This is a genomic window from Brasilonema sennae CENA114 (genome assembly GCF_006968745.1).
In the GTDB taxonomy this organism is placed as follows: Bacteria; Cyanobacteriota; Cyanobacteriia; order Cyanobacteriales; family Nostocaceae; genus Brasilonema; species Brasilonema sennae.
In genome coordinates this window covers 7,382,610-7,497,952 of record NZ_CP030118.1, presented here as the reverse complement: position 1 = coordinate 7,497,952, position 115,343 = coordinate 7,382,610, and the positions used below count along the sequence as shown (strand labels likewise).

Sequence of the window (115,343 nt, the reverse complement as noted above, 5' to 3'; positions counted from 1 at the left end):
TGATGCTGAGGTTGTGGATGGACAAACAACAGTCGATGAGTCCATGCTGACTGGAGAAGCAGTACCAGTGACAAAGCAACCAGGCGATTTGGTAACAGCAGGGACACTTAATCAATCAGGGGCGATAGCAGTTCAAGCAACTCGCGTTGGAAGTGATACAACACTCGCTCAAATCGTCGCCTTAGTGGAAGCCGCACAAACCCGCAAAGCGCCTGTACAAAAATTAGCAGATATAGTAGCTGGATACTTCACCTACGGTGTGTTGACAGCATCTTTGTTGACATTTGTCTTCTGGTACTTTTTTGGAACCCACATCTGGCATCACGCCGTTATGGCGTATGCCATGCAAATCTCTGACCACTCCTTATTCAGCACATCTCATACCCCACACCTGACAATCTACACACCAGTTCTAGTGAGTTTAAAGCTAGCAATTGCCGTTATGGTAGTCGCTTGTCCCTGTGCTTTGGGACTTGCCACGCCAACAGCAATTCTAGTGGGAACAGCTATCGGTGCGGAACGGGGTTTATTAATCAAAGGCGGTGACATTTTAGAAAAAGTTCACCAGTTAGACACGGTAGTGTTTGATAAAACTGGTACCCTTACCACAGGTCGTGCGGTAGTAACAGATTGCCTACCTTGTCAAGCAGAGGAAGAAAATGCTTTTCGTACCCCTGTTGCTCTTCTTCAACTGGCTGCAGCGGTAGAAAGGGGTACAATTCATCCTTTAGCAACAGCAATTCAACAAGAAGCGCAACGGCAAGAGTTATCTATCCCAGATGCTACAGACTTTCACACAGAACCAGGACTTGGCGTTTCTGCTGTCGTAGACGGTACTTTGGTGCTTTTAGGAAACTGCGATTGGTTGCAATGGCACGGTATTTCTATTAGTGAAACTGCCCAAAAACAAGCTCAAGAGTTAGCAGCAGATGGAAAAACAATAGTTTTTGTGGCAGTTGGAGATACAGTAGCGGGACTGATTGCTGTTCAAGATACCCTAAGACCAGATGCAAAAGCTACGATAGACAAGTTACACCAAATGGGTTTACGGGTTATGCTGCTTAGTGGAGATACGCAAGACGCAGCAAATGCGACAGCAAAACAACTGGGACTGGCTACCGCTGATGTGATGGCTGGCGTTCCCCCTGCGAAGAAAGCTGCTGCCATACAAGAATTACAATTACAGGAAACAAAGGGAAGGACTCGGCACTCTATTGTCGCTATGGTAGGAGATGGCATTAATGATGCCCCAGCTTTATCTCAAGCTGATGTGGGCATTGCTTTACACTCTGGTACCGATGTCGCAATGGAAACAGCGGAAATTGTCTTGATGCGGGATAACTTAAGTGATGTCGTAGCATCCATACAACTGAGTCGTGCAACTTTGAGCAAAATCCGTCAGAATTTATTTTGGGCTTTTGGATATAACACTCTTGGCATTCCTTTAGCCGCTGGTGTTTTATTGCCTAGTTTCGGTTTTGTCTTAAACCCATCGGGTGCAGCTGCACTTATGGCTTTTAGCTCTGTGAGTGTCGTCACTAATTCTCTTTTATTACGACGTTTTGCTTATCGCTCTTAGTTTCCTGCTTTCGAGGTATTATTTGTGAGCACAAGTATTTGATTTTGGCACTCTCAAGTTAAACTACGTTGACAGATTGTTGTTTCCAGACGCACAAAACCTGTTAAAACTGCTACAACATCTATAGTAGTTAAAAGAGTAGAACAGATTGTTCTACTCTTGTGCACAATCAAGCAATTTAAATGCATATCACATAATTACCATAAACTTTTACTAAAAAATGGCAGTAAACAATACTAAAGAAATTTTGATTAATAACAGTTCAACTCACACATTTAACAACGATGTGTCAATGGCAGCACAAACAAATGAAAGCCATCTACTGATAGTAGAGCATGATCAAGAACGCAGAGAGTTCATACTTGATCGCCCTGTTTACTCGATTGGTAGAGATTCCGACTGCGATATCTGTTTAGTAAACTCACTATTTGTCTCGCGCCGTCATGCCACACTCATTAGGGTACCGCGCGATGATAAGAAGCATAGCTATTATTATCGAATTATCGATGGTGATGGTAAAGGCAAATCGAGTTCCAATGGTTTGATGATTAACGGGCGAAAATTACTAGATGGTTTGATGATTAACGGGCAAAGAATACCAGCTCATGACCTTAAAAATGAGGATGAAATCGTTTTTGGTGCCCAAGTTCGTGCCATTTATTACCTACTGCGAAATAGCACGCTGACAGGAGGAGAAACAGATCCTGAATATGACATTACACTCATAGACCCGAGAATGATCAATGATATCGAGGACTGAAAGGATATTAATTCTCGAAAAAGCTGTTACCCATAAAGAATGTACTTTTATTCATCAGGGGACTAAACACTCAAAAGTCTAGAAGAACTCAAGAGTGTTGATCTTTGAGTCGTGAGTGTGTTACGCCAAAAAATGTATCAGAATTTTCGTCAAAGAGTCAAAGAGTAATTACGCCAGTTGACGGTAGTTTGCACACACTCAGTCAGCCACAAAGGCTGTGCTACAAAGCAGGGATGAGGTACCCCTGTGTGAGTATTTCCTATGTTTTATGCCTACGGCACTTGGCTTGGGCAAACGCCCGATTCGTGGGCTTTGTGCTTACGCTCACGAATCGGGCGCTAGTCGCGAGAAACGTTGGCAGGGCGCGCTGCGTCACGGCAAGGCGGAGCTTCTCGAAGGGCGCATGATCATGGATGCACGACAGTCGCTTACCTTCTGGCACACTCCGTGGATAGTGCTGTAGTTTATTGAAGAACACTAAGCGGTGCTACCCTGCTATGCTCTCAATAAGATGCCAATAGCGGCAATTTTCAATAGCCTGCTTAACGTATTCAAAAATTTGTCGGCAGTGATTATCTCTTTGAAGTGGTAGTTCTTCGTTTTTAATCACAATACTCATTCGGGTTTCTGTGTCATTATGTCTAGTTTTATCAATCAATATTTCCACGGTTACTAACTTGGAAATGGGTACAGAACCAATAAATTCCCGTGCCAGAATGTAATCAGATGTATAGTATTGAACATCCAATTGACAATCTTGGAGAAGTTCTACAAGTGAAGCTTGAAGTTGGTCAGTAGGAACAGAAAGAATAAATGAACAGGTATAGCGAGCCATAATAGCCCCACGCCTTGCAACAATCCGTCCATCCTATAATATCGAACCATCTAAGTCATTATAGATTCGTTAAAGAATCAAAGTTTTGAGTTGGCCAAACGCAACACACCGCACACAAACAAATTTCTGACTCTAAACTGTAGTAGCGAAACCAAAAGTTTGATAAAAACTTTAAAATAACTGTCTGGGGAAGAATGATCATGAAAATAGCAATTGCTGGAGCAACAGGATTTGTAGGTAGTCGTTTGGTAGAACGACTACGCCAAAAGGGTATGCAAGTGGTCGTGTTAACTCGTAACACAACCTATGCCCAAAAGGTTTTTCCATCTACAGCTTTTCCAAATGTAGAAATTGTTGCCTATACACCAAATACATCCGGTTCTTGGCAAAGTGCCATCTCTAGCTGTGATGGTGTCGTGAATTTAGCAGGTGAAGCGATTGGCGAAGGACGTTGGACACCTGAACGCAAACAGGAAATTTTAAACAGCCGCAAGTTCGTTACGCAAAACATTGTGGACGCAATAATCAATGCAAATCCTAAGCCTAGTGTCTTAATTAATGCTTCGGCTATTGGCTACTATGGTACGAGTGAAACAGCTACTTATGATGAAACCAGCTCAGCAGGTAACGATTTTCTTGCCCAAGTCTGCCAAGCTTGGGAAGCAGAAGCGAATAAGGTCAAAAATGCTGGAGTACGACTCGTGATTCTGCGATTCGGTATTGTTCTCGGTCTGGGTGGTGCCTTGGGTAAAATGATTACACCATTCAAACTTTTTGCAGGTGGTCCCATAGGCAGTGGTCGGCAATGGTTTTCCTGGATTCACGTAGATGATATTGTTAACTTGATTTTGCAAGCTTTAATGAAACCAGAAATACAAGGAGTCTATAATGCTACTGCCCCGCATCCTGTGCGAATGGCTCAACTGAGCCAAGCTATGGGAAAAGTCATGAATCGTCCTTCCTGGTTACCTGTTCCGGCTTTTGCTATCGAGGCTCTTTTAGGGGACGGGGCAATGGTGGTTTTGGAAGGTCAACAAGTCCTCCCCAAGCGTACTTTGGAAAGTGGCTTTGAGTATAAGTATCCTAATTTGGAACCAGCACTGGCACAGATTTTGAAATAGAAAATTAGAGATTTGACGCTGGTATCGACATTGTAAAGACAAATGAAGTGGGGTGCGTAATCAAAAGCATTTACTCACCCCACTGAAAAAAATTACCCATTGTCGGTTTTTATGAATTTTTGGGAAACCCAGTTGATAATGCCACTGATGATGGCACCAGCCATAAGGATGCCAATAGCAGGGTTAAATACAGGTTGCCAAAGGCTGTGCCACAAATCTAAGCCCAGTGGAACTCCAACTGTTTTACCAATAACTGCAACTGCAAACCACCCAAAAGCAAACAAGACAAAAAATACATCTGCCACTAAAACCAAGTTTAGCCAGTTTAAAAATTTATCTTTCATATGCATTAATTATGAATCACCAGTCAATAGTCTAAAACTACTGACTGATGATTTGGACTGTTGATATGTTATTCGTCTGGAAAAAGCCAACCTTTGACTTTTGCCAAACTTTGCCAGTCTGGTTTTCTGCCCAAACCGTCTTCAATACTTTTTTGGATTTCTTCTCGCCAGTCTGGGTTGACAAAAATCAACTGTTGTGCAAAGTCTACATGTTGTCGCAAACCTTTTTGACCCGTTTCCAGCATTGCAATCGCAAGGTTCACCCGTGCTTGTGGGTCTTGTGGATTAAGCTTAACAGCTTTTTGTGCAGCTTTATGAGCAGAATTTGGGTTGTCATCCAATAGATACAACCACGCCAAACAAGTCCAAGCAGCACTACTTTTGGGAGTGCGATCGCAAACTTCTTTAAAAACAGGGATTAAATCCGCTACTGCTTCTCCTGCTTTATAACGTTCTAAACCAGTGTCAAAGAGAGATTCAACTGTATTAGTCATTAGTCATTAGTCATTAGTCATTAGTCATTGGGAGACAGCGCGCAGAGCATCTGCCGTCGGGTTTCCCGACAGTCACGCACAGCCACGTGGTTCCCTCGTTGAGTGCATAAGCACGTGGTTAAGGGACTATGCAACCTACCGTTTGTTCGTCCTTTGTCGAATCACAGATGACAAAGGACTCAACGGGAAAACAAGTCGCCTTCTTGGTTTCCAACTTAGCTGCGCTGGCTCACAAATGAGTATATTACACTCCAAATGATTTGCCGCAACCACAAGTTTGATTAGCGTTGGGGTTAGTAAATTGAAAACCGCCGCCTATCATAGAGTTGCTGTAATCTAGCATTAAACCATAGAGATATAATAAACTTTTGCGATCGCAAACAATTTTGAAGCCATCATAATCAAAAATTTCATCTTGAGGGGTAATCTTGCTGGCGTCTTCAAAATCCATCATGTAAGACATTCCAGAGCAACCACCTTGACGCACTCCAACCCGTAAGCATAAGTCTTGACCTTGCTGATCTCGCAAAAATTTTACCTGCCGCAATGCTGCTTCGCTTAATTGGATTCCCCGTTGTAAAGACTGAGTTGCTTGTGTCATCTGCTGTTTATACTCCGATTCTGGTGTGAGCTTGACTTTGTAGCGGCAAGCTCTTTGGTTGAACTCCAAACTCACCGCTTGGTGGCTGCAAAAGTTTTTGTATCCATTCTAGCGATATTCATGTGCTAGGAATGCAAATTGTAAATACTGCGTCAAAAGCATGCAAAGATTTTTATTCTAGAATTGAGAGATTCAATGTGTTTTGAGATTCGATATTTTATTCCTCCAACATTGTGGTAGCTACCACCAGTAACTACTTGTTCACAAACAGCCAAAGAGTTTTGATCCGAGGCTAGCCTAACGCCAAAAGTTTAATTCCATATTGCTTGTTTTGATTAACTTACCTCTATGACAAGTTTTAATCGCTCTACCAGTCGTCGGTTGAAGAAATTAACCCAAATTCCTTCTGTGTGGGAGGGCGATCGCCGTCCATTGTCGTCATCACAAACCCAAAATTCCGATCCAGATGTCAAAGGTGAATGTATTCTTTGGGTAGATGGCTCGCAAGGTATTGTCCGGGGTATGGACGTAGTAGCACCAGAAACTGGTCCAGAAGCCATTGTTCGTACCTTAATGCGAGCGATGGAGCATCCTCATAATCCCGCAAAACCTGCTCGTCCTCAAAGAATTGTGGTCAAAGACCGCGAAATTCAATTTTACCTGCGCGGAGTACTACAGGATTTGGACATTGCGATTGAGTACGCGCCAGATCTCCCTTTAATTGATGAACTGTTTCGTGGATTTACTGAAATCTTAGATAGCCAAGTTCCCGATTTACCTCCACAATATGCACAAGTGCTGCGAGAAAAAGCATTTGCACTTTGGCAAGCAGCACCTTGGGAATTCTTGGAAGAACAGCAAATCTTATCCATAGAAATTAATAAATGGGATGTTGGCACACTCTATGCCAGTGTTATGGGGATGCTGGGGATGGAATATGGAATTTTGTTGTATCGTTCAGAAGACTCTTTAAAGCGTTTCCGCACAAGTGTTTTAAAAGAAGACGAATCACAAGGGCATTTAGAAGAAGCTTTTTTAAAACAAGATTGTCTATTTCTGACCTTTGAGCGTGCTGATGATACCGAAGAAGAGGAGGACGAATTCGATGACTTGGCAGATTTGCCTTTATCCGAAATTGAACCCACTTTTGGTAATATCCATCCTTTAGAAGGACTGCGTTCTGTTTTGTACGACGAAGAAGCACTTGTCGTTTATGTGGCAATAGAAAGTATTTCCCGCTTTATGCGTGATCACCGTAATCAGCTTGGTGGTGATACCTTCCCCAGCCTGAGTCGCCGCTATCGCATCTCGTTACCTGAGTCGTCAAAAGAACTAACAAAATCAGTGTCTATCGCTGTCTCTTCCATGCCACAATTAGCGACTGAGTTAGAAGAAATAGCAGGTTTTGACACTTTAGAAGATGATAGCGAGTCACCAGCACCAATTTTTCAGTCATTACGAGATGATTTGATACCAGAAGACTCATTTCTCAGTTTAGGAGTTGTCTCATGGGAAATGTTGGATTACTTGCGTCAGGGGGGAGCTTATCACGCAACAGGGGAAATCACACAAGCAGGGGATGGTTTGCCAGTGATTTTGATTCAAACTTCTCGTCCCAAGGCAAAAACTGTGATTTCAAATATTGAACAAGCCGGAGGACTTAAAGCAATCTGTTTTAATCCAGGTGCTGATCCTTTTGATGGGACACGCTACGATTTAGGTTTGTTACAAACTGACAACGGCGAATTATTCCTGTTTGGTGAGTTTGAAGATGACGATCCAATACACGTAGAAGCTCGCAAGAAATGGAATCAACGATGTAAAAATACCAATGGGTACTGTGGCTTAATTATTGCTAAAGGATTGACAGGGGCTTCTCGTGGTAATCCCCAGTTACGAGATATGATGGCTTTGTTTGAAGCACAGTTCCTCTCGCCCAAAGATTTGGGTCTCGGAACTCTTCAACTTATGCCTCAACTTCAATTTGAAGAAACGTGAGCTATCACCGCTAGAAGGAGTGGGATTCTTGAAGACTAAGCTAAGTCTCGAATATCCCATAAACTCAATTGAAGTGCAAAAAAATGTGCAGGAAGTGAGCACTGAGTATTAAAGGGGGGGCGGAGGCGTTAAGCGTAGCTCTCCGTCCGAGAGTGCCGCCCCTTTTAGGGGCTAGGAATCGCTTCGCTGCTAGCCTCAGCGCAAAGCGCGAGCGCATGAGCGTTCGGTAGATCGCTATTGCGGCAAACTTTTTGGTTTACTGCCTGTAGTTGGTGGGTGTCATGCCTGTAAGCTGCCGAAACTGTTTACTCAAATGACTATGGCTATTGAAACCACACAACAAAGCAATCTCCGTAATGGTTCGGTCTGTTTGTTTCAATAATTGCTTTGCCCGTTCTACTCGTTGCTGAAGCAGGTATTGGTAAGGAGCCGTTCCGATTGATTGTTTAAACAGATGGCTGAAATGATATTGGCTCATACCTAGCAACGCCGCTAAATCTGCCAGCTTGATGTCTTGATTCAGATATTCGTTGATGTATTCTAAAACTTGAATAAGTTGACGCTGTGGTAATCCACCCTCGTAAATTGAAAGGCAAAGTTTAGGAGCAGTGTATTGTCTTAGCAAATGCACTGCCAATAGATTTGATAGTGATTCAATGTAAAGCTTTCCGCCTAAATTTTCTTGTTTTAGCTCAGCAAGAAGCATCATGCCGATTGACTCAATCTGAGGATCGCGAGTCCGGAATTCGCTTAGTAATTCAAGCTGATCGGGATTGGTGTCAATAGTTTCTCTGGCAACGCTTTGAATAAAATCAGATGCAATCCGAATCTGTAAATAGTGATCATCTCTATCCCAACGTGCAAAAGATGGAGTCTTTGCAGGAGTTACAGAAATATCTCCTTTTCCGTAAAGCCCCGTATAGGTTTTTCCTCCTTGAATTTGCAGCAAGCGAACTGGACGCGGTGCAAGAGACAAGTAAATCGAATGTTCATTGCTGTAATCACACGTTGCCTCACCTGGGGGTTGCTGGAATTGCTCGACCAGAATATTTTCCCAACCCTGAGCTTGGCTAGACAAAATGGGCAAACAGTTCGTTTCAGGCTGTAGGGGGACTGTTGTTTTCATGATACAAACCCAATTCGTCTCATTCTGATTGTATTCAATGAATGGGTGCTTCCCATCAAGCAGTCTGAAAACTGACAGCAAGATTTTGATAGTGACACAAGAATTAGATAGCTGAGCACGAGCCATTTACCTAAGCTGGAATGGTAATTGATTAGGAAAAGCTATGGCACACCTGTTACACATTGATTCCAGTCCCAGAGGAGAACGTTCACACTCTCGCAGACTCACAAGAGAATTTGTTGAAGCGAGAGTACAGGCTCATCCGGGTGATGTCGTCACCTATCGCGATGTTGGTCGTAAGCCTGTTCCCCATGTAGATGAACCGTGGATTGCAGCGGCTTATACACCGCCAGAACAGCGCACTCCTCAACTCCAGGAGTCAATTAGCATTAGCGATCAACTCGTGGACGAATTCTTAGCTGCGGATCTCTACGTCATCGGTATTCCTATGTACAATTTCAGCGTTCCCAGTACGTTTAAGGCTTATATTGACCAAATTGTCCGTCCAGGGCGAACTTTCGTGTTTGAGCCAGAAGATGCTGCAAACCCTTACAAACCTCTCGTATTGAATAAGAAAATGCTTATCATCACAGCGCGAGGTGATTCTGGCTTTGGACCTGGTGAACGCAACGAAAAGCTAAATCATCAAGATCCGTATTTAAAAACAGTCTTTGGATTTCTTGGCATCACTGACATCACCTTTATTCATGTTGAGAATGATGAGTTGGGTGGCACAAGTTTGGTGAAATCGATCGCGGCTGCCCGTGCCCAAGTCGCTCAACTGGTGGGAAAGTAATCCTCACGAGGCTTTATGGCAATGACTAACCACTCACTTTTCGCATTGAAGCTTTTCTCAGCACTAGGCTGCGGACTAATAGCCGGAGTCTTCTTCGCCTTCTCAACCTTTGTGATGAGTGCGCTTGCTCGACTGAAGCCGACACAGGGCATTGTCGCCATGCAATCCATTAACATTACGGTGATCAATCCGTTGTTTTTTACAGTGTTTTTCGGAACGGCTGTAGCTTGTATCTTTGTGGCTGTCTTCTCACTGTTAAGGTGGCATCAACCTGGTGCCTCTTACTTGCTCGTTGGCAGCCTGCTTTATCTCGTCGGCACCTTAGGCGTGACAATCGTGTTCAATGTGCCGCTCAACGAAGCCCTGGCGATCGCCGATCCGAATAGCACTGAGGGCGCGAGGCTATGGTCTGACTACCTTGTCAACTGGACAATTTGGAACCACGTTCGGACCGTAGCAGCACTTGCAGCAGCAGCATCGCTCACGATCGCCCTCTGTGATCGAGCTTCGTAATCGTAATGTTTTACTCAGGCGTAACAACAATAAGATTTATTAAAGAAAACTAGCAATTAAAGACGTTTTTGCCTATTCCATACCTCTAAGTAGATTTTGTTTACCCTGTATCGTTAAGTAATATAAATAGTGTGCTTGTCTGTAACGATAATAACTTTTTGGGGAATCAACAATGAGTCAAGCAGCACCCGCAGGGGTAGATAGTTCATTACTACTTGTCACACAGAACTATAAAGAGTGGTATCGACAGGGTAAACGGCTCGAAAAGCAAGAGAATTACGAAGAAGCGCTCACTTATTACGACAAAGCAATAGAGGTTTGTCCTGATGAGTACTGGCTCTGGTATGACCGAGGTAGTGTGCTACGGGAATTAGGTCAGTATCAGGAAGCACTTGCTAGTTTTGACCGAGCATTAGGACTTCGCCCTAATGATTACTGGGCGTGGTACAGTCGAGGCTACATTTTGGTAGAAGAACTAGAGCAGTTTGAGGAAGCGATCGCCAATTTTAACAAAGCTCTCGCAATTCGCCGCGATGATTATTGGGCGTGGTTCCGTCGAGGAGATACCTTTAGATATTTAGAACGCTATCAAGATGCAATTTCTGACTATGATGAAGCTCTATCAATTCGCCGCGATGATTACTGGGCATGGTTTCGTCGGGGAGATGCATTAAGGCATTTAGGTCGTTATGAAGATGCACTCAAAAGTTATGAAAGAGCTCTTTCTCGTCGCTCAGATAATTTTTGGACTTATTACAAGATAGGCGATACGTTGAGACATTTAGAGCGTTACGAAGAGGCGCTTGTAAGCTATCAAAAAGCAACTGAACTGAAGCCAGACGATGAGTACGCTTGGTATAACATCGCTTGCTGTGCAGCCCGAGTTGGAAAAGAAGCGCTAGCGCTTGAAAGCCTGGAGACAGCGCTGAAAATCAATCTAAATTTTCAAATATTTGTTAAGACTGACCCCGATTTGGATGTCATCCAAGATCGTGAACAACTTGATCACTTGCTGTGCAAGATAGCTGAGTGGAATCCATAAATTTGCATCTTGAAGAAGAATTCAGGAGTCAGAAGCAATCAGTGGGGGATTCAAACCACAGACACAATTGAAGACCACTAAATCAAAGATTTAGTGGGGGTCTTAAACCCCTTTATTCATCCGCCAGTCGTACAGAATTCATGCTGAATTGTGTACGGCTGACGCCTCTATTCTTTCTTAATAAACCTTGTTGGGTTTAGCATATGAAAACCCAACAAGTTATGAAAATGCACAAGAAGACAAAGCGATAACGAAAACTATCACTAACCCAAATCTTTCCAAAACAGAGTTAAGCACCTCAAAAGTAGCCAAGTCTTTTTCTTAATTATTATGTGTGCAAAACGAAAACGTCAGTATCACGAATTTTGTCTTTGTCGCGACCAGTCTCATCTATAGCGAAGGCATCTGCTTTTACCTGCGCCTTGCTAATCGTCACATTTGGTTGCTGACGAACGATAGTATTAGCAGTGGCACTAGTGTAAGTGATATTTCCTTGAGCTAGTGCAACAGCATATGCTGTTGCAACACCTGGACCAGCATATGCATCACCAACAACATCAGCCGTTGCTCCACCAATAATTTTGTTGGCAAATTCTACTGCTTCACAATAGTTCAAGTCAGAAATAATCATTGTTTTCTCTTGGGAATTACGCAAAGTATTTTGTTGTAATTATGTTATCCCATACCTTGCAACTTTTTGAGCCTCTATTTGCTTGACTGCAGTCAGCGCTGAGTAACTGACGCCAGCAGTCCCTTCGCCTGGGTGAGTGGAGTCACCAACGAGCCACAGATTGTTGATGGGTGTACGATTGGCAAAACCAAAGGGACCGAAAGTTGATATCCTTTGACCAATACCACCAACAATACCCTGGTCTCGTGCTGTGTAGCGTGCAAAGGTGCGAGGAGTGGCTGCTTCTACATGAATAATAGTTTCTGGTTTCAGGTAAAAGAACTTTGACAGACGGGAGACAGCATCTTGTGTATATTGTTGTTTTAACCCCTCATAATCCTCACTCACCCACCACTGTTTTGTATCTACAAAAGAAGAAGCAATAATTGTTGCTTTTCCTTCTGGGGCGCGACCATCTCCTGGATGACTCACAGAAACAAACAGGGAATTATTGTTACCAATTGGACCTTTGGCATTATACATAAATTGGAGATGGGGCGGACATCTAGAAGGAATTGCGCTTTCGTCTACGCCCAGATAGATAACGAAAGCACCTGAAGCGGGTGGTAGTTTTTCGACTCGCCGTTTGTAACCATGAGGAGCTTTATTACCCAATAACTGCACTAAGTTTTGCGCAGTCACATTAGCAACTACGTGGTCTGCGGCTTCTGTCCAGACTTCCCCAGTTTTCTGGTTACGAATGACCACACCACTCACTTTGCCCTTTTCGACTTCAATATGTTCGACTGTGTGGCGCATGAGTAAGGTGCCACCTTTTTTTTCTAGGGCTTCTAAGAGGCGATCGCTGAGGACTTGCATACTACCTTGGAGATGATACAGTCCCTGCGGTAACTGCGATACACTCAACGCTGTTGCTGCATAAAGCAAAGCCGTCTCTTCGGTATCTACCTGAGAGTAGAGCTTGAGTTGCAAATCCAAAAATGTTTTTAAGCGGTGGTCGTTTCCTAGCTTGTAAGCACGCAACGCATCCCCAACTGTAAACAAAGTGTAGGGTACGGTTATGAATGTACTAGGACGTAATGCTTTAGTAAGTTGCACTAAATCCCACACGTTACGTGGTGGTAGCACTGGATCGCGTCCTTGAAATTCCCAACTCGCTTTAAACAAAGCCGCCATCAACTGCCAAAAAGGTTCGCTAAACGGAAACTGTCGTTGTCGTTCCTGTTTCCATTTTTCCGGATCTCGCCAAACGTTGATTGGTGTTTGCTCACCTGGCAAATACACTGCACAAGCTGGATCACAAGGCGTTGCTTGCGGTAAATCAATTTCTAATTCTGTAAAAATACGATGGTGGATTCCCCCTGCTTCCAACCCTGCAACTTGAGTGGCTCCCACATCAAAGGTAAATCCTTTACGTTGAAAGGTAGAAGCACAGCCTCCGGGTACAAGTGCTTGATCCAGAATTAACACACTGTAACCTCTATGTGCTAATAATGCACCAGCAGTCAGTCCGCCAATTCCGGCACCAATAACTATAATGCGGGGTTTACTATTGCCAACACGATGACCTGGCATTGATATTTACGACATATTTCTTATTTTATAATTATAATAAGATTTATAAATACTAAAAATTAAATTTAAACAGTTAGGACAATCAAACAGTGGCGTAGTTGCTTGGCACTTGCTTTTCTTGGAAAAGCACTAGCTTGAAAAAGGGGTGTAAGGGGAGCCAGTGCTGGGGTGAGGCAGTCCGGTCTTGGTGGTTTCCCCAAGGAGGAACTGCCGAAAGGGTTTCCCGACTTGAGGCACCTGGCGTTGTAGGGGTCTAGGGGAAATAGATTTTCATGTAAGGTTCGTGAGATTTTCCCGTGATTAGCTAGCTTGAAAATAGATTTTCATGCTTGGTTGTGGGCGATCGCCCATGATTAACTGACTTGAAAATAGGGAACGCTTAACAGTACTGAACGGTATTGGGTTAAAAAAATCATTAAAAACCTTTAAAGACTTAATTTAATGGGATAAGGCGCGACAAAGCTGCAAAACTTCTAACCATCTTTGCCACATAATCCTTGCATGCGGTTTGAACGGAAGTTTGTACGGTTGATACATTTGGTTTTGGATATCAGAAACTGTAGTCACTTGACTAAGCGCTACTCTATTTTTTTGAGAATCAAACTTTTCTCTAAACCGCAACCAAGAATGATGATCTTGCCAAATCAAAGAAGTAATAGGCTCAACTGTAATTTTGAAAAGGCATTCAATGAGACATAAATAAACTGGTCGAAGTAACAGTGGACTGTAGTCTAACTTGATGCTTTTGTTTAACCAAGTTAGAGTGCTCCAATAATCTCCGCTTGCCCTGCTTTTCCATGCAAGATGAACGTAAAAAGAACTAGCAGCCCAATGATATATGTGAGCAGGTATTTCTGGATGTTTTCTCTGAAAATCTGCCATAACCAGATTGTAAGACTTCTCCATTGTCTGACATCCGTTAGACATACTTGCTTTCACCTGACGATAGCCAATCAAAAACTCAGGTACAACTCGAAACTGATAATATTCAGCAATCCGCAAGTAAATATCCCAATCTTCACAACCTTGTGCATTCTGCTCTCTGAGTTTGCTGCTGTAACCGCCAACTTTATCAAAACAAACTCGACGAATCAGAGGGACACTTGCATTGATAATAAAGTTTGTATATAGCATAGCTGGGTAAACCTCTCCCTCTATGCTGAGAACATTTAAATGGTGATGGGGAATGTACTGTCCGACAATTGCATCTTCTTCGTCAATAAACACTGACCAAGCATAAATTAATCCTACTGATTGGTCTGCCTTTAACAGACATTGGACTTGTTTCTCTAGTTTCTGGGGATACCAAATATCATCAGCATCAATCGGTGCAATGTATTCACCTTTAGAATTTTCAATTGCCAAATTACGAGCCGACGCTACTCCAGAATTTGATTGTTTGAAAAGGCTGATGCGATTGTCTTTTTGAGCAAACAATTCGACAATTTCAGCCGTTTTATCCTGAGAACCGTCGTCAACTACTAAAATTTCTATATTTTTATATGTTTGAGATATGATTGATTGCAAGGTGCGAGTGATGAAAGCTTCTGCATTATACGCAGGAACGATAACTGAAACTAACGGCAATTCACCCTTGATTTCATTGACTATATTCATGCAACTTTTGTTCGTGACAATCAAGTCAACAAATTACGACTACTTATTTACTGTTATGTATTGTATTTGTAACAATGATCATCAGTAATAATATGCAAAATTTGAAAAAAAATTATTTACTATTTCTTAACAAAACCTCGCTCAGACACTGATAATCCCGGTACAGATTTCAGTCCTAGGTAAGATAAAGAGGTGTAAGCTTATTCCCTACAAATTGAAATGACTTCAACCCTGCTAAACTTTCCTCGTCTTAATACTCCAAAGCTTTACCAATTGCCTGGGGGTTTGACTATAGTTGCAGAACAGATGCCTGTTGAAGCAGTGAACCTGAGCTTGTGGGTTAATGTTGGTTCCACTGCCGAGTCAGATACCATTAACGGTATGGCTCACTTTCTAGAGCATATGATTTTTAAGGGAACTGAACGACTGGCAAGCGGCGAGTTTGAACGTCGAATTGAAGAGCGGGGTGCTGTGACTAATGCCGCTACAAGTCAAGACTATACTCATTACTACATTACCAGTGCTCCCAAGGATTTTGTAGAGCTTGCGCCACTGCAAATTGATGTCGTACTCAATGCGAGTATACCTAACGAAGCTTTTGAGCGCGAACGATTGGTGGTTCTGGAAGAAATTCGACGTTCTGAGGATAATCCCCGTCGCCGCATTTTTCAACGAGCGATGGAGACGGCTTTTGATAAGTTACCTTATCGGCGTCCTGTTTTGGGACCAGAAACTGTCATTTCTCAATTGCAACCTCAGCAGATGCGGGATTTTCATGCAACTTGGTATCAACCCCCTTCAATAACTGCTGTGGCTGTAGGTAATTTACCTGTGGAAGAGTTAGTTGAAATTGTTGCAAAAGGTTTTGAACGAACTGTGAAAACTGAGCATCCAACGCCCATTCAGCAGGTACAGCCTAATTCAGAACCTTTGTTTAAAAACATTGTCCGTAAAGAATTTATTGATGAAAGCCTGCAGCAAGCAAGACTAATCATGCTTTGGCGAGTACCTGGGTTGAACCAATTAGAAAAAACTTATGCCTTGGATGTTTTGGCGGCAATTTTGGGACATGGGCTGACATCAAGGCTGGTGCAGGATTTGCGCCAAGAACTGGGGCTGGTTTCCCATATTTCTGTCAGCAATATGACGCAGCAGTTACAAGGTACATTTTATATTACGGCTTATTGTACAACTGAAAATCTGTCGGCAACAGAGGCTCGGATTGTGCAGCATATCCAAAATCTGCAAACAGAAATGGTAAAAGAGGCGGAAATAGCTCGTGTACGGACAAAAGTGGCTAACAGATTTATTTTTGCCAATGAAGCACCGAGCGATCGCGCCAATTTATACGGTTACTATCAATCAATGGTAGGAGATTTGGAACCAGCATTTAACTACCCAGCTCGCATTCAAGCTCAAGATACAACTAGCTTGATGCAAGCAGCACAAGAATACCTTTCCCCAGATGCCTACGGTGTGGTTGTTATTAAGCCATCTTAGAGCATCTTACAGCAATCCTAGATAAGTCGTGAACAAAAAAAACGTAGACGCGAAGCGGTGAGACAGCGCTGCAGGAGGGTTTCCCGACCTAGGCGACTGCGTAAGCGCAAGCGCACGCTAAGAGCGAACGCGTAGCGTCTCCGCAGGAGATACCCGAAGGGCTTCCCGCAGGGTACCGCAAAGGACGCATAGACGCAAAGCGGCTTCCCGCAGGGTAGGACGCAAAGAAAAGAAAGAGAAGAAGAGGAGGATGTTCATATCTTATTTAGGAAGGCTGTAGACTTCCAACGATGAGGAAGTTATCCTGCTCATCCCCCTCACTCGCTGCTCAAACATTGTATGCCCTACAGAAATTTAGTTTTGAATTTTGCTTCGACTGCGCTCAGCAACCATGAATTTTGCTTCGACTACGCTCAGCAACCATGAATTTTGAATTGTTATGATGTGGACTGAAATTGATGCCAATATTAGCCAGGTGACTGGCGAAAAATTTCAATCGTCACAACGACGCTCAGTCGGTGGTGGATGTATAAATCAAGGTTACAGTGTCTGTGACGGTGAGCGCACCTATTTTGTCAAGTTTAATCAAGCGTCGCAAATTGCAATGTTCGAGGCTGAGGCGCTAGGCTTACAGCAAATGTACCAAACAGCAACTATCCGCGTTCCCAAACCCATTTGCTGGGATACAGCTGGTGATTCTAGCTATGTGGTGTTGGAATGGCTAGAGATGGGTTCAGCCCAAACAAAATCTTGGGAAGAAATGGGGCGCAAGTTAGCAGCGATGCATAAAGCAACCAGCAGCCAAGGTTTTGGTTGGGATATAAACAACACTATTGGTTCCACGCCTCAAATTAATACTTGGACAGCAGATTGGGGTGAGTTTTATACTAAATATCGGCTGAGTTATCAATTCCAATTGGGAAGGCGTAAGGGAGGTCATTTTCCCCAAGAAAAGGAGTTACTAGAGGCTATTCCTGAAATTTTGGCAGATCATAAACCACAGCCTTCTCTTGTACATGGTGATTTATGGGGAGGAAATGCTGGGTGTACTGTTGCGGGAGAACCAGTGATTTTTGATCCGGCGGCTTATTTTGGCGATCGCGAAGTTGATATCGCCATGACAGAATTATTCGGTGGTTTCTCTGCTGCGTTTTATCGGGGTTACAACGAAGTTTGGCGGTTAAATGAAGGGTATGAGCAAAGAAAAACTCTCTACAACCTGTATCACATTTTGAACCATTTCAATTTATTTGGTGGTGGTTATTTGTCGCAAGCAAACCGGATGATTTCCCAGATTTTGGCGATTTCGCGCTAAACTCCAGTTCAAAACTATGTGCCAATTTGCAAAACAATTTTGCCGCGTGTGCGCCCACTTTCGGAAAGTTGGAATGCCTTTTTGACTTCTACAAGCGGCAAAACGGTTGCGACGTGCGCTTTTAATTTGCCTTCGTCAACCAATGCGCTGATGGCAGCTAATTGTTCCGCGTTTGGCTTGCAATGAACCCGCGCGGACTTGACGCCAAATTCCTGCGCTTTTTCTTCGGACGGAAACTCCACTGACGTTACCAGAAAGCCACCTTTTTTCAAAGTTTGGAACGCTCTTTCAAACGTGTCGCCGCCGACTGCATCGAAGACGACATCAACGTCTTTAACGACTTGTTCAAAGTTTTGCTTCGTGTAATCAACGAACTCATCCGCGCCTAAATCTCTGACGAACTCTTCATTGCGTCCCGAAGCCGTACCGATGACGTATGCGCCTTTTGCTTTGGCAAGTTGAACAGCCAGTGAACCGACTCCGCCTGACGCGCCGGTTATCAAAATTCTTTGCCCGCTGCTGAGATGGGCTAAATCAAAAATCGCCTGCCATGCGGTTAACGCGCCGAGTGGAACCGCCGCCGCGTTCTCGAAATCGAGACTTTGGGGTTTAGACGCAATATCCCCCATTTTGGCGATCGCGTATTCGGCGAAACCTCCAGAGCGTATGATGCCGTAAACCGCATCACCTTCTTTGAAACCTCTGACATCATCGCCAATTCTTTCGATTGTTCCGGCAATCTCGCCGCCGAGCATGATCGGTAGTTTCAAACCGAGCCTTTCGCCCACACCGTTGCGGATTTTCCAGTCAACCGGATTAACCCCCGCGACGTGAACTTTCACCAAAACTTCGTCCGCCTTCGGCTCCGGGCGTTCGACATCAGCATAATTTAGAACGTCATCATTGCCGTATTCTTTGATTACTATTGCTTTCATTTTCCTCGCTCCTGTTTAATTCATAAATTGAGCTACTTACTATTGTTATAGGAATCCGGTTTTATTTCTGAATTGACTCGTAGAGGTAGGGAACAGGGAACAGGGAACAGGGAACAGGGAACAGGGAACAGGGAACAGGGAACACCCGAACGCTTAACATAAACTGTACTGAATTCCGTTCAAAAATCAAATAGGAATCCTATATTATTTTGTGCTTAGTTCTTTAAGTTCTTGTTTTGCTTTTTGGTTCAATTCAACATCATCATTTAATTGCAAGATTTTTTTCAAGTCTTGTATGGCTTTATCTTTATTGCCCTTATTCTTATAAACTAACCCTCGGTTGTAGTAAGAATCGGTTAAGTTCGGGTCAAGTTTAATAGCTTGGTTACAATTGGCTATAGCACGATCATAGTCTTTCTTAATACGGTATAGCTCACATCGGCTATCATAAGCGTCGGCATCGTTCGGGTCAAGTTTAATTGCTTGGTTATAATCAGCGATGGCGAGGTCATAGTCTTTTTTATTAGCGTAAGAAAGTCCTCGGTTGTAGTAAGCTTGGGCTAAGTTCGGGTCAAGTTTAATTGCTTGGTTATAATCAGCTATAGCGCCGTCATAATCTTTTTTATAGAAGTAAGAAAGTCCTCGGTTGTAGTAAGCTTCGGCATAGTTCGGGTCAAGTTTAATAGCTTGGTTATAATCAGCTATCGCGCGGTCATAGTCTTTTTTATTGACGTAAGAAAGTCCTCGGTTGTAGTAAGCTTGGGCTAAGTTCGGGTCAAGTTTAATAGCTTGGTTATAATCAGCTATCGCGCGGCCATCGTCTTTTTTATTGCCGTACAAATTTCCTCGGTTGTAGTAAGCTTGGGCATAGTTCGGGTCAAGTTTAATAGCTTGGTTATAATCAGCTATCGCGCGGCCATCGTCTTTTTTATTGCCGTAAGAATTTCCTCGGTTGTTGTAAGCTTGGGCATAGTTCGGGTCAAGTTTAATAGCTTGGTTATAATCAGCTATCGCGCCGTCATAATCTTTTTTATAGAAGTAAGAAAGTCCTCGGTTGTAGTAAACATGGGCATAGTTCGGGTCAAGTTTAATAGCTTGGTTATAATCAGCTATAGCGCCGTCATAGTCTTTTTTGTTGGCGTAAGAATATCCTCGGTTGTAGTAAGCTTGGGCTAAGTTCGGGTCAAGTTTTATAGCTTGGTTATAATCAGCTATCGCGCGGTCATCGTCTTTTTTATTGCCGTAAGAATTTCCTCGGTTGTTGTAAGCTTCGGCATAGTTCGGGTCAAGTTTTATAGCTTGGTTATAATCAGCTATCGCGCGGTTATTGTCTTTTTTATAGAAGTAAGAAATTCCTCGGTTGTTGTAAGCTTGAGCATCGTTCGGGTCAAGTTTAATTGCTTGGTTATAATCAGCTATCGCGCGGTCATAGTCTTTTTTATAGAAGTAAGAAGTTCCTCGGTAAAAGTAGACTATTTCCTGGTTTAACGCTTTGTTTGAATCATTACCCTGTTCCAAAGCTTCGCTAAAATAGGTTATAGCCTGTTTCCAATCACTAACTGTGTAACGAATTAATCCCACAGTGAAATGAGTCAAATAACTCATCTCTGTTGAAAGACGTAATTGCAATTTAAAATTGTTTAATTCAGAGATGCTAGCCGTCTGTTCTAACGAGCTAATTGTAGGTAAGTATCCTTTTGGGGTTTGCAATACTTCAAAGTGTGGACTCAACAGTGTATTTGTACTTGTTACGTCATAATCACCCCAGATGACAATCCTAGCTTTGTGACTTTCTCCTTCACTAAGGGCATCTTGACGGTTTGTAATTATTTTGTTTAAACGTTGTACTTTGACATCAGTAGATTGTTGAAAGGCATTATCTAGCTTATTAAAGATCCTTTTAGTAACACCATAGTTTTTTTGCTCAGCAGAAGTTTCAAAATCAGCTATAAGAACAATAATGTTTTTTGTAGGAAGTTCCAATATATAAAATCCAGTTATACCCAAAAGAGGTATAATCACCATCCCTGCTAGAGCCAAACGCCGTAATTTCTTGTATTGTTTGAATCTTCTAAAGAAATTGATATTAAAACCAGCAATTCGACTTGACGGATAGTAGATGTATGCACAACAGAGCCAAAAAGTAATCAGACCAAAACCTAGTAAAATATGAGTTATTAATCCAGAATCGTTGTTATGTACTAACTGGAAAAGTCCTAGTAAACTAATTATCAAACCAAATACTACCGTGCCAATAAAGAACAACGGTGTATATGGTTGAGTTGTGATTGAGTCTTCCGGACTAAAATCTCTATGTCTAATTTTTATGGTGGGAGTATTAAATTCCGAAAGATTATTTAAATCTATATTATTACAACCAAATTGAAAAGCATCTGCGTAGTTTCTGCCACCAAAAATAGCATCATAAAATCCTTTGGAAAAAAGGATAGCTGAATTGTCTGGAATAGATTGTCCCATACCAATGACACAATCAATATGTTGAAAAATTGCTTCAGCTTGAGTCTCGGAATAGCAAGCATTTAGTAAAACACACTCTACTTGCTCTTTTGATAACTCAAAAAAACGTGAGAGTGATTCCGTACTTACTATTTGCGCCGAACCTGAGTTATTTTCCAGAACTAAGCCATTTGTCCCAGTACCGTGACCGGAAAAATGTACTATTTGTGGTTTATGATCTAACAATGTACGACGCAACTCATCAATACGAACTGCACCTTTATTAATCAATTCAAATTTTTCTCTATTGAGGGCGCGTTCCCACGCTGCTTGAATTTCTCGTACTTCTTCATCCAAACGTAAGTTTTTTGTATTTATAGGATTAGCTGATAAAATTAAAATCTTCTTCATCAGGGTTTGGGATCATTCAATGAAGTAACTTCGTTTGTTTTTAACCACTGTTCAACTAGTTCAGTTATCACTTGGTTCATCTTCTGTTATTATTTTGTGTTTAGTTCTTTAAGTTCTTGTTTTGCTTTTTCGTTCAATTCAACATCATTATTTAATTGCAAGATTTTTTTCAAGTCTTGTATAGCTTTATCTTTCTTGCCCTTATTCTTATAAACTAACCCTCGGTTGTAGTAAGCATCGGTTAAGTTAGAGTCAAGTTTAATAGCTTGGTTACAATTTGCTATAGCACGAGCATAGTCTTTCTTAATACGGTATAGCTCACATCGGCTATCATAAGCTGCGGCATCATTCGGGTCAAGTTTAATTGCTTGGTTATAATCAGCTATAGCACGGTCATAGTCCTTTTTATAGAAGTAAGAATATCCTCGATTGTAGTAAGCTTGGGCATAATTCTGATCAAGTTTAATCGCTTGGTTATAATCAGCTATAGCGCGGTCATAGTCTTTTTTATAGGCGTAAGAAGTTCCTCGGCTGTAGTAAGTTTGAGCATAGTTTGGGTCAAGTTTAATCGCTTGGTTATAATCAGCTATCGCGCGGTCATAGCCTTTTTGCTCGAAGTAAGAATTTCCTCGATTGTAGTAAGCTTGGGCATCGTTCGGCTCAAGCTTAATTGCTTGGTTATAATCAGCTATAGCGCGATCATAGTCTTGTTGATTGGCGTAATAAATTCCTCTGTTGTTGTAAGCTTGGGTATAGTGAGGGTCAAGTTTAATTGCTTTGTTAAAATCAGCTATAGCGCGATCATAGTCTTGTTGATGTGCGTAAGAATTACCTCTGTTGTTGTAAGCTTGGGTATAGTTTGGGTCAAGTTTAATAGCTTTGTTAAAATCAGCTATAGCGCGGTCATAGTCTTTTTGATTGGCGTAATAAATTCCTCTGTTGTTGTAAGCTTGGGCATAGTGAGGGTCAAGCTGAATTGCTTTGTTAAAATCAGCTATGGCGCGGTCATAGTCTTTTTTAGAAAAGTAAAAAACTCCTCGGCTGTAGTAAGCTTGGGCATAGTTAGGGTCAAGTTTAATTGCTTGATTATAATCAGCTAGAAGAACAATAATGTTTTTTGTAGGAAGTTCCAATATATAAAATCCAGTTATACCCAAAAGAGGTATAATCACCATCCCTGCTAGAGCCAAACGCCGTAATTTCTTGTATTGTTTGAATCTTCTAAAGAAATTGATATTAAAACCAGCAATTCGACTTGACGGATAGTAGATGTATGCACAACAGAGCCAAAAAGTAATCAGACCAAAACCTAGTAAAATATGAGTTATTAATCCAGAATCGTTGTTATGTACTAACTGGAAAAGTCCTAGTAAACTAATTATCAAACCAAATACTACCGTGCCAATAAAGAACAACGGTGTATATGGTTGAGTTGTGAATGAGTCTTCCGGAATAAAATCTCTATGTCTAATTTTTATTGTGGGAGTATTAAATTCCGAAATATTATTTAAATCTATATTATTACAACCACATTTAAAAGCATCTGCGTAGTTTCTGCCACCAAAAATAGCATCATAAAATCCTTTGGAAAAAAGGATAGCTGAATTGTCTGGAATAGATTGTCCCATACCAATGACACAATCAATATGTTGAAAAATTGCTTCAGCTTGAGTCTCGGAATAGCAAGCGTTTAGTAAAACACACTCTACTTGCTCTTTTGATAACTCAAAAAAACGTGAGAGTGATTCCGTACTTACTATCTGCGCCTCACCTGAGTTATTTTCCAGAACTAAGCCATCTGTCCCGGTACCGTGACCGGAAAAATGTACTATTTGTGGTTTATGATCTAACAATGTACGACGCAACTCATCAATACGAACTGCACCTTTATTAATCAATTCAAATTTTTCTCTATTGAGGGCGCGTTCCCACGCTGCTTGAATTTCTCGTACTTCTTCATCCAAGCGCAAGTTATTTGTATTTATAGGATTAGCTGATAAAATTAAAATCTTCTTCATCAGGCTTTGGCATCACTCAATGAAGTAACTTCGTTCGCTTTTAACCACTGTTCAACTAGTTCAGTTATCACTTGGCTTATCTTCAGCCCACGGATAGCATAGGCTGCGTGAAACCGTTTTTTGATGTCGTCAGCGATACTAATGTGCATAAGTTTTACAGATTTTAAAGCTTGTACCAAAAATTGTATCCGAACAAATCTACAAATGTACAATGTCTGGTTTCGGACAAACTTATAAATTTTAGAGCCGTTGATCTGTTTGCTCAGATCTTGCACCATACTTTTCGTCCGCCAAGAAATAAATTTCTTGGCTCAAAGTCTAAGTCCGTTAAAACGGACTCTTGTTAGTTTTTCAGGAGGCACTGCGTTGGGGAGGACAGTGCCGTGGGCGGGTTTCCCGACAGTCGCGCACCTGTCCGTTGAGCCAGTACTTGATGAGGGTTTCCCGACCTAGGTATCTTGTGAGACAGCGCTCTTTGGAGGGTCTCCCGACCTAGGCGACTGCGTAAGCGCAAGCGCACGCGGCTTGGGCGTAAGCGCAAGCGCACGCTAAGAGCGAACGCGTAAGCGTGTCCCTTTGGGACTTACAAAGTAGCGTCTGTGCAGGAGATACCCGAAGGGTTATCAGTTATCAGTCCTCAGTTATCAGTTAGGAGTTTTCACTGTTCACTGTTCACTGTTCACTGATTTCAAGAGTGGTTAGCACAACAACTAAGAATCCCTATTCTCAGATCTTGCACCATACTTTTCGTCCGCCAAGAAATTTATTTCTTCGCTTAAAGTCCAAGTCCGTTAAAACGGGCTGGATAAGTTTTTCAGGAGGCACTGCGTTGGGAAGGACAGTGCCGTGGGCGGGTTTCCCGACAGTCGCGCACCTGTCCGTTGAGCCAGTACTTGATGAGGGTTTCCCGACCTAGGTATCTTGTGAGACAGCGCTCTTTGGAGGGTCTCCCGACCTAGGCGACTGCGTAAGCGCAAGCGCACGCGGCTTGGGCGTAAGCGCAAGCGCACGCTAAGAGCGAACGCGTAGCGTCTCCGCAGGAGATACCCGATAGCCCTCCGGGTTCGCCAGTCGCCTGCGGAGGGAGACCCTCCCGCAGCGCTGGACTCACCGTAAGGCGTGGCCGTTCCCACTAGGGCGTCCGGGTTTCCCGACTTGTTCGCATGATTGCGTCTCCCCTTGGGAGAAGCATGTGCCGTTCCGTTTTAACGGACGCGTGTTTATGAGCCACGAACTTGAGTTCTGGGCGTACTCAGCCGGAGGTGCAAGATCTGAGTTTGGTTATTGGTTTAACTCTTGATTATGAATTAAGTTTATATCATCAGATTTTTTCTACAATTTCGCACTGCGAACAAGTCTACTTACTACTCACGCGATGCAGCGCTCAATTGTTGCGACAACTGACTTAGAAAGTGCGTCAAAATCATAACCACCTTCCAAGCCGAACAGAATTTTACGAGTTATTCCCAGGCAATAATCTGTGAATAAACCATAATCTTGCGGTTGCAAATTAATACTAGCCAATGGATCATCGGCGTTGGCGTCGTAACCCGCACTCACAATCAATAAATCCGGCTGAAAACTGGATAAAAAGGGTACTACTTTTTTTTCAAAAATAGGTTGGTATATTTTGATGTCGCTGCTAGGAGGAATTGGCAAATTCAACACATTCTTATGAAAACCACGCTCTGTATGATGTCCTGTCCCTGGATAGCAAGGGTACTGATGAAGAGAACAGTAGGCAATTTGTGAGTTTTTTTCTACTATTGCCTGGGTACCATTACCGTGATGCACATCCCAGTCAAGGATGGCAACACGGTTAATTCCTGGTTGTTCTAGGGCATAAAGAGCAGCGATCGCCGCATTGGAAAACAAGCAAAACCCCATCCCCTGATCACTTTCCGCGTGGTGTCCTGGTGGACGCGCCAACACAAAAGCTGGTTCGCCAGTTTCCAATACAACATCAACTCCATCCAACCAGGCACTCACTGCCAACAAAGCAACATCATAACTGCGTCCAGAAACAGGTGTATCTCCATCCAAATAACCACCGCCTGCAACAGCAATTTCTTGAACTTTCTTGATGTAGCGCCGGGTGTGTGCTTGTTCCAACACAGATATGATAGAGCGCTTTTCTGGTAGAGTGGGCAAGCGCCATTCAATATGTTGTGCAAACGCAGCTTGTTTTAAGGCGGTGGCGATCGCACTCAGACGTTCTGGTTTCTCTGGATGGAAAGATCCAGTCTTGTGATCCAGAAACTCGTCGGAATAAATGACTGGCAGCATAGGTCGAGTGAAGTAAGCAGTAAGATACTGATTTCAATTGTATGCTGACTACTCTTTGGGCAACCCGGTAAATTCATCGCTTGGTTCATCCAGCATTTCCGGTGCTATAGCTGGGTTACTCCTACGTTCTTCTGGCGATTGACTCAATATCACATCGTCTATTCTTGGAGGATTTTTAATTTTGTCAAGTACCTCAGGACTTAATTGGGATTCATCACTTTGTGGATTTGTTTTTTTAGCTTGATTAGGAGTTGTTTCATTGCTGGACATAATTATTTCCTCAACGCTTAACGCTTAACAGTGAACAGTAAACAGTAAACGACTGATAACTGATAACTGTTAACTGTTTGAACCTTACACGCCTCAGCTTAAGCTCTGGTGTAGGAGGTACACACTATCTTGAGGGGTAAGTTAAGGATAAGAGAAAGATTTCGGTACTCTCTGGTTTGTCAACGCGGCTTGCGTCCTTGTTGGTTCCGGCGGCGTGGCAACAAAGAAAATTTTCTTTTCCCCTCACAACGCGCTTGTGCTAAGAAAGCGGGAAGCCGCCTCCGGCGTCTACAAGTCGGGAAACCCTCTCCGTTTGCGTAGCGCCCCCTTCGGGGCTAGTTGCCACAACGCGGGGAACCCGCGCAAGGCACAACTCTTGGCAGTACTGGCTCCCCAACGCACTGGCTCCCCTTACACCCCCACACCCCTACACCCCTTTCTTGATCAACTGTTAATTCACCCTAAGGTTGTAAACAGAAATTCGTTGCCTTCGATACAATTTAGAAGTAAGGAGAGCCGAGGAGAACAGACCAGTGCTATTAAAAGGCTTTGAAATTGAGATGTACACTGGGACGCCCAGTGGTGATATAGTCGGACTCTCCGACAAGATTGTTGGATCTTTGGATGGATTTGTCCGAGAGCCGGATAGTCGAAACGTAGAATATATCACTCCACCGTTACAGAATTACGAACAGCTTTTATGTGCCTTGTTGCGTCCTCGGCTTGAACTTAGAAACTTCATCAAGCAATTAGGTGATTACACGCTGATTCCAGGAAGCACTCTGTCCTTAGGAGGAGGCGATCGCTTTTTTCGCTCAGATCCAACAAACCCCTATCATGACTACATTGAGCAAACATACGGTACCAAGGTTGTCACCGCTAGCGTTCACATTAATGTAGGCATTAGCGATCCAGAAGTCTTAATGCGGGCGTGTCGGGTTATAAGGGTAGAAGCACCCTTGTTCCTTGCCTTGAGTGCATCATCTCCGTTTCTGAATGGCAAAGCAACTGGTTATCATTCCACACGCTGGGGTGTTTTTCCGCAAACGCCTTCTCATGTACCTTTATTTGAAAGCCACGCCCATCACATTAAATGGGTGGAAAATCAACTGATCGCTGGAACAATGCAAAATGTTCGTCATCTTTGGGCGTCAGTTCGACCAAATGGCGATCGCCGCCCTTATGATTTGAATCGTTTAGAACTACGAATTTGCGATTTAGTCACAGATCCAATTGCTTTACTGGCGATAGCAGCTTTAGTAGAGGCACGTTTATTACAAGTTATCAATAATCCCTCTATCGATCCATTAACCCAAAGCAGCTTCACCCCAGACGAACTTATTTCCCTAACCTATGCCAACGAAACTGCAGCGGCGACTTCCAGTCTTGAGGCTCAACTTCAGCATTGGCAAGATGGTAGGAGTATTTTAGCCAGAGATTGGATTAGTGAAATATATCAAGATGTTTGGGCGATCGCTAAGCAGCATGGCTTTGCCTGTTTCCTTTCACCATTACAAAAAATCTTGCGTGAAGGTAACGAAGCTCAACAATGGTTACAACTGCACGCACTTGGCTTGAGTGAAAGACACGTTCTCACTCAAGCTATTGACGCAACAAGAGAATGCGAAGTTGAACTAGAAGATAAATTGTGTTCATCTTCGGTTGCTTAGCACACCTCACCCTCCGGGTTCGGGAATCTAAATGTGAATAAATCTTGATCATGATTTGTCCATTCAGTAAATTCCGAACCCTTTTTATGGAAATGTTTATTTGGCGTTAAAACTTGATGTATGTCAGATATTGGTAGTGTAGAATACACCTACACATAACTTAACAAATCGTCATAAATCTCAGTATATCCCCTTACCTCTTATAAAGCACATTTTTTGTCTGTTTTAAATTTCTAATCAATTGACTCACTATCACAATATAAAAAAAAATTATGTATTTTCAGCATTAAGGAAGATGTAAAAAAAAACAGACTGCATTTAAATCAGATTTTCAATATATTAATTCTTGCGCAAATGCCCCAGGTCGTTTTAGTTAACCCGCTTATTCCTCCCAATACAGGTAATATTGCTCGCACCTGTGCTGCCACAGGCACTGAATTACATTTAGTAGGACCTTTGGGCTTTGAGATTAGCGATCGCTACCTCAAAAGAGCTGGTTTAGATTACTGGCCTTATGTCAAACTGCACTATCACGAATCTCTGGAAGCTTTTAAGTCCGCGCATCAAGCACGTGGCGGAAGATTATTAGGTTTTAGCGTCAGAGGTAGTTGCAACTACCTGGATTTCCACTTTCAACCGAATGATTGGTTGCTCTTTGGTTCTGAAACCACTGGCTTACCACTTGATCTCACATCAGCTTGTGATGTTACTCTCTATATTCCTATGAACGAACCAAATGTTCGCAGCTTAAATCTATCTGTGAGTGTAGCAGTGGGTCTTTTTGAAGCTCGTCGTCAATTGGGGTTATAGTCATTCGAGTTCTTTTAAAGACGCCAGCATAGGCAAAATCTTAACAGTTTTTCTGTGATCATATACTGATTTTTGAGACATTTTTTATACAGCGATTTAATAATATCTCTGATATCTTAATAGTAAGCAGTACGAAGTGACTAACTGCAAATACAGATAGAACCAAACTATGTTTGAATTATTATTCATGACTCAGTACTCTATATTCAACACTGCTGGAGTAAAAATGACTTGAGACTGAAGAAAAAGTATAAGAAATTTCTATAGTAGTTTGGATAAATAGTCGAGGTTAAATGATAGATTTTCTTAAATTTGAATTTTCTCTTGAATAAGGAACGAAAACATCATGAGCCAGTCATATCAAGAGTTTGAGGTAGTTTGCCTAATGTTTTTTATTTAGTGAATAGATAATTGGTGCGAGTAAATACGGTTAGTATCGAGTAATAATCAATGTAGATCCTTGTGTCATAAATACGGATGACCTGAAAAAAGTCTGAAAAAGATTTACAGAAGGGTATAGTGTATGACGAGAGGTAGCAGCAGACAAATTGCTCGATAGCAAAGAACATGCCGAATATGTGGTTGTCAATCTTGCTGTCAAAGTAACCAAAGTGTAAGTTGTCAAAAATAAAACTCATATGATTTATTTAATATGAAAGGTGTCAGGTGTGAACAGAACAAGTCAAGGCAAAAATTTAAGATTTAAAATAACGATGTGAACTTGTCTAAATCAGAGAAGCAGGTTAATCTTGCGTAAGTATCTCTGATGTATGTGGTATTGATCTATTGCTTGTAGTGATTAAAATCATTGACTAGTACTCAGACTAGAGAATTGAGGTTGGTTAAGCGCAAGTGATCATAGGAGGTCGTCTTTGAAACGAGCATTAAAGAAGAAAGCGAGGACTGAGTTGGAAAATACCCCAGCAGATGATGTTCCGGTGGAACCAATAGACGCAGTAAATCCAAAGGTTAACCAATGTCAAGTGCCAACAACAGCTGTAATGATTGGCTTGGCAATATCAATGGGAGCAACCAGCTTTTTGGTGACTCGACAAAGCGACCAAGCTGCAGCGGCAGAAGCGTTAGGTAACCAATATACAGCCTCAACAATTCCTGTTTATAATAATTTGGAGGCGAAATTTGCTTCCACTAATAAACTAGACTCACAAGCCATCTCATCAGTGAGCTTGCCAGAAAGTCCTACAGTAGTTGAACCAACAGCAATTTCACAGCTAACTGAACAAAAAGCAAAATGGCAAGTTGGAACAAGCAAGACCTCAGTGCAAAGCTCAGCATCAGTCGGAGTTGCAAATTCACTGACAACAGCACAAGCACAACAAACCACTGCTTGGGAAAAAAACAACTTCCAACAGTCCAGAAAGCTGGGAGCACAAACACTCTCTAATGCTGATGGTATTATTAATTTGCAAACTGTGTCTTCCCAATCTGCTCAACCAGAAACAGTAGAAGCTAGAAACACAGAAGAACTAGAAGTAAATGCTCAACTAAAAGCCCAGCAAGAATTTGCCCGAAACCAATTACAGGAAGAATCAGATCGCCTCAGAAAAAGTTTGACTCAATGGCACTCTGAACAAACTAAAGATTTATCACAACAAGCATCGACTAGCTTAGTACAGCCAATGACAGTGGCAGGGAAAATGTCCCAGACAAGTACTATCACTGGTACATCGCAGTTGAATACGACTAGCGATGTTAGCAGAGCAAGGCTCATGTCAAATTTAAACCAACAATCAGAGGTGCAGGTGTTAGCAATACCAGCTTCAACAGTAGCTACACCAGTAGCGGTCACACAAACAGCAACTGCAGTATATGAAGTCAAGCCAGGAGATACAATAGGAGATATCGCCAACGATTATGGCATTTCAGTCCTAGAACTCATAAAAGCTAATAATCTTAACAATCCTCATCAGCTGAAAATCAGCCAAAAACTGTCCATTCCAGTGGCGCAAAACCCCACTACTGCTCAGCCATCTGTCGCAACAAAACTGAGTGGTGTTGGAGCCAGTGGTACTAGCAACATTAGCCAAACAAGTGCAAAAGCACTCATTGCCAACAACAGCAGTGTTACTGTTCCAACATCAGTAGTTGGGAATAGCCAGTTTCAGTCATACGTTCAATCGACAACTAATTTAGCAGAAAATACTATTACAAATAGCCAGTCTTCTGACTCTATCACATATTATGGTGTTGGTGGTGACGCTCCATTGCCAAGAGTTGTTACAGAAGCTCAATTGGCACAAGTACCAACTTCTACAAAAACAAAACAGGTAAAAAATAATCAACGTCTGCGCAGCTTGCAATTGGAAATCGAAAGATTACGGGAAAAATACCGTTCTCAGGAAGCTGGTAATACAGTTGTGTCAGATCCAAATGAAGCTAATGACGCGCCAGTTACAGTTCCTGGTACCAGTCAAAATGATGGTGCGGTGCCAATTTCTGTTCCCAGACCAAATAACTCAGCAGTGCAAATACCTGTAAGTGAACAGAACAAAGCTGGAATTGCGATACCCGTTCCCAGACCAATGGCTCCGAACTATGGTAGCAGACCAGGTAACCCAGCACTATTACCAAATCAAGCAATAGTAAGACCTTCCACAGGCGTTGATGCTTCTCGAGCCCTTGGCTCTATGCAGGGAAAAACAGTTTATCCACAGTTACCACCTTTAGCAGCAGTGGATAGATACCTGCCAAGAGCAATTGACGAGAATACACCCGGCCCATCCACCTCTACTACAGCTTATATGTGGCCTGCAAAGGGAACTCTAACCTCTGGCTATGGCTGGCGCTGGGGAAGAATGCACAAGGGAATTGATATTGCTAACTCAGTTGGTACGCCGATCTACGCATCAGCTGACGGTGTTGTACAAAAGGCAGGTTGGAACAGTGGTGGCTATGGCAATGTTGTGGATATCGTCCATCTTGATGGCAGCATGACTCGCTATGGTCACAATAGCAAGATTTTGGTTCAGGCTGGTCAACAGGTACACCAAGGCCAAACAATTGCTTTAATGGGCAGCACTGGCTTCAGTACTGGTCCTCATAGCCACTTTGAAATCCATCCAACTGGCAAGGACGCAGTCAACCCAATAGCTTTCCTTCCACGACAACAAGCACGTCTGTAGTCGTTAGCAATCTGTAACTTGATGATTGCTTATGATATAGAGGGAGCTAAGCTCCCTTTTTCGCTGTTTATGATACAAAGTGGCACATAGGTGGGCAGTGGCTCAACGGACAGGTGCGCGACTGTCGGGAGACCCTTTCGGCAGTCGCTCATGGGAAGCCAGTACTGTCCCTTGCGCGTGGCACTTTGTGCCATAGTCCTGGTTTCCCTCTCCTGACCCAGACGCTACTTTGAACACGCTTGTTCTGGCGTTGGAAACCACGCCACATGCGACAAGTCGGCAGAGCGTTTCCCTTCGCAGTGGCTCCCCAAGACCTCGCAGACTACCCCCGGCACTGTCCTCCCCTACACCCTTATACCGTTTCACTTTAAAGTTGATACAAATGGGGAGCAGGGAGCAGGGAGCAGGGAGCAGGGAGCAGGGAGCAGGGAGCAGGGGGAAAGAATTAGAAACCAATCATTTGTATCAGGGATTTCGTGAAATGGTATTACACCCCTATACCCCTACACCCCTTTGTTGGTCAGCTCATGTTTAGCTGTGAATTATTGAGTGTTGACTTCAAAGTTTTTGTATGCTAAATTAAATAATCGAATAATGTGTATGGCTCAGTAGCTCAGTTGGTTAGAGTAGGGGACTCATAAGCCCTTGGTCGTGTGTTCGAGTCACACCTGAGCCATTTTTGCAAATGTTAAGTAATGAATAGAGAGTAGTGAATTAAACGAACTCACAAAGATTTTGGTCGGGAAGAGTGGAAGCCCCGTCTCTTTTAGAGCGGGGAGGAAACACGACGCGGGGAATTTATTCCCCGTCAGCCCTCAAAAACTTTTCAACATACTCGCTTACACTTATCTCTAACTCTTTTGCTTTTATAACAGCGTTAGACCACGCAGTATCGGTCAACATGATGTTGCGTGGTTTCTTTTTTTCTTCATAAAGAACTGGAATATTCTTCATTCTTTTTAATCCTTTTCCTGTTGACATAAACAGAACCTGCGCATATAGTAAGGTATAGCATAGCAAACAACTAGGGGGTGATGTCAAGTGGCTCGGAGTTCAACTAAATCGTTCATTACAGAAGTGCCGTTAAAGGTAAATAGTAAACAAGAATCAGAATTATTGGCTCGTTTTCAAGCGGGTAGACAAGTTTATAATGCTTGCTTGAATGAAGCGATGAAGCGATTGGAGTTAATGCGCAACTCCGAGTCATACAAGGTAGCGAACAAGATATCTAGAGCAAAAAAGAAAGAGCGCAGCAACACTTTTAGAAAAGTTTGTGAACAGTTTCGGTATTCTGAATACGACTTGCATTCATTTGCGACGAAGACAAGTAATGCAGCAAAGTGGATTGCCCAAAAAGTTGATTCAAACACTCAGCAAAAACTTGCAACCCGCGCGTTCAAAGCGAGTGAGCGTGTTTTGGTAGGGCGTGCTAGAGAAGTACGGTACAAAGTGCCAAGCCGATTTCGTTCAATGGAAGGCAAGTCCAATAAGACTGGCATCAGATGGAAAGATGATTGTTTGGTATGGGGCAAGCTTGTCCTGCAACCAATCATTGACCCATCCAACCCAGTTATTCGACATGGTCTGGAATCAACTGTTAAATATGTCCGGCTGTTATGGCGTATTCTGAATGGAAAGCGGCGTTGGTATGCTCAACTTGTCAATGAAGGTGAACCATACCAGAAGTCTCAAAACTATGTTGTTGATGGGTTGATTGGTCTTGACCTCAACATAAGCAATATTGCATATGTAGGAGATGACCATGCTGGTTTATTGCCATTTGCCGAGCTTGTCCCGACTTTTCAAAAAGAAATAACCGAGTTGCAACGTAAGATGCAGCGTTCCCAACGTGCTAACAATTCCGACTTTTTTGAACCAAACTTTGAAGCAAAAAGAGGGCGTAAAACCGTTGTAAACAAAGGAAAAGTCAAAAAGGGAGTCAAGAAAGCTAAGGCGAAATGGAACAAATCCAGCAACTACCTTAAAGCTGCCAACAAGAAACGTGAATTAGAACGTCGCAAAGCAGCTTATGCCAAGACTCAGAACCGTCGTGTTGTTAACGAAATATTGAGACACGGCAAGCATATCAAAACTGAAAACGTTTCAGTACGCGGCTGGCAGAAAAGATACGGTAAAGCCATCTCTGCCAAGTCACCAGGTTTTGTACAGTCCGAACTGCTCCGTAAAGCTGAGAATGCTGGCGGTACAGTTATCAAGTTTTCTACTCAAAAGACCGCACTAAGTCAAACTCATTTAGACGGGACGCGCATCAAAAAAGCTCTGTCTCAACGAGTTCATCGGGATGTAACGGGTATTTCTGATCATCATCGTGATTTGTTTAGTGCATTTTTGAGTAGATATGTAAGTCAAGACGCGCTGATATTGCAAGACGCTCAAGACGAGTATCTGGGGGCGGCAGCTTTTGGGGGGAAGCTTCCCCCCAAAACGTGCCTTTTGGAACCAATCCTGTTGGAGGCATATCAGCAACGAATAACCCGCGAGCAAGTAAGCAAGTCTGAAAGCACGCAGATTGACTCTCCGTCAGAGCGGGTTTCCAATGAGCCACTAACCACTAGCCAGGTAGTCAATAAGGACGAGAAGCTAGATGGGGATGTGGCGTGAATCCCCGTCGCTTCAGCGCGGGGAGGGTTCAAAGCTCCCTACTCCTTACTCAATAGTTCTTCAAATGTCGAATGACTTCAGCAACAGACCAAGCTTGAGCTACTGCTCCTCTTGGTGTGTGCGGCTGATCACCCTCAAAAATTTCGGAAATAGATCCAAGACAGGCATCAGATAGAAAGTGTTTTAGCAGGGGTTGCCAATCAAAAGGCAATGGAAGTCCCGGATAAAAACGCTCCCAACCACGAATGAAAGGACCAATCAACCAACTCCATACCGTACCTTGGTGATAAGCGCGATCGCGTTTTTCTGGGTTTCCCTTATATTTGCCAATGTATTCTGGATCTGTTGGTGCCAGACTGCGAAGACCATAAGGAGTGAGTAAGCAAGAACAAGCAAGAGCAAGGATTTTTTGCCCTTGCTGTTGAGAGAACGCACAATGTGAAAGCGAAAGTGCTAAAACGGCATTTGGGCGAATCTGAGAATTTCTTAGATCATCTGGCTCAATCACATCGTACAAATAACCCAGTTGAGGATTCCAGTACTGTTGCATAGAAGCTTTCACTTGTTGTGCTAGCTCAGTGTAACGCAAAGCCTGCTTAGCAAGACGCCCACGGTCAACCATAGCTTCGTGTTCACTCAAAATTTCTGCCCACCGACTTGCCCAACATAGCGCTGAATACCATAGAGCATTAATTTCCACTGGCTTACCACGACGGGGAGTCACAGGCTGCCCGTCCACTACCGCATCCATCCAGGTCAGAGCTACAGCAGGAGCATACCAACTAACTAGCCCATCGGTAACATCGGCCTGGATATTATAGCGTGTCCCTCCAATGAAAGCTTTGTAGATTTGCTGCACCACTGGATATTGCTCTACCAAAAACTGCCAGTCTTGCGTCGCTTCCAAGTAAAGCCCTAAAGTTTCAATCCACCATAGTGCTGCATCAATACTGTTATAAAACGGTTCACCATCCGCGTCAGGAAATGCATTAGGAATTAAACCATGAGAACAGTAACGTCCAAAAGTTTGCAACAGTCCTTTTGCCAACTCAAAACGCTGTGGAGTAAGAGTCAACCCTGGTAAGGCAATTAAGGTATCGCGCCCCCAGTCATTAAACCAGTGATATCCAGCAATCACGCTCGGACCAGCAATAGAAGCACGATAAACAATAAACTGATCGGCAGCTTGTAGTAGTCGCCGCCAGAGGTGGGATGGAGTTGGGGAAGATGAGGAAGATATAAGAGTATTATCTTCCTTTGCCTCACTTTGCCAATTTTCCCACCCAAAAACTTGAGACAGGCGCTGTTGCTCTGCTTCGACAAGTTCGGTAAAGGTTTCACAAGTCAGGGGAGTTTCCAGTTCATTCGGAAAACCCACTCGTGCATCCATTGTCACCGCATCCCCTGGACTGAGTGTAACTGTTAAGTAACCAGGGCTATAGAGGTCTTCGCGATCGCCCAACCCCCGCAGAGTTTCCTCGGGAAGTTTATAATCCAAGTACCAAAATGGATCTGGTTGATAGTTTCCTTGCGTCCAGCGCAAGTGCCAAGGTGTTCCAAAATTGTGAGAACTTATTGCTTGCAGGCAGACTTGCTGTTGTCCCAGCAATTGCGAGAACTGTAATTCTGGAATCACCTTTTGTTGATGGTGGAAGTCGCGATCGCCTATAAGCAGTCGCAGCTTCAATATCGCCGTTTGTGTACCTTCATAGCGATATTGAACCAACATACGATGGCAAAAATGAAATGGGGGAGATGTGGGAGTGAGCGAGTCAGGGCTTGCTTCTGTGCTTTGCCCTACTTTTTCCACCCCTTCGGGGTTCGGCAGTCGCTCATGGGGGAAACCCCCAAGACCGCGCTGCCTCACCAATCCATACGGCATCACCAAACGTCTAGTCAACTGCCAGTCGTCTTCACCCCATATCCACTTTGGAACTGGGTTAAGATCAAAAAGGCGCAGCAGTTCGTAGCCCTTTGGCTCTATCTGACAACTGCCCCAGAAATTTGTCCCCAATGCCACAACCCGATCTGATAGTTCTAAGCTAGCTTCTAGGTGCGAAAGCAACAGAGTACGCCCAGAAGGCGGGTTAGTCGCGGCAAACAACCAGCCATGATAACTGCGAGTGCGGATATCAGAAACTGTACCACTGGCAAAACTTCCTAAGCCATTAGTCAGTAACCATTCTCTTGTATCTAAATCCACCATTGTTTACTCAAAATCGTTATGAGTATGATATAGTTGTAACAGAATGTAATGAAGCCGTAAGTCTAGCCCTGCAGGCGGTGAGACTATTGGTTCAGGAGAGTCTGTCTGCGTTGACGAGTGGCGCTCTTGCCTAAGGCGTGGCGGAGCGCCATGAGGCTCTCCCGTTAGGAGATGACGAGAACGGGTGAGATTACCTGACCCGAACTCCAACAATACTAAATAGATAATAAATTGAAGGAGATAATGGTTAATGCCTCTCACTTATCCATCAGAAGGATGCCTCCGTGTAGGTCAACAGGCTCCCGATTTTACAGCAACGGCTGTGGTAGATCAGGAATTTAAAACCATAAAACTTTCCGACTATCGCGGCAAGTATGTCGTACTGTTTTTCTATCCTTTAGACTTTACCTTTGTTTGTCCCACAGAAATCACAGCCTTTAGCGATCGCCACGAAGAATTTAAAAATCTTAACACCGAAATCCTTGGTGTTTCCGTTGACAGTGAATTTTCTCACTTAGCATGGATTCAAACAGATCGCAAGTCTGGTGGCGTCGGTGACCTTAATTACCCCTTAGTTTCCGACATCAAAAAAGAGATTAGCGCAGCTTACAACGTGCTTGATCCAGCAGCTGGTGTTGCCTTGCGCGGTTTGTTCATTATTGACAAAGAAGGTGTCTTACAGCACGCTACCATCAACAACTTAGCTTTTGGTCGCAACGTTGATGAGACCCTGCGGACTTTGCAAGCCATTCAATACGTTCAGTCCCATCCGGACGAAGTTTGCCCTGCTGGCTGGCAACCAGGCGACAAGACAATGGTTCCCGATCCAGTGAAGTCCAAAGTTTACTTCGCTGCTGTTTAGGTTTCAAAAGTAATAGAGTAGTAGTAGCACTTGAATGTGCTATTACAAACTCACTCAAACTTAGCCACAGATAAACACAGACAAATCAAGTTCGTAATGAATAATTCGTAATCTATCAATATAATAAATTACGACTTAATAGTTACTAATTTTTTGGTTATATTCCGTGTACATCTATGGCTTTTTTATTTAAAACTTTCATAACATTAGGAATAGAAAGATGGTTACTTCTGCGGCTTCTAGCAACTTATTTAATGAACGATTCTTCCGTAACTTTTTACCAAAGCCAGCATCTAATACGTTGGAATGGGGATATCTTGCACCAGATTTTCAACTGCCAGATATCACTAATGGCACTTTAGTTAAGTTATCTGATTATAGAGGCGAGCAACCAGTCTTACTTGCCTTCACTCGTATCTTTACAGAAAAAAATTATTGCCCTTTTTGCTTTCCTCATATCAAATCCTTAAATGAAAACTACGAGCAATTTAAAAATCGGGGTATAGAAGTTTTAATGATTACCAGTACTGATGAACGGCAAAGTCAAATTGTTGTGAAAGATTTGAGTTTAAAAATGCCGCTATTGAGTGATCCAAGTTGTCGTGTATTCCGTAACTATAAACTTGGACAAGCATTGGGAGCACCTTTATCAGCACAATTTGTGTTAGATAAAGAAGGCAAACTTCGCTACAAACATTTATTTTCCTTTCTTGACCATAACGCTAGCGTGGAGAAATTGTTAGAGCAATACAATTAGGCAGAGCAATGCCAAAGAAACAAATTTCAAGTGAAAAACTAAAACCTGTTAAAACACCAAGCCCGCACCGAATCAATAGATAAGGTGTGGGCTAACCTTACAGCCTAATTTGCGGCAAATGTTCGCGGGGATTAAAAGTACGAATAGAGCGAATTTTTTCGTAGTATTCGCGTTCCTGCTGACTAATGTCTTTTGGTGGAACAATCGCAATTTTCACTAACTGATCGCTACGTCCAGCACGAGGTTGGGGCCAGCCTTTTCCACGTAAGCGCAAAGATTGACCAGAACGCACTCCAACAGGAAGCTTCACATTCACCGAACCATCAGGTGTGGGAACCTCAACTGAGGCTCCTAGAACGGCTTCATCTGGTGTGATTGGTATTTCGCACACCAAGTTATCGCCATCAAACTGGAAGAAAGAGTGGGGTTGAAGTTCTACTTTTAGATATAAATCACCACGTTGTTGGTTGAAAGGACTAACTGGTCCTTTACCGCGTACGCGCAAACGATTGCCAGGTTTCGCACCTGCGGGTATGCGGACATCAATAACTTCGTTGCCTAGATTTAGCTGCTTTTGTACACCATGAAATGCTTCGGAAAAAGTTAGGGCGATCGCAGCTTCACTGTCTTGGGTAGCGCCAGTAGTACCTACATCTTGATAATTAAAATCATTAAAGCCACCAAAACCACTAGGTGCACCAGTGCTGGTGCGGTAATATGTTTGCCGTCCTCCGCGTGGACTACCACCGCCAAAGCGCCCTAGTAATTCGTTAATAAATTCATCAAAGCTACCATATTGGCTGAAATCAAAACCGCCCATATCAACACCAGCACCAGCACCAGATGGGAAGCCATCAGCTGCTTGTTTCCAGTATTGACCGAATTGGTCATACTTTTTGCGTTTGTCTGTGTCTGACAAAACTTCGTATGCTTCGTTAACTTCTTTGAACTTTGCCTCAGCTTGTTTGTTACCTGGGTTGACGTCAGGGTGATATTTCCGGGCTAATTTGCGAAAGGCTTGTTTGATTTCTTCTGGACTGGCAGTTTTACTAACGCCCAAAGTCGCGTAATAATCCTTAAAATCAGTTGCAGCCATAAACTCGCCTCCCTTAGAAATTTCCGTTAAAATTTTATCTAAAATTAAACTTGACAGAGTAACCCAGATATAATTCTGGTGCATAGACTCTGATCATAAATTAACAAATATTAAATTGATTTAAGTGGGGTTCTTGCTCACTACAGGAGTGCAATTCCCGTACTCTTGGGGTTCCTGAGAATAGCAAATTAAATTATTAAACCCTTCCTGTAGACTTGGAGGGGCATCCCGAAGCTGACGATACATACGAAATATGACATCTTCTGGCACTTTACGTTCCCGTTTTTTGTTGCGTGCTAAACACTGCCATACTGGGGTTCTCACCCACACCCCAGTTATATGGGTAAAGCCTAGTTCACGGGCTATGTCAATAACTTCACGGCGATGACGTCGCTGGGCATTAGTCGCATCGTAGATTATTGTACCACCTGCGATTAGCGCTTGTTGAAATTGCCGCTGAATTTCGCGCCAAATCAGTAGCCAAGGTCCTTGAAAAGCTTCATTACCAAACAATTGCCCTCGGATAGCATCGGTAGAAATGAGTTGCGTCCTCGGGCATTCTGCTAGCAATTGCGTTGCCAAAGTGGACTTACCGCTACCAGGAAGACCAATTAATACAATTAACTGAGTCATCTGTTCATTGTCTTTTTTCCTTTGTCATTAGCTTAGTAGTTAGTTGTTGGTTATTCTACTAACTACTAACTAATGACCCTTCGGGTGTGCGCAGAGCGCACGCCTTACGGCGAACGCCCTTCGGGTATCTCCTGCCCAGACGCTACTTTGTAAGTCCCAAAGGGACACGCTTACGCGTATCTCCGTAGGAGACGCTGCGCGAACGCTCTTAGCGTGCGCTTGCGCTTACGCAGTAGCCTGGCTGTCGGGAAACCCTCCCGCAGCACTGGTCTCACTAATGACTAAATAATGGTTCCATCTGGAATGACGGCATTTTTTAGCACGACAACGATACCACTTTTGATATGGAAACCTTGATTTTCGCGCTGAGCTTCTTGGACATTATCTTTATTGATAATTTGCACATCAGAACCGATGCGAGCATTTTTATCAATTATGGCACGACGAATTGTGGTGTTCGCACCAATCCCTAAAGGAATTTCCCCACTTTGAGAGTCTGACTGGCGTTCAGCAAATGGTTGATAGTAATCTGCTCCCATGATTAGGGAATCTTGGATAATACAACCAGCTTCAATGCGTGATCGCACTCCCAACACCGAATGTTCAACCCGGCAATTTTTGAGAATGCAACCTTCACTAATCATTGATTCTGTGATTTGGCAATCTAAAATTTTACTGGGAGGTAGGTAACGAGATCGAGTATAAATTGGCGCTTCTTCATCGTAAAAGCTAAACGACGGCTGAGGTTGTTTAGTCAGTGCTAAATTTGCATCATAAAATGCCTCAATTGTTCCGATATCTTCCCAGTATCCATCGTATAAGTAGGCTTGAACGTTGTAATTGTTTGCAGCATCGGGAATAATTTCTTTTCCAAAATCTGTCCGTTCTGAAGCTTCATTCAACAGCTTAATCAAAACTTCTTTTTTAAAGACATAAATCCCCATTGAGGCAATGTGGGGCTGTTCTTGAGCCTGTTCTGGAGTCAATCCCAGTACAGTTGTATCAACTCGCATCTCCTTTAGCGCATCACCTTTAGGTTTTTCGCTGAAATTGATTATCCTACCAGACTCATCAATTTTCACTAAGCCAAAGTCAGAGGCGCGACGCTCATCAATTGGTAGCACCGAAAGAGTAATATCGGCTTCAGTTTCCCTGTGACGCTGTACGAACTCACGGTAGTCCATGCGGTACAAGTGGTCACCGGAAAGAATAAGATATTCATCTACATCCCACTCTTCTATCAACCACAAGTACTTGCGAACCGCATCAGCTGTACCTTGGAACCAGTTGAGGCTATCTGGGGTTTGCTGTGCAGCTAGAACTTCTACAAAACCCTCCGTAAAGCCAGCAAAGCTGTAAGTACGAGCGATGTGACGGTTCAGCGAAGCTGAGTTGAATTGCGTCAGAACATAGATTTTATATATTTCTGAGTTTATACAGTTACTGACTGGAATATCGATCAAACGATATTTTCCAGCCACTGGTACGGCTGGTTTAGCCCGTAACTTAGTGAGTGGATAAAGGCGGGTACCTGCACCCCCTCCAAGGATTATTGCCAAAACTTTTTTCACAAGATTTCTCCTGACTGCCTTTCAACTCTCACCTACAGTTTAGGGCTAGCTGAGACCACTGATAAAGGGGGGGAGGCTAGATTATGGTATTACTTATGACGAATTTTCATATGACCAATAATTTGTTATGTTAGTCACTTGACTTTTTTGTAGAAATACTAAATTTCAAAATCTACTATGTAGGTTCGGAGAATGTAGGCGAATGGGCAACCCCAGACTTTTGTAGTGTTCACGCGGCTTCCCATAGGGTAGGGTTGGGTAGCACAAGTGCGTCAACTGCCGTTCATTAGTAAGGGTTTTAGGCGTTTTTAGATTTGTAATGGTAGTTTTGTTTATTTCTTTACCTATCTACATACTTGTTGAGATTCCTGGGAAACTTCAAAAAATCAATTCAATTCTGTAGCCAATCATTAATTCTCGAAAATATCACTTGTAATATTTAAACTTTTTTTAGTTGTTAATCTAAATATTATTTAATTAGCGCTCATTCCAATTTCTATTCATTAAGTAGCATACTTTATAGCGTATTGTCTCACTAACAGGGATGCAGTCATCTGTTGTGGGAACAATGCTTGCCTATAAATTTTCACCTCAAATGCTACTTATAGGGAATTTGTGCCAAATTCTAACCTGTCAAATCTTGGGAATCTCTGCAAATAAACATCCTAAACGATCACAGGATAAAAAATTCGCTGCCTGCGGCACGCTGCTAACACATTCAAACCCAGAGGAGCTTTTGTTATGGCAAAAATGGCTATTTTCTATGGCAGTACTTCCGGTATCACTGAATCAATCGCCACGAAACTACACGAGCATTTTGGTGAGGATCTTTGTGATCTTTACAGCATGGAAGAAGATTTTGAAAGCGTCGATCAAATGCTTGAGTACGATTATTTGCTCTTTGGTTGTTCTACCTGGGGTTCAGGGGAAGTCCAAAATGATTGGCGCGATCCTATATTCGAGATGTCAATCGAAAAACCGGATTTTACAGGCAAAACGATTGCTTTATTCGGTGCGGGAGATTGTGTAACTCACGGAGAACAGTTTGTTAGCGCCTTGGGTACTTTATATAACCACTTCAAAGAATTAGGTGCAACTTTAGTTGGTGAGTTCCCTCTAGACGGTTATACTTACGAATATTCCTTTGCTGTACGTGACGATAAATTTGTCGGACTACCTATTGACGAAGTGAATGAGAGCGATAAAACCGATGAGCGTATTGCAAGCTGGCTTGAGGTATTGAAACCACATTTTCCTAGCGCATCGTTGGAAACTGCTTAAATGACTCAAAAGTGAAAAGTCTTGACAGCGTATGGTGCGAGCGCGCGTTACTCATAACCTAGAGTCGCAGCTTTCTCTTTAAGTACGCTTCCCCAAAAGCGATGCTGCTTCGGGCAGTTGCGAAGCAGCATCCACTTGTTGTTTTTCACATACGATTAAACAAGCGCAAATTTTGAGACAGCTTAATATATTGAACCCAAGGCTGCTCTGACAACTGAGAAATTGCATTTGGTGATAGAGTTGCTGTGAAAACATCCTTTTCAGGAGTTACATCTGCAACACCTAAGTTTTCTAATACAGTCGTTGTATCCGTAGATGTAGCCTCATTTTCAGTATGAATAAAAACTTTTAAACCATGCTCTTGTGAGTTATTAACGTCATTGAGCGCTACTGCAAGGGCGCTATCTAGCTTTTGATAATTCATAAAAACCTTCCAGTAAGTCAACAGGGGCAAGCAAAAAAGCTTGCCCTATTATCAACCTATCAAATTATTAGGTTATCATTACCTATCCTTATACAGACTTAATGCATTTATCTGTACCTCCAACTACAGATTTTGTGCATCAATCAGTCCATAACCCCATTTGCTATCAAAGGTTCCGGCTGGTTTTTTTGGTATGGAACTATTTTTACGTAGCAGCAGTTTAATAGCACCGGGGTCAAGCTTGGGGTTACGCTGCAACAGAAGTGCGACTAAGCCAGTGATGAAGGGTGCTGCCATACTCGTACCAGCTAACGCCATGAACTTAGAATCAATGATCATTGAGCGATCAGAATTGGCATTGGAGGAAAGAGTAGAAATAATCATCGCTCCTGGTGCTGCGACATCCGGTTTTTTAGCATCATTCCGCAAAGGTCCTTCACTACTGAAATCAGAGATTGTATTCAAAGAAAAGCCCATTTCTTGCGTTGTCTTGTCTATGTCAGTGTACTTCTCTTTGCTTGTATAGGCAGCAACTGTAATTGCACTGCTGGCACATCCAGGAGAACCAATTTTCACTGAGTCAGATATACTTTGACCGGTAAATAAGGTGGATCCATCTAATGTCCACACATCCAACCGTACATCTTTGGCTGAAGTGTTTTTGAACCGTAACTGCCAAATTCCACCCTGGACGGGTGGAGTATAATTGCCCTTTCCTTTACCACGAATTTGTACTAAAACGTTATAGTCGCCATTGCCTGGATCACGTTTTGGTGTTGCAACTTGCACTTGCGAATCTTGTAAGGTGTATTCCTTGATATAATTGCCATCAGCAATGACTGGTTGGAAGGGGGTGACGAAACCGTTGGGACTACGCAAGGACACTTCTAATTGACCTGCACTAGAGTACCAACTGTTTAACGTTGCTATGCTGGCTTGATTCAATGGTACGTTGAAGCGCATGGTATGAGTTTTACCAGGAGCAACAATTGCTTGAGCGTGAATGTTATCGTTGCCCTCGTTACCAGCAGCACAGCAAACTATACGTCCAGGACCAGTTACAGAGTCAATAACTTTTGACAGCGAGTCGGTTCCGTCATGAGGGTCAAAGTGTCCCCCCAAACTCATATTAACAACGGCTGGACGTCCCAATTCTCGGGCGACGCGGAAGATGTAGCGGACAGCATCGGCAATGTGACCTTCATCCAAGTCGCTTCTGACGATGAGCAATTCTGCCTCTGGTGCGACACCACCATAGGTCGCATCCATACCAGCAGCAATTCCAGCAACGTGAGTTCCGTGACCGTTTGTATCTTGGGAAATTGTGAGTTGTGAGCCAGTTAATTCTGCCCCATATTTACCTTCTATCACTCCGGAACCAGACAGTGTTTGGTCCCAGATACGTAAAATACGTCCTTTAAAGGCGGGGTGCTTTGGATCAATACCGCTGTCGATAATACCGATAATCACTCCCTTGCCAGTAAGGTTATTATGTTTTTTCCTAAACTCCGGTATGTGTACTGTGCTTTTGGCAACGTCCATGTGCAGTTTCAGTTTGCGCGATGGCTTAATGCGCTCAATAGCAGGGTCATCAGATAAGGCGTCTAAACTTTGTACGGGTAAGAACGCCGTGCGCACGTGTCCTCTATTTTGGTTGACTTCAATACCGCGTTGTGACAAGTGACTCAAGTCTGCATTTTCATCACAGTAGATAAAAACGATGCTACGGATTGGCTTGAGATTGTTTTTAGGGGGAACTATACTCAGCATTTTGAACTGAGGAGTTAAAGCTTGCTGTCCTTCCCGTTGATAGTCTTCAAATGCTAATAGCAGTCCGGGAGATAATTTTTCATGTCTCATTTGACGTCTCTTGAATATATTGAAGTTGAATATCTGCAACATTTTAGCAGGACAATCTGAACAATTATGAATTGTGAATAATTTTAGATTTCCCTGATTGTTGAATAAAATTTATGGCAGTTCTCAAGGGGTAAAATACATATTTTTCTGAGCAATAAGGTGTTATATCCAAAGGAAAACGGCTAAAATAATGATTTTTTGGGAAATTATATTTACAGAAATTACCAATTTTCCTAAAATCAAGATTTTTCTTTGCAGAGCTACAGAATCTATTTATTGATTGATTCATTATTCATGATTGACAAATTTTTCAGTGACTTTAAGTAAATACAATTGCAGTGTGAATCTTTACGGAAGAACTTAAAAATTTTTTGGATATTTCATATCAATTGGTATCACACATGTGGAGACGTTGCATGTGAGTAAGCGCGCTCTTGGTAGGGCAACGTCTCTACAAAAGTTACTGTTCTTACAAAGAATCCTATGAGAACTGTGTTGTAGCAAAAAATACTTAAATTAAATTTGAGTTCAAATGCAGTGCGAGCCTAAAAGCTCGCACTATGTTTACAAAATTGGGATGACCGGCATCCGGGATTTAGGGGAGTAGCAGTTAAAATTTAGTACAAAACTATACTTTCCAGACCTCCTCTCACCTCGACAAAATCCAAATCAAATAACTTAAGTGATGTTATTTGGCAAAAGTTAGAACCAGTCGCGCAAAAGTTTTTCGATTGTCATTAATTATGGTGACATCAAAAAACTCAAAGGTACTCACAAATAAGGCTTTGGGCGTATAGGAGCGCAATTGGTAGAAAATGGATTTGATCGAGATCAGACATTCAAGCTTTACTTTTTTAGTTTTATCGCGGCTCTTGAGTGCATTCCATTCAAAATCAAACATGGAAAATGGAACTATACCCTAGATGTAGGCTTGAGAAACAACCAAGCCACAAGGAAGATTCCAGCTGTAAATAGTTGCGTTAGATCCATAGCAGACAGATAACCATCGGAAAACGAAGCAATACTGCGATCAGTGATTCCAAATAGCCACGACGAGATACCAAACACCCAAATTCCATTTTTTATATTTCCGACAAATTGCTTAGAGTCTGATGAGTGCCGATTTTTCATGATTTTCGACCTTGGTGAAGAATCTGATGGTTAGAGGATGCACCAGCGGCGGATACCAGCCACTAGTAGATTTCAGGTGTTATTTTTCCCCCAGCTGAAAGTTTTTCTGACTCTGGCTGTTGAACTTTATATTTATTTCATAAATTTAACAATTTTTAAGGTACTTGACATAACTGCCAAAAGGTACATATCCTCTTGTTGTGAGGATAACACAATCTAGATGTACTTTTTGTCAATAGGTTTTCAATCCTAAAATGTAAAGATTGATTTATTTTTTGGATAAATAACGTGAAGTACCCACCACCAAGCGGGTGACTTCTGCCTTTGGATACTGATCATTCCTGGGCAGAAATGAGTTAAATCAAGAAAGTGATAGCAATATGTGATATGTCAGCAGTGCGGGAGTCTAAATCCCCATCAGGGGTTGTGATTAACAATTCACCTAATGCACAGCAGTTGCAAAAAACTGCTTTACCGCACTTAGGATTGGTTTGCATTACATTGTCCAAAGAGGTGCGCTTCCGGACAATAACGCGTAAGCGCTACTTAGAACTCCCAGAGAACCAACGTGAAACCGCCCTAAAAGTCATTTATCGGGAGAACTTACAGCGCTTAGATTTGGCGTTAACTTTTTGTGTGCGCAATTCAATACAGCTTTATCGAATGTCCTCTGCTTTATTTCCGATGAGTGACTTGGAGGATGAAGTGGGCGCAACTGTTTTAGAGAATATGAGCGCAGATTTCGCCAAAATCGGGCAAAGGGCAGCAAAATTAGGCATCCGAATGGTATTACACCCGGATCAATACGTTGTGCTCAGTTCTGATTCACCGCAAGTGGTGGCATTAAGTCTTAAAATCTTAGAGCGACACGCTCGCACACTAGATTTACTAGGTTTACCGCGTTCTTCTTGGTCATTAATGAACATTCATGGTGGCAAATCTCAACGTTCGGATCAACTGGTGGATGTTATTTCTGAATTACCAGAAAACATCAAAAGCCGCTTGACTTTTGAAAATGACGAATACGCCTACAGTTCCAGTGAAATTTTAGAAGTTTGTCAACGAACTGGCATACCATTGGTATTTGATGCTCATCACCATATTTGCCATGAAAGTTTAGACAGTTACGACGATCCAAGTGTTGCCCAAATGTTTTATGCTGCAAGAGAAACTTGGGCTAACCCAGACTGGCAGTTAGTCCATATTTCCAACGGTCAACAAGCTTTCGGTGATAGGAAGCATAGTGATTTTATTAACGCTATGCCCAATGTTTACCGAGAAGCGCCTTGGATAGAAGTCGAAGCAAAAAGCAAGGAAGAGGCGATCGCCCATTTACGTTCTTGGTGGCTGCGTTAAGTTCCCTTCCCTAATCTTGGGTGTCTAAGTGCGGCTTGATCTTGTTTAGCCACTTTTTTGATTCTTCCAAGATTTCCCTTGTTTGCTTCATATGCTCCTGAGAACCCTGGAGATGTTCATTTGTTATTTGTATACGTTCCTGGGAGGACTTCTCTAATTTTTTTGCTCTTTCATTCATAACTCAAATAACTCTTTGATAATAAGCGTGAATTATAAACAATATTTCAACTACTTTACTTTGAGATCATTCCCAAAACTTAATTTTTTATTTTGTTGTTTTTCTAAGCTGAGTCCAATTTTTATTAAATTGAGCGTAGTGAGCTTTGAAGGTAACAAACTGACAACCAAGCTTTATATACCGAGCCTTAAGCTCTTGTGAATCAGTTCTAAGTTTCTTGGAATGAGCTATAATTTCATTAGCAATTTCCTTATTGAAAGTATTTTTTTGAAAAATTATCTTGTCCATCTTGTGCAATTCTTCTGATTGAACTTCTTCATCATTGATCATAGTAAGTCGCTCTACTACTGACTCGCTAGCAGATTTTTCAATTTTATAAATTGTCTGTTGCTAGTTCTTTACCCTCAAAGAGTGTTGAGTGTTCTTGCAATACACAAATTTTGGTTTGTCGCCTTTAATTCTTGCTCTACCTCTTGGGGTTGCTGCTGTTTGTACTGCAAATGTAGGTTTTGGCTCTCTACCAACTCACACAAAAACTCTGCCTGCTCAGGTAAAAACTTTATCTGCTCATAAGCAGCGAAAAACTTTTCATCACTACAGCTGTCTGTTGTTCAACTTCGGGCTGTTGGCGCTTTTTCCGCATCGTTTGAATGATATTTGTCTAGAGGAGCGATGTTACATCTAGCTTTGTAATTATATTTACAGAAATATTGAAAAAAAACAATCTTTCTTTTGGCACATGACTAAATTGAGTTTTTCTTGATAATAATATATACTTTTTGAAAAAAAAGTCAGTACAGTTTATGTTTTCTGTTAAGCGTTCCCTAGCTCAACTAGTAAGTATGGCTAGCGGGTACGGTCACGGCTACCGCTGCTCTTGCGTGCGTCTCCTACGGAGATACGCCACGAAGCGCGAACATAAACCAAACCGGATTCCTATAAAAATTATTTCTTTGAGCATAGTGCTGGTAAAACTGCTGTCGAGGAGAACTGCGCTCGTGAACATACAATAGCTAATAGACCTCTCCAAAAATGATTTTTAGTGCAAGCGCGGTAAAGGTTTCATAGCCATTTTTGGAGAGGTCTAATGAGAAAATAATCTCATGCGTTGCATATTTGCGTGAGATATTAAAAAGTTATGGCAATAGCAATAGATTTTGGTACAAGCAACACAGTCATCGCTCGCTGGAACCCTGTCACCCAACAACCAGAAACTCTCAACATACCTGGTTTATCCATTCAACAAGGTCTCAATCCCCCACTGATTCCTAGCTTGGTTTATGTTGAAAATGCCTCAAAGGGGCAAGTGTTATTGGGTCAACAAGTGCGCGATCGCGGTCTTGATTTAAAAAATGACCCGCGATTTTTCCGCAGCTTTAAACGCGGTATTGGTGCAGACATCCAAGGTTTCTTACCAGAGTTGGATGGACAAATGATTACCTTTGAGCGGGTGGGGCAATTGTTCCTCTCTCAAATCATTGAGCAATTGGCACCACTGCAAGGGGGAATAGATTCTCTGGTGTTAACAGTACCTGTAGATAGCTTTGAGGCTTATCGCCACTGGCTGGGACAAGTTTGCCAAACCCTAAACGTCGAACAGGTGCGGATGCTGGATGAACCGACAGCAGCAGCTTTGGGTTATGGTATGGTAGACCAAGAAATTCTCTTGGTAATTGACTTTGGCGGCGGAACGTTGGATTTATCTTTGGTGCGGCTAGATCAAACCGTGCAAAGAACTCAAAAGCCCGTAGGATTTCTTCTTAAGTGGGGTAACAAGTCCTTAGCCGAAGACTCAAAGCAAAAGGTAAAAACCGCTCGCGTTTTGGCGAAAGCTGGGCAAAATTTGGGTGGTACTGACATCGATAATTGGCTGGTTGATTACTTTGCCAAAACTCAAGGGTTGGTGGTGAGTCCTCTGACAACACGACTGGCGGAAAGAGTGAAGATTCAACTTTCAAGCCAAACCCAAGCAAGCGAAGTTTATTTCAACGACGAAACGTTTGAGAGTTATGAGTTAGATCTCAACCGCGACACTCTAGAAACTATCCTCGCAGAACACGCATTTTTTGAACGACTTGATGAGTCGATGACTTCTCTGTTGCAGCAAGCACGACGCCAAGGGATAGAAGTTTCAGATATTAACGCTGTTTTACTTGTCGGTGGAACTGTACAACTGAGCGCAGTACAAACATGGGTTAAGCAGTATTTTGAACCAGAAAAAATTCGTTGTGAGCGTCCTTTTGAAGCGATCGCTCAAGGCGCTTTACAAGTTGCTCAAGGCGTGGAAGTGAAAGATTTTCTCTACCATAGCTATGGTATCCGTTATTGGGATCGCCGCAACAAATGCCATAGTTGGCATCCTATCGTTAGTGCTGGTCAGCCTTACCCGATGAGTCAGCCAGTAGAATTAGTTTTGGGCGCTTCTATGGAGAGTCAGCCTAGCGTAGAATTAATTATGGGTGAGTTGAGTGCGGATACGGGCGGTACGGAAGTTTATTTTGATGGCGATCGCCTGATTACTCGCACTCCAGCCAGCTGTCAAACAAACGTCAAACCCCTCAACGATAAAGATGGGGCAAGATCAATTGCTCAACTGACACCACCAGGATTTCCGGGGAGCGATCGCATCAAAGTCGGCTTTCAAGTTGATGAACAACGCTTTTTGCGAATCACAGTTGAGGACTTGTTGACAAGTGAAACGCTGTTGGAAAATCAAGTTGTGGCGCAGTTGAGTTAAAACAGGAAACAGGGAACGCTTAACAGGGAAACTGAATAAACATGGCTTGTAGTAAGCTTTTGATACCAAGTTCTGGCTCAATTACCTCTATCCCCTCTCCTTAATAAGGAGAGGGGTGCCCGTGAGGGCGGGGTGAGGTGAGACCAGTGCTGCAGGAGGGTCTCCCTCCGTAGGCATCTGGCGAACCCGGAGGGTATCAACGCTTACTACAAAACATTCCCTACCTTTGCACTACCACTGGCGTTCCTGTCGATGCCCAGTTAAACAGCAATTTAGCGTTTTTGGGAGCTATATTTATACAACCATGACTTACTGGTGTGCCAAATTTTTTATGCCAGTAAGCACCATGAATTCCATAACTTCCGCTGTAATACATAGTATAGGGAACGTTGGGAATATCATAGTCCTCACCCTGCATTCGAGCAGACTTCTGCTTGGATTGAATTTTAAAAACACCAGTAGGAGTCGGGGTAGATTTCTTACCTGTAGAAATAATAAATGTATAAACAGGTTTGTCACCTTCCCAAGCTGTTAAGCGTTGGTTTGAAAGCTTAATTTGAATCCAACGCTGTTCGGATTGTCGTAGCGCTAGTATTTGTTGTTTAACCGTCTGGCTTTTTGATTGCGCCCAAACTTCACCTGAAGGTTGACTAACAACACTCAACGTCAGTGCAGCACCAACAAGAAATACTTTCAAGGAACGCGCCCAGCCAGGATAATTCAGGCTTTTCATAGCATATATACTCAAATGACAATATAATTTAGGGAAAGTCTTTAGCTTCCTTCTAAATTCTCCATCTGATTTCATCGTAAACCAACTACAAATTTGATTTTCTACCTGTTGGGCGATGGTGCAGAGGGGAGAACGCTGTGCACCATCGCCCAACGGCAAATCTCGTTGCGCTGGTGCTACCAAACTTGCTAAATAAGGATAAAAGTATAGGTACAGAACACTAAGAGGATGTTTGAAAAGTCGGTGAGGCAGTAAAAAAAGCTATCAAGGCATAAGCTGTAAATACGTAATAAAAGACTTCTACCCAATTTCTTTGAGAATAGGTATTCACTATAAGTATTTAATATCTGAATTTCTTCTTTGATTTATCTTCATTATTCAAACAGGACAATTTGCTCTATTCTAGATAGTTTGATTTAATTTCCCAATATTATTAACAATTAAGATGGGTTCGCCCTGGAAGGGGAATGAACCTTTACTTTTTCCCCTATAGATTGGCCGGGACGATTTTAGATTTTAAATTTTAGATTTTAGATTGGGGGTTGGTCGGTACAAGCCCCGTCCTTCTAGGACGGAATTAATTCCTCAATTCAAAATCCGCTCATTTTCAAGCTTCTCACCTTTAGGGTGGAGTCAATTCCATTATCCAAAATCCCAAATCCAAAATTGGCTGACTTCAGACTCCAACTAAAGTTGGAGACAACCTTCCACTGCGAGATGGACAGGTTCATCCATCACTCGATTGTACAAAAATGTCAACCCAGAGTGGACTACAACAAAGGGTCAATTGTCTATATTGAATCCATAGAATCCATAGCAACTTAGCGCAGTTGGGTTGTGAGACTTAAGTTTGCTCAATACAAACCGAAAGATGACTTACGACCGTAATAATTGTTCTTTATTCGTTCCGTTTTCAACCCAGGATCATATTCAAGGTGGACTGAATGCTGCTGTAGTCTTCGTCATGTATGGAGATTATGAATGTTTTCAAAGTGCCAACGTCTATCGATTTTGTTTAAGTCCCGATAGATGACATTTAACTTTAGTATAAAAAATAATAAGTATTTTAAATCTTTCTTTAACTTTTACTTCTTCAAGTACTGCATAAGTAAACCAGTTTTTCACCTATATATGGAGCAAAGTCAGCCTATTTGGTTGTACTTGCTTTCAGGGGTGTTCACCTCAGTCGTTGTACTACTATGGAGGACAAAAATTGACTGCTGCTAGGCTGATTCAGGTTTGGTGAAATTTATCAAATCGTGCAAAAGGTAAGCATAAATTCTCATGTAAAGAATTTAATCAAACAAGCCTCACACCATTGCAGCTCAACGCCTTGTAAAACAAAACTTTCAGCATTCCAGTAACCACGACCTCAAAAATCGCCGCACCTCAAACAAAGCAGGCGACGGGGTTCGATTATGTATTGGAAATCAATCCAGAAATTAGATATTTATTATGTTTAAATTAGATATACCAACACAGCCTCACATTCTGGGATTCTTGGCATTATTCAGTTATATTGTCACATTACTTCCGACGATTCTAAGAATTGTTTTCCCTCAAACAAAAGAGACTGGTATTCCTCAATTGCTACTCAAGAAACGCCGTCTTATAGGAATTTTGGCGTTCTTTTTTGCTTTTTGTCATGGGTTTCTATTAGTCAAACAAAGAAAAATTGATTTCTTAGACTTAGAGACATCTTGGATTTATATCCAAGGAATAGGAACTTTCATAATTTTTACACTTCTGGCTATCACTTCTAATGATTGGAGTGTAAAGAGGCTGAAGAAAAATTGGAAGAAATTGCATCAACTCACTTATTTGGCTATGTTTCTTTTAATCTGGCATGTTTTGGACAAAATGTCAGGTCATTGGACGTATTTAACGCCCTTTGCAATTGTGGGTCTGAGCGGAATCACAGTTTTCTTTTTTATGAGATTTAGAATTGAAAAAGGGAAAAAGCAACAAAAAAAAGAAAAGATAAGCAAAAAAGAACTCTGATAAAAATGTTGATGTGGCAATGAAAATTACAAGTCAATTTCTAAACAAGAATCATTTTTCTATGCTGTTAAAACAAACCTATTGGAAAATTTTCTTAGGGTTTGTAATCACTACAACAGCCGCTGTTGTAGGGTTGAGTTGGTGGAATTTGTCTTCAGTACCAAAGACTTCATCAACCTCTAAATCGTTGCTAACTACTCGACCTATTCGCACTCTAAAAGCGCATTCCGTATGGGTTTATGCAGTAGCAATTAGTCAGGATGGCAAAACTTTAGTCAGTGGTAGCTACGATGGCACTCTTAAGATTTGGAATCTGCAAACTGGCAAATTACTCGATACTATCGACGGTCATAGCGATGCGGTTGAATCCCTAGCCATTAGTTCTGACGGGCGTATGCTTGTTTCCGGCAGTTGGGATAATGAGGTTAAGTTGTGGAATCTTCAAACCCGCAAACTCATTCGTACTTTCTCAGGACATTTAGACGATGTTGAATCTGTTGCTATTAGTCCAGATGGAAAGCAGATCGCAAGTGGTAGTTGGGATAAGACAATCAAGCTGTGGAATGTGAAGACTGGGGAGGTGATACGCACTATAAAACAACAAGATGCAGTCAGAACCCTAGTGATAAGTCCTAATGGGCAGCTTCTTGTCAGTGGTAATGAAGACGGCAAAATTATGATTTGGGACTTCAAAACTGGAAAGTTGAGAACCCCCCTAGCAGCACATGATCAAGCCGTTTGGTCTATTGCGTTGAGTCCTGATGGCAAAACTCTTGCTAGTGGCAGTTATGACAGGACTATTAAGTTGTGGAATTCCCAGACAGGGGAATTACTGCACACCCTCTCTGGACATGACAATGGAGTTTGGTCTGTTGGCTTCAGTCCGGATGGAAAGCAAATCGCCAGTGGTAGTTATGACCGGACAATTAAGTTGTGGAATGTCCAAACTGGGCAGTTGCTTAACACTCTTGTCGGGCATAACAAAGCCGTTTGGTCTGTAGCTTTCAATCCTCAAAATCATACCCTCGCCAGTGGTAGTGCAGACAAAACTATCAAGATTTGGCAAGTGCCTTCAAAAACTGATATTGTCACGCTACCTTCTGCTGTAGAATTAGCAGCAGTTCTGACTAAACAACCAGAAAGCACAGACTCCACCCTGTTTTATCCTTTGAACCAAAAGGTTTACAACCAAGTCAATCAAGCTTGGGAACAACGAGGGCGGAGTCAGGAAAATTTAGTTTACCGCTTGGGTGCAGCCAGTGATGGAGCAATTTTAGGTTATCAACTCGTCAATTCAAATGGTGGTTACTCAACTGAAGAAACCACGAAGAAAAATGACTTACTTTCTAGGCTGGTGAAAAGACGACCAGCAACTAGGGAAGCAATTGTCCATTTCAGGGTGGTGTTTACTAAGCAAGGCATACTCCAAGTTAGCCCTTGGCAAGGGTACAACACAACTAACTAATTTTTTGCATTAAGCTTGCAGCTTTTGAAGTGATCGCCTCCCAGTTTTGTGTATCGACAAACTCTTTGGGAAACAATTGACTACTCAAACCAACTGCGATCGCCCCCGCTTCTAAAAATTCTTTGGCATTTTCTAAAGTCACACCCCCTGTCGGAATCAAGGGAATGTGACCCAAAGGTCCTCGTAAACTTCTTATATAACTGACTCCTCCCATCGCTTCTGTGGGAAACACCTTGACACAGGTTGCTCCACAAGACCAAGCAGTTACTATTTCCGTTGGGGAGAGTGCTCCTGGTATGATAGTTACGCCTATATCCACTGCTGCTTGAATCATCTTTGGATCAACGTGGGGAGTGAAGAGAAATTGTGCCCCCGCTGCAATTGCTTCTTGCATTTGTTCTAAATTTAGCAGTGTACCAGTTCCAATAGTACAATTAGGTAATTCTATTTTTAGTTGTGCAATCAGTTCAGTCGCACCAGCACTATTCCAGGTAATTTCAATTAATTGAATTCCCCCAGATGCCACAGCCAAAGCCATTTGGCGTGTCAAGGACACTTTGGGGGCGCGGACAACTGCAATAACTTTATGTTGTTTGAGCTGCGATAACCAAGCTTGACCAGACATTTTTATCGAGTTTTATATTTTAGATTAGCAGTTTTGATCATAGTAGATTGTAGTTCTCTACCTTTTGAATATTTCAAATTATGTCTGAATGATTAGGACATACATCTTGTATCCTACAATAGACATATATATTTCAATACTAGAGAGTTAAGTTGATCTTCTTCGCCTATCTTTCGGAAGATTTTTTTTGGCTATCTATCATTTTCTTAATAGTCTACTAACTAATTAGTCATAACTAATGACTAATTATTAATTAGATAAATTAAGTCGCCAGCCAGATGACAAAAATTAAATCTATTTCTAGATTAAAAAAGGATAGACATTCTTAATTGATCTGGTAATAATATTATGCCTCTCTATAAACTTGCAGACTTTGATCCAAATTACGCTGAAACTTTAGGTGGCGACGATATCACAACTTTGGACTTATATACAGAAGGTGGAGTCAGAGTTGGCTCAGTCAGCGATGTTCTAGTTGATGCAGATGGTCGCTTTCGTTATTTAGTTATAGATACTGAGTATAATTCATCTAATAAAAGAATATTGCTACCAATTGGTCTTTCCCGGACAGATTATAATCAGCGGCGTGTTTATGTCGATGGGCTGAGCAAAGAGCAAGTGCAAAGTTTACCTGTCTACAAAGATGACATGAGTGTTGATTACGATTATGAAGAGCAGCTACGTAACGCTTATCGTCCAAATTCTAGTGATGTAAATCATAATCAAGATACTTATAATTATAAACAGGATGCACCCCTGTACGACTTGAATGACCAGAACCATCAAACTTTCAAACTATATCAAGAGCGGCTTATTGCCAATAAAAACCGTGTCAAGACAGGAGAAGTCGCAGTTAGTAAGCATATTGAAACAGAAATAGCACGTGTTTCAGTACCAATTGAAAAAGAGCGAGTTATTATTGAGCGAATTAATCCTACAGATGCAGGCATCGCAGTAAATCCGAGTGAATTTCAGTTTCAAGAAGGGGAAATAGCACGCATAGAAATCTACGAAGAAAAGCCTGATATTCATAAAGAGACGTTTGTACGTGAAGAAGTCCGCGTTAGAAAAGTGGTTAAAACACAGACAATTGAAGCACAAGAAACAATTCGTCGGGAAGAGTTAGACGTTCGGACTCAAGGAGATTTACCCATAGCTCAAACTGATATGAATCCAAATGATCTTGTTTAAATTGATTTTTTCAAAACTGTTTGAATAGAGTTGTGGTCTCAAAAAAGACAGGCAAGAGAAAAAGGACTCATATTTTGCCTGTCTTTGTTATTTAAAACTCTGCTCGGAACAAAAAGTATAAAACTTAAAAAAAAGCAAGAGAAGTTAATCACAAAAAATAAGATATGACTTTAGAACACTAGTAACATCAACTGATTCCCTCGTTAGGGAGATGGAGCATATTAGATAACCTGGTTAATATCATAGATGAGAAATGAGAAAATAGGTTAAGAGGAAATTATCATGGGTTTATATAAAATTGCAGACTTTGATGCAGACTACAAAGATACTTTCCAAGGTAATGACATTAAAGGAATGGGTGTCTATGGGGAAGGAAGCGATGAGAAAGTCGGTACTGTAAGTGATGTTTTAGTAGATGAAGAAGGTCATTTCCGTTATTTAGTCGTTGACCTAGGTTTCTGGATTTTTGGCAAGAAAGTCTTGTTACCAGTTGGTCGTTCTCGCATTGACTATAATGTTGATCGCGTTTATGCAATTGGAATGACCAGAGAACAAGCTGAAAGATTACCTGAGTACAACGAGCATGACGTTCTTGATTACGACTATGAAGAGCGGGTACGCGGTACATATCGCGCTCCCTTAGATACAACAACTCCTCTGGAAGCATCGGCTGGTTTAGGAGATCCAACATATTCAGCGGCGACAGCAGGATATCAGCCAACACCAGTGGTACCAACACCAGTGGTACCAACACCTGCGGTAAATAATCCCACTTATGACCGGGATACATACAAATATGATCAAGATGCTCCGTTGTACAATATGAACGACCAGGATCATCAAACCCTCAGATTATATGAAGAACGGCTAGTTGCTAATAAGAGACGCCAGAAAGCTGGAGAAGTTACGGTTGGTAAACATATTGAAACTGAAACTGCACGAGTTGCTATTCCAGTAGAAAAAGAGCGAGTTGTTGTTGAGCGAGTCACTCCAGCAGATGCTGGTAGAGCAGTTGCTCCTGGTGAAGCAACCTTCCGTGAAGGAGAAGTTGCTCGCGTAGAAATTTACGAAGAAACAGCTGACGTTCGCAAAGAAGCTTTTCTACGTGAAGAAGTCAGAGTGAAGAAAGTAGTAGACCAAGACACGGTTGAGGCTCAAGAAACAATTCGTCGTGAAGAATTGGATATCAACGCTCCCGGTCTTCCCATTGATGAGCGTTAAATCAAATATTATTTACTAAGTGATATAAGTAGAGACGCGGAATTTCGGGTCTCTACTTATCATTAGTAAAGTAAATCAAATCAAGATTTTTGAAAAATTTAACAAAAGAACTCAGGAGTTAGGATCCAGCACGGCGCAGGAGGTGAGACCAGTGCTGGACTCACTGTAAGGCGTGGCGGGTTCGCAGTCGTGCCCGAGAGCGAGAGAGCCTCCGTAGGCGACTGCGTAAGCGCAAGCGCACGCTAAGAGCGAAACTCGGTAGAGTAGGGGTTTAAATCCCCACTGTCTATACGCTACCTACAGTTGGTTGAGATCCAAATCCCGCGAACGTAAGTGATTCTGACCGGAGGCGGAGCTATCTAGCGCTCCGCTCCTGGATTCTTTATTTTAATTTTTAGCAATGATTGACAAAGAATATAATATCAGTCATGAAAAGGCAAGTAAAATAGCAAGAATTGGTAATCTTTTAAAAAATTTAAGGGCAAAAGTCAAAAAATATGCTGTAATTGCTCGGGAAGGTCAGGTCGTAGGTGAAGTTAGAGATTTAATCATAGATATCAATCGTCAGGTAAATTTCGTTGTATCGAAGTCGGACAGTCAGGAAAATGATCGATTAATTCTATTAAGCAGTAAGCTCGTCGAAAAAATTGACTCACCAAATAAATTCATTTTCATAAACTTAAAGAAATCGCAAGTACAATATTTACCTAACTATATAGAAAGAGAAACTCAAGATAGTGAAATGGAAGATAATTTAAACACTCAAGAAGCAAACAGACAAAACTCAGAACTAATTGCAGCAGTAGCAGCTGCTACAAATAGTCAGGTTTCTTCAGTAGAAGATGTTATTCGTTTGCTCGGAGAACGATTAATCATTGAGCGCACCAAACATAAAGTTGGTGAGGTGATTGTCCGTAAAGAAATTGAAACCCAAATTGTACAAGTGCCAATCCGGCGCGAGAAACTTATAGTCGAACAAATTAGCCCAGAATACAAACAGCTTGCACAAATAGATTTAGGAGGAGAAGCAATTTCTGGTGTTGATTTGATTCAACGAGAAACATCTGCACCGACGACTAGCCATTCGGATGATGATTTAACTGTAAGTGGTGAAGTTAGCTCTCCAAAAATATCGACGACTAGCCATTTGGATGATGATTTAACTGTAAGTGGTGAAGTGAGCTCTCCAAAAATATCAACGACTACCCATTCGGATGATGGTTTAACTGTAAGTGGTGAATTTAGCTCTCCAAAAATAGCCAGTTTACTTTTAAATGCGATCGCCCTAGAGCGAAATCATGGATGCAAAGCAGTGCGAGTCACAGTCATTGTGGAAGATGAAGAACATCAGAAAACATATAAGGAGTGGTTTGCCCGCACCTCAAAAAAATAAAAACCTAATCCTATCATCCCAATAGTTTTTCAATAGACCCTAAGTCCGTAGCGACTTGGGAGTCTTTATTTTGTTGAAGTTCCCTTTTTTATCAAATAATTTGGAAAGTTGCTATGTTCTGTTGTAGCAGAATATCGTTGCATCTATATAAAAAGTTAGATAAATATGACTCGTAATATCTATGCCTTGCTGGTTGGTATTGACGAATACGTAAGTCCTGTCTCTCCCCTTCAGGGCTGTGTCAACGATATCATGGCTGTACAAGAATATTTGCAAGGACGGGTTGCGACAGATGGACACCAGCTACATCTGCGCACACTACTCAATCAAAATGCCACCCGTCAAGCAATCATTGATGGTTTCCGGCAACATCTGTGCCAAGCCAGTAGTGAGGACGTGGTATTCTTTTACTTTGCGGGGCATGGTAGTCAAGAGGAAGCCCCAGAAGAGTTTTGGATTTTAGAGCCAGACCAACTCGATGAAACCATTGTGTGTTTTGACAGTCGCAGTCCCGGAGGTTGGGACTTAGCGGATAAGGAGTTGGCGAAACTCATCGCTGAGGTAGCTGCAAAAAATCCTCACATTACTATGATTATGGACTGCTGTCATTCTGGTTCTGGGACTCGTGATTTGGACGGGGAAATAGCAGTCCGTCAAGCCCAAAGTGACCGACGAAAGCGACCTTTAGACAGCTTCATCAACTCCATAGCAGAAGTCAACCAATTAGCAGCTTCCCAGAGTCGGGAAGAAAATCTAAGTCGCTGGAAGTTCCTGCAAGGAAAACATATTTTTCTTTCAGCTTGCTTAAACACCGAATTAGCTAAAGAGTATAACGGGGATGGGCAACGTCGGGGAGCATTTTCTTACTTTTTGCTCGACACTTTAAAGAAAGCGAATGGTAACCTGAGTTATCGAGACTTATTCAAACGTACCAATGCTCTGGTTCGCTCTAAAGTTACAGCACAATCTCCGCAAATAGAAGCAACAGTTCTGGGGGAGTTAGACCAACCTTTTCTTGGGGGTGCGATAAGCGAAGCTTTAAGCCAAGGGCTTATCGCCCCACGCACTCCCTACTTCACTGTGTATGATCACAAAGACCACGGCTGGGTGATTGATGGCGGTGCAGTTCACGGAATTCCCCAACCTGTAGATGAGACAACCTTACTGGCGTTGTTTCCCTTTGAGAGTTCTGCCGAACAACTACGTCAATTGTCAGGAGCAATCGCTCAAGCAAAAGTCCTGCAAGTCCTACCGCAAGTTAGTAAAATTCAGATCAGCGGTATAGAGAACTTAAACCCCGACACAACATTCAAAGCAGTTGTCACCAGTTTACCCCTACCACCCAAAGGAGTGTTGATCACAGGAGAAGAAGCGGGAGTACAACTTGCTCGCACCGCACTCTTGCAAGCCGGTCCTCAAAGTCAACCTTCTTTATATATTCGTGAAGTCACCACCCTTGAAGAAACCGAGTTCCAACTGGTTGCTCGTGATGGTAAATATTTCATAACACGACCCGCCGATGACCGTTTGTTAGTCGCACAAATTCAGGATTACACAACCGCGACAGCTTTACAGGTTATTCAGCGATTAGAACATATTGCTCGTTGGACGAATATCGTTGAACTCTCCAGTCCCGCCAGCAGTCGCATTCGACCTAATGCAGTGCAAATGGTCATTGAACAAAACGGGCAAGAACTGCAAGATGTGCAACTGCGCTTGGAATATCGACAGGAAAATAATAAGTGGAACCCACCTTCTTTGAGAATTAAGCTGAAAAACACCACCCATGAACCACTGTACTGCTCTGTGTTGGATTTAACAGACCGCTACGCCGTTAGTGCTGATTTATTTGACGGCGGAGGACTCTGGTTACAACCAGGACAGGAAGCTTGGGCGTTAGGAGGTGACTCGATTTCTGCCACAGTTCCAGAAAAACTATGGTGGGAACAAGGAATTACCGAAGTCAAAGATATTCTCAAACTGATTGTCAGTACCGCCGAATTTGATGCTACCTTGCTCGAACAAAGCGAACTTGATTTACCTTCTCGCTCAGTATCAACACTTCGTGGTGGTAAAGGTACTCTAAACCGCCTCATGAACCGGATTCCATCTCGTGACATCACAGCCAAACCACAGGAAGAAGAATTATGTGACGACTGGGTAAGCAGTCAAATGACCATCACAACTGTGCGCCCTCAACAGACAACTTTGGCGCCCACACCAGATGCGAGTATTTCCTTGGCTGCTGTTGCAACACCGATTGTGAATCCTACTACCAACACTACTCCAGCCCAGGCAACCAAACCCAAATGGTTAATTGATATGCTTATTGGAGGATTGGCTGTATTCGCAATGATCGGCTTGCTGTTCTGGCAACACAAATCAAATGACACACAACCCAGCAATCAAAGCTTTCAAAGTCGGGTACGGTAGCCATATGTGAGGGTGCATAAGTTGCAAATGGTGTCACCTATTTCCTGATGTAATCAAACTGGTAAAAACAGAAATAAGGAACTACCGCCATGCCAGAATTTGCACGCAATATGGCATTTGTGATTGGAATTAACAATTATACCAACGGCATTTCCCCCCTGCACAACGCTGTCAATGATGCCAAAAAGCTGGTAGAAATTCTGCGCAAAAAGCATGGATACCAGGTGTCGATGTACTTAGATCAACAAGCAACTCTCAAGAATCTTCAGGATTTATTCGAGAAAACTCTCCCACAACAAGTTACCGCAGATGACCGCTTGCTGTTTTACTTTGCAGGTCATGGTATTGCCCTTAATAGTGAGGATGGTCCTGCTGGTTATTTGGTTCCCCAAGATGCCAAGTTGAGAGATACCAAAACTTACCTACCAATGACTCTGGTACATGAAAGCTTGAGTAAGTTGCCTTGCCGTCATTTCCTGGGAATCCTCGATTGCTGTTTTGCTGGGGCTTTTCGTTGGTCAAGTACTAGAGACTTGTTACCTGCACCAGAGGTAATTCATCAAGAACGCTATGATCGCTTTATTACTGACCCAGCATGGCAGGTGATAACTAGCGCCGCCTCGAATCAAAAAGCCTTAGATGCCTTTACTTTTAACATTGATCGCGGTGAAATTGACAATCATTCGCCGTTTGCCAGCGCGTTGTTTGAAGCACTCACAGGAGGAGCTGATGCTTTTCCTCGGGCTAGTAATGAGAAACTCTGTGGAGATGGGGTGATTACTGCTACAGAATTGTATTTATATTTGCGCGATCGCGTCGAATTAGCCACTCAAGGAAATTGCTTACGACAAACTCCCGGAATTTGGCCACTGAACAAACATGATAAAGGCGAGTATATTTTCCTTACACCTGGACATCCACTGAACTTACCGCCTGCACCTCCTTTAGACGAGTCGAAAAATCCTTATCGCGGCTTGCAGCCGTTTGAGGAAAAACACAGTTCACTGTTTTTCGGTAGAACTGCACTTGTAGAAAAGCTGCACAAGTTTGTCACCACTAATCCCCTCACAGTAGTGTTGGGTGCTTCCGGTTCAGGGAAGTCCAGCTTGGTGAAGGCGGGATTAGTTCCTCAACTGCAAAAGTCAACTATGGAGCAATGGTACATTTTGTCAACTATACGTCCTGGTGAGTTTCCATTGCGGGCATTGAATATTGCGCTCAAAAATGGCAAATTGCCAGAAATAGAAGTTCCCAATGCTTCTTTTGGGCAAGCTGTGAAGAACCTTGCCCAGAGTATAAAAGTTTGGGTAAGTCGCAACCCCAACTCTAAGCTGCTATTATGTATTGACCACAGTGAAGAACTGATTACCCTGTGCCGAGATGAGAAAGAACGTCAGGAGTTTTTTAGGCAATTAGGTCAGGCGATCGCCATCCATCCTCAGCAATTACGGGTAGTAATTACGCTACGCTCCGATTTTGAACCCCATCTGCGAGACTCTATCTTACAGTTGCTTCCTAATGCCCTTCAGTTGGAAAACAGCACGATAAAGAATAATTGGCAACTAGGTCGATTTATTGTGCCTGCGATGTCGCGAGCACAATTACGCCAAGCAATTGAGAAACCAGCAGAAGCACGGGTGATGTATTTCAATCCGCATAGTCTGGTAGACCAGTTGATTGACGAAGTGGCGGATATGCCAGGAGCATTGCCATTGCTGTCTTTCGCCTTGAGCGAGATGTACTTGAAGTATTTAAAGCGACAGCGCGAGGCAAGTTACAGAGGTATAACTATTGACCGCGCTCTGACTCAAGCAGATTATGAAGAATTGGGAGGGGTGATCCAATCTCTAACGCAACGCGCTGACCAGGAGTATAAAGCACTCGTGGAGCTTAACCCAGCTTACGAGCAAACTGTACGTCACGTGATGCTGCGGATGGTTGCTGTTGGGGGTGGGCAAATAGCACGCAGACAAGTACCCATGTCGGAACTGGAGTATCCAGAGGCTTTACAGCCGCAAGTCACAGAGGTGATTCAGCGCTTTAGTGATGCACGGCTGCTGATTGGTGGAACAGATGGAGAAGAGAAATGTTATGTAGAACCTGCCCATGATGCTTTAGTGCGGGGTTGGCAAAGATTGCAAAATTGGGTAAAAGAGGAGAAAAATTTAAGACTGCAACGCCGTTTAACACCTGCTGCTGTTGAGTGGAAAAGTAAGCAACAGCCAGACTATCTTTGGCAAGGTGATCCCTATCTGGATGTATTACAGAAGGAAGTACTCAATTCACCCAACAATAACTGGTTAAATCAGGTAGAAACTGAGTTTGTCCAGCGCAGCATTAGGCAAAAACATAGAAACATCCGTTCGCGTTCGCGTTGGGGCATTGGGATCACTGTGTCGCTGGTCATCACAACATTTGTTGCATCCGCAGCGACATTTATGGGGACAATATTGTCTACCTTGACACATAAACAAAATGTCATATTTGCTTCTCCCGGGCAAGAGATTCACGGGACTACTGGTTACAGATATCTCTACACTCATGACAGTGCACAAGCGTATTCAACAGTATTTAACAAAATCGTGATTGGTATTCCAGGTAAAGGTCAACCAGCATGCATAGATGTTAGTCAACTTGGTATTAAAGGGGAAAAAAATGAAGACAAAAAGCCTTTTCAGCTAACTGCACCAAAAGAGCCAGGGATATATTATGTTAGATTAACAAGCGCTTTGAAATATAATTGCGAACACTCGAATGGAAAGAAAGGCGCTATAAATAGGTCGAAAGATAAAAAATATCCAATTTTTAACGAATCAAATATTGGGATTGTTGTAGTCGGAAATATATTTGACTTGTATCTTCATTCTCAAATGTGGTCAGCGTACTCTAAAAATATACCTGATCAAACCCTTATAACTGGTCATAAAAATCATAATTCGGATATCTATCTTTATTTAAATAATTTTAATTTTAATAAATAAGTTTTGACAAAAAGTAGGGGCTATCACCTTCAATGATCCGCTAGTTCTGAATATATAAACGAAGGTAGTTCTAGAGTTATTTACATAGCGAATTTTAAAAAGCGATCAGCCCTTGGACTTCGGCGTGAGCGCGATCCCTGAGCTTGCCGAAGGGCAGTCGTTCGCGCAGCGTGCGCTTTGCGCATACGCTTGACGCTCTTGCGTATCGCCACCTCACCCGACAACTAGTTCTTACTTTTAAGAGCGATCGCTTGTATCTTAATTTTACTAAGGTTTTACTACAGCAAAAAGAGCTATTTGTCAAATATTTAGCAGCCAAGAGCGATCGCGCTCCTCAGCAAATAAAAAGCACAGACGTTGCATGTAACGTTTCTAAATGCCAAACGGTATTGAGCTATGGACCTCTGTCTTTACTGGGAGAATCAAATTCACCTTCTGTATCAGGTACAGCTTCATTTTCCAGACTTCTTTTCAATTCTTTCTTTTCTAGGTCTATCTGTTTCTTAACATCATCTGCTTCAGATGTGACTTGACTTTCAGGATCTTTTTTCGCTTCTTGATTTTCCATATTCGATATTGCACCAAAATTTTGTAACAGTGATATTACCCTTCGACTACGCTCAGGGTGAACCCCAATAAAATCATACCTCTAATTTATCTTTCTACTGCCCCCAAAGCTTTTAATGTGTTTTTCTGAGAAGTTGTTAAACCAATGGCATTTGTAATATTCATACCTTCATAGGGTCTGTCGATTTTCATCGTTTTCACGCATTCGCCTGTTTCAATATTCCAAAGCTTGATGGTTTCGTCTTCGCTGCAACTGACTAATAAGGGAGAATTGGGACTAAACGCAATTGAGCGTACTGCTTTATGATGTCCTACAAATGTTTTGAAATTTTCACCTGTACTCACATCCCACAGTTTAACTGTTTGGTCGTCGCTTCCACTGGCTAAAGTTTTGCCATCTGGACTAAAAGCGATTGTTCTGACTCGATATGTATGTCCTTGAAATGTTTTGAAATTACCGCCTGTGCTAACATCCCACAGCTTAATTGTTTGGTCTCCACTAGCACTTGCAAGGATACCTGCACAGGGACTAAACACAACAGATAAAACCCAGTCACTGTGTCCTGGGAACGTTTGTAAACAAATTCCTGTACTGACTTCCCAAAGCTTGACTGTGTTATCGTCGCTACCACTTACCAGCATTGAACTTTGACGATTAAAAGCAACTGTTTTGACGCGATGAGTGTGTCCTTCGAGAGTGTGCAAACACTCACCCGTGCGCCAATCCCAAAGCTTTACCGTTTGGTCACGACTAGCACTTGCTAAAATGTGTCCATCTAAGCTGAAACTGATTGCATGTACCCAACTACTGTGTCCCCAAAGTGTTTTCACACACTCACCCGTACTTGCATCCCAAAGCTTTATGGTTGTGTCATCACTACTACTTGCTAAAATTTGACTTTTTTGCTTTGTTTCAACACCTGAAGTGATGAATTTGTTTGTACGAACATCTATATTTTGTGGCGCACAAGTGACTGACGAAACCAAGTTAGTATGTCCTTGTAAAGTTTGTAGACATTCGCCTGTCACAACATCCCACAATCTTACCCTTTGGTCTTCGCTACTACTTGCCAGCATTTGACCATCTGAACTAAAAGCGACAGATAACACCCAATTACTATATCCATCCACTGTTCTCAAGCATTCTCCTGTATGAACATCCCACAGCTTCATCGTTTGGTTTTCACTTGCGCTGATCAGAGTTTGTCCATCTGGATTAAAAGCAACCAACCAAACGCGCTCGCTATGCTCATGCAAAGTTTGCAAACACTCTCCTGTTAAAGCATCCCATATCTTGACTGTTTTATCTTCACTCCCGGTTGCCAATGTCTTGCCGTCTGGGCTGAAAGCAACTGCCCACACATAACTGTTGTAATCTGGTAATATTCTTATGCACTCACCACTGGCTAAATCCCAGAATTTTACTGTTGTGCCATCACTTGCAGTGACTAGTGTTTGCTTAAACCCCTGCGGGGACGCTACGCGAACAGGACTTAAAGCAATAGATAGCACCCAATTGATATGAGTTTCTAGGATTTGTAGACACTCACCCGTGTTCACATCCCAAACTCTCACGGTTTGGTCTTCACTACCAGTAACTAATGTTTGCCCATTAAGACTGTTCGCGCAGCGTTGCGTAAGCGCAAAGCGCACACTTCGTGAACGCGCAGCGTCTCCGATAGGAGAAGCAAAGCTAGCAAATATAACCCGACTCGTATGCCCTGGCAAAATTTTTAAGCATTGTCCAGTCTGAATATTCCATAATCTAATTGTTTGGTCGTTGCTACCACTTGCTAAAATTTGTCCATCTGGACTAAAGGCAAGAGATTGTACGCAATTAGTATGACCTCGCAGTGTTTTCAGACATTGTCCGGTATGAATATTCCATAACCGAATTGTTTTGTCGTTGCTACCACTTGCTAAAATTTGTCCGTCTGGACTAAAAGCAAGAGATTGCACCCAACCAATATGACCACTGTAGGTGATAATTTGTTTAATGTTTGCAACTTCCCACAAAATAATTTCATCGTCAATACCTGTTGCCAAAAATTTTCCATCTGGACTAAAAGTTGCTGATAAAATTCCTCCTAATGTTCGAGTCAAAGCAGACTTACTTAAATCGGAGTTAGCGAAGTTGACTCGATGCAAATTCATGCCCTGTAAGTAAGCTTGCCAAACAGTTAAGTAGGAAAAATCATAACCATTGAGGTCTACATGAAGCTGCCAGAGTAAATTGAGAATATTACCAGCAGCATATCCTGGTTTTTGTAAGGTAGACGACCTCAGTTTTGACAAAAGCTGATTCAAAGAAATTTGAATATTTTCTCGATGACCAAAAAGAGTTAATAGTTTATCTGCTACTGGTTTTAGGATCAGCCTAATTTGTGCACTTATCACGTAATCTTTGGCTTGAGATTTGATTAATGCACATCGATTAAATAATGCTATTTCTTGAGTTTCAATCTCTTGGCAAATCTGTTCGATGAATGTGTCAATCACATACTCCATCACTACTGGTTGTTGGGTAAATTTACCAGATTTTTTCTCAATTAATGAACGCGATTGTAAAGATTCTAATGTTTCTAACAAATCTCGTAGTGAGACAGCAGGAATCATGTCTGCTTGTAATTCTGGAAACGACACCCATTTTCGATTAATTGTCAGCCAGTACATCACCTGTTTTTCTAAAATTGACAACCGATTAAACTGCTGATCTAGTAAATCGGAAATATCTCCAAATATAATTGTGCCTTGTTGTAAGAACTGAGCGGTATTGCCATCAAATAATTCCGCAATAGTTGTTGCGACAATCTTCAAGGCTAAAGGATTGCCTGCATAATATTCCACAAGCGATCGGCATTGTTCTTCTGATACACAAAAGCCTTTTTCTGCCAGAATTTCCTGACCTTCTCCTTGTGTTAAGCCAAACAACCTTAATGAACGAATAGGAGAGTTGATACCTTCTTTGACGCTAATTCCTCTAGGTTTCTCTCGACTGGTTAACACCAGGCAACTTTGATGTTTACTCTCTCCCAAACATCTGAAAAGTTGCTCATATCCTTCATATCCTTGTCGATATGCTCCAGCACGTTTGTCATTACATAAAATTGACTCACCATTGTCTAGCACTAACAAACAGCGTGAGTTGCGCAGATATTTTATTACACAAGAGATTTTACCGTCTAAAGTTTCTGGTAAAACGGTTTGCTGTTGATTGGACAAAAAGTTAATTAAGTCGCTCAAAAGCTCATGAATTGATGGCGCATTACGGAGACTTCGCCAAATCAAGTACTCAAATTCATCTTCCAGAAAGTGTGCTAATTTCACAGACAAAGTTGTTTTGCCAATCCCACCCATACCAATTAACGTGATGAGTCGGCAATCTTCCTTAATAATCCATTGCCTTAATGTGGTGAGTTCTTCAGTACGTCCGTAAAACACTGAGGCATCAATCGCCTCTCCCCAATCCTGATATTTGCTGGTGGCTCTTATTTTCGTATTTTGATCTAAATGGGAATGAAGGGTTTTTTCACTCAGTTGTAACCAAGTTGGTGGTTCTGCTGCAGGATTAATACAAATAACAGGTAACCAAGAAGCACCAGGAAAGTCATCTTCTAAACCATGTAACTTTCTGCGTGCTTGCTGCACTGATAGGTGTAAAGGCAGTTGTTCTTGTGCAAAAACTTGCAAAAAATACTTAAAAAATTCCTGTGCTACGAAGTTTGGTACTGGCTCTCGCATCACAACCACTGTAGAAAAATTCAATTTCTGTAGGGCATTTGCTAATCCTAAACCATCACAAGAGTTAAAAATTGCCAAGCGCAAACCGTTGTCAATGGCTGCTTTCAGTGCTTCTTCTAACTGTTCAATTGTTAGACTATTATTTGTCTTGTTTTCGTTTATATAAATCCGACCTGTTTCACCTTCGCTGTGACTATGACCAGCAAAAAATAGGATATCCCAGCCAGCAGAATCCCAAAGCTGTGTGTTGAATTCTTGACGTGTAGGATTGACAAGAAAAACAGGTTCTGCTCCTGGAAAATTCTTGATAAACTCACTTTCTACTTCCAGACTTATGCCTTCACTGTTCCCCAAAATTGCCAAGATTCTGACTGTTTTTCTATGAACTTGTAGTTGTGACAATTTGGGGCGTTTATATTCTGATTGAGACAGAGCTATTTCTGCGTGTGGATAATCATTAAATAAATCGCAGCGATACCAGGGTATTCGCCGTATTATTTCATTATCAGTTTCAAGAATTATCCGTATTTCTTCTGTTGGGTTTAGTAAGGTGCGTAGTTGTCGGCTAGTATTGAGAATTGACTCGGATTTGAGCCAAGCATTCATACTTTCTTGTAACTGTTGACATAAATCCTCGAATTCAACAGTAGAGACGTTGGTTATAGCGCCTTCATCAATTTCGAGTTCATCATCTTCCCCTGCCAACCTGGAACGTAGATACACGGATTTACATAAACTATAATAGGTTAGCTGCCATTTTTGATACAATTCAATCAAGTTTGGTGCAGGGGGTAACGAGCCGATGAATTGCTCTCGAAGCGGTTGACTAAATGTCCACAATTGGATAGTCACTTTTGGAAATCCATCACACAAGTTACCATGTCCCAGATTGATGACAACTGACTTGCTCATTTGAAAATTAAAATATTATACGATAAATATCTATTTCACATTAGTCCATATCTTCTTTAATAGCATAAGGTTAGCGACGGCCGCGCCTAGAGTAGGGTGCAATACTCTTCGAGAAGATATACGCAAATCTTAATAATTGGTAATATAGGAATCCGGTTTGATGAGTGTGAATCACAAAGTAGAGACGCTTAACAGCGAACAGCGAAGAAGCAATAAAAGTGTACCTAGCTTCTTCAAAAATCAAATAGGAATTCTATATGTGAGTAAATAATTACAAGTGTCAAGGTTAACACTATTACCGAAAATAATTATATCGTGGAAAAGAAAAACAATTTCCGAAAAGTTTGGAAAACCTTAACTGAACTAGGTCAAGAGTTTGGAGTGTCAGCCGTAAAATTCGGTAATCTGCTCAAGCAATATGGATTACGCGAAAAAGATGGTGAACCTAGTCAAATGGCTAAAGATGGTGGTTTATTTGAGAAAATCACGCCCAATGAAGGTAAGCCTTATTATTTATGGCATCGTGAAAAAACGTCTGAGTACCTTATTTCTCAAGGTGTCGCTAAAAATGGAGTATCAGCTAAAGATGCGGAAATGATGACTGAAGCTCGAAAATTAGCACGCTCCTACATGGAAGCTCAACAACTAGATGATGAAGGCTCTAAGCTTGGTTACATAATGTTTTCTGAAATGGTAGATGATATTAACAAAGTTAGTTTACAGCAGTTCAATCAAGCACTCAAGTCGATTGGTTACAAAGGCGACGAAGTTACTTTAGAAGGCTGGTAGAAGATATTTTGAACAAAGGAAAGTAATGATGTCAGCACTGACGTGAGAACGGGGTATAAGGAAACCCTTTCGGCAGCCGCTCATGGGGGAAACCACGCCAGACACCTACGGAGGGAAACCCTCCTGCATGGCTAGCGCTCCCCAAGACCGCGCTGCCTCACCCCGGAGAGACAGCACAGCGCAGTCCTTGTCTCCCGCTCTCGGGCGCGACTGCAAGAGTGGGAACTGGCTCACGCCACATGCCTCAACGCGGGGAACCCCCACACTCCGCACCCTACACCCTTGTGAACATATTTGTTCCATTTTGGTCTTGCAGTTTGAAAAATTTTGTAGTACTTATTTATCCATACTCGCATGAGATGTTACCTAAAATAGGCATACCCCAAAATGAGTCATTACCTACCGCGATCGCCAAATGTTTAAAAACTGTGAATCCTTTATGACAATGGGCGAAGAATAACATAACATGCAAAATTACTTTCACTAGAAAAATTTGCTAATTACATATTGTGCAAATAAGTGCTGACTCTCCCAAATTGGAACTAATTCTGAAGTCTGACAATCTAGAAACTACGGCTTACATTCGGACACAAAGGACAAAGACAAGTATATACAGCCATATCGGACTGCTAATTGCTCATGACTCATGGTTAACGAAGATTGGCTAGATAAAAAATCGCAATTAAGATAAAAAAATCTTGTTACTTGAGTGTTCTTGAATAATCACAACCTATGAGTAATACTTGTTTGCATCAAATGACTTGGCAAAATCTGAAAACTCAACACCGCTTTGATAAGCAACACACATGAATCAATTGAACAATGGTTTCACTCTTTTTCTTAGTTTGCTAGTTGAGGCGATACCTTTCTTGTTGCTTGGGGTTTTGTTCTCTAGTTTGCTACTGTTTTTTGTCGATGAGCGCAAACTGGTAGAAAAAATGCCCAAAAATGCGTTTCTGGGTGCATTGGTTGGTAGTCTCGTGGGCTTTTTATTTCCTGTTTGTGAATGCGGTAACGTACCAGTAGCACGACGGTTGCTGATGCAAGGAGTCCCCATACCAGTAGCAATTGGCTTTCTGCTAGCAGCACCGACTGTCAATCCCATCGTCATTTGGGCAACTTGGACAGCATTTCGCGATCAGCCAGAAATCGTGGTATTACGAGTCGTACTTTCTTTCTTGATCGCAGTTATCGTCGCCTATATCTTTAGTTTTCAAAAAAATTTAGATCCTTTGGTACAACCTGCGATCGCCCGTTATCTAAAATTTAATCCACCTGCAAAACCACAACCCAAACGCCGCCCTAAAAGTCAATTCGTTCAACAGCAGGAGGCAAGTGGATCTACTTTATTACAGTCTGGAACATATTTGCTAGGAGGACAAGCAGGACAAAACATACGCATGGATGGGGATATTTTGCAAGGAAATATGCGAGCTTCTAAACCCAGTAAACCTCTATCAGATAAACTGCGGTTGTTAGTCGATAATTGTGTGCAAGAATTGCGTGAATTAGGAGCAGTATTGGTTATAGGAAGTGCCATTGCTGCTGCTATTCAAGTACTAACCCCCCGTGAATTTATCATCGGTTTAGGGGCTGGTCCAATTAGCTCCATCACTGCCATGATGATATTAGCTGTGGTGGTGTCAATTTGTTCTACAGTTGATTCATTCTTTGCCCTGTCTTTTGCCTCGATATTTACCGGCGGTTCTTTGTTGGCTTTTTTGATATATGGACCAATGATTGACATCAAAGGCGTTGGTTTATTATTATCCATTTTTAAACCAAGGGCTGTTATTTACTTGTTTGTTTTAGCAGGACTGTTAACATTTCTATTCACACTCTTCATCAATTTGCACGTCCTTTAAAAAATGACTAATGACTTCAATACCAAAAAGAAAATCTAAAATTCCTTCTCAAAAATTACTGCCTTGGGTGGATGTTTTAGCTATTACAGCTTGGGGTGTTTTAATTCTGAAATACTGGCTGACTAACAAGTTAAACTTGTTAATTCACCCCGACTACTTTTGGTTAGCAATTGTAGGTGCCATTGGCTTGATAACTATTGCTTTTTTCAAGGCACTGCAGCTTTTGCAGCGACGTCGTGAAATCACCCCAAATGTACAGCACTTGACTTTATTTCCACCAGGTTGGAGCAGTGCTTTAGTATTAACAGCAGCAATTTTAGGATTAATAATCACACCCCACGTTTTTGCCAGCCAAACTGCGCTTGAGCGAGGTGTAACAGATTTAATGGGAGCAACACGCGCTAAACCCCAAACAACAGCGGATCAACTTCAAGGAAAACGCCCCCAACCTCAACCATTTCAGGCTTCCAGCCCTCCAGAAGAGCGAACACTCGTAGGTTGGGTACGTACGCTGAATGTCTACCCAGAACCTGACGCATATAATGGACAAAAAGTCAAGGTGCAAGGATTTGTCATCCATCCACCAGATATAGGAAAAGAACATTTGTTCTTGGCACGATTTGTGATTACTTGTTGTGCTGCAGATGCGTATCCCGTAGGATTACCAGTAAAACTGAAAGAGAGTGCTGATCAGTACCCAGCCGATACCTGGTTAGAAGTCGAAGGACAAATGGTGACGGAAAACCTAGCAAATAAACGTCAACTGACCATCGATGCAACTTCCTTGAAGAAAATTCCTCAACCCAAAGATCCATATACTTACTAGTTATCAGTGAACAGTGAACAGTAAACAGTGAACACTAACAACTGATGACTGATGACTGATATAGGAATCCGGTTTGATGAGTGTGAATCACAAAGTAGAGACGCTTAACGCTTAAGAAGCAATAAAAGTGTACCTAGCTTCGTCAAAAATCAAATACGAGTCCTATAGCTGGTAACTGATAACTGATAACTGATAACTGATAATAATGACCACCAGTAAAATTTTTTTCCAACCTTTAGATCGTATTGCTATAGGAGTGATACTCATCCTCAGTCTGCTGATTGGGCTATTAATGTTACAGGGTGATGGAGTTAAGCCGAATGTGCGTTATTTTAGCTGGCAAAATCAACTAATTGCAGCAGATGACACATCCTTTACCCTCACCTTCAGTCGCCCAATGGACTCAAAAAGCGTAGAGGATAACATCAAAATTGATCCGCCTTTAGCAGGTAAAGTAAGTTGGGCAGGACGGCGGATGGTTTACACACTGATGACACCAGCCCCCTATGGAACAACGTACAAAGTGCAGTTGCAGGGAGCGGTAGATAAATTTTCCCAAAAAGAAGGGAACAAAAATAGACAGATACAACCTTTTACAGGAAGTTTCCGCACACGCGATCGCATTATTCTTTACATCGGGGCAGATCAACAAGACAAGGGGCGATTAGTTCTTTACAACCTAAGCCAAGAACGAAAAATGGTACTCACCCCAAAAGACTTGGTTGTCATGGATTTTAAGCCCTTTCCAAATGGAGAGAAAATTTTATTTTCTGCTCGTAAACTAGGAAGCCAAGACTTACTCTCAACTGAACTTTACACAGTGACAACAGGTATTTCTGCAAAACCTGAAAAACCAGCACAAGCACTGGGTAAAGTTGATTTACTTCTGGATAACAAAGAATTTCAAAATCTGAAATTTGACTTATCGCCAGATGGAAAAACTCTTGTTGTCCAACGAGGAAAAAAAGATGAACCGGGTGACTTTGGGCTGTGGTTTATGTCCGTAAACAACGAAAGTTCTCAGGAAAAACTAAACCCTAAACGTCTCAAAAGTCAACCAGGAGGAGACTTTCTGATTACGGCGGATAGTCAAGAGGTAGCGATCGCCCAAGGTCAGGGAATAGGGCTATTACCTCTGCAAGGAGATGCCAGCAAACCCCGAGAATTTTTTCCGGAGTTTGGCTTGGTGGAGGCTTTTTCTCCGGATGGGTTGCAAGCAGCAATGGTCAAGTTTAATCCAGATTCCACGCGAGAATTGTTTTTGCTGAGAAACCAAGGCGTCCAAAAACCAGTGTTACGCACCACAGGTTCAATTCTCAGTTGCCAGTTTGATACTGCTTCACCCACGCTTTACTGTTTGTTAACACAGCTTTTACAAGGGGAACTCTATCAAGAACAACCATATTTAGTGGCAATTGACCTCAAAACCATGCAACAAAAACCACTGCTAGTATTGCCCCCTAACCAACGGAATGTACAGATGAGTTTAGCACCTGATGGTTTGGGGTTGTTAGTTGACCAAGTTGTACCCAAGACTTCCCCCACTGACTCATCACAAGCGAATATGTTAACAACTGATGAAGGACAGCCAATCGCGACCAGTAGCCTGTGGTTAATGCCCTTGTTGCCGATCTCAGATCCTAGTGCGGCAAACGAGATCAAGCCACAACAGCTTCCATTGGTGGGATTTCATCCCCGTTGGCTACCGTAAAAACACAGGCCACAGGGAACAGGGAATAGGGAATAGGGAACTCTAAAAAACAGGGACAGTGTTTCTTAAGGCTGTTGCTAAGGTTTCTTACACTAGTTAAAGGCTCATATCCCAAAAAGGCGATATGGGTTGAGCGATTCGGGCGCGTTCACCTACAACAACCGCGAGTCTCCTGGTTGCAGTACTGTCGCGGTTTTCACAGACCAGTATCAAAAACGGGAATATTTTTCAACCTCCACTGCTTTTGCAGACACCAGCGAGGAAAAGCTACAATTCACTCATGTTTATTAATCTAATTTAGAAGGACCAAAACTTGCCTTCTATAGTAAATTTTGGTAAGACAGGATTTATATATAATGCTACAGCAGTCTGTGCTTCTTTATTTATAGCTGGTGGGTGAAGAGAGAGTGATCAATGAAGCTGACACCCCAAACAATGGGGATTTTGTTCAACCCCTAGATAGCAATTCACTGCAACCTGAGCATGTGAGTTGTCCATTTTACTCAGTTAGCAAAAGTGAAAACACTGTAACTGCGAAAGTGCCACTATTGGCACCAGCAGAAAACCAGGAGCGTAAAAGCCAGATTATATCAGAAGAAAATGCACCCCAGCAAGACTGGGTTGCAGAACCTGAGGGCGAAAAACAAGAACTCGTAGACGCTGAGTTCAAGAAATTGCTGGAATTGAATGAAGAATTACGTTCTGCCAACAATGAATTATATGACAAAGTAGAGGAGCTAAAAGGTGCCCTAACTGAGTCGGAGATGGCTTTGCAGTGGCAGAAAAAACGCTCAAGTGTCACAGAGTCAATGCTTAACCAACAAGCCCAGGAACTGAGTGCGGGTCAAGAGCAAATAAATTCCTTATTTCAACAATTGGAAACTGCTGTACAAACTGTTCAGCGCCAAGAAAGTTTAATTTCAAATTATAAAACTCAGCTCGAAATCAGTCAACAACGCCTTGCACAGCTAGAACGAGAATGTGCCTTCATGAAATCTAGCTACAACGATCAGTCTCACCAACTGTTGCAATCAGAAAGTACTTGTCGGGAGCTACGAACAAGGCTCATGCGACAACAACGTCAGACTCTGCAGTTCAAATCAGCTCTGGAAAAGTGTCTGGAGACACCTGTTCCTAGCTACGACTGCCTTGAGAATGAGGACACAAGCACTAGTCAAACAAGACCTTCTAGACACAAGAGCGTTTTGTTTAGCCAAGCACAACCAATTCGACCTTGGTCGGTAGAATCAGAACCCTTGACAAACGGTGTAGATAATGCATTAAAGCAAACTCCAGCCTCACCCATAAATCAATCGGATAACTCCACACCAAATCCATCATCTACTGGCGATTTAGATACAGAAGAAACACTTACACAAACGCAATCAGTTGACACACCAGAACCAGAAATTCAAACAGTTTCATCTTTGGAATTAACAGGCTTAGAAGAGCAGTTGGATGGTGTTATCCAAATGTTTTTTGTTGCCAATCCTCCTGTATCGACATCTGTTGAGCCTCCTGTTGAAAAAGATGCAAATAACATCCAAGTAGGTGAAGCAATTTGGGAAACTCCTGTAATACCCCTCAAAGATGAACCAAAAACTACTGAAACATTGACGACTAACGATTCTTCAGAAGAAACTGAGGACTACTGGATAAAGGTAGGACAATCATCATCATCCCTCGAATTGCAAGAAACTCCTGACTCTGCAGAAGCCTTCACCGATTACGCTACTAACGACCCTTCCCCACTACTCTATCCGCAGCGTCCACCCAAAAAGCGAAAGTCTCTAGCATCTGTTGAGCTACCAAATTTTCAACAAAAGAGCCAATAGTGAGCCAGCGCTCACTATTGACTAATAACTAAATAACTTCTGGCTTCTCAAGTCTGGCTTTCGATGTCACCTGAGGGACTAGATTTTGCGGACGTGCAATGCCTGCTGTGAGAGAATAGTTAATCGCTAATAGCTGTAACCATAATGCTGGATATCGTTGTTCCAGCATTGGACCAATTCGACGAAGGAAGCCTGGGAACCATCCATTGAGCAAAGCGCGGACAAGAGCATGGCGACTAAAGTCAAGATAGTTTTTAGTCCATCTCAGTAAATCTTTGGCACCTGCAAGTTCCCAAATCCACAGAAGCAATGCTGGGTTATTGCGAGCTGCTTTCAGCGCCAGTCGATTAAAGGTCAACCAATCAAATCTATCTTTGATAAAATTATCTGACACTTGTCGGGGTTCATCTGCCAACAGCCCAAAAAAGTTGTTGAGCATAGAGTTGATTCTCTGCGGTGGTATAAATTTTCCAGTAGGAACCATCATCCCTTTGGAAAACATCCAAGTGACGGCAATATTATTTTGAAAGGCGCGAATTTGGTTCAAATGCCGGAAACTCACCAAGTCGTGTTTGAGAGCTGTATCCAAAAGAGTTGTCAGACGTTCTAAGTTGCGAACTAAAGAACCAAAGCCAGTGAAAACTAGGGGAGACTGGAGTGATGCTGCATCTCCGATGGCTATTAAGCGATCAAAAGCAACTGTGCGATCGCGACTCCCCACACTAAAATGCCCTGGTATATACCCAAATGTCGGCTTTTTCCACACCAGCTTATCCATATCGCAGCGGCGATACTCTGGCAAAATTGTGAAAAAGTCTTCGTACATCTCCAATAAGGAACCGGGATTTTTTGGATTAACTTCGTGGTAATGAAATAAATAAATCGTCAGTTCTTCATCTGCCCCAGGAAACAACTCCCAAATCAACTGTCGTCCTCGCGAAATATCCCCATGACTGTAGAGAACATCCCCGTACTGAGAATCCCATACTCCAGGCTCAAATCCACGCGAAACCACTCCTCCTACAGTCGGGCAAACACTGTTAAAAGCACGACCACCATTCAATTGCCATGCAATTGGTGAAGCGGTTCCCATCGCATCTACTAACAATCGCCCACTCACTTGCTTTGGAGTTTGATTGGTCAAATTATTGACAGTTAGCACAACTTGTGTATCATACACATCTGCCCGGATAAACTCTGTTTCATCCCAGATTTCACCGCCTGCTGCTCGTAGCTTTTGCCCACACATATGCAACCATTTTTCGGAATCTAAAGCCACGTTTAGTACTGTGGGCGTATGCAAAACAGGTGCTTTTAGCTTCTTGGGGTTATTGGCATCAAAGAACTTATTAAATCCATCTTTATACTCCCGCGCAATGATTGATTCCAATTCTGCTGTCGTTACCAAACCTAGGTTAATCAAACTTTGAATCTCATCACGGGAAATATTCCATTCTCGGTTCATTCGTCCAAAAGGCATCCGTTCAATCAGCAGCACTCGGTAACCCAGTCTTGCCATGACTGCTGCATGGATAACGCCAAGCGCCCCACCGATGTAGATGAGGTCGTATTGCTCAGGCAAAGGAGAAAAGTCTTCTGTGTGCTGCCCCTTCGGGTTCGCAGTCGCCTGCGGAGGGAAAACGCCAGGTGCTACAACGGGGGGAACCCCAACGCCAGATGCCTGCGACGGGAAACCCGTCTTCAGCACTGGCTCCGCAACGCACTGGCTCCCCTCCCGCAGCGCTGTCTCACCTGCTTTACTTCTATGGGAGAACACTACCTGACGCGGTTGCTGAGGATTGCGCACACCTTCACGCCATCGTTGCTCCCACCAGTAGACTCGCTTCAGGTCATATTCGCCATTGGGCATTTTTTGAAAATATTTGACAGTTAGAGGATAGTATGGAGCAAGTGCCTCAAAAATCGATTGCTCAGATAAATTAATCGTTGGAGGTTCAGGGTATTCATGGGGAAAGCGCCTTCTTATCCCAGTAGTGAGCTTTTGCAGAATTTGTTGCTCTCTGGGGAAGGGTTTGTCTGCCCAACGGAATACTTTTAAATACGTAGTTCGCTGCACTGACCAGATAAAGACGGAAAGTTCACTAGGTAACTTTTCCGAAATAATTTCCGTGCTAGTTGTAGTATTAGAAACTCTTAGGCGAAAGCCTTGCGCAGTTAGGACTTTTTCACCAGTTCCCGGTTCAAAATCAGTATGCAACCAGTTACACACAGCGGTTGTATCAGAAGTGGAAATTTCCAGGTAAAGAATCTCTTGCATTTTTTTGTCAAATCTCCGATAAATCTATGTATTGAGACAGATTTTATAAAGGAATAGAGTATAGTACTATCCGCCCTATCTGTCTCTTTCCTGTTTAGTAAAGAAATATTAAGACTTTTTCAGATTTCTTGTTCATTCTTTGTTTTTGTAAACACACGCCATGAATTATCCCATTCCAGACAGCCCACAAGAAATTGTTGCCTTGAGACAAAAACCGATTGATGAAGAAATGGTTGCTGCTGCGATCGCTGGTGTCATCAAAATTGTTCGTGCTCAAGGTCAATCCTTAGAAGATTTAACTGCCCAAGTGCTAGCCGACGACAGCCTGCTAGATTTACAACAAAGACGTTGGCTTAGCCAAGTCGTTGCTCAAGCTTGGGAAAATTTCTCGTAACAGAGGTTTGGTGGTTAGTCAATCGCACTCTTTGCGCGCGAGAAGTGAGTTGTGATCAAACAACTAATAACTAACAACTAATCATACAGTCAACTCACAAAGCCAAATTGCCAATCACCTTCGTGGTGTGGGAGCTTTAATAAATTGTCTGGGATTGGCAATCTTGACAATAAACTCACAACTCATCATCAATGATGGTTCAGTTTCCACTCGAAGTACTCAAAGCTGCCTCAGCTTGAGAGTGTAACAGAAGACCGTATTCTAAACCTTCTACCACAGCTTGATAAGAAGCCTCCAAAATATTTGTGGAAACGCCCACTGTTGTCCAGCGTTGATGACTATTACGCGACTCTACCAAAACGCGGGTTTTCGCTGCAGTCCCCGTGTGTCCATTCAGAATCCGTACTTTATAATCTGTTAACTCAAACTCAGCTATCTGGGGATAGAAATTCCTCAAAGCCTTGCGTAAAGCAGCATCCAAAGCTGCAACCGGTCCGTTTCCATCCGCCGCTTCTAGAATATCTCTATTCTTGACAGCAACTTTTATAGTGGCGACAGCGTTAGTCGTTTCTTTCCCCTCAACCAAATCACAATGAACTTGAAAACCTTTGATTTCAAAGAAAGACTGGCGACGACCTAACGCTTGGCGCATCAACAACTCAAAACTTGCGTCTGCTGCTTCAAATTGATATCCTTCGCTCTCTAAAGCTTTGAGACGTTGCAGAATTTCCCCTGTTGCTGGATTATTCTTATCCAGTTCAATACCAAAAGTGCGAGCTTTTGCTAAAACGTTACTCATTCCAGACTGTTCAGAAATTACAATGCGGCGACAATTTCCGACTTGTTCTGGTTGAATGTGTTCGTAAGTCAGAGGATTGCGTTCCACAGCCGATACATGAAGACCACCTTTGTGAGCAAAAGCCGAACGTCCCACAAAGGCAGCATGTTCGTCAGGAGCAAGATTAACAACTTCACTTACAAAGCGACTGGTTTGTGTCAGTTCCGACAATCGACTATCTTCAATACACGTGTAACCTAGCTTCAGTTGTAAATTGGGAATTAACGAACAGAGGTTGGCATTACCGCAGCGCTCACCATATCCGTTGATGGTACCTTGTACCATCTTCACTCCTGCCATGACAGCAGCCAAAGCGTTGGCAACTGCGGTATCAGAATCGTTGTGAGTATGAATTCCTAGTTGAGTATTGTCGGGAATTGCTTTTACCACATCTGTGACAATTTGAGTCATTTCATGGGGTAAAGTGCCGCCATTCGTATCGCAAAGAGCTATCCATTCAGCACCAGCAGAGATTGCGGTCTTTAGGGTCTGTAAAGCGTAATCTGGATTTTGCTTATAGCCATCAAACCAGTGTTCTGCATCGTATATCACACGACGTCCTTGAGAACGAAGATACTCAATCGTATCCTGTATCATCGCTAAATTTTCTGTGAGGGTTGTTCTGAGTCCTTCTGTGACGTGTAAATCCCAAGACTTACCAACAATTGTCACCCACCGAGTGCCAGCAGCAAGAATTGCTTGCAACATTGGATCATCTCCTGCTGTTTTCTGAGGACGTCGGGTGTAGCAAAACGCAACAATCTCTGCTTGTTGAAGCGGCTCTTCTTGGAGATGCCAGAAAAATTGTACATCTTTGGGATTTGCCCCAGGCCAACCTCCTTCTATAAAAGGAATTCCCAGTTGATCTAATCTCCGGGCAATGCGTAATTTATCTTCTATGGACACCGATAACCCTTCACGTTGAGTGCCATCCCGTAGCGTTGTGTCATAGATCCAAAGTTGGTGTGAGGAATTTGCGGTCATAAGATACGAACTCTTGGAGACAACTTTCAAGGTAATGTGTAAGTATACTTAAGGATAGGACAATCAAAGTTACGCAGAGCACTTCTTTATTGAGGAGAATTCAGAACACAGAATTTAGAATGTCCTCGTCAAACAATTTGGAGGATTTCACCAGAGTACAAATACCGTTTCTTCGGCGTAATCAGAGTTCTGAGTCCAATAAGAAAAATTAAGATAAAATACTTCCGGACTCATTGCTTTAAACTCAGAACTGGTAAGTCAAGCATCGTTTATTTGAGGTTTCGGCAGGATTCCCCATCATTGTAAAGTGGGGGTGTTGAGTGTAGCGCCCCTGCTCTCTACCGCTAATTGTATAGTGTCAACAGAAATATGCACAAGCGACTTGAGTTTTTTCGAGTCTTGAGTTATCGATTATATATTGTTTCTGTATTTTTCGGCATCGAAATGAATTGTTACAATACAACAAAAACCTAATTTAGTGATCACAAATGCCCAAGGCACAAACTCAAGGTAAGACAGCTGGGCTACTCGCCCTTGTCAGACAAGGACAAGAGTTTCATTCAGAAACGCCTTGGCACTATACGGGCGAACGCGGAGCCAATCTGCCGCAAATATTGCTGCAAAAAGGTGTTGACCTCTACAATAACGATGCTAAGGTAGTAGACTATTGGAACCTTGGTAGCTGCGATCCTTGTGCAGTTCTTCTAGAAGGTAAAGTGTCAATAGCTCAAGCGCAAAAAACGCGGCGGTCACTAGCTCCCCATTCTTCGGTTATCTTGGGTGCGTAAGCCATGTCAAACCAAGGTTTTGGGCAATGTGAAACTGACAAGATTTAATTAATTTTCAGCGGAACCCCAGGTTCTCAAAAACTTTGGACATCACAAGCTTAAGACGGAGAAATTAACGATATGGGTAGATGGACACCACTTATTCTTATGGCTGGAGGCTTAGCAATTTTGCTCGGGACATTGCTAGGCATTAGTTTTCCTATGGGTGGACAAAATAGTGCACAAGCACCTACACCCACAACTACACAAGCACCGAAAGAATCAAAAGTTCTCCCAGCTAATATTAATGTTAATAGCACTGCGGCTGGAAACGGTTCTGCGGACAGGAAAAACAACATTACTGCTCAGACAAATCAGAACAGCAATACAAATAATAGCCAAAAACAAGATGATGACACAGACGCTGTTGACAACCAGCCAACAGGTGGTCAATCATCAGGTGGTAAATCATCAGGAAACAATCAATCACCTAAAGACACAAATCAGAATCAGAGCAACGAACCAATTCGTGCCTTATGGTAGTAGCTCATAAGTTAGAAGTTGCAACTTATGAGTTACAAGTTATGAGTTATGCGTTATGAGTTATAAGTCACGAGTTATTAGTCCAAAGTCCATTGACAATTGACTATTGACTCTTGACTAATCACTAATGACTAATGACTAATGACTAGTGACGTTTTAATTATTGGTGGCGGCGTCATCAGTATGGCGATCGCCATTGAATTAAAGTTACGCGGTGCCAAAGTAACAGTTGTCAGCCGCGATATTCAGGCTGCTGCGACTCATGCTGCAGCTGGGATGTTAGCACCTGGTGCTGAAAGAATCTCAGACCAGGCAATGCAAGAGTTATGCACGCGCTCTCTGTATTTATACCCTGACTGGACGCGTAAGCTCGAAGAGTTTACTAGTATCAATACTGGTTATTGGTCCTGCGGTATCCTGGCTCCAGTTTATCAAGACCAGACAAGGGGACAAGGGGAAAAAGCGGCGAAACAGGAAAAGAGTGACAGAGGGAGGGAAACTTCTCTCCCTGATTCCTCTTCCCCTGCTTACTGGCTAGAAAAAGAAGCCATTCATCAATATCAGCCAGGATTGGGAGAAGAAGTCCTTGGGGGTTGGTGGTATCCTGAAGACGCACAAGTAGATAATAGGGCATTAGCGCAAGCCCTGCTAGCAGCGGCTAAATCCCTTGGCGTTGAACTCAAAGAAGGTATTGTCGTAGAAGGAATTCAACAGCAGCAACGGCAAGTTGTTGGTGTGCAAACGAGTACAGGAGTCCTTCATGCACAACATTACGTTTTGGCAGCAGGTGCTTGGTCAAATTCATTGTTTCCTTTGCCGGTGCGTCCTGTCAAAGGTCAAATGCTGAGTGTGAAAGTACCAGAATTTGTGCCAGATTTGCCCTTGACACGGGTTTTGTATGGAGAGAAAATTTACATAGTACCGAGGCGCGACAGACGAATTATTATTGGTGCGACAGTTGAAGATGTCGGTTTAACTCCCCACAACACACCAGTAGGAATTCAAACCTTACTACAAAGAGCTATTCGTCTATTTCCTCAAATACAAAATTACCCCATTCAGGAGTTATGGTGGGGATTTCGTCCTGCAACTCCAGATGAATTACCTATTCTTGGCACCAGTCCTTGTGAAAACTTAACCATTGCCACAGGTCATTATCGTAATGGTATTCTTCTAGCACCTATAACAGCAAGATTGCTGGCTGATTTGATTCTCGAACAAAAAACAGACCCTTTACTCTGTGATTTCCACTACTCGCGCTTCCACACCAAGTCATCTACTACCCCAATGGTTACTTACCCCACACTCAAAACTCAGAATTCAGAACTCACAACTGAGAACTTCGACAAATCTCAGCTACGAAACTCAGAACTCAGCACTTTGGAAGATTCACCACTCCAAATAGCCGGAAAAACTTTCCAATCTCGCTTGATGACGGGAACTGGCAAGTATCGCAGCATCGAGGATATGCAGCAAAGTGTGACTGCAAGTGGTTGTCAAATTGTCACTGTTGCGGTAAGGCGAGTACAAACCAATGCCCCAGGACATGAAGGTTTAGCCGAAGCATTAGATTGGACAAAAATCTGGATGTTACCTAATACCGCCGGTTGTCAAACAGCAGAAGAGGCAATTCGCGTCGCACGTTTGGGGCGAGAGATGGCAAAACTTTTAGGACAGGAAGACAACAACTTCGTTAAATTAGAAGTGATTCCTGACCCTAAGTATTTGCTACCAGATCCGATTGGTACTTTACAAGCAGCAGAACAGTTGGTGAAAGAAGGTTTTGCTGTGTTGCCTTATATCAATGCAGACCCTATGCTGGCGAGGCATTTGGAAGAAGCTGGCTGTGCAACGGTGATGCCTTTAGCCTCACCCATTGGTTCCGGACAAGGATTGAAAACGACTGCAAATATTCAAATCATCATTGAAAATGCTAAGGTGCCAGTGGTGGTAGATGCGGGCATTGGAGCACCTTCAGAGGCGGCGCAAGCAATGGAAATGGGCGCAGATGCTTTGTTGATTAATAGTGCGATCGCCCTGGCACAAAACTCGCCTGCAATGGCTCATGCCATGAATTTGGCAACAGTTGCAGGTCGTTTGGCTTATCTTGCTGGCAGAATGCCTCTCAAAAGTTATGCTATTGCCAGTTCACCCTTGACTGGGACGATTACTAGTTAGTCCTGAATCAAACTTTTAAGAAACACAGGGAACTGTTCCCTGTTCCCTGTTCCCTAACTAATGACTAAAATAACGATTTGTATCATATGTTTAAGAGCAAATATAACGTTTATGTTAAATTAAATGAATGAACATAATAAGGAATTATACTCATGCCTTACACAACTGAAGAGGGTGGTCGTCTAAATAACTTTGCCCGTGAACCCAAAATTTATAAAGCAGAAATTCCTAGCGATGGTCAAAAGCGAAACTACGTTATATTGGGAATTACTGCTACAATTTTAGTTAGTGCCTTGATTTTTGTCGCTTTCTCTGTTTCCGCCCTTGGTTGATAAAGAGTTATATTAGGAACTTAGTAATTTCATTTTTTAAGTTTTCTCAGGCTCAGGGTTTTATCGGAGCCTGGGTTATTGTTATATATAATAAATATTTATAATAAGTTATTTCAAAGATTTTTTCGGTTTAAAGTGTAATTGTATACTTAGCTTCTTTGATCTTTCCATGAATAGATTTATCCTGAGCAAAGCAACAATGACCTGAAAATTCTAGTCATGGTTAGATTTACTGGCTGTTTGCATGCACCCCAAGGGGGTATATCCACTGCGTTTTGGCTCTCTAGCCGCCATGAGCGTAAATGAAAGTACACACTCAGATAATTTTGCGTGGAATCGGCAAGTGTATCATCGCCTAAAACTTGCTCTTAGTCTCGGTTTAAGACGACAAATCTTTTTGGCGGTGTGTGATGATTTAAACCTGAGAAATCAGGTGGCGGCGCGTTTGCATTCAACTTTGGCTTATCCTGTTGGGCAAGTGCTGTATCAGCCATCAAATACACAGGAAGCTAGCACACCAGCCTATCCCCGATTAGTCACCTTGCGGCTGAATTTAAGCGATCCTAATCTTATAGCTCAGATAAATCAGTGGTTATCTAATTATCCACCACCGATTGTTGGAGCATCGAAAGACAATCCAGGGCGATCATTACCAGTACCAGCGTTTCAGATTGTAGGTGTAGAACATCTCACTAAACAACCAGTAGCAGTACAGCGGCTATTTTTGCACTATCTGCGTTTGACTGAGCAACAACTGTCTAACTTTGAATCCAGTTTACTGTTGTGGGTGCCGCGTCCTTGGTTATATGCTATCCAGCAATCAGCACCACAGTTTTGGCGTTACCGTACTGGTGTTTTTGTCTTCGCTGGAGAACCCACACCGACAAATCAAAACAAAACCTCACCAGAACGTTTTTCTGGTTCTAGAAGTTTGGAGTTAGCCAATGTTGAGCAACCTATTTTAGAAGAATCAGTCATTCAAGATGATTTCGATTTTCCAACAAAAACATTAGTGAATAGTGGACAAAAACCGCAGGAGGTTCCTCCGTCAAAATCGGAAAAATTAACAAACCAACCTCTTCAAGAGGAATCCACTGATAAAGTCAGTACCAAGGATAGCTCATTGCCTCAGCAGACATCTCATATTAGCAAAGAGTTAGCAGAGCTAGTACTAGCAACGATGAACACGGCAATTGCTCAAGACGATGAACACAACTTACAAGTCAAGCAAATTTTGGAGGAGATAGAAGAATTACACGCCCAACAAGCTTCAAACGTCAAGCTAGGAGCAGCTTATCATCACCTAGGAAACTTATATCGCCTTCGTATTGAACAAGGACAGCCTACCTTAGAAAACTTAATGGTGGCAATTCTTACCTATCAAGAATCAATCACTCATGATGACGATTCACCCCAAGTTCCTGATACCTTAAATGACTTGGGTACACTCTACTGGATGCTTTACCGCACACCACCCAATTCTGAGGAGGGACAAGCTTACATAGAGCAAGGAATTGAATTTTATCATTTGGCGTTGAAGCTGATTTCATCAGAAAGCCACCCTGAAACATATGCTCGCGTACAAAATAATTTAGGGACAGCTTATGGTGATTTGGCTCGTTTTACTAACCCTGCTGAAAACTGGCAACAAGCAGTTTTAGCTTACAGCGAAGCACTCTCCCTGCGTACGGCTCAAATAGAACCATTAAAGTATGCTGCTTGCCAAAACAATTTAGGGACAGCTTACTGGCATTTAGCACAATACAATCAACCAGTTGAGCATCTCAAGAAAGCCATTGCAGCTTACAAACTCGCGCTTGCTTATTACAATCCCGAGGAAGAACCGCTTAAATATGGGATGATTCAAAACAATATAGGCACGGCATACTGGAATATTGCACAGTACGAACAACCACCAGAAAATCTGCACTCCGCTATTGATGCTTACCGCGAAGCACTGAAATATCGAACTCCTGCTAATGTTCCTCCTGCTTGCGCCGCCACCCAAAATAACCTTGGAACTGCCTATTGGCACCTAGCAAATCAATCACAAACTTCCAAAGATGAGCGGCAAAAGTTGTTAGAACAGTGCATTAGTTCATATGAAGAAGCACTTACCCTTGCTCATTCACTTAGCGGTATGCCTTTGAATTTTGATCTGTTAGCCACTCACAATAATCTCGCACTCGCTCATTTTCAATTAGCAACAGACCAGTATTTTGATGGTGAGAAAGCAACTCGTTCTAAACATTTAGAAGCAGCATTAGATAATCACTTGCAAGCTTTGAATGGAATGAGTAAACAACCTGAAGCTTATCAAACAACTTTTGGTTATGTGGTCAAGACGATTCGTGCTTTCCACAGTGAATTAGGCATACAGGGGCAAAATTTAGCTTTGTCTAAAGTTCCTGGTCAATTGTTACCGGAGATTCTGCCTAAGTTGTAATGAGTGGGTTATTAGTTGTTAGTTGGTCAAAGCAATTTTCTTAACTTGTCAAAAATGCATACAGATACATGCTGAACGCAAAAAACGCAACGATAACAGGTATAAAAATGCTAACCTCTAGTTTCCGTGTCTTCAAGATTTCTAGATAAGACATAGGAATAATCACAAACCATAAGCCAGTTGTTATTACAAGCATCACCAAATTTAAAAACTTTCCTTCTGGAGAAGAGTTTGGATGCCGAATAGAAAAAATTAACCAATTCACAAAAAAATAGCAGGTTATCAGTAGGTAACTAACAACCAAAGCCAGTTGAATCTTGTCCACGATAGGCACTCCTCAAGCTAACTTTATCTGAAAAAGAATGCTTAAAGCGCTAACTTTTTCGGAAAATTGACAAAATATGAATTTATTTTCAAATCAAAAAGTATTTTTACTTTACAAATCAGCCTAAATACTAGCAGATCTCTGTATTTATTAAAAGTGAGAAAGTTAGGTTATTTCTATAAAAAAAGTAGGAAAGGTAGAAAATTTGAGAATTTTGCAATTAGGACTTATATATTGATAGAAGTACAAGTATATACGCCTTATATACTGAATTAAGTTTTGTAAAGGCACAAGCTTGTAGCGTGGGCATTACCTACCAAAATCTGAAAATATATTAAAGCAGTGCTCACCTTACTTTGATTCACCAAATATCATCTCAGTGAAATCTGGGATTTGGGGTTGGAAGCTCTTTAGTCCTGGTAAATTCTGCTCAACGTTAAAAAACTTCAAAATACTGCAAGTCACACTAATTCATTGAGCGTTGATAAAATGCGATCGCTCAATACCCAACGATTAGAATTAGGCTTAATCCAACGCTTTTCTTCTTCATTGAAGTTACGCTGTTCAATGATTGCTGCTTGTAAATTTTTCTTCTGGTGAGCATCCAATTTAGACACCATTTTTCCAACTGCCCGCAATGCACTTGTTTGCTCAAACGCTGTTTCTGAACGATTAACTAAGTGTAAAACCAAATCAAAATAAATTACATCACTAGACCACTCAGCAACAGAAAGTCCTAGTAAACGTTTACCTTGGTCATCTGATTGCAGAAGGTCTTTAACTTCTTGTACAGTATATTTAACTTCTGGAGCTAAAGCACGCATGCGTCCACTCACAGATTCCATCTCAAATGTTCGCTGTGCTCCAAAAGGCATTGTCGTTCTTAGTTCCTTATAGCGTTCGGCTAAGCGCTCCATTTCTTGTCTGGCGTCTGACACAGGAACTGTTGATGCGTAAACTTTCTGCCATTCTCGACGAATTTGGCGCATTTCTTCTTGCTGTTTCGGTGGAGCAACTTCTTCTGCTTTCTTAGTTTGCTCAATAAGAAATCCGAGTGAATCACCAGTTAATGATTCTAGCATTGTCTTCATACCTGAGCCACCAATTTCTCCCAAAGGTGTTTTGAGTGCTCCTCCACTTAAAGCAAAAACTTTTAATATAGATGGTAACCAAATCAACGACAAAAAAATAGCTGTTGTATTTGTAACTTTAAATTTAAATGAAAATAATTCTTTTTTACTCCAGCCTACTTCACAAGTACTTAGAAGAATAAGAATAATACTAATAATTAACCATTTTTTAGGAAGTTGGAAGATGCGTTGCAGTAGCCAATCTACTGCTTCCCTAGCAATTACACTTTTACCAGACTCAGAATTATCGGATTTACTATCCATACTTTTGTTTGTGTTGTTTTAGCTTTCAACGGAGCGTGAGAATCACCAATAACGCTCCACTTCAAGATTATTTTCGTCTGCAGCTTTTAGAATTGCACCCCGGAACAATTCATGTTTTAGTGAGTAAATGCTTTCTGGTAGACAGGTGAGCAGATCTTTAGCAGACTCATAAATTGCGATCGCCTCTTCACCATTATGAGCATTGTGGTAAATAATCCCCTGAATGTCAGGGTATATTTCTTTTTGTTCATAAAAGTAGCGCGACCAAGCTTGACTCATACCGCGTTTGTCTGTCTTTGCTAATGTTGCCTCATTCGCACCAGCTCGCATTGCACCCGAACCACGTACATCCAATAATTTTAAGCGACTTGTGCAAGTGATCATAGCAATCTGGTGGTCAGTAATTTCTATACAGCCTGTATCCCCAAAAACTTCCACTAAACAGCTCGAAAGTAAAGGTGCAGGCGCAGCATAGTATATCCCACGTTCTGGATCTTTCCATGCTTTGCGTTCCAATGGTTTATAGCAAGCAGGAGCAGCAAAATGTTTTTCTGGGATAAGTATCTCCTCTGTCCACAACCCACAAGTATTATTATTCTCTTGTGCAACACCAACACAGGAACACTCTCCCAAATGATGGTCAAAGCGATGAAGTGGACCCCAAAAACGAAAGGTTAGGGCGTCAGTATTAAATTCGTCGGGGCGAAAAATTCTTAAAAGTTCTGTTCCTTTTTTTAATCTATAAAATTTTGGTCTCGGCTTGCGAAGGCAAGAAGGGGGGGATGTTATTATTACCACATTTGTTACTCCTGTTCCGATTGATAGATAAAATTCGGAGATTTAGCGTTCCATTAGCCTTGAAACGTAGCAGAATCTAAAGTTAGAAACTCTGTCAGCTGGAAGATCCACAAGCTATACACATCATTCCGGAAATTTTTTGTAAGTTCAATAAAAATTTTTAGTATAACTTCAGTAATTTTCTTAATTATCATTTTTATAAATAAAAATACTGAAAACCCAGGTGGCTGGGAACACCTGGGTTTGTAAATTTAGTACCATTTGATGAATGAACTCTAATACATCGTCAATAGACTCCCACGGAACACGCCTCAGCAATAACTTCCTCTTTTTGACCGCTTTTCAAGGCTTCTATGGGCGTAAGCCCGTTTAAAGCTTTGTTATGTCGAGTTAACCAACTAATTTTGGACATAGCAGGAACATTGAGAGCATTTAAAACGTCTGGTAGTCCAGCAATGACGCCATCTGGTCCTTGAGGATCGAATTGCCAGGTGGGAAATTTCCAAACTCCATTGTCTTGAACTGCAATTAAACTGTTCTTTTTTAAACGATCATGCGGAGTTTGACGAGTTGTATTGAGCATTTGGGCGACTTGAGGAGCAGTTAATGAAGATTTGAGTAACTCTTGTCTCCAGTGAAAATTTTTAGTCAAGGCAGCAAATTCTAATTTACTTCGCTCTTCATCACTAATTTTATTGGCACCAAGTTTGGCAGCAAACTCAATTTCAGCCTTAGAGTACTTTGCCTTACTAGAAGTGCTTTCCATTTGTTCCGCCAAACATTTAATTTCGTCCGGGTGTAGTGAATTCAGATAATCTTGAAACCCCCTTGCTATCCGCAACAGCGGTTGCATTACGTCGTTGTCGCAAGGAGCATCTATTGTCACGTTAATTCCAGTCATTATTTCACCTCGTTTGACATTCTCATCATTTGTTATCCGATAAATTGAATTGATGTAAGAGATGTCAAGTAACTACAATTCCAGTATTCTATGTTCCTGAGTGAGTTAAGGTGAGAGTATAGATTGAGTATTGTATGACTTATGCATGACTTATGAAAAATCAGCTAATATACATATAACAACTATTTCTGATGGAGTATAATGAGCCGGCGATCGCTTCAAGCATCTGCTGAGGGTATGAAAAAAGCGCAAGCTGCGCTGATTCGTAATTCACTAACGCAGCAGGCGTTAGCTGAGGAACTGAGTATTAGCCGTCAGCCAGTTAGCAAGTTTTTTCAAGGTAAACCAGTTGATCGCTATATTTTTGTCACAATCTGCGAAAAACTAGGATTGGAATGGGATGAGATTGCGAGTTTCTGCTCACTTCCAGATGTAGATGATGCAGCAAGTACTTCCCAGATGGAGAGTCTGGTGCAGACTGTACGAGAAAAAGTTCACGACAGTATTGCCAGACGTTGTAGCATAATTCGGCTCCTAGATAAAGAGCAACCAGTAAGCTTGGAGAGTATATACACTGATGTCTATATTTTAGAGAGAGTCACTGGACGCAGGCGGCTTTCCCTTGCTCAATTGTATGAGAGTTCTGACAAGAACAAGATTTACCAAAAACGGATCTCAGGACTCGAAAGGGTAGAACGCTACAACAAGCATTGGATTTGGGGAAAACCAGGTTCGGGTAAAACGACGTTTTTGAAATGGGTAGCAACTCAATGTAATTCCGATCAGTTTTTGTCGAATCTTGTCCCAATTTTTATCACCCTTAAGGACTTTGCTGAAACTAAAGGGCAACCAAGCTTGTTGGACTACATCACAGTACAATTTGAGGAATGTGGAGTTGTTGAACCTCAAACAGTTCTCACGCTTTTGACTCAAGGGCGATCGCTACTTTTATTAGATGGATTAGATGAAGTCAAAAAAACTGAGCTTAACCGAGTGCTACAGGAGATTCGCAACGTTTCAACGCGGTTTTGTGCCAATTCTATAGTTATAACTTGCCGGATTGCAGCGCTGGAATATACTTTTGAAGAATTCACCGAAGTGGAAGTTGCCGATTTTGATGACCAACAAATCGCTGACTTTGCCGCCAAATGGTTTCAAGCTCAAGATACGCTACAAGCAGAACGCTTTGTGCAAAAGCTGCAAGCAAGTCAGCCGCTTAAAGAACTAGCAAGTAATCCCTTGCTGCTGACTCTGTTATGCTTGGTGTTTGACGAAACAGCAGATTTTCCAACTCATTGTTTGCAGCTTTATCAAGAAGCAGTAGATTTATTACTCAAAAAATGGGATGCCAAACGCGGTATTGAGCGAAATCAGGTTTATAAACAATCTCGGCAGGATAAAGAAGATATGCTAAGTCAAATTGCTTGGACGACCTTTGAACGTGGCGAGTACTTCTTCAAGGTAAGTGCCGTTAAGCAAGGGATATCCCATCATATCCATACATCTCCTGAGAATAGCACCTTTTTAGAAACACTTCAAGTTGACAGCGAAGATATTTTGAAATCTATAGAAGCTCAGCATGGTTTACTGGTTGAGCGAGCAAGAGGTATTTACTCCTTTGGCCACATCATCTTTCAGAAATACTTTGCTGCCAGAAAAATTGTTGCTAGTCCACCATCACATGCACAAGAAGCTTTTCAAAACCTTGTCTGCCATATGAGTGAGAAACGCTGGCGAGAAGTCTTTTTGTTCGCAGTCCAGATGTTGCCAAACCCAGACTACCTGTTGCAGTTGATGAAACGCCAACTCGATAGTCTTGTGGCGGATGATGAAACCCAATATGACAATGCAAAACAGTTGTTGATTGATTGCCTTAATAACCCAAGTTGCTAATTATGCACAAATGCGATATCCTGCCATAAGTTTGCCCATCCGGCAATTGCCCTTTTGGGACCATCGCCCAGTATGTGCCCACCAGAGTTCGTTGGAAGGAACCCTTAAAACATCTTTTTAACTTAAGTTAATTTTCTTTTTGTCAATTACCATTTTCATTTATCATAAGAAAACATCACAACTACCATCAGAACAATTGTAGAAATACGACTCTAGGGAGAAAATATTGAAATATCTTTATAAGTTCCCAAAAGTCCCATTTCATTTACGAGCAAGCAATTTAGCTGAAGTAATTTACCCTGGTTTATTCCGGTTCACTTAGTTAAGTTCCTTTTGAAAAAAGTTTTTGCAAATGACAACAGTAATAGATAATTCATCTAGAAGTAAACTTTGGCGGGCTGCAATTAAGCTTCCTATTTACAGTGTTGCTCTCATACCTCTGTGGGTGGGTACAACTGTGGCGATCGCAGAGACTAGAAACTTTAATTCCACAAATTTTTTGATTTTTTTATTTGCATCTATTTGCATTCAGGTTTGGGTTAATGTTAGTAATGATGTGTTTGATGCTGAAACAGGGGTAGATGTCAATAAACTACACTCTCTTATTAATTTGACGGGCAAAGAAACATCAAATTTCTGGTTGTGGTTTGGTAATTCCTTTTTAATTATAGGTGTATTAACAACATCGCTATTAGCTTTTTGGCAAAAAGATGTCACACTTCTTATCTTAGTTTTACTTGCATGTTTGTTAGGTTACAGTTACCAAGGGCCTCCCTTTCGATTCGGCTACAAAGGTATAGGTGAAATAATTTGCTTCATCACCTATGGTCCATTGTCTGTGAGTGCAGCTTATTACAATCAAAATCCAACTTGGTCCCTAACTGCTTTAGCTGCTTCAGTCATTGTAGGATTAGTAACCTGCTTAATTTTGTTCTGCTCGCATTTTCACCAAGTTGAAGATGATTTAGCTGGAGGGAAGTATTCACCTGTTGTACGTTTGGGTACCGCAAAATCTGCGCAGGTTTTGTCTTGGTGGGGATATGGAATATATTTTTTAATTGCTGTCTTCGTTTTATTAAAAATATTTCCACCGCTGAGTTTGCTAAGTTTTCTAAGTCTTTTTTACGCTCTGAAATTATTTACTCATGTCAATAATTATCATGACCAGCCTAATCAGGTGAGTAACTCTAAGTTTATTGCTGTGTCCATGTACTTGAGCCTTGGACTCTTATTAGGAATCGGATTTTTACTTCCGAGTGTCTAATGACTATTAAGTATAGCAGTCGCCAGGTAGATTAGGACACGAACTAATGAGAAAACACCCTCACCAAGAGACTTTCAAGTCTATTCCCTGTTAAGCGTTCCCTGCTATAAGTGGACATAAATAAACTTCACTATGTCCGGAGTGCTTACGCTTCGTATGCCCTCCCTTTCCTGCTGCGCTAACGCGGCGGACGCATAATATTTTTATCCAACTACTTAACAACCAAGTCAACATCAGTGAGAAAACTAAAATGTCCCAGAACACAAATTACTCCTCTGTCACTCCAACCCAAGCAACCAAATTAGAAGGAGATGACAAACGCAACTATATTCGTAATCTCTTTGACGATATTGCTACTCGTTATGATTTCTTAAGAACTCTTGTTTTTCTTGGGCACACTAGTTTATGGTATCGACAAGCTTTACGCGATTTACAACTGCAACCAGGTGAAAAAATACTAGATGTTGGTTGTGGTACTGGAGAGTCTACCAGATGTTTGAATCGCTTCTATCCTGGAATACAAATTGAGGGAATGGATCTTTCCCCTGGAATGCTGAGCGTAGCTCGTAGCATGGACGCTGACAGTAACTATTTTGAAGGTGATGTGTGTTCAATTCCTCGCCCTGATTGCACATATGACGTAGTGGTAACGGCGTTTACTTTCCGTAACTTTCCAAATCGTGAAGTGTCACTTGCACAAATGTTAAGAGTCCTACGTCCAGGAGGACGTTTACTCATACTCGACCATTTTTATCCAGAAAAACCTGTGCTGTGGAGAAACATTTATACTATCTGGATGAGTAAGATTGTACCCCAGATTGTACGTCCTTTTATTGCCGATACAACTCCATATCGCTACTTAGCCCAAAGCATTATTAATCAGTTAAAGATGCCTGATTTTATCCAATTAATAGAAACTAGCGGAGCAAAAGTAACAAAGACAAATACTTATACCGGAGGTGCAGCAGGTAGATTAATAGCGGTACGTCACCCCTTCGCTTAATTCAAAATTCAAAATTCAAAGTTCAAAATTAAGAACCCCACAGACGCCAGGTGCTAAGAAAGCGGGAAGCCCTTCGGGTATCTCCTGCGGAGACGCTACGCGAACGCAGTCGCCTAGGTCGGGAAACCCCTTCGGGTTCGCCAGATGCCTGCGGAGGGAGACCCTCCCGCAGCACTGGTCTCACCTCCTGCAGCGCTGTCTCACCGCCTCCGGCGTCTACAAGTCGGGAAACCCGCTGTTAGCACCTGGCTCATGAATCCGGGGGCTTGAAATAATGATGCTGCGCTTTTTATACCTCCATTCAGAAATTCTTGGCGCAAGACTGTTGGTCCAATCCAAACTAAAATCCAAAATTCATGCAATTCAAAAATGCATGAATTAAAAATTCTTTAATTCTTTTTGAATTTTTAATTTTTAATTTGAGCTTGGTCGTGGGTCAATCTTAAAGTATACTGCGCCAAAAGATAGGACTCTTCTTTGGTTTTTGCGAAGCAACGTACACTTTATCAGTTATCAAGTACCCACAGTACCAGTTACCAGTGATCAATTGTTCACTGTTTACTGTTCACTGTTCACTGTTAAGCGTTCCCTGTTCCCTATTAAGCGTCTGCGCAAGCGATTCTGACAAATCAAATCGGATTGCCATAGCAGGATAGAGTTTTTTGAGACAGAACTTCATACAAGGAGATGCTTAAACATTTACCTGTTTTGAAGTCGTAAACGACTGTCTCATTGCTTCAATCTCAATGACGATTAATAATTTTTTGGAGACAATTAGATGCTTAGGGTTTATGGGTTTAACGAATCAGGTAACTGTTACAAAGTCAAGTTATTATTGAAACAGTTATGTAGACAATTTGAATGGGTAAATATTGATATTCTGAAAAAAGAGAATCGTACTCCTGATTTTTTGGCTAAAAACCCTCATGGAAAAGTCCCCTTATTAGAAACTGAGACAGGAACATTTCTTTGGGAGTCAAACGCTATTTTGTGTTATCTCAGTGAAGGCACTAATTTCTTACCAAGTAACCGACTCGAACATGCTCAAACATTACAATGGCTTTTCTTTGAGCAGTACAGCCACGCGCCAAATCTTGCGATCGCTCGCTACATCACTCGCTATCTTGGCGCACCATCCGAGTACCAGCAAACTTTGACTGCCAAAAGAGAGTTAGGTTACGTGGCTCTCGATATCATGGAAAAACATTTGACAACTAGGCAGTTTTTTCTAGGAGACCGTTACACAATAGCAGATATTGCTCTCTACGCTTATACTCACGTAGCTGATGAGGGTGGCTTTGATTTGACTAACTATCGGTTTATTAAAACTTGGCTTGAGTTAGTTAGAACCCAGCCTAATCATATTACCATGAATAGTTTGGAGCAGGCATATGTGTAACTAGTAACTTGTGTTTGGACTGCTAATAACCGGCGATACGCAAGAGCTAAAGCGTATGCGCAAAGCGCACGCTGCGCGAACGACTGCCCTTCGGCAAGCTCAGGGACCGCGCTCACCGTCGAAGTCCAGAGGCTTATCGCTTGAAGTCACTTAAACAATAAAATCCCCTCCAGGAAGAAAGTAATACCAATTTGAAAAAAGAATGCGACAGATACACATTCCCAAACTCTCCTGTAATATTGAGAACTAGAACTAGAAAACATACGATACCAACGATTGTTTTTCCAGTGTTTCCAGCTAGCAGATTGCAATGCAAATCAACGGCTAAAGAAATCAGTTGCTCGTTCCATCTCTGCTTACTCATAATAGTGCCTGTGTAGGGGTTGACAAAAACGCTACTTATTTGAGCAAGTGAAATTTCCGTCACTGGATTATCCGGTGGATGGAAAACGTCAAGCACGTAAGGTGCGTCTGGTGTTATGGGTATGTATAAACGCGCAAATTTAGTATTTGGTTCCCAATCTAACGCTCACTACAAAACTGCATAAGTTGATTCGTCTTACATCTATTAAGAATGCAGACAAGTTAAGGATATGAGTGCTTGACTTCTGTTGAGCAACTCAAACCAGAGCTTATGCATACAAGAAACTTTTTGTCAATGCGTAAGTCCTACTTGTAAAGAAAGTGATTTTGGAGAAAGTTCCATGGGCATTAATGATGGATTGATAGGCTATTGGCAATTTGATGAAGCGGAAGGGACTACTGTCCTGGATAGATCAGGCAATGATAATCGTGGCTTGATCATCAATGGCACTCGAAGTGACGGCAGATACGGCAAAGCGGTAGAACTTAGCGGTAGCGATGACTCACATGTCAGTATTCCTGGTTCGGCAAGCCTGAATAGCCTGGTTGATCAGATTACTGTGACAGCTTGGGTATTTCCAAATGTAGCCCCGGTAGGTTTTAAAGTTGTCGTTTCTAGACAAGTTGGTACTCTTTTGCATCCTGATCAGTTTTATTTAGGCTTTGGTCCAAAAAATGACGTAATGCATTATAAGTGGCATCTTGGCACAGATGACGCTGGCACTTTGCGTGAAGGCGAGATTTACAGTGGTACTCCAGATAGCAATCGCTGGATACATATGGCAGGAACCTATGATGGAAATATCATGCGTCTTTTTGTTGATGGCATCGAAATTGACACTAGCCCTCTGAGTGGAAATATTCTAGTAGATGATAATCCTGTCACTATTGGTGGGGAAGAAAATGGACCAGCGCTTCAGGTCGTGGATGGGGAATTTGAAGGACTAATTGATGAGGTTCGCATCTATAACCGTGCCTTGGGTGCATCTGAAATTCGTGAAATTTTTAACCTTGACTCAGAATTGGCTTCAGTGTGATTTTGACTCTTCCTTAATATTTTGAGTCTCCTCATTCACGAATGAAAGGTATTTTTTTATGATTTTTGTCGAATTAGTTACTATTGCCCACATTCCACCTTTCTGTGAAGTTACCTTGCGAACAGATAAAGATGGATGGCAAAACAATGAGATTGCAGGAAAGTACCAAAACGATCGCTGGATATTCGAGCTAGCCGATCCGAAGTATTTAACTGGCTTCGTTTGTAAGTTTGCCCTAAACCGGCAGATTTGGTCTAACGGTGGTGATTTTAATATTCCTGGCACCGATAACGAGCGTCATACTTTTTATCTAAGGGAGTTTGGCTTTGGTTTACCTGTTCAACCTGTTATTGAACTCGGTCAAACTCAGGTAAAACTTTTTGATATTTTTCCTCCAAATGCCCCTGACCGCAAATCCTACGATGTGATTGTCATCGGCTCTGGTATGGCTGGTGGTGTCTTGGCTGATCAACTCGCTGATAACGGTTTAGATACTTTAGTGCTAGAAGCTGGGGGAGTTCCCCTAGAGACTCACATTGCAAATCTGCCTCGACCCAATTTTCCTCGTGAATTTAGAAAACACGTCTGGGAGCGCTGGCCCCAATATCAGGTGATTAATTACGATCAGCCTGCTGATGGTAGTGAAAATAACTACGGAGGTGCTCAAGGATTTAATTTGGGTGGTCGATCAGTTTTTTGGGGCGGTTTTATTCCCCGCATGAGTTCCTGGGAGTTGGATTTTTGGCCGACTCGACTTAAGTGGGATCTCGAAGATCGCTACTATCAACTAGCTGAGGATTTGATGGGTCGTTCCACCGCGCCAACGACTTACTATACACGTGAAATATATCGAGTCTTGCGAGAACAGCTTCCTCGATACAGCCATTTTGATGCTCCAATGGCAGTCAGACAAAATCTGACTGGAGCAAATACTATCGCCACTGGCATGTTTTCCACGGCAGATTTGCTACTGGAATCATCAAGAACTGGTGGTCCTGCGGGTTTCCAAAACTTGACCGTGCGCACTCATCATCAAGTCATCAGAATCGAACCTGGGGAACCCTGCGCAGTCATTGCCCAGGATATTATTTCCAAGGAAGAAAAGAAATTTTCAGCCAAGTTTGTAGTCCTTGCTTGTGGGTGTTTTGAAAGTGCACGCCTTGCCAAACGGAGTGGTATTGGTAATGATTTGGTAGGGCAGGGTGTTACCGATCATCCCATCGCGTTTACACATTTTTCTATTCCTCCCTCCTCGCCTTTTTATGATCGTTTTGGATCTGTAAAAGTGGTATCTCAACCAACTGAGCCACACCCAGGAGAAGATAGAATCCGTGACCCCTTTAATATTCTGATTGAACTGGGTGCAGACTTTAACCAAGGACGGTATTTGGATGAAGATATTTTCCGCGAAAATATCGCAAAGCGTAACATGCTTTGCGAAATCGTTTTTCTCACAAATACGGAATTGCTTTTAGGCAATCAAATCGAGTTTAATGCTGGCAATAATTTTCGCCCGATTGCCAAAATTAAAAATCCTGGACTTCCCAACACAGTTGAAACTAGAGTTCGAGAAATCACCAACAATATTCTGACTGCTTTAGGGGGGGAGGTGTTGGATCAAGGATTTGGTAATGGTGGGCTTGGCGGTGTAGCCCATGAGGTTGGCTCTCTCCATATGGAGGTTACAGACAGTAACAATATTGGAAAAGGTACACAGCAAGCATTACAAGGTGTTGTCGATGAAAACGGTAAGTTTCTCGACCAGGAGTTTATTTACGCCTGCGATCTGTCAATCTTTCCGACCTCTCCAGCAGCAAATCCTAGCCTAACAGCAGTCGCTCTTGCATTACGGCTGAACGATCATTTAGTAAAACTTGTCCGTCCTTAATGAACCCTAACCTTGATCCTCAACTTCTTGAGGGTTAAGGTTGAATTCCTGTTCAATTTATTTAGAGAAAAATGGTAGCTAGTAAAGTATTGCCTCAAGTCAGTACCCATGAAGGCATGGGTAATATTGTGTTTACTGGCGGCACAGCTTTCCGCGTTTGGGCACCCAACGCCCGCCAGGTTCAAGTTGCTTTTTACAATAGCCGAGACCAAGATAACACCAGTCCTTCTAGCTTAGTCAGTTTAGCGTCAGAAAATAATGGCTATTGGTCTTGTGATGTCCCTGGAATTTCACCCGATCAGCTTTATCGTTATCAAATTACTAATAGTGAAACAGGAGCAATCTTGTATAAGATTGACCCCTATGCCAAACAAATCACGAATTCAGTTGGCAAAGCGATTGTTCGCGAATCGGAGTTTCCCTGGACGGATGACGATTTTCGGATGCCAGACTACAATTCTCTGGTTATTTATGAGCTTCATTTAGGAACATTTGATGATGATCCGGGCGATCGCCCCGGAACCCTCACAAGAGCAGCCAAAGGACTCGACCATCTAGTTGAACTTGGTATCAACTGTGTTCATCTAATGCCCCTCAGTGAATTCGCCGCCGATTTTTCCTGGGGATTTAATATTGCTCTACCATTTGCGATTGAGGAAACTTATGGCGGGATTATTGAATTTAAAAAGTTTATCAATCGCGCCCATAGTTTAGGAATTGCCGTTATTATTGACAGCGTATTTAATCACTTTGGTCCTAGTGATTTAGACGAAGGTTTAAGGCGCTTTGATGGATGGTCTCAAGGCGAACATGGAGGGATTTATTTCTATAACGACGATAGAGAAGCAACTGACTGGGGACCTCGACCTGACTTTGGACGTCCGGAAGTACGGCAATTTATCCGTGATAACGTGATGTTTATGTTAGATGAATGTCATTGTGATGGGTTAAGGATTGATAGCACATGCAATGTCTGGGGATTCAATAACGGTCAAGGCTGGAATAACGAAGGCTTTAATTTACTACGTTGGATTAGTGATGAGAAAAACTTTTTCCATCACCATCCCAGAAATAAAATCTTCATTGCTGAAGATTGGCACAATGACGGATGGGTAACACGTCCAACACCACAGATGGGGGCAGGTTTTGATGCTGAATGGCATTGGTTTGTCCATGAAGCACGACGTGCTTTAGAAAGTCCCAGCGATCAATCTCGAGATATGGATGGAGTTGCTCGCGCTCTTTACGCCCGGTTCAATGATGATGTCTTTAAGCGGGTTATCTATATTGAATCCCACGATGAATCCGGCAATAATGATGCACTAGCTCGCCGAATCGATCCCTCAAATCCTGAATCCTGGTTCGCCAAAAAGCGAATCACCCTTGGGGCAGCTTTAGTTTTGACAGCACCTGGAATTCCAATGATTTGGCAGGGACAAGAAGTTTTCTCAATTCAAAAATTTACTGATCAAGTTCCAATTGACTGGTCTCGCAAAAATACTTTTAACGGGATATTTCAGCTTTATCAACGTCTTTGTCAGCTTCGACGCAATTGGGACAACAACACTCGTGGGCTGAGAGGACAGCACATCAACTGTCACGTCGTCGATAACCTCAATAAAGTCATTGCCTTCCACCGTTGGAATGAAGGTGGCCCAGGAGATGACGTCATTGTGATCTTAAATTTTGCTGATCGCACTTGGGATTCTTATCGTGTAGGGTTACCCGCTTCGGGGACTTGGTGGTGCCGTTTTTCTAGCGATTGGGCAGGCTACAGCAGCGATTTTGGTAACGTAGGGGGACATCCCGTCAGTGCTGAAGCAGTGCCAAAGGATAATATGCCTCATAGTGCTGGTTTTGCGATCGGTCCCTATAGTGCTCTGATTTTTTCTCAGTAAGCATTGAGGTAGAAAATCTGCTTAAAACTCCCACGCCTTTTAGGGGGGAGTTTTAAGCACCATCAGTTGATGCATTAATTGCAGAAAAGATTGATGAGTAATCTGCATCAGAAAATGACATTTTCATTGCCATATCTATGATGTCGCGTACACCCTCGATGCTACTAAGATTTAAACTAGTAGATCTCGCCTCTGAGATGAACAAATCTATGTCTTTCATCAAGTGTTTTGTCGGAAAATTCGCATTATCATAATTGTTCTCAAGCATCCGTTGCAATTTTTTGTCAAAGGTGGGTGCGTAAAGAGCACTCTGGCGCAAAACGTACATAAACAAATCCACATTGATACCTTGATGCTGGGCAAAACCAACACTCAGGGCAAAAGCTGTTGTCAGGGAAGCAATGAGTTGATTTAACGCCAGTTTCAGCGCCGACGCAGATCCTACAGGACCTACAAGTAAAGGTTCTGGACCAAAATGTTTGAATAACTCCAGGTGGCGTTGATATTGTTCTTGGTGTGCGCCTACCATCACAATTAGTTTGCCATCTTTGACCTCTGGAATGCTACCCAAAACAGGTGCTTCTAAATACTCACCACCAGCAGCAACAACTGCATCTCTGATTTCTTTACTTTCTGTGGGAGTAATTGTCCCCATTTGAATAATGCTATGTCCGGGAACAGTTTGCCAAGACCTATCCGAAAGCAAAACACTGTATATAGCTCCAGCATTACTCAGCATAAGAATGCTACAATCAGCAGCATTAATTGCTTGGTAGGGGCGTTTTACCACTTGAGCACCAGCTGCTTTGAGTGGTTCTAACTTTTCTGGGGTGCGGTTGTAAGCAATAACCTCTATATTCGCCTCTAACAACCTTTGAGCCATCGGTAGTCCCATCAATCCAGTCCCCAGAAATGCTACCTTCATTTTTTACCTTCCTTGATAAGCGATCGCTTTTTCTCATCATTCGTTTTCAGAATTATTTCTTGCAAAAATCCGATTTGGTGGGTATTTACAACCACACAGAATTTATTTAATTTCTAAAAATGACTTTTGCAAGACGTCTATTCTTTAGAAAGTGGGGAATTGGCTTGAGTGAAGCAGTCACTAAAACAAGACTTGTCTGGCTTGTTGGCTTTCTCACTCCCTCCCTCAAGAGTGTCCCCGCTTTCTCCATCAGCCACCTGCTGCAAAAGTCACCATAATCATCACTGAGAGTAAAAGACCTGGACTCAGTAGCAACACTAACATCAAAAGATCATGAGAACTCATAATTATTACTCTCCAAAAGATATAATTGCGAATGTAATCACTGCTATAGTAGACCAACAATCACCAACACACTGTTAATAGAGCTTAATTTTTCATGATATTTGCATTTGCTCTGGCACACTCAGTCCTTTTAATGGTTGTGTAGCTTCTTGTTTGGTTAGTCCTTTGGCTTGAACCAGAACACCAAATCCACCAATACCCAGAGGATCTAAAAGCTGATGCAGGACATCTCGGCGGTGCAGCAACTGTGAGATGGGTTGCTGTGTATAAGAGAGGGCAGCAATTCGTTCTCCCAAGCCCAAAGCCATCAAAAACAACGCCTGCTTGGTAAAACCAACTTTATCTAATCCGCAGCGATCGCCCCATCGTTCTAAAGTGGTAAAATCAACATGAGTTGTGATGTCCTGTGTCCCAATATTGATATATGGGTCATTATGGCGTTGATGATTGTAGTAACACTGTAACGTACCTTGCGATCGCATAGGATTATAATAACGACTGGCAGGGTAACCATAATCAATCGTCAACAGATATCCACGCTGCAAACGCTCTGCCACTAAACTCAACCAATCCAATGCAGCTAAGTTAACCTCACTACGATAACCATCAGCGTAAGAACTGATATTTATTCCTACAAGCTCAAAATATTCCTCAAGTTTGGTTGTTGAAGGTGTATCTGCAACTTCCACAAATGATGCTACAGGAATAGAAGTAGATACGGGAATTTTTGAGTGTTCCCTGTTCCCTGCTCCCTGCTCCCTGCTCCCTGCTCCCTGCTCCCTATTCCCTGTTCCCTCTTCCTGCGTTGTGACAAAAATCTCCTGCAATCGTCCTTCTTGCAAAACAAATTGATGCACAGGTAAAGCATCCACCAACTCATTAGAAAAAAAGCAGCCAGTGACAGAGTGAGTTGGAATCTCCTCCAAATTGAACCAGCGTACAGAAAATTCTCGCAGCTGTTGCTGTTGTTCTTGCCTTAAAACTGAAGATTTTTCAACAATCACATAATCCAGAGCATTGAAAAAATCAGGGTACTGCTGCTTGATATACTTAAGAAGATCTAAAGCCAACAGTCCTTGACCTGCTCCCATTTCTACCAAAGAAAATGGCACAGGTTGTCCTAAAATTTCCCACATTTGGAAAAATTGTACCGCCAGTAACTCACCAAAGTCAGCACCAAGGTGAACAGAAGTAAAAAAATCACCTTCCTTTCCCAGCTTCAGCGCCTTTGTGGAATAGTAACCAGTTTGCGGATGATATAACACCATGTCCATATACTCAGCGAAAGTGATTCGCTTTTGGGGACTTGTCGTGATCCGGTGTGCGATCGCTTTACATAATTCTTGATTGGAAGGCATAAAGATTTCTAAAAGAACGCTTAACAGGGAACAGTGAACAGTAAACAGTGAACAGGGAACAATTAATAACTGGTAACTGGTAACTGGTAACGTATTTAGGACTTACGCAAAAACCCTTTTAAACCCTCTTAACTTTGTGTTCTTTGCGTCCTACCCTGCGGGAAGCCCTATGGCTAACGCCACGCCTTACGGCTATCGGGTTCGCAGTCGCCTACGGAGGGAAACCCTCCTGCAGCGCTGTCTCACCGCTCCGCGTCTATGCGGTTTATTTTTTCATTATTTTGCGTAAGTAGTCCTAGTACTGTAAACCCAAATACATACAGATAAACGCCGAGAGAACAGAAAAATATCTGCCTCCATCGGCGTTCATCTGCGGTTCAAAAGTCCAAATTTTCCTTATCTATCTACAGAACCCATAATGATGTCAATACTACCGAGAATGACGACAACATCCGCCAGTTTCACGCCTTTGAGTAGATGAGGCAGAATTTGCAGATTGTTGAAATCTGCTGCGCGAATCTTCCACCGCCAAGGAAAGACGTTATCATCACCAATCAGATAAATTCCCACTTCACCTTTACCGCTTTCGATGCGAGAGTAAATTTCACCTTTAGGAATTTTGAAGGTGGGGGAAATCTTCTTGCTGATGTATTGGTAATCAAAGGCATCCCACTCAGATTTTTTGCCTGCTGCTAAGCGCTTAGCTTCCAGGTTTTCGTAGGGACCACCGGGAAGTCCTTTGATGGCTTGTCTAAGAATTTTGACAGATTCGCGCATTTCCCGCATCCGTACGACATAACGGGCAAAGCAGTCACCAGCGGTTTCCCACTGGACGTCCCAGTCGAAATCATCGTAACATTCGTAGTGATCAACTTTGCGTAAGTCCCACTTCACACCAGAAGCACGTAGCATTGGACCAGAAAGTCCCCAGTTAATTGCTTCTTCACGGGTGATAGTGCCAATACCTTCAACACGACGCCGGAAGATGGGGTTATCAGTCACTAAGCGCTCGTACTCATCTATTTTAGGCACGAAGTAGTCGCAGAAGTCGAGGCACTTGTCAACCCAACCGTAGGGTAAGTCCACCGCCACGCCACCAATGCGGAAGTAGTTGTTGTTAACCATCCGGTAACCTGTGGCGGCTTCCCACAGATCATAAATCAGTTCCCGTTCCCGGAATTGGTAGAAGAAGGGAGTTTGAGCGCCGACGTCAGCTAGGAACGGACCAAACCACAGTAAGTGGTTAGCGATGCGGTTCAACTCCAGCATGATGACGCGGATGTAGCTGGCGCGTTTGGGGATGGGAATGTTTGCCAGTTTTTCTGGGGCGTTCACAGTCACGGCTTCGTTGAACATCCCCGCTGCGTAGTCCCACCGACTCACGTAGGGGACATACATAATGTTGGTGCGGTTTTCCGCAATCTTTTCCATTCCTCGGTGCAAGTAGCCGAGTACTGGTTCACAATCAATAACATCCTCACCATCCAGAGTTACAATCAGTCTCAGCACCCCGTGCATTGAGGGATGGTGGGGACCCATGTTCAGCACCATGGGTTCAGTGCGGGTTTCTAATCTTGCCATAAAAAGAGTGTTCTCCGGTTTGGGAAAATTTTATAATGGAACCGCGTAGCAGCAAAGAACGCGAAGTAAGCAGTAAGTTGGAGAGAGGTTGGCAGTTGAGCGTTTTCGTTTGATGTTTCGTTTTGTTGCACTTGTTCAACTATTATTATATGAAGCGTGAGATAGAGAGAATGGAGGTACAAGATTTTTTTCATGTGCCTGTTTTGAGTGGTCAGGTAATTGAGGGTTTGGCTGTCCGTCCCGATGGGCATTATTTGGATGCAACGGTAGGCGGTGGCGGTCACAGTCGCCTGATTTTAGAAGCTGCACCCGATGTGCGAGTAACGGCTATTGACCAGGATGAGGACGCTTTGGCTGCGGCGCAAAAGATATTAGGGGCGTTTGGTGAACGTGTAAAATTTATTCATAGCAATTTTGCGGCGTACGATTTTCCACTGAGCAAGTATACCGGAATCATTGCTGATTTGGGCGTTAGTTCTCATCATCTGGATACATCTGAACGGGGTTTTAGTTTTCGCGCCCCAGCAAATTTGGATATGCGGATGAACAGGCGACAATCTCTGACAGCGGCTGATGTGATTAATGATTGGGATGAAGCTGAACTGGCAAATATTTTCTTTCAATACGGTGAAGAAAGGTTGTCACGGCGCATAGCCAGACGGATTGTTCAACAACGTCCATTTCACATGACAACAGAATTGGCAGAGGCGATCGCCTCTTGTGTTCCCCCAAAATACCGCTACGGCAGAATTCACCCAGCTACCCGCGTTTTTCAAGCGTTACGAATTGTCGTCAATAACGAGTTAAAATCCCTGGAAACTTTTTTGAGCAAAGCACCGAATGCTCTCGTACCAGGTGGCAAAATTGCAATTATTAGCTTTCACAGTTTAGAAGACCGTATTGTCAAGCATAGTTTTAAAGATTCGCCCTTCTTGCAGGTTTTGACGAAAAAACCCATAGAAGCACAAGAAGAAGAAATTGTCAATAATCCCCGCGCTCGTTCTGCAAAGTTGAGGATAGCCGAGAGGGTTGAGGAACAGTGAACAGTGAACAGTCAATAGAGGAAGCGATTTAACTGATAACTGATAACTGATAACTAATGACTAACGACTAACATTGCGTGGTAATTGTATACGGAAAGTGGAACCTTGGTTAATGGTGCTTTCAACTGTGATTCTACCATTCATGAGGCGAACCAATTTATCAGCGATCGCCAGTCCCAAACCAATACCTCCGTACTTGCGTGTGGTAGACTTATCAACTTGCCAAAATTCTTGAAAAATGTGTGCTAGTTCCGATTCGGGGATGCCAATGCCCGTATCCTTAACCATTAACACGACTTGGTGTTGATTTCGTTGCTGTACTTCCACAAACACGCCGCCTGTATCTGTGAATTTAATGGCGTTGGAAATCAGATTAACCAATATTTGGCGTAGACGAACGCTATCGTTGATAACTATAGGATTTTCAATATTTGCGTGCAAAACTAAGCTGAGGTTTTTTTGTTCAGCAAGACAACGCAGTTCCTCTGTGCTTGCTCTCACCAGCTCCACTAAGTTAAATTCTTCTGGATTAAGTTCTAGTTTATCTCTCTCCAATTTGGAGAAGTCAAGCATATTCTCAATCAGTGCTAGTAGATGTTTGCCACTTTTAATAATCCGTTCGATCATGTCTCTTAATTCGACGGGGAACAGATTATAGTAGCGCTGTAACAGCAGTTGGGAAAACCCCAAAATTGAATTCAAAGGTGTACGCAGTTCGTGGGAGAGAACTGACATCATTTGAGTTTTTATGTGTGCAACTTCTTGTAACTCTAAATTCTCTTTCTGAATTAACCGCAGTTTTTCCTCTGCTTGCTTGCGGGAGGTGATATCACGCACAAGCCAACGCAAGCCTTGAAATTTGTCTTGGGGAGCGAACACAGGAGTGACACTCAGGCTAGCATCAAATATATTACCTTGTCTCGCCTGCAAGCGGATTTCCCACTCTTGCATTCGCCCTATATCAGATAACCCTGAGAATTGATTACGAAAAGCGCGACGTTCTTCCTCAGGAACAAAGTTAACCAGCGCTTTGCCTATCAAAAAACTTTTCGAGATGTTGAGCAGTTGAGTAGCCGCCTGGTTGGCTTGCAAAATTTTCCCGTCGGTATTTGTGACCAAGTAACCATCCGGTGCAAAATCAAATAATTCCTGGTAGCGTTGACGTTCATTTTCTGCCTGTTGGTTAGCAATATTCAATTGCTCATTCTGTTGATGCAATTCTTCCTGAGCCACATACAATTCTTCCAAGGCGGTATTAAGTTGCTCGATAGCTTCCAAGAGTGCATTTTGCTGGGGCATAGGTGATTCACTAGCACGAGATTCTAAGAATTGGCTGCGCTGGCGTACCTCCTCTATTCGCTGACTAAACTTGTCCAGATTCACGGCGCACCTCTTCTAATCTCCTCTATCAACCAAGATACATATCGTGCTTAGATCTAAAATCTATCTGACAGGTTATTCTTCAAACGCCAATGAATGATAAAAGTTGACTATTCTACTTGCGGGCGCTCTTCCATTAGGATAATAAGTCCTTGGATATCAGAGGCGTTACCCAACAGCGGGTTGCAAATCACCTGACACTGAATCGCTCTACCCCGGCGGTTTATAGCATCTAGCAACACTTCATAATGTTCCGAATCCCCACTGATAATTGCGCGTATGGGTTGTCTGAGTGGCTCCAACGGCAAATTAATGTCCAAACTCATAAAGTGCTTGGAAAAAACTTCATCAAATCGCAAACCCCACAAATCTTCTGCTTTGCGGTTCCAGATTAGGACATGCAAGTCGGGACTTAGAACAACCACGCCAACACGTAAACTAGTCAGGATAGATTCTAAAAAACCGTTGACTCTGTTGAGTTCTTGGCTACGTTGGCGCAATTCTTCGTTGATAGTCTGCAATTCTTCGTTGGTAGATTGCAGTTCTTCGTTCATAGTTTCTAATTCTTCGTTGGTGGATTGTAGTTCTTCGTTTGTGGTTTCCAGCTCCTCTACTGTCGATTGAAGTTCTTCGTTGGTAGTCTCTAATTCTTCGTTTGTGGATTGGAGTTCTTCATAAGCTGTTTCTAATTCTTGATTGGCGTTTACGAGTTCCTGTTGCAGATTTTTAAATCGAGTCACATCTATGAAGACAATCTTTGTACCCAAGATTTCGTCGGTGTTGTCGTCCATCAAGGGCATTATCTGTACGTCGAGAGATTTCATTTCGCGGTCTGTAGTGGACCACTCAATATCTTTTAAGATGATGGGGCGACGAGTGGAGCGAACATGATCAATGCGCGATCGCAACTCCACAGGTCGATAAGAAAGCTCTAAATCTTGCAACGGACGACCCAAATCTCTAGGATTGAGATTAAACAAATTACGAGTTTCAGCATTAGCCAATATAACAATACTGTTGAGGTCCACGACTAATTGAGCGACCGGATCAATCTCAAAGGCTGCTTCATGAAGGCGGATTTGGTCAACAATTTCTGGCACCGCTTGCTGTCTAGAAGAATTAGCCATACTTAACAGCATATCTCGAAGATTGCCGTTAGGAACTTTGGTAAATACCCGTCGCCGTAAATCTATAGGGGTAAACGAGTGATTGCGAGTAAACAACATTTCTGCTTTCCCCAAAAACAAAAAACCATTATCATTCAGAGCAAAGTGAAAGCGATCAAGAATTTTTGCTTGGGTTTCGGTATTAAAATACATCAAAGTATTACGGCACACCAGTAGGTCAATCTTGGAGATGGGTGCATCTTGTACCAAGTCATGGCGACCAAATATAACACCGCGACGCAATTCTTTTTGAACTATGTAGCGACCGTTAACTCGCTCAAAGTATTTTTGCTGTAGATTTGCGGGAACGCTTTCAATATCTTTTGGATTGTAACTTGCTTGGCGAGCCATATTAAGAGCTTCCACGTCTACATCCGTGGCAAACACTTTCACCCGTGTTGTGTACTGTTCCATACCCAGTGCTTCAGCAAGCAAAATCGCTATGCTGTAGGTTTCTTCCCCAGAAGCGCATCCTGCACTCCATACTCGGATTGGTTTATTCAAATGTTTGTTAGCAAGTATTGCAGGAATAATTTCACTTGCGACGTACTCCCAAGCTTGTCCCTCACGGAAGAAAGCTGTGACGTTGATTAATATTGTGTTGAATAGCTCAATAAACTCATCTGGGTGTACCTCTAAATAGTCTAAGTAATCAGTATAATTTTCAATACTAATTGTTTGCATGCGTCTCTGAATTCGACGGCTTAAGCTGGTGCGCTTATAACCGCTAAAATCGAACCCACGATTGCGTTTGATATATTCTAATAAATCTTCTAGTTCCGGATTTGTTTCTTGGTTACTCATATTTTTTATACTTTATCAAGGCACTTGCGTTTGTGCTTGTTGTCAAACTACAGCCTCTCAGGGATAATTAGTGGTTCAACAAGAGGTATTGCTCCTAAGCAGTTATTCTTAACCAATATGTGGAAAAAATCTCAAAACAGATTGGTATTTTAATATTTTTTGCTTATTAGAAACGAAAAATAATAAATTTTTTGTTGGCTTGTCTGGTTCCTTGTCTCTGGCAAGGAATGCAGCAATGGAGGCTCTGCCTCCTGACCTACTACTAGAAACACACGTAGTAGGGGAGCCAGTACTGCCAAGAGTTGTGCCTTGCGCGGGTTCCCCGCGTTGTGGCAACTAGCCCCGAAGGGGGCGCTACGCAAACGGAGAGGGTTTCCCTCCGTAGGTATCTGGCGTTGGGCACTGCTAGTCAGATCCTGCCCAGTATATGAGAGTTTTAGTGGCAGTGCCCACCCTACACCTACAGCTACTGCTACACCTAGTGCGGGTAACATCCCTGGTGAGACTAACAGCATCATAGATTACAATCCTCAATTACCACCAAGCAAGCGCTCAAACTCTTGTTTGACTTTTGCATAACATTCACACGAAGCCGCTTCTAAGGCAGTTCGGTCAAGAATTCTCATTTGCCCACGTCTGTAGCTAATCATCCCAGCTTTCTGAAAAATGCTTGCGACCTCACTTACACTAGCACGACGAACCCCCAGCATTTGAGCAAGAAACTCCTGAGTGAGTAAGAACTCGTCAGATTGTACTCGATCGCGAGTCATTAAAAGCCAACGACAGAATCGTTTCTCGATAGAGTGCAAGCAGTTGCAAGCAGCTGATTGAGCAATCTGGTTGAAGAGTGTATGTGTGTAACGTTGTAATATCTTGTAAAGCGGACTGCCTGGAGTCACAAAAATTTTAAATTCCTCTGCCTTCATCCGCATCGACTCACCAGGAACTTGTGAAAAAGCTTGCCCAGGAATTTGATCTGCTCCCAGGAATACAGGCACACCTATCATTCCTTCGTTACCCACTGTAGCGATTTCGGCTGTCGCGCCGTCCTCCATAATAGTAACTAAAGAGACAATACCATTCTTCGGGAAATAGACGTACTCAATCGGTTCGTTCATCTCGTAAAGAATTTGCTTCAAAGGCAAAAAGATGCTCTCCATGTGGGGGAGGAGACGTTCGTATTCTTCTGTTGGCAAGATAGCCAAAAGCCGATTTTCATTTGAATTACGAAAGGTTGGTGACACGGATATCACTAGTCTTATTAAACTAGTCGTAAATTAACCATACAGTTAGCTGCGTTGATATTAATTATGTACGGTAGCGGATAGACAAATAACTAGTAAATAGGTAGATTCTGAGTTTGTAGTATATAGCTAATTGTTTGAAATGCGTGTAGCTAGAAACACAATAAGCAAAGCGGAAGTAGATGCATATATCCCTAGAAGTAACTTAAACATGACCCAGAGTCGTGTTTTGATTACCGAGGTCACCTCAAAACCTGCCAGCCATAGCAACACCATCCCAAAAATCCTAGTGATAATGACTCAAAACGCTGTCATCAGAACAAGGAGTGCTGCTATCAGAAGCACAGCAAGGGAAGTTAGAGCCAAAAGCGCTCTGTTTAGAGCTAACAGCATAGCCGCAAGGGCAAAGAGGTTGAGCTTATCGCTCAACGTGCAACCTTTTTAACATAGCTATGAAAAGCGATGACAGTCAGGGGGATTTGGCAGAGGTAAGTGTTATCGTGTTAAAAAGTTTTGATAATCAATATCCTGAGGACGATATAAACGTCAAGACACTCAATAATTTGCGAATTATTGTCGTCGATGATAATATTGATACCCTTATTTTAATTACTGTTATTCTTGAAGATTACGGCGCTAAAGTCATGACGGCAACATCTGCAAGCGAAGCCCTTGAGGTCATCAGAGATTTTGAACTAGACTTTTTAATTATCGATATCGTTATGCCGCAAGAAGACGGTTATTCATTAATTGGTAAAATCAGAACGCTGGAAAATACACAAAAAAAAGCAATACCTGCAATAGCGCTAACAGCTGTAGATACAGATGAAGCACGCCAACTTGCTTTCAAGTCAGGATTTCAAAATTATCTGACTAAGCCTTTTGACAATAGAGAGTTAGTCATAGAAATAGCAAATTTTTTAGTCAATTGCAATTAAATATAGTACTAATGGGGGAGAAAAGTAAAACCATTTTGTTAGTCGAAGATAACCCTGATGTAGGGTTTCTGATTCAGTCTTTATTTCATGCTGCTAATTTGCCAGTTTCTTTTCAAGTTATCAAGAATGGACAAGAAGCTGTGGATTACTTGTCGGGTAAAGAACCTTATCTTAACAGAGAGAATTACCCACTACCAGTAATCATATTGACAAATATAAATATGCCCTATATGTCAGGTTTTGAGTTACTTGCATGGGTCAAGCAGCATCCCGAACTGAAGAATTTACCAGTTGTGGTCATGAGTACCTATGACGATCCAAAGCATTTGATTCAAGCTGCCAGCTTAGGCGCTTACTCGTACTTCATTCAAACATCATCTTTTGATGGCTTGGTAGACATAGCGGCAAAATTCGTATCGTAGCGTTGGCTTTGCTATGCATGAATTGGTGTCTATTTAACGTTTAAACCTTTGAACTCACCTTGATTTGACCCCTCCCCCAAGTTCGGGCTACGGTGTACACACATCTCACTCAAAACCTCACCCTGCCCTGTCGGGCATCCCTCTCCTTGCTAAGGAGAGGGAAAGATTTTAGCTACGCTAAAAGCGAGGGTGAGGTTTGGACTGTATGACAACGAAGTACAAGAGCTATATTCCTAAACATTTACGAGATATTAGTTGGTTCTTCGTCTTCTGGCGCTTTGCTGTTGTTCCCCTCTGCTGGTGTAGGGTTACCCTTGAGCAGGACATCCCGAATAACCCCAGCACGTTTTTGAGAATCCTTCACTTGCTCTTCCAGTCGTTGTGCTGATAAAACTTGGTTGCGATCGCGCATCCGTTTCGCCATCCGAGTTGATAAAGATGCTTTCTCTTCCAATGCCCTGAGGGCAAACCACAACGCATCTTCCAAAGCATCAGATTGCTTTGCCAGCAGAGTTTCTGCTGAATAAGCATGACCCGTACGGCATCGAAACCGCAATAACTTTCCGTCTGAAAGATCCCACAAAGTACCACCACAGTCTGGACAGCCAAAAGTAGAAGGTTTGCCTGGTCTTTCTTCGTTATTAAGTACGTTCATATCCAACTCCACCAAGCCAGATTCAAATTCAATCTCCTCAGGCACAGGATCTTCTTCGCCTTCCACGGGCGTGTTAGCTAGATTTACCAAGATATCTGCAATATCCGACAGAGGCAGGATATAGTCAATATCATCTACGTTCTCGATGGCGCTGCGCGGCATCCCAGGATACATTGCATCTTCGGGGTTTTGAACAACTGCAACACCATTGCGCATTTTCACTGCCCTTAGTCCTGCTGTTCCGTCGTCAAGAACACCCGTTAGCACCACAGCAACCACTCGTCGCCCATAAGCTCGCGCTGCAGTGCGAAACAGTGGGTCAATAGCTGGACGATGACCGTTTTCTGTTGCTCCGCGTGTCAAGTGTATATATCCTGGTTTTACCAGTAGGTGATAGTTTGGCGGGGCAACATAAATTCTTCTCAATTCAATGACTTCGCCATCTTTTGCATGAGATGCTGGCAATTTTCCAGCACGGCTAAGGATGCGTGGCATAACACTTGTACCGTGGCTTGGTACATGAAGCACAATCATCACAGCAGCATTCAGGTCTGGCGGTAAATTCTTGACTAAGTAAGAAAGTGCTTCAACTCCGCCTGCCGATGCTCCGACAACGATGAGATCGTGTCCAGGCATTTTTGTTATTCCTCCCAATTGCAGCGGAGCTAGGCATATCGCACTGCTTACATCACGCTAACAGAATCAGCTAACAGATTTACTTAATTTTGAGGCGATTTATCAAATTGTAATTTTTTCGTTTCAAAAACAGAGCTTGAGCCTTAACAAAATTAGTCTGAGCTTTAGTATATCTAGCTTTAGCCTCAGCATGCATAATAGCTAAAGCACGCTTTTGATTTGTTTTTTCTTCATCAAAGTCATTTTCCTCCTCATCGCTTTGAGAACTCACAACAAGAGCTACTTGTTTATCTGACTCTGTGACCAAAATATTAAATAAAGGCTTTTGATCATTATCTATTTCTCTGGCTAGTTCCAGTAGAGCATCAGCTAAGACTATCGGCACTCTGATAGCACGGGTTCTACCAAGCTTCCATGAAGGGGCTGGACCTCGCTTGCCACGTTGGGGAGTATCTAACATAAGTTACTTGTACAAATATTATATTTACAATCATAAACTTGTACAAGTTTTGGAAACCTGTACAAATTTAGTGTAAACTAATGGATAATCAAAATAAAAAACAACCTATCTACTGCTGTATATACAAGTGCTAAATGTGTGATTTTCTCTAGGACTTAGGCACTATACAAATTGATGATCATGTGTAAAACGCAATTCTGTCGTTTTAGGCTGTTGAGGACAACTCAACAACAAGTAGCGATATCGCTTACAGAACATGAAACCATCAAACTTCCAGATGAAAATTTCTACCGCATATTTGATTGTTTATATCAATTTTTGAAGATAAACCGTTTGAACCGTTAAATTCATTTAATATTTATTTTTTATGGTGTTTCCCACTGCTCAGCGAATTTTGATTGTGGATGATGTTCCTAACAATATATTTTTGCTTCAAACATTTTTAGAAGCAGAGGGATTTAATGTTGATACTGCTTTGAATGGTCTTTTAGCCTTAACTAAGATTCAAGCATCACCACCTGATTTAGTCCTGTTAGATTTGATGATGCCAGGAATGAATGGTTTTGAAGTAACCAAAAGTATCCGTCAAAATGATCAACTCCGCTTCCTTCCG

The 115,343-nt window shown here is 42.3% G+C and carries 90 protein-coding genes and 1 tRNA gene (2 of these 91 cut by a window edge); 49 read left to right on the top strand and 42 right to left on the bottom strand.

Translation table 11 applies throughout. The features are described from left to right. On the top strand, positions 1-1,579 hold the 3' portion of the coding sequence (locus tag DP114_RS31205) for a heavy metal translocating P-type ATPase (RefSeq protein WP_171977975.1). The gene continues 878 nt to the left of window position 1, outside the view; 1,579 of the gene's 2,457 nt are visible here — the last part of the coding sequence; its start codon lies beyond the left edge, outside the window; its stop codon occupies positions 1,577-1,579. 220 nt (positions 1,580-1,799) lie between these two features. Beyond that, positions 1,800-2,339, top strand: coding sequence for an FHA domain-containing protein (locus DP114_RS31200; RefSeq protein ID WP_171977974.1), 540 nt, complete (start codon positions 1,800-1,802; stop codon positions 2,337-2,339). A 487-nt stretch (positions 2,340-2,826) separates the two neighbouring features. On the opposite strand, the gene DP114_RS31195 is transcribed toward DP114_RS31200, so the two are convergent. Then, the gene (locus tag DP114_RS31195; RefSeq protein WP_169266661.1) at positions 2,827-3,174 is read right to left on the bottom strand and encodes a hypothetical protein; all 348 of its coding nucleotides are present in this window, start codon (positions 3,172-3,174) and stop codon (positions 2,827-2,829) included. A gap of 200 nt (positions 3,175-3,374) precedes the next feature. Here DP114_RS31195 and thyD point away from each other — a divergent pair, with 200 nt between their 5' ends. Further along, entirely contained in the window at positions 3,375-4,295 is a 921-nt protein-coding gene (gene thyD / locus DP114_RS31190) for a thylakoid membrane protein ThyD (protein WP_169266660.1), read from the top strand. Between the two features lie 92 nt (positions 4,296-4,387). Here the strand turns inward: thyD and DP114_RS31185 are convergent, their stop codons facing one another. The 3 genes from DP114_RS31185 to DP114_RS31175 all read right to left on the bottom strand — a co-directional run bounded on the left by DP114_RS31185 (position 4,388) and on the right by DP114_RS31175 (position 5,734). Beyond that, entirely contained in the window at positions 4,388-4,639 is a 252-nt protein-coding gene (locus DP114_RS31185) for a hypothetical protein (RefSeq protein ID WP_169266659.1), read from the bottom strand. A 68-nt stretch (positions 4,640-4,707) separates the two neighbouring features. Further along, the gene (locus DP114_RS31180; RefSeq protein WP_171977973.1) at positions 4,708-5,133 is read right to left on the bottom strand and encodes a tetratricopeptide repeat protein; all 426 of its coding nucleotides are present in this window, start codon (positions 5,131-5,133) and stop codon (positions 4,708-4,710) included. A gap of 244 nt (positions 5,134-5,377) precedes the next feature. Further along, entirely contained in the window at positions 5,378-5,734 is a 357-nt protein-coding gene (locus tag DP114_RS31175; RefSeq protein WP_169266678.1) for an iron-sulfur cluster assembly accessory protein, read from the bottom strand. Positions 5,735-6,082: 348 nt separating this feature from the next. Between DP114_RS31175 and DP114_RS31170 the strand changes: the two genes are divergently transcribed. After that, positions 6,083-7,732: a DUF6930 domain-containing protein gene (locus DP114_RS31170; protein WP_169266657.1), complete on the top strand. Its 1,650-nt coding sequence runs from the start codon at positions 6,083-6,085 to the stop codon at positions 7,730-7,732. 256 nt (positions 7,733-7,988) lie between these two features. On the opposite strand, the gene DP114_RS31165 is transcribed toward DP114_RS31170, so the two are convergent. Beyond that, positions 7,989-8,858: a helix-turn-helix domain-containing protein gene (locus DP114_RS31165; RefSeq protein WP_171977972.1), complete on the bottom strand. Its 870-nt coding sequence runs from the start codon at positions 8,856-8,858 to the stop codon at positions 7,989-7,991. Between the two features lie 163 nt (positions 8,859-9,021). Between DP114_RS31165 and DP114_RS31160 the strand changes: the two genes are divergently transcribed. From DP114_RS31160 to DP114_RS31150, 3 genes are all read left to right on the top strand, one after another. Then, positions 9,022-9,654: an FMN-dependent NADH-azoreductase gene (locus DP114_RS31160; RefSeq protein ID WP_171977971.1), complete on the top strand. Its 633-nt coding sequence runs from the start codon at positions 9,022-9,024 to the stop codon at positions 9,652-9,654. Positions 9,655-9,669: 15 nt separating this feature from the next. Next, entirely contained in the window at positions 9,670-10,167 is a 498-nt protein-coding gene (locus tag DP114_RS31155) for an anthrone oxygenase family protein (RefSeq protein WP_171977970.1), read from the top strand. Positions 10,168-10,339: 172 nt separating this feature from the next. After that, positions 10,340-11,209, top strand: coding sequence for a tetratricopeptide repeat protein (locus DP114_RS31150; protein WP_171977969.1), 870 nt, complete (start codon positions 10,340-10,342; stop codon positions 11,207-11,209). 328 nt (positions 11,210-11,537) lie between these two features. Here the strand turns inward: DP114_RS31150 and DP114_RS31145 are convergent, their stop codons facing one another. The 3 genes from DP114_RS31145 to DP114_RS31135 form a co-directional block, all read right to left on the bottom strand. Beyond that, on the bottom strand, positions 11,538-11,840 hold the full coding sequence (locus tag DP114_RS31145) for a hypothetical protein (protein ID WP_169266652.1): 303 nt from the start codon (positions 11,838-11,840) through the stop codon (positions 11,538-11,540). Positions 11,841-11,879: 39 nt separating this feature from the next. Beyond that, on the bottom strand, positions 11,880-13,415 hold the full coding sequence (gene crtD, locus DP114_RS31140; RefSeq protein ID WP_169266651.1) for a C-3',4' desaturase CrtD: 1,536 nt from the start codon (positions 13,413-13,415) through the stop codon (positions 11,880-11,882). Between the two features lie 438 nt (positions 13,416-13,853). Next, a complete protein-coding gene (locus DP114_RS31135; protein WP_171977968.1) occupies positions 13,854-15,032 on the bottom strand; it encodes a glycosyltransferase family 2 protein in 1,179 nt (392 codons plus the stop codon). A 219-nt stretch (positions 15,033-15,251) separates the two neighbouring features. Here DP114_RS31135 and DP114_RS31130 point away from each other — a divergent pair, with 219 nt between their 5' ends. Together DP114_RS31130 and DP114_RS31125 are read left to right on the top strand one after the other, a co-directional pair. Then, positions 15,252-16,532 (top strand): M16 family metallopeptidase, encoded by a 1,281-nt coding sequence (locus tag DP114_RS31130; protein ID WP_171977967.1) that lies wholly within the window; start codon positions 15,252-15,254, stop codon positions 16,530-16,532. Positions 16,533-16,974: 442 nt separating this feature from the next. Then, positions 16,975-17,847 (top strand): fructosamine kinase family protein, encoded by an 873-nt coding sequence (locus DP114_RS31125; protein ID WP_171978359.1) that lies wholly within the window; start codon positions 16,975-16,977, stop codon positions 17,845-17,847. Positions 17,848-17,861: 14 nt separating this feature from the next. Here DP114_RS31125 and DP114_RS31120 read toward each other — a convergent pair whose 3' ends face one another. From DP114_RS31120 to DP114_RS31090, 6 genes are all read right to left on the bottom strand, one after another. Next, the gene (locus DP114_RS31120) at positions 17,862-18,782 is read right to left on the bottom strand and encodes an NADP-dependent oxidoreductase (protein ID WP_171977966.1); all 921 of its coding nucleotides are present in this window, start codon (positions 18,780-18,782) and stop codon (positions 17,862-17,864) included. A gap of 204 nt (positions 18,783-18,986) precedes the next feature. Next, positions 18,987-21,650 carry a CHAT domain-containing tetratricopeptide repeat protein gene (locus DP114_RS31115; RefSeq protein WP_246162919.1) on the bottom strand — a complete coding sequence of 888 codons (2,664 nt, stop codon included), beginning with the start codon at positions 21,648-21,650 and terminating at the stop codon, positions 18,987-18,989. An 89-nt stretch (positions 21,651-21,739) separates the two neighbouring features. Next, entirely contained in the window at positions 21,740-23,668 is a 1,929-nt protein-coding gene (locus DP114_RS31105; RefSeq protein ID WP_172195347.1) for a tetratricopeptide repeat protein, read from the bottom strand. Beyond that, positions 23,668-23,817, bottom strand: coding sequence for a plasmid partition protein ParG (locus DP114_RS31100; RefSeq protein WP_172195345.1), 150 nt, complete (start codon positions 23,815-23,817; stop codon positions 23,668-23,670). Before DP114_RS31100 ends, DP114_RS31105 begins: the two co-directional genes overlap by 1 nt. A gap of 1,219 nt (positions 23,818-25,036) precedes the next feature. Then, complete coding sequence (locus DP114_RS31095) at positions 25,037-25,954, bottom strand: histone deacetylase family protein (RefSeq protein WP_171977963.1); 918 nt, start codon at positions 25,952-25,954, stop codon at positions 25,037-25,039. 48 nt (positions 25,955-26,002) lie between these two features. After that, complete coding sequence (locus DP114_RS31090) at positions 26,003-26,224, bottom strand: hypothetical protein (protein WP_169268696.1); 222 nt, start codon at positions 26,222-26,224, stop codon at positions 26,003-26,005. A gap of 533 nt (positions 26,225-26,757) precedes the next feature. On the opposite strand from DP114_RS31090, the gene gshA reads away from it, so the two are divergent. The 4 genes from gshA (at position 26,758) to DP114_RS31070 (ending at position 32,523) form a co-directional block, all read left to right on the top strand. Continuing rightward, the gene (gshA, locus tag DP114_RS31085; RefSeq protein ID WP_169268697.1) at positions 26,758-27,894 is read left to right on the top strand and encodes a glutamate--cysteine ligase; all 1,137 of its coding nucleotides are present in this window, start codon (positions 26,758-26,760) and stop codon (positions 27,892-27,894) included. Between the two features lie 354 nt (positions 27,895-28,248). Next, positions 28,249-28,704, top strand: a complete 456-nt coding sequence (locus DP114_RS31080; protein ID WP_169268698.1) for a tRNA (cytidine(34)-2'-O)-methyltransferase — start codon at positions 28,249-28,251, stop codon at positions 28,702-28,704. An 872-nt stretch (positions 28,705-29,576) separates the two neighbouring features. Continuing rightward, a complete protein-coding gene (locus DP114_RS31075; protein WP_171977962.1) occupies positions 29,577-31,847 on the top strand; it encodes a peptidoglycan DD-metalloendopeptidase family protein in 2,271 nt (756 codons plus the stop codon). A 602-nt stretch (positions 31,848-32,449) separates the two neighbouring features. Continuing rightward, a tRNA-Met gene (locus DP114_RS31070) sits at positions 32,450-32,523 on the top strand. Positions 32,524-32,645: 122 nt separating this feature from the next. On the opposite strand, the gene DP114_RS31065 is transcribed toward DP114_RS31070, so the two are convergent. Continuing rightward, positions 32,646-32,828 carry a hypothetical protein gene (locus DP114_RS31065; protein WP_169268631.1) on the bottom strand — a complete coding sequence of 61 codons (183 nt, stop codon included), beginning with the start codon at positions 32,826-32,828 and terminating at the stop codon, positions 32,646-32,648. A gap of 60 nt (positions 32,829-32,888) precedes the next feature. Between DP114_RS31065 and DP114_RS31060 the strand changes: the two genes are divergently transcribed. Beyond that, positions 32,889-34,469 (top strand): transposase, encoded by a 1,581-nt coding sequence (locus DP114_RS31060; protein WP_169268632.1) that lies wholly within the window; start codon positions 32,889-32,891, stop codon positions 34,467-34,469. A 49-nt stretch (positions 34,470-34,518) separates the two neighbouring features. On the opposite strand, the gene DP114_RS31055 is transcribed toward DP114_RS31060, so the two are convergent. Next, positions 34,519-36,675 (bottom strand): amylo-alpha-1,6-glucosidase, encoded by a 2,157-nt coding sequence (locus DP114_RS31055; RefSeq protein ID WP_171977961.1) that lies wholly within the window; start codon positions 36,673-36,675, stop codon positions 34,519-34,521. A 250-nt stretch (positions 36,676-36,925) separates the two neighbouring features. Between DP114_RS31055 and DP114_RS31050 the strand changes: the two genes are divergently transcribed. Together DP114_RS31050 and DP114_RS31045 are read left to right on the top strand one after the other, a co-directional pair. After that, the gene (locus DP114_RS31050) at positions 36,926-37,537 is read left to right on the top strand and encodes a peroxiredoxin (RefSeq protein WP_169268634.1); all 612 of its coding nucleotides are present in this window, start codon (positions 36,926-36,928) and stop codon (positions 37,535-37,537) included. Between the two features lie 220 nt (positions 37,538-37,757). Next, the gene (locus tag DP114_RS31045; protein WP_171977960.1) at positions 37,758-38,294 is read left to right on the top strand and encodes a peroxiredoxin family protein; all 537 of its coding nucleotides are present in this window, start codon (positions 37,758-37,760) and stop codon (positions 38,292-38,294) included. A 97-nt stretch (positions 38,295-38,391) separates the two neighbouring features. On the opposite strand, the gene DP114_RS31040 is transcribed toward DP114_RS31045, so the two are convergent. The 3 genes from DP114_RS31040 to DP114_RS31030 all read right to left on the bottom strand — a co-directional run bounded on the left by DP114_RS31040 (position 38,392) and on the right by DP114_RS31030 (position 41,594). Then, positions 38,392-39,390 carry a DnaJ C-terminal domain-containing protein gene (locus tag DP114_RS31040; protein ID WP_169268636.1) on the bottom strand — a complete coding sequence of 333 codons (999 nt, stop codon included), beginning with the start codon at positions 39,388-39,390 and terminating at the stop codon, positions 38,392-38,394. A 120-nt stretch (positions 39,391-39,510) separates the two neighbouring features. After that, on the bottom strand, positions 39,511-40,023 hold the full coding sequence (locus tag DP114_RS31035) for an AAA family ATPase (protein WP_169268637.1): 513 nt from the start codon (positions 40,021-40,023) through the stop codon (positions 39,511-39,513). Between the two features lie 281 nt (positions 40,024-40,304). Further along, positions 40,305-41,594, bottom strand: coding sequence for a glucose-1-phosphate adenylyltransferase (locus tag DP114_RS31030; protein ID WP_171977959.1), 1,290 nt, complete (start codon positions 41,592-41,594; stop codon positions 40,305-40,307). Between the two features lie 741 nt (positions 41,595-42,335). On the opposite strand from DP114_RS31030, the gene DP114_RS31025 reads away from it, so the two are divergent. After that, entirely contained in the window at positions 42,336-42,875 is a 540-nt protein-coding gene (locus DP114_RS31025; protein ID WP_169268456.1) for a flavodoxin, read from the top strand. Positions 42,876-43,020: 145 nt separating this feature from the next. On the opposite strand, the gene DP114_RS31020 is transcribed toward DP114_RS31025, so the two are convergent. The 3 genes from DP114_RS31020 to DP114_RS31010 form a co-directional block, all read right to left on the bottom strand. Next, positions 43,021-43,299: a hypothetical protein gene (locus DP114_RS31020; RefSeq protein ID WP_171977958.1), complete on the bottom strand. Its 279-nt coding sequence runs from the start codon at positions 43,297-43,299 to the stop codon at positions 43,021-43,023. A gap of 123 nt (positions 43,300-43,422) precedes the next feature. Beyond that, entirely contained in the window at positions 43,423-45,159 is a 1,737-nt protein-coding gene (locus tag DP114_RS31015; protein WP_171977957.1) for a S8 family serine peptidase, read from the bottom strand. Positions 45,160-46,071: 912 nt separating this feature from the next. Continuing rightward, positions 46,072-46,290, bottom strand: a complete 219-nt coding sequence (locus DP114_RS31010) for a hypothetical protein (RefSeq protein WP_171977956.1) — start codon at positions 46,288-46,290, stop codon at positions 46,072-46,074. A 387-nt stretch (positions 46,291-46,677) separates the two neighbouring features. Here DP114_RS31010 and uvsE point away from each other — a divergent pair, with 387 nt between their 5' ends. Beyond that, positions 46,678-47,646 carry a UV DNA damage repair endonuclease UvsE gene (gene uvsE / locus DP114_RS31005; RefSeq protein ID WP_171977955.1) on the top strand — a complete coding sequence of 323 codons (969 nt, stop codon included), beginning with the start codon at positions 46,678-46,680 and terminating at the stop codon, positions 47,644-47,646. A gap of 265 nt (positions 47,647-47,911) precedes the next feature. Here the strand turns inward: uvsE and DP114_RS31000 are convergent, their stop codons facing one another. Then, the gene (locus DP114_RS31000; protein ID WP_169268461.1) at positions 47,912-48,154 is read right to left on the bottom strand and encodes a hypothetical protein; all 243 of its coding nucleotides are present in this window, start codon (positions 48,152-48,154) and stop codon (positions 47,912-47,914) included. 94 nt (positions 48,155-48,248) lie between these two features. Here DP114_RS31000 and DP114_RS30995 point away from each other — a divergent pair, with 94 nt between their 5' ends. Both DP114_RS30995 and DP114_RS30990 read left to right on the top strand, forming a co-directional pair. After that, the gene (locus DP114_RS30995; protein ID WP_171977954.1) at positions 48,249-48,509 is read left to right on the top strand and encodes a hypothetical protein; all 261 of its coding nucleotides are present in this window, start codon (positions 48,249-48,251) and stop codon (positions 48,507-48,509) included. 453 nt (positions 48,510-48,962) lie between these two features. Further along, positions 48,963-50,561 carry an Hsp70 family protein gene (locus DP114_RS30990; RefSeq protein ID WP_171977953.1) on the top strand — a complete coding sequence of 533 codons (1,599 nt, stop codon included), beginning with the start codon at positions 48,963-48,965 and terminating at the stop codon, positions 50,559-50,561. Positions 50,562-50,781: 220 nt separating this feature from the next. Here DP114_RS30990 and DP114_RS30985 read toward each other — a convergent pair whose 3' ends face one another. Continuing rightward, the gene (locus DP114_RS30985) at positions 50,782-51,294 is read right to left on the bottom strand and encodes a L,D-transpeptidase (protein ID WP_171978358.1); all 513 of its coding nucleotides are present in this window, start codon (positions 51,292-51,294) and stop codon (positions 50,782-50,784) included. Positions 51,295-52,749: 1,455 nt separating this feature from the next. Here DP114_RS30985 and DP114_RS30980 point away from each other — a divergent pair. Together DP114_RS30980 and DP114_RS30975 are read left to right on the top strand one after the other, a co-directional pair. Continuing rightward, the gene (locus DP114_RS30980) at positions 52,750-53,295 is read left to right on the top strand and encodes a ferric reductase-like transmembrane domain-containing protein (RefSeq protein ID WP_169265761.1); all 546 of its coding nucleotides are present in this window, start codon (positions 52,750-52,752) and stop codon (positions 53,293-53,295) included. 61 nt (positions 53,296-53,356) lie between these two features. Further along, positions 53,357-54,760 carry a WD40 repeat domain-containing protein gene (locus DP114_RS30975; protein ID WP_169265760.1) on the top strand — a complete coding sequence of 468 codons (1,404 nt, stop codon included), beginning with the start codon at positions 53,357-53,359 and terminating at the stop codon, positions 54,758-54,760. On the opposite strand, the gene DP114_RS30970 is transcribed toward DP114_RS30975, so the two are convergent. After that, positions 54,753-55,385 (bottom strand): bifunctional 4-hydroxy-2-oxoglutarate aldolase/2-dehydro-3-deoxy-phosphogluconate aldolase, encoded by a 633-nt coding sequence (locus DP114_RS30970; protein WP_169265759.1) that lies wholly within the window; start codon positions 55,383-55,385, stop codon positions 54,753-54,755. The genes DP114_RS30975 and DP114_RS30970 overlap by 8 nt on opposite strands. A 348-nt stretch (positions 55,386-55,733) precedes the next feature. Here DP114_RS30970 and DP114_RS30965 point away from each other — a divergent pair, with 348 nt between their 5' ends. From DP114_RS30965 to DP114_RS30945, 5 genes are all read left to right on the top strand, one after another. Further along, positions 55,734-56,576, top strand: coding sequence for a DUF2382 domain-containing protein (locus tag DP114_RS30965; RefSeq protein WP_169265758.1), 843 nt, complete (start codon positions 55,734-55,736; stop codon positions 56,574-56,576). Positions 56,577-56,858: 282 nt separating this feature from the next. Beyond that, complete coding sequence (locus DP114_RS30960; RefSeq protein WP_169265757.1) at positions 56,859-57,797, top strand: DUF2382 domain-containing protein; 939 nt, start codon at positions 56,859-56,861, stop codon at positions 57,795-57,797. Positions 57,798-58,197: 400 nt separating this feature from the next. Beyond that, positions 58,198-59,190 carry a DUF2382 domain-containing protein gene (locus DP114_RS30955; RefSeq protein WP_246162917.1) on the top strand — a complete coding sequence of 331 codons (993 nt, stop codon included), beginning with the start codon at positions 58,198-58,200 and terminating at the stop codon, positions 59,188-59,190. Positions 59,191-59,355: 165 nt separating this feature from the next. Continuing rightward, entirely contained in the window at positions 59,356-61,623 is a 2,268-nt protein-coding gene (locus DP114_RS30950) for a caspase family protein (RefSeq protein ID WP_171977952.1), read from the top strand. A gap of 89 nt (positions 61,624-61,712) precedes the next feature. After that, a complete protein-coding gene (locus DP114_RS30945; protein ID WP_171977951.1) occupies positions 61,713-64,604 on the top strand; it encodes a caspase family protein in 2,892 nt (963 codons plus the stop codon). A 394-nt stretch (positions 64,605-64,998) separates the two neighbouring features. On the opposite strand, the gene DP114_RS30940 is transcribed toward DP114_RS30945, so the two are convergent. Continuing rightward, positions 64,999-65,172: a hypothetical protein gene (locus tag DP114_RS30940; protein ID WP_171977950.1), complete on the bottom strand. Its 174-nt coding sequence runs from the start codon at positions 65,170-65,172 to the stop codon at positions 64,999-65,001. A gap of 86 nt (positions 65,173-65,258) precedes the next feature. After that, a complete protein-coding gene (locus tag DP114_RS30935; RefSeq protein WP_169265752.1) occupies positions 65,259-69,824 on the bottom strand; it encodes a WD40 domain-containing protein in 4,566 nt (1,521 codons plus the stop codon). 315 nt (positions 69,825-70,139) lie between these two features. On the opposite strand from DP114_RS30935, the gene DP114_RS30930 reads away from it, so the two are divergent. From DP114_RS30930 to DP114_RS30910, 5 genes are all read left to right on the top strand, one after another. Then, the gene (locus tag DP114_RS30930) at positions 70,140-70,613 is read left to right on the top strand and encodes a hypothetical protein (protein WP_171977949.1); all 474 of its coding nucleotides are present in this window, start codon (positions 70,140-70,142) and stop codon (positions 70,611-70,613) included. An 806-nt stretch (positions 70,614-71,419) separates the two neighbouring features. Continuing rightward, positions 71,420-72,478, top strand: coding sequence for a permease (locus DP114_RS30925; protein ID WP_169265750.1), 1,059 nt, complete (start codon positions 71,420-71,422; stop codon positions 72,476-72,478). A 10-nt stretch (positions 72,479-72,488) separates the two neighbouring features. Continuing rightward, a complete protein-coding gene (locus DP114_RS30920; protein ID WP_169265749.1) occupies positions 72,489-73,304 on the top strand; it encodes a TIGR03943 family putative permease subunit in 816 nt (271 codons plus the stop codon). A gap of 205 nt (positions 73,305-73,509) precedes the next feature. Then, positions 73,510-75,015 (top strand): Ig-like domain-containing domain, encoded by a 1,506-nt coding sequence (locus DP114_RS30915; RefSeq protein WP_169265748.1) that lies wholly within the window; start codon positions 73,510-73,512, stop codon positions 75,013-75,015. Between the two features lie 407 nt (positions 75,016-75,422). Next, on the top strand, positions 75,423-76,850 hold the full coding sequence (locus tag DP114_RS30910) for a hypothetical protein (RefSeq protein WP_318284284.1): 1,428 nt from the start codon (positions 75,423-75,425) through the stop codon (positions 76,848-76,850). A 28-nt stretch (positions 76,851-76,878) separates the two neighbouring features. Here the strand turns inward: DP114_RS30910 and DP114_RS30905 are convergent, their stop codons facing one another. After that, positions 76,879-79,128, bottom strand: a complete 2,250-nt coding sequence (locus DP114_RS30905) for an NAD(P)/FAD-dependent oxidoreductase (protein ID WP_169265747.1) — start codon at positions 79,126-79,128, stop codon at positions 76,879-76,881. 160 nt (positions 79,129-79,288) lie between these two features. Here DP114_RS30905 and DP114_RS30900 point away from each other — a divergent pair, with 160 nt between their 5' ends. Continuing rightward, the gene (locus DP114_RS30900) at positions 79,289-79,522 is read left to right on the top strand and encodes a hypothetical protein (protein ID WP_048866956.1); all 234 of its coding nucleotides are present in this window, start codon (positions 79,289-79,291) and stop codon (positions 79,520-79,522) included. A 199-nt stretch (positions 79,523-79,721) separates the two neighbouring features. Here the strand turns inward: DP114_RS30900 and cimA are convergent, their stop codons facing one another. Continuing rightward, complete coding sequence (gene cimA, locus DP114_RS30895; RefSeq protein WP_169265746.1) at positions 79,722-81,344, bottom strand: citramalate synthase; 1,623 nt, start codon at positions 81,342-81,344, stop codon at positions 79,722-79,724. Between the two features lie 488 nt (positions 81,345-81,832). On the opposite strand from cimA, the gene DP114_RS35515 reads away from it, so the two are divergent. The 5 genes from DP114_RS35515 to DP114_RS30870 all read left to right on the top strand — a co-directional run bounded on the left by DP114_RS35515 (position 81,833) and on the right by DP114_RS30870 (position 87,610). Continuing rightward, positions 81,833-82,132 carry a hypothetical protein gene (locus DP114_RS35515; protein WP_246162915.1) on the top strand — a complete coding sequence of 100 codons (300 nt, stop codon included), beginning with the start codon at positions 81,833-81,835 and terminating at the stop codon, positions 82,130-82,132. A gap of 120 nt (positions 82,133-82,252) precedes the next feature. Further along, positions 82,253-82,654, top strand: a complete 402-nt coding sequence (locus tag DP114_RS30885) for a hypothetical protein (protein ID WP_169265745.1) — start codon at positions 82,253-82,255, stop codon at positions 82,652-82,654. A gap of 141 nt (positions 82,655-82,795) precedes the next feature. Next, a complete protein-coding gene (thiO, locus tag DP114_RS35985) occupies positions 82,796-84,832 on the top strand; it encodes a glycine oxidase ThiO (RefSeq protein WP_171977948.1) in 2,037 nt (678 codons plus the stop codon). 152 nt (positions 84,833-84,984) lie between these two features. Continuing rightward, positions 84,985-85,164 (top strand): photosystem II assembly protein Psb34, encoded by a 180-nt coding sequence (psb34, locus tag DP114_RS30875; protein WP_169265743.1) that lies wholly within the window; start codon positions 84,985-84,987, stop codon positions 85,162-85,164. Positions 85,165-85,456: 292 nt separating this feature from the next. After that, complete coding sequence (locus DP114_RS30870) at positions 85,457-87,610, top strand: tetratricopeptide repeat protein (protein ID WP_171977947.1); 2,154 nt, start codon at positions 85,457-85,459, stop codon at positions 87,608-87,610. A 786-nt stretch (positions 87,611-88,396) separates the two neighbouring features. Here DP114_RS30870 and DP114_RS30865 read toward each other — a convergent pair. From DP114_RS30865 to DP114_RS30855, 3 genes are all read right to left on the bottom strand, one after another. Continuing rightward, on the bottom strand, positions 88,397-89,329 hold the full coding sequence (locus tag DP114_RS30865) for a hypothetical protein (RefSeq protein WP_169265741.1): 933 nt from the start codon (positions 89,327-89,329) through the stop codon (positions 88,397-88,399). A 42-nt stretch (positions 89,330-89,371) separates the two neighbouring features. Beyond that, the gene (locus DP114_RS30860; RefSeq protein WP_169265740.1) at positions 89,372-90,127 is read right to left on the bottom strand and encodes an RES domain-containing protein; all 756 of its coding nucleotides are present in this window, start codon (positions 90,125-90,127) and stop codon (positions 89,372-89,374) included. A 286-nt stretch (positions 90,128-90,413) separates the two neighbouring features. Continuing rightward, complete coding sequence (locus DP114_RS30855) at positions 90,414-91,028, bottom strand: hypothetical protein (RefSeq protein WP_169265739.1); 615 nt, start codon at positions 91,026-91,028, stop codon at positions 90,414-90,416. 201 nt (positions 91,029-91,229) lie between these two features. On the opposite strand from DP114_RS30855, the gene DP114_RS30850 reads away from it, so the two are divergent. The 4 genes from DP114_RS30850 (at position 91,230) to DP114_RS30835 (ending at position 96,587) form a co-directional block, all read left to right on the top strand. Beyond that, the gene (locus DP114_RS30850) at positions 91,230-92,921 is read left to right on the top strand and encodes an NACHT domain-containing protein (RefSeq protein ID WP_169265738.1); all 1,692 of its coding nucleotides are present in this window, start codon (positions 91,230-91,232) and stop codon (positions 92,919-92,921) included. A 352-nt stretch (positions 92,922-93,273) separates the two neighbouring features. Then, positions 93,274-94,185 (top strand): 2-carboxy-1,4-naphthoquinone phytyltransferase, encoded by a 912-nt coding sequence (gene menA / locus DP114_RS30845; protein WP_169265737.1) that lies wholly within the window; start codon positions 93,274-93,276, stop codon positions 94,183-94,185. 250 nt (positions 94,186-94,435) lie between these two features. Next, positions 94,436-95,188, top strand: coding sequence for a class I SAM-dependent methyltransferase (locus tag DP114_RS30840; protein WP_169265736.1), 753 nt, complete (start codon positions 94,436-94,438; stop codon positions 95,186-95,188). A 778-nt stretch (positions 95,189-95,966) separates the two neighbouring features. Next, positions 95,967-96,587, top strand: a complete 621-nt coding sequence (locus DP114_RS30835; protein WP_169266248.1) for a glutathione S-transferase family protein — start codon at positions 95,967-95,969, stop codon at positions 96,585-96,587. A gap of 133 nt (positions 96,588-96,720) precedes the next feature. Here DP114_RS30835 and DP114_RS36460 read toward each other — a convergent pair whose 3' ends face one another. Then, positions 96,721-97,047 (bottom strand): PepSY domain-containing protein, encoded by a 327-nt coding sequence (locus DP114_RS36460; protein WP_169266249.1) that lies wholly within the window; start codon positions 97,045-97,047, stop codon positions 96,721-96,723. A gap of 244 nt (positions 97,048-97,291) precedes the next feature. Between DP114_RS36460 and DP114_RS30825 the strand changes: the two genes are divergently transcribed. From DP114_RS30825 to DP114_RS30815, 3 genes are all read left to right on the top strand, one after another. After that, on the top strand, positions 97,292-97,987 hold the full coding sequence (locus tag DP114_RS30825; RefSeq protein ID WP_169266250.1) for a LamG domain-containing protein: 696 nt from the start codon (positions 97,292-97,294) through the stop codon (positions 97,985-97,987). Between the two features lie 58 nt (positions 97,988-98,045). Continuing rightward, positions 98,046-99,875, top strand: a complete 1,830-nt coding sequence (locus tag DP114_RS30820; RefSeq protein WP_171977945.1) for a GMC oxidoreductase — start codon at positions 98,046-98,048, stop codon at positions 99,873-99,875. Between the two features lie 71 nt (positions 99,876-99,946). Then, positions 99,947-101,773: an alpha-amylase family glycosyl hydrolase gene (locus DP114_RS30815; protein ID WP_171977944.1), complete on the top strand. Its 1,827-nt coding sequence runs from the start codon at positions 99,947-99,949 to the stop codon at positions 101,771-101,773. A 52-nt stretch (positions 101,774-101,825) separates the two neighbouring features. Here DP114_RS30815 and DP114_RS30810 read toward each other — a convergent pair whose 3' ends face one another. The 3 genes from DP114_RS30810 to DP114_RS30800 form a co-directional block, all read right to left on the bottom strand. Then, on the bottom strand, positions 101,826-102,698 hold the full coding sequence (locus DP114_RS30810) for an NAD(P)-dependent oxidoreductase (protein ID WP_171977943.1): 873 nt from the start codon (positions 102,696-102,698) through the stop codon (positions 101,826-101,828). A 437-nt stretch (positions 102,699-103,135) separates the two neighbouring features. Beyond that, complete coding sequence (locus tag DP114_RS30805; RefSeq protein ID WP_171977942.1) at positions 103,136-104,401, bottom strand: class I SAM-dependent methyltransferase; 1,266 nt, start codon at positions 104,399-104,401, stop codon at positions 103,136-103,138. A 396-nt stretch (positions 104,402-104,797) separates the two neighbouring features. Then, positions 104,798-105,982: an NAD(P)H-quinone oxidoreductase subunit H gene (locus DP114_RS30800; RefSeq protein ID WP_169266255.1), complete on the bottom strand. Its 1,185-nt coding sequence runs from the start codon at positions 105,980-105,982 to the stop codon at positions 104,798-104,800. A 149-nt stretch (positions 105,983-106,131) separates the two neighbouring features. Between DP114_RS30800 and rsmH the strand changes: the two genes are divergently transcribed. Further along, a complete protein-coding gene (rsmH, locus tag DP114_RS30795) occupies positions 106,132-107,025 on the top strand; it encodes a 16S rRNA (cytosine(1402)-N(4))-methyltransferase RsmH (RefSeq protein ID WP_171977941.1) in 894 nt (297 codons plus the stop codon). A gap of 60 nt (positions 107,026-107,085) precedes the next feature. On the opposite strand, the gene DP114_RS30790 is transcribed toward rsmH, so the two are convergent. From DP114_RS30790 to DP114_RS30775, 4 genes are all read right to left on the bottom strand, one after another. Next, positions 107,086-108,408 carry a PAS domain-containing sensor histidine kinase gene (locus DP114_RS30790; RefSeq protein ID WP_171977940.1) on the bottom strand — a complete coding sequence of 441 codons (1,323 nt, stop codon included), beginning with the start codon at positions 108,406-108,408 and terminating at the stop codon, positions 107,086-107,088. A 107-nt stretch (positions 108,409-108,515) separates the two neighbouring features. Continuing rightward, positions 108,516-110,375, bottom strand: a complete 1,860-nt coding sequence (locus DP114_RS30785) for a CheR family methyltransferase (protein WP_171977939.1) — start codon at positions 110,373-110,375, stop codon at positions 108,516-108,518. A gap of 149 nt (positions 110,376-110,524) precedes the next feature. Then, positions 110,525-110,893: a hypothetical protein gene (locus DP114_RS30780; protein WP_171977938.1), complete on the bottom strand. Its 369-nt coding sequence runs from the start codon at positions 110,891-110,893 to the stop codon at positions 110,525-110,527. A 12-nt stretch (positions 110,894-110,905) separates the two neighbouring features. After that, positions 110,906-111,619: a Crp/Fnr family transcriptional regulator gene (locus DP114_RS30775; protein ID WP_246162909.1), complete on the bottom strand. Its 714-nt coding sequence runs from the start codon at positions 111,617-111,619 to the stop codon at positions 110,906-110,908. A 452-nt stretch (positions 111,620-112,071) separates the two neighbouring features. Between DP114_RS30775 and DP114_RS30770 the strand changes: the two genes are divergently transcribed. Together DP114_RS30770 and DP114_RS30765 are read left to right on the top strand one after the other, a co-directional pair. Further along, the gene (locus DP114_RS30770) at positions 112,072-112,557 is read left to right on the top strand and encodes a response regulator (RefSeq protein WP_171977937.1); all 486 of its coding nucleotides are present in this window, start codon (positions 112,072-112,074) and stop codon (positions 112,555-112,557) included. 11 nt (positions 112,558-112,568) lie between these two features. Then, positions 112,569-112,979, top strand: coding sequence for a response regulator (locus DP114_RS30765; protein WP_171977936.1), 411 nt, complete (start codon positions 112,569-112,571; stop codon positions 112,977-112,979). Positions 112,980-113,220: 241 nt separating this feature from the next. Here the strand turns inward: DP114_RS30765 and DP114_RS30760 are convergent, their stop codons facing one another. Both DP114_RS30760 and DP114_RS30755 read right to left on the bottom strand, forming a co-directional pair. Beyond that, a complete protein-coding gene (locus DP114_RS30760) occupies positions 113,221-114,270 on the bottom strand; it encodes a chemotaxis protein CheB (protein WP_171977935.1) in 1,050 nt (349 codons plus the stop codon). 79 nt (positions 114,271-114,349) lie between these two features. After that, a complete protein-coding gene (locus tag DP114_RS30755; protein WP_171977934.1) occupies positions 114,350-114,730 on the bottom strand; it encodes a hypothetical protein in 381 nt (126 codons plus the stop codon). A gap of 367 nt (positions 114,731-115,097) precedes the next feature. Here DP114_RS30755 and DP114_RS30750 point away from each other — a divergent pair, with 367 nt between their 5' ends. After that, positions 115,098-115,343: the 5' portion of a response regulator gene (locus DP114_RS30750; RefSeq protein ID WP_169266263.1), read on the top strand. 129 nt of this gene lie beyond the right edge of the window; the window shows 246 of its 375 coding nt (coding positions 1-246); it begins with the start codon at positions 115,098-115,100; its stop codon lies beyond the right edge, outside the window.

Excerpts from the sequence above, each read along its gene's own strand:
- DP114_RS31200 (WP_171977974.1), top strand. The coding sequence starts at position 1,800 with ATGGCAGTAAACAATACTAAAGAAATTTTGATTAATAACAGTTCAACT.
- DP114_RS31195 (WP_169266661.1), bottom strand. The coding sequence starts at position 3,174 with ATGGCTCGCTATACCTGTTCATTTATTCTTTCTGTTCCTACTGACCAA.
- thyD (WP_169266660.1), top strand. The coding sequence starts at position 3,375 with ATGAAAATAGCAATTGCTGGAGCAACAGGATTTGTAGGTAGTCGTTTG.
- DP114_RS31185 (WP_169266659.1), bottom strand. The coding sequence starts at position 4,639 with ATGAAAGATAAATTTTTAAACTGGCTAAACTTGGTTTTAGTGGCAGAT.
- DP114_RS31180 (WP_171977973.1), bottom strand. The coding sequence starts at position 5,133 with ATGACTAATACAGTTGAATCTCTCTTTGACACTGGTTTAGAACGTTAT.
- DP114_RS31175 (WP_169266678.1), bottom strand. The coding sequence starts at position 5,734 with ATGACACAAGCAACTCAGTCTTTACAACGGGGAATCCAATTAAGCGAA.
- DP114_RS31170 (WP_169266657.1), top strand. The coding sequence starts at position 6,083 with ATGACAAGTTTTAATCGCTCTACCAGTCGTCGGTTGAAGAAATTAACC.
- DP114_RS31165 (WP_171977972.1), bottom strand. The coding sequence starts at position 8,858 with ATGAAAACAACAGTCCCCCTACAGCCTGAAACGAACTGTTTGCCCATT.
- DP114_RS31160 (WP_171977971.1), top strand. The coding sequence starts at position 9,022 with ATGGCACACCTGTTACACATTGATTCCAGTCCCAGAGGAGAACGTTCA.
- DP114_RS31155 (WP_171977970.1), top strand. The coding sequence starts at position 9,670 with ATGGCAATGACTAACCACTCACTTTTCGCATTGAAGCTTTTCTCAGCA.
- DP114_RS31150 (WP_171977969.1), top strand. The coding sequence starts at position 10,340 with ATGAGTCAAGCAGCACCCGCAGGGGTAGATAGTTCATTACTACTTGTC.
- DP114_RS31145 (WP_169266652.1), bottom strand. The coding sequence starts at position 11,840 with ATGATTATTTCTGACTTGAACTATTGTGAAGCAGTAGAATTTGCCAAC.
- crtD (WP_169266651.1), bottom strand. The coding sequence starts at position 13,415 with ATGCCAGGTCATCGTGTTGGCAATAGTAAACCCCGCATTATAGTTATT.
- DP114_RS31135 (WP_171977968.1), bottom strand. The coding sequence starts at position 15,032 with ATGAATATAGTCAATGAAATCAAGGGTGAATTGCCGTTAGTTTCAGTT.
- DP114_RS31130 (WP_171977967.1), top strand. The coding sequence starts at position 15,252 with ATGACTTCAACCCTGCTAAACTTTCCTCGTCTTAATACTCCAAAGCTT.
- DP114_RS31125 (WP_171978359.1), top strand. The coding sequence starts at position 16,975 with ATGTGGACTGAAATTGATGCCAATATTAGCCAGGTGACTGGCGAAAAA.
- DP114_RS31120 (WP_171977966.1), bottom strand. The coding sequence starts at position 18,782 with ATGAAAGCAATAGTAATCAAAGAATACGGCAATGATGACGTTCTAAAT.
- DP114_RS31115 (WP_246162919.1), bottom strand. The coding sequence starts at position 21,650 with ATGAAGAAGATTTTAATTTTATCAGCTAATCCTATAAATACAAAAAAC.
- DP114_RS31105 (WP_172195347.1), bottom strand. The coding sequence starts at position 23,668 with ATGAAGAAGATTTTAATTTTATCAGCTAATCCTATAAATACAAATAAC.
- DP114_RS31100 (WP_172195345.1), bottom strand. The coding sequence starts at position 23,817 with ATGCACATTAGTATCGCTGACGACATCAAAAAACGGTTTCACGCAGCC.
- DP114_RS31095 (WP_171977963.1), bottom strand. The coding sequence starts at position 25,954 with ATGCTGCCAGTCATTTATTCCGACGAGTTTCTGGATCACAAGACTGGA.
- DP114_RS31090 (WP_169268696.1), bottom strand. The coding sequence starts at position 26,224 with ATGTCCAGCAATGAAACAACTCCTAATCAAGCTAAAAAAACAAATCCA.
- DP114_RS31080 (WP_169268698.1), top strand. The coding sequence starts at position 28,249 with ATGCCCCAGGTCGTTTTAGTTAACCCGCTTATTCCTCCCAATACAGGT.
- DP114_RS31065 (WP_169268631.1), bottom strand. The coding sequence starts at position 32,828 with ATGTCAACAGGAAAAGGATTAAAAAGAATGAAGAATATTCCAGTTCTT.
- DP114_RS31055 (WP_171977961.1), bottom strand. The coding sequence starts at position 36,675 with ATGGTGGATTTAGATACAAGAGAATGGTTACTGACTAATGGCTTAGGA.
- DP114_RS31050 (WP_169268634.1), top strand. The coding sequence starts at position 36,926 with ATGCCTCTCACTTATCCATCAGAAGGATGCCTCCGTGTAGGTCAACAG.
- DP114_RS31045 (WP_171977960.1), top strand. The coding sequence starts at position 37,758 with ATGGTTACTTCTGCGGCTTCTAGCAACTTATTTAATGAACGATTCTTC.
- DP114_RS31040 (WP_169268636.1), bottom strand. The coding sequence starts at position 39,390 with ATGGCTGCAACTGATTTTAAGGATTATTACGCGACTTTGGGCGTTAGT.
- DP114_RS31035 (WP_169268637.1), bottom strand. The coding sequence starts at position 40,023 with ATGACTCAGTTAATTGTATTAATTGGTCTTCCTGGTAGCGGTAAGTCC.
- DP114_RS31025 (WP_169268456.1), top strand. The coding sequence starts at position 42,336 with ATGGCAAAAATGGCTATTTTCTATGGCAGTACTTCCGGTATCACTGAA.
- DP114_RS31020 (WP_171977958.1), bottom strand. The coding sequence starts at position 43,299 with ATGAATTATCAAAAGCTAGATAGCGCCCTTGCAGTAGCGCTCAATGAC.
- DP114_RS31015 (WP_171977957.1), bottom strand. The coding sequence starts at position 45,159 with ATGAGACATGAAAAATTATCTCCCGGACTGCTATTAGCATTTGAAGAC.
- DP114_RS31010 (WP_171977956.1), bottom strand. The coding sequence starts at position 46,290 with ATGAAAAATCGGCACTCATCAGACTCTAAGCAATTTGTCGGAAATATA.
- uvsE (WP_171977955.1), top strand. The coding sequence starts at position 46,678 with ATGTCAGCAGTGCGGGAGTCTAAATCCCCATCAGGGGTTGTGATTAAC.
- DP114_RS31000 (WP_169268461.1), bottom strand. The coding sequence starts at position 48,154 with ATGATCAATGATGAAGAAGTTCAATCAGAAGAATTGCACAAGATGGAC.
- DP114_RS30990 (WP_171977953.1), top strand. The coding sequence starts at position 48,963 with ATGGCAATAGCAATAGATTTTGGTACAAGCAACACAGTCATCGCTCGC.
- DP114_RS30985 (WP_171978358.1), bottom strand. The coding sequence starts at position 51,294 with ATGAAAAGCCTGAATTATCCTGGCTGGGCGCGTTCCTTGAAAGTATTT.
- DP114_RS30980 (WP_169265761.1), top strand. The coding sequence starts at position 52,750 with ATGTTTAAATTAGATATACCAACACAGCCTCACATTCTGGGATTCTTG.
- DP114_RS30975 (WP_169265760.1), top strand. The coding sequence starts at position 53,357 with ATGCTGTTAAAACAAACCTATTGGAAAATTTTCTTAGGGTTTGTAATC.
- DP114_RS30970 (WP_169265759.1), bottom strand. The coding sequence starts at position 55,385 with ATGTCTGGTCAAGCTTGGTTATCGCAGCTCAAACAACATAAAGTTATT.
- DP114_RS30965 (WP_169265758.1), top strand. The coding sequence starts at position 55,734 with ATGCCTCTCTATAAACTTGCAGACTTTGATCCAAATTACGCTGAAACT.
- DP114_RS30960 (WP_169265757.1), top strand. The coding sequence starts at position 56,859 with ATGGGTTTATATAAAATTGCAGACTTTGATGCAGACTACAAAGATACT.
- DP114_RS30955 (WP_246162917.1), top strand. The coding sequence starts at position 58,198 with ATGATTGACAAAGAATATAATATCAGTCATGAAAAGGCAAGTAAAATA.
- DP114_RS30950 (WP_171977952.1), top strand. The coding sequence starts at position 59,356 with ATGACTCGTAATATCTATGCCTTGCTGGTTGGTATTGACGAATACGTA.
- DP114_RS30945 (WP_171977951.1), top strand. The coding sequence starts at position 61,713 with ATGCCAGAATTTGCACGCAATATGGCATTTGTGATTGGAATTAACAAT.
- DP114_RS30940 (WP_171977950.1), bottom strand. The coding sequence starts at position 65,172 with ATGGAAAATCAAGAAGCGAAAAAAGATCCTGAAAGTCAAGTCACATCT.
- DP114_RS30935 (WP_169265752.1), bottom strand. The coding sequence starts at position 69,824 with ATGAGCAAGTCAGTTGTCATCAATCTGGGACATGGTAACTTGTGTGAT.
- DP114_RS30925 (WP_169265750.1), top strand. The coding sequence starts at position 71,420 with ATGAATCAATTGAACAATGGTTTCACTCTTTTTCTTAGTTTGCTAGTT.
- DP114_RS30920 (WP_169265749.1), top strand. The coding sequence starts at position 72,489 with ATGACTTCAATACCAAAAAGAAAATCTAAAATTCCTTCTCAAAAATTA.
- DP114_RS30915 (WP_169265748.1), top strand. The coding sequence starts at position 73,510 with ATGACCACCAGTAAAATTTTTTTCCAACCTTTAGATCGTATTGCTATA.
- DP114_RS30905 (WP_169265747.1), bottom strand. The coding sequence starts at position 79,128 with ATGCAAGAGATTCTTTACCTGGAAATTTCCACTTCTGATACAACCGCT.
- DP114_RS30900 (WP_048866956.1), top strand. The coding sequence starts at position 79,289 with ATGAATTATCCCATTCCAGACAGCCCACAAGAAATTGTTGCCTTGAGA.
- cimA (WP_169265746.1), bottom strand. The coding sequence starts at position 81,344 with ATGACCGCAAATTCCTCACACCAACTTTGGATCTATGACACAACGCTA.
- DP114_RS35515 (WP_246162915.1), top strand. The coding sequence starts at position 81,833 with ATGCCCAAGGCACAAACTCAAGGTAAGACAGCTGGGCTACTCGCCCTT.
- DP114_RS30885 (WP_169265745.1), top strand. The coding sequence starts at position 82,253 with ATGGGTAGATGGACACCACTTATTCTTATGGCTGGAGGCTTAGCAATT.
- thiO (WP_171977948.1), top strand. The coding sequence starts at position 82,796 with ATGACTAGTGACGTTTTAATTATTGGTGGCGGCGTCATCAGTATGGCG.
- psb34 (WP_169265743.1), top strand. The coding sequence starts at position 84,985 with ATGCCTTACACAACTGAAGAGGGTGGTCGTCTAAATAACTTTGCCCGT.
- DP114_RS30870 (WP_171977947.1), top strand. The coding sequence starts at position 85,457 with ATGAGCGTAAATGAAAGTACACACTCAGATAATTTTGCGTGGAATCGG.
- DP114_RS30865 (WP_169265741.1), bottom strand. The coding sequence starts at position 89,329 with ATGGATAGTAAATCCGATAATTCTGAGTCTGGTAAAAGTGTAATTGCT.
- DP114_RS30855 (WP_169265739.1), bottom strand. The coding sequence starts at position 91,028 with ATGACTGGAATTAACGTGACAATAGATGCTCCTTGCGACAACGACGTA.
- DP114_RS30850 (WP_169265738.1), top strand. The coding sequence starts at position 91,230 with ATGAGCCGGCGATCGCTTCAAGCATCTGCTGAGGGTATGAAAAAAGCG.
- menA (WP_169265737.1), top strand. The coding sequence starts at position 93,274 with ATGACAACAGTAATAGATAATTCATCTAGAAGTAAACTTTGGCGGGCT.
- DP114_RS30840 (WP_169265736.1), top strand. The coding sequence starts at position 94,436 with ATGTCCCAGAACACAAATTACTCCTCTGTCACTCCAACCCAAGCAACC.
- DP114_RS30835 (WP_169266248.1), top strand. The coding sequence starts at position 95,967 with ATGCTTAGGGTTTATGGGTTTAACGAATCAGGTAACTGTTACAAAGTC.
- DP114_RS30825 (WP_169266250.1), top strand. The coding sequence starts at position 97,292 with ATGGGCATTAATGATGGATTGATAGGCTATTGGCAATTTGATGAAGCG.
- DP114_RS30820 (WP_171977945.1), top strand. The coding sequence starts at position 98,046 with ATGATTTTTGTCGAATTAGTTACTATTGCCCACATTCCACCTTTCTGT.
- DP114_RS30815 (WP_171977944.1), top strand. The coding sequence starts at position 99,947 with ATGGTAGCTAGTAAAGTATTGCCTCAAGTCAGTACCCATGAAGGCATG.
- DP114_RS30810 (WP_171977943.1), bottom strand. The coding sequence starts at position 102,698 with ATGAAGGTAGCATTTCTGGGGACTGGATTGATGGGACTACCGATGGCT.
- DP114_RS30805 (WP_171977942.1), bottom strand. The coding sequence starts at position 104,401 with ATGCCTTCCAATCAAGAATTATGTAAAGCGATCGCACACCGGATCACG.
- DP114_RS30800 (WP_169266255.1), bottom strand. The coding sequence starts at position 105,982 with ATGGCAAGATTAGAAACCCGCACTGAACCCATGGTGCTGAACATGGGT.
- rsmH (WP_171977941.1), top strand. The coding sequence starts at position 106,132 with ATGAAGCGTGAGATAGAGAGAATGGAGGTACAAGATTTTTTTCATGTG.
- DP114_RS30785 (WP_171977939.1), bottom strand. The coding sequence starts at position 110,375 with ATGAGTAACCAAGAAACAAATCCGGAACTAGAAGATTTATTAGAATAT.
- DP114_RS30780 (WP_171977938.1), bottom strand. The coding sequence starts at position 110,893 with ATGATGCTGTTAGTCTCACCAGGGATGTTACCCGCACTAGGTGTAGCA.
- DP114_RS30770 (WP_171977937.1), top strand. The coding sequence starts at position 112,072 with ATGAAAAGCGATGACAGTCAGGGGGATTTGGCAGAGGTAAGTGTTATC.
- DP114_RS30765 (WP_171977936.1), top strand. The coding sequence starts at position 112,569 with ATGGGGGAGAAAAGTAAAACCATTTTGTTAGTCGAAGATAACCCTGAT.
- DP114_RS30760 (WP_171977935.1), bottom strand. The coding sequence starts at position 114,270 with ATGCCTGGACACGATCTCATCGTTGTCGGAGCATCGGCAGGCGGAGTT.
- DP114_RS30755 (WP_171977934.1), bottom strand. The coding sequence starts at position 114,730 with ATGTTAGATACTCCCCAACGTGGCAAGCGAGGTCCAGCCCCTTCATGG.